Genomic DNA, 102,811 nt, shown 5'->3' on the forward strand with positions numbered 1-102,811 from the left:
GAAGGTTCTGCACCATCAAGTTATAATTTATTTGATTTATTAGAAGGCGAAGATCAAACAGGAACTTGGTTTGAAGGGATGGATAATACAGGAACATCAATAACCAATCCAACAGATTTATCAGGATTAACCCCTGGGACATATAATTTCACTTATGATGTAGATGCCATTGATAGCTGTGATGATGAATTAGTAACAGTTCAAATAACAATTAATGCATTACCAGTTACAGGAACACCAATGCCAGAAACTTTTTGTGAAAATGATTTAACGGCAAGTTCTCCATTAGACTTATATGGTCAACTAACAGGTGAAGATACAGGAGGAACATGGACAGATGATAATGCATCTGGAGCTTTAACAGTTAGTGAAGTTGATTTAACACAATTAACAATTGGTACTTATAATTTTACATATACAATAACAGACGCAAACAGTTGTACAAACAGTTCAACAGTTACAATTATTGTTGTAGATGCACCCGAATCGGGAACAGCAAATACTCCAGAAGAGTTTTGTATTGCAGAAATAACTACAAATCAAACATATAATTTATTTGATTTGCTAACAGATGAAGACCAAACAGGTACATGGAGTGATGATAATGCTTCAGGAGCTTTAAGTGATAATTTAGTAACGCTTGATGGGCTCTTGGCAGGAACATATAATTTTACATTTGATGTAGAAGCAATTGGAGCTTGTGATGATGTTAATGTAACAGTAAGTATTATTATTAATGATACACCAGCACCAACAGCTTTGGCAGTACAAGAATTTTGTGATACTGCAACAATTTCAGATTTGGTTGCAACAGGAACAACCGTTCAATGGTATGATGCTGCAATGGGAGGTAATCTTCTTGCAGATACAATCGACTTGGTTGATGCTCAAATTTATTATGCTTCTCAAACAGATGCCATAACAGGTTGTGAGTCTTCAATTAGAACAGCAGTAACAGCAACTATTTATCAATCACCTAATGCAGGTGCACCAAATACAACAGCAATTGTATCATGTAATGATAATAATAATATTGATTTATTTTCAGGGCTTGATGGAAGCCAAGATACAGGAGGTACTTGGCAAAATGATGATGGTGCTGGCAGTTTAACAGGTAATATATTTGATGCTACAGGAGTAACAGCAGGAACTTACAATTTTACATATTTAGTAACAGCTTCTGCACCTTGTTTAGATGATAGTGAAACGATAACAATTACTATTGAAGCACCATTAAATGCAGGTTCAAATATTAATCCTACTCAAGATATGTGTAGCAATGAAGGTAATGTAGATTTATTCTCGCTACTAGGTGGTGCAGATACAGGAGGTACATGGTCACCGGCATTAACTAGTACCACAGGAGTTTTTGATCCTTTGGTAGATAACGACGGTACTTATACTTATACCTTAACAAATAGTTGTGGAACTTATACAAATGAAGTTGAAGTAACTGTTACTCTTGCTCCAAATGCAGGTACAGATAATACACTTACTATTTGTGCAGGTGATGATCCAATTGATTTATTTACGTTATTAGGAACAGGGGCTCAAAGCGGAGGAACTTGGTCACCAGCTTTAACAAGCGGAACCAATATGTTTGATCCTGCAGTAGATGATTCTGGAAATTATATTTATACAGTAACGGCAATGGCGCCATGCTCGCCAGATTCAACAGCAGAGATTTCAGTAACTGTTAATGATACACCAGCAGTAATTGTTCTAGATCCAGATCCAGAATTCTGTTTAGTAAATAACCCAACAGTTGCAGATTTATCAACTAGTGTTCGACCAACAGGTACTCTTAATTGGTATGAAGATGCTGCTTTAACTATTCCAGTATTGCTTACTGATGATTTAGTAGACGGTGAAGATTATTATGCAACTCAAAGTAGTGGTGGATGTGAGTCATCAATAGCAGTACAAATTAACGTAACTGTTTATAATGTACCAACACCAACTTTAGCAGATATAACTATAGAATATTGTATAAATGATAATCCAACAATAAGTACATTATCAGCCAATATTATTGAATACGATAGTGGGTTAGATAATTTAAGATGGTATGATACGTTAACTGGCGGTTCTGCTATTTCAAATACGACTCTATTAACCAATACAACTTATTATGTAGCATTGGTAGACCAAGTTACAAGTTGTGAAAGTAGTGTGAGATTAGAAGTTATACCAGATTTAACAGCTTGTGGTAAATTAATTATTCCTGATGGCTTTTCTCCAAATGGAGACGGAACTAACGATACGTTTGATATTGATAACCTAGCCATTTTATATCCAAATTACGAAATGGAGATTTATAATAGAAATGGAAATATTGTATACAAAGGCAACGCTAATACACCAAGATTTGATGGAACCTCTAATCAAGGCCGTATCGTATCAAAAGGTGATTTACCTGTTGGAGTATATTTCTATATTTTCAATTTTAACGATGGAGAAAATAAACCAGAACAAGGACGCTTATACTTAAGCAGATAATTTATATATAAAGCAAAATTTAAGAACATGAAACATTTAAATATATATCATAAAATAGCTGCTTTGTTAGGTATAATTATACTGTCTTTTCAAGGTAACGCTCAACAAGATCCTCAATTCACTCAGTACATGTACAACATGAGTGTTATTAACCCAGCTTATGCAACTGCAGAAGAAGGTATATTAAATTTAGGAGGCTTGTATAGAACACAATGGGTAGGTATTGAAGGTGCTCCAAAAACAGGAAGCTTTTTTGCCCATACACCAATTAACGACAAAATTGAGATGGGAATCTCTTTTACTAACGATAATATAGGTGATGTTGTAAACGAAAATAACATATTTGCAGATTTCGCCTATGTGTTACCAGTAGGTTTAGAAAGTAAAATATCTTTTGGGGTAAAAGCCGGAGTAACACTTTTTGATACTAATTTTAACGGATTTCAATTACAATCAGGAGGGAGTAGTACAGATCAAGCATTTGATGAAAACATTAGTAGAGCATTTCCTAACTTAGGAATTGGTGCTTTTTTCTTCACAGAAAATTATTACTTAGGTTTATCAGCACCAAATATGCTATCAACAAAACATCTTGAAAATGAAAACGGAATTAAAGCAACTGGTGTTCAAAATGTACATTATTTTTTAACTGGTGGTTATGTTTTCGATATTGATAAGAATGTGAAATTAAAGCCTGCCTTTATGGCTAGAGGTGTAAAAGGAGCACCCTTAGCTATAGATTTCACAGCTAATGTGTTAATTAACGAGAAATTAGAAGCCGGTTTAGGCTACCGATTAGATGATGCTATAAGTGCTTTAGTCAATTTTAGGATAACACCAGAATTAAGAATAGGGTATGCTTACGATTACACAACTACTAACTTAGGAGATTTCAACTCAGGATCACATGAAATATTCATTTTGTTTGATGTTGATTTATTCGGATTTAAAAATGGGTACGATCGTTCACCAAGATTCTTCTAACATTTAATACTAGGAAAACATGAAAAAATATATATACATACTTGCAGGCCTTTTATTAGTTAGTGGAATGGCTCATGCACAAAAGAAAAATTTAAAACGGGTAAATAAGCTTTTTGAAATGAGAGCTTATAAAGATGCTGCTGAAATTTATGAAACTAAGGAGCGTAACCAAGAAGTACTCCAAAATTTAGCAGATAGTTATTATTACAATTCTAGTCTTCAAAAAGCTATTAAGACATACAGAGAGCTTTTTGTAGAATATGGAGATTCAATTGATATTGATTATCATTTCAGATTTGCGCAATCATTAAAAGGTGTAAAAGAGTACAAAGAAGCCGATAAGCATTTAAGAATGTATTATAACAAGCCTATTAATACTCTTGCTTTTATTGAACAAACAGATAAAACAACACCACATACATTTAAGCTAAAACAAATAGAAAATAAAAATTCTAGTAGTGATTTTGGTTTATCTTTTTATGGTGAAGATAAAGTTGCGTTTGCATCTGCAAGAAATTCTGAAAACCCAGCTTATTCATGGAATAATTTACCGTATCTAGACTTATATAATGCAACAATAACAAGTCAAAATGTTTTAGAAGATATTCAACCATTTTCTGAGGCAATCAATACAAGTTCACATGAAAGTAGTGCGATAATTACCAAAGATGGTAAAACCATGTATTTTAATAGAACTAACGAAACTCGTAAAAAAACTGATGAAATTCGTATTGCACATATTAAAATATATAAAGCAGAATTAGTAAATGGCGTGTGGACAAATGTAAAAGCATTACCTTTTACATCAAATGCCTATAGTACCGAGCATCCTGCTTTAAGTAAAGATGAAAAAACACTTTATTTTGCTAGTGATATGCCAGGAACTTACGGGAGTTTCGATATTTATAAAGTAGCAATTAATGACGATGGTACTTACGGAGAGCCAGAAAACTTAGGAGATACAATAAATACAAAACACAGAGAACAATTTCCATTTATAAGTGAGTTTAATGTATTGTATTTTTCATCAATAGGTCATCAAGGTTATGGTGGGTTAGATGTATTTAGAAGTAACATGGTAAACGAAACATTCGATAAGCCTGTTAACTTAGGAAGTACTATAAACAGTAATGTAGACGATTTTGCTTATGTAATTAGAGAAAAGAATAATAAAGGCTACGTATCTTCTAACCGAACAGGATACGACAGATTGTTTGGCTTCTCTAGAGAACAAAACCCACTTACTATGTATCAAGTTGAGGGTATTGTACAAGACTTAAATAGCAAAGAATTATTAGCAGGATCTTTAGTAACATTGTTTGATGAATCTGATACGGTAATACAAGATACCATTGTTGGAGACAATGCGTATTATATTTTCAAAATAGAACCTAATAAAAAATATAAAGTTCGTGGAACCAGAAAAGCTTACATTCCACAAGATGTAGAGTTCTCAACAGATAGTAAAGGAAAAGTACAACATGATATATATTTGTCTTTAGAATCTTTTGCTGATGCTGAAGAGCGTGTTAAGGAAAATGACAAAGGAGATGTTCAAGTTAAATTAGATAAAATTTATTTTGATTTTGATGAAGCTATTATTCGTGAAGATGCAGCTACAACCTTAAACGTTTTGGTAGATTTAATGAAGAAATATCCATCTATGGAAGTTGAAGTTTCTGCACATACAGATGCTCGCGGACCAGATGAATATAATTTAAATTTATCTAAAAAACGAGCCGCTTCAACGCTAGAGTATATAGTGAGTCAAGGTATTCAAAGAAACCGATTAAAAAGTATTGGATATGGGGAAATGCAACCATTAAACCAATGTGTTAAAGAGGGTATTTGTGAAGATAGAGAATACGATATAAACAGACGTTGTGAATTTACTATTCTAAAATAACTTGCGTAAAGCAGTCAATTGAATATTTGAAAAGCCTTTCTTAATTGGAAAGGCTTTTTGTTTATATTTGGCATACATAAAGAAGTTTGCGTATTTTTAATATTGATAAATAAAACCTTAAGAAGATGATTAAGTTTTGGATTTTAACAATATGTATATTTTTAATTATAACTTATTTTCTGAATAAAGTAATTTATAAGTATTTTAAAAGTGATAAAAAAAAATATCATGGACGATGGAATATATATTATTGGGAAGGTTTAGTTGCCATAAGTTCAGGGTTAACATTTGTCGTATTATTTATTTTGAAATCATATCATTTTTTATCAATATAAATCTATAATGAATGATAGTTGCTGCTCAAACAGGAACCCACTTTTGTAATTACTTATTAAATAAATAAAGAGATTGCTGCCTTTGCAGAAAGTTAATATGAACGAAAACCTAGATCCAACAGACGATAATTTTTCTCCAGAAGAATTAGATGTAGAAAAGAAATTAAGACCCTTATCATTTGATGATTTTACAGGACAGGATCAAGTATTGGAAAATCTGCAAATCTTTGTTCAAGCGGCCAATTTAAGAACCGAAGCCTTAGACCATACATTATTTCATGGCCCTCCAGGATTGGGAAAAACAACTTTGGCGCATATTTTAGCCAACGAATTAGAAGTTGGTATTAAAGTAACTTCAGGACCTGTATTAGATAAACCTGGAGATTTAGCAGGCTTACTTACTAATCTTGATGAACGCGATGTATTATTTATAGATGAAATTCATCGATTAAGTCCTATAGTTGAAGAATACTTATACTCTGCAATGGAAGATTATAAGATAGACATCATGATTGAAACAGGACCTAATGCAAGAACTGTTCAAATCAACTTAAATCCTTTTACTTTAATTGGTGCTACAACACGTTCAGGATTATTAACATCGCCAATGCGTGCACGTTTTGGCATACAAAGTAGACTTCAATATTATAAAACAGATTTACTAACAACAATAGTTCAACGTAGTGCCACTATTTTAGATGTACCCATATCAATGGAAGCAGCTATTGAAATTGCAGGACGTAGTCGTGGTACACCGCGTATTGCAAATGCGTTATTAAGACGTGTTAGAGATTTTGCTCAAATAAAAGGGAATGGAAGTATCGATATTAAAATTGCAAAATACGCTTTAGAGGCTTTAAATGTTGACGCTCATGGGTTAGATGAAATGGATAATAAAATTTTAATAACCATTATAGAAAAATTTAAAGGTGGTCCTGTTGGCATTTCAACCATAGCAACAGCAGTAAGTGAAAGTCCAGAAACCATTGAGGAGGTTTACGAGCCTTTTTTAATTCAACAAGGTTTTATTATGCGAACACCCCGTGGACGTGAAGTTACAGAGCAAGCATACAAACACTTAGGAAAAACCAAAGGACCTGTTCAAGGTGGTTTGTTTTGAGCAAAATCGTTTCCATCATTTTTTTTTGTACCTTTAAAATTCTCTTAGCAATAGATTAATAGCCTAACTATTCTAAAACTTTAGTGTTATGCCTATTTACATGGATTTTCATGTTTTCCCTGGAGTGACCGTAGAGGATGTGAAAAAAGCGCACATTGCCGACCTCAAAACGCAAGACAAGTTTAAAGTAAAGTACCATCAATTTTGGGTTAACGAAGAAGCCGGAACCGTGTTTTGTTTAATGGAAGGGCCCAGTCCGGAAGCATGTGCTGACGTTCATAATGAAGCTCATGGCAACGTCGCTTGTAATATGATTGAAGTTGAAATAGGAATGGTTGATTTGTTCTTGGGAAAAAATCAAAAGGTACAACACGGTGTGGTTTATAATAAAGAAGGTAAAGTTGATTCTGGATTCCGTTATATTTTCGTTTTGGATATTATTGCTAAAACAGCATTGCTGGACCATAGTAATCTTACACAATTTATTTTTCCTGAAAAACCACGATATGAGGCTAGAAAATTAATTGCTGACCACTCCGGGAAAGAAATAAAGAACCTTAAAGATGATAGTATTCTTGCTGTTTTCAAAACACCAAACGATGCATTGGAGTGTGCGTTAAGAGTCCAAGAAGTTTTTAATAGTAAAACGAAATCTAAGGAGTGGGATATTGACTATAAAATGGGGCTCTGTAAAGGGCAACCTGTTACCATGTCTGATACTTTGTTTTCAGACACCATAGATTTTGCTAAATGGCTAAGTTTAATGGCATCAAATAAGGAAATTGTAGTATCACAGGATGTAAATAATTTAAGTGACTTGCAACAAATTAGTAAGAAGAACACTTTTGTGAAAGTCATAAATATAAAACAACAGAAATTTATTGAAAACTTCTGCAGATATACTGAAACGAATATGTCTGATGAAAAGTTTTCGGTAAAATCATTGAGTGAAGAAATTGGTGTTAGCAGACCTCAACTTTATAGAAGAATAAAGTCGATTTCAGGACGGTCTCCCCAAAATTTTATTCACGATTTAAAAATGCGCAAAGCATTGTTTCTGCTTAAAGGCGAAAATTTAAATATCTCTGAGGTTGCCTATGAGGTAGGTTATGGCAATCCTGCCTATTTTTCAAAGTGTTTCTCTGAAAAATATGGTTTTGCACCTTCAAAAATAGTTTAACTATTTTATAAGTGAAGTAATTCTTCTTTGGAAATGAATCAAAACTATTAGCTTTTGAACGATTTATATCCAATCAGGTTTGTGTTCAATCAGTAATTTAGTAATGTGAGATTTTAGACCATTTTACACAAAAACTAATTTATTAATTAAACACAACCAAAGTCATGGAGCAAGCTATCAAACAACTAAAAAATGTAATTAAAGGCACAATTATCTTGCCCAATGATTCTAATTACGACGAAGTCAGATCAATCTATAATAGTATGATTGATAAACGACCTGCCATTATGGTAAAGTGTCAAAATTCAGATGATATTAAAAATGCAATAAAGTATGCTAAAAAAAATAATCTCGAGGTATCGATAAGAAGCGGTGGCCATAACGGTGCTGGTTTGGCATTGGTCGAAAACGGTTTAGTCATTGATCTTTCAGGAATGAAGAATATATCTATCGATGCAGTAGCCAAAACGGCCATAATTCAATCTGGAAATACATTAAATGATGTTGATGCGGCAACACATGAATATGGGCTAGCGCTACCGAGTGGTATTATTGGTACAACAGGAATTGGAGGTATTACACTTGGAGGCGGTATAGGTTACTTGAGTAGAAAGGGTGGATTGACAATTGATAATTTATTAGAATGTAAAGTAGTTCTGGCCTCAGGAGAACTTGTAACTGCAAATAAGGATGAGAATACTGACCTATTTTGGGCACTGCGAGGAGGTGGCGGAAATTTTGGTGTAGTAATATCATTTAAATTTAAGCTGATAGAAATCAAAAATGTATATGCTGGCCCCATGTTTTGGCCTATTGAAAAAGCCAAAGAGGCTATGATGTTCTATGATAATTTGACAAAAAACGCTTCAAATGACTTATACGGTTTTTTTGCCTTTTTAATTGTACCTCCTGCTGAACCTTTTCCGGAACATTTATGGAATAAAAATGTTTGTGGTGTAGTTTGGAACTATACTGGACCTATTGAGAAAGCTGATGAAGTTTTCAAGCCCATTCGAGAGTTTGGGCCACCAATTCTTGATTTTGTAGGTGAAATTCCAATGCCCGCATTAAATGGTATGTTTGATGCTTTATATCCACCAGGAATGCAATGGTATTGGAGAGCACATTATATTAAGGAGTTAACGCCTGAATGTATTAAAACAAATATTGATCATGGTTCAAAAATTCCAACCATGCACTCCACTACACATTTTTACCCCGTTGATGGCGCTTGCCATGATGTTTCAAACAATGAAACAGCATGGTCTAATCGAGAGGCACGATGGGCACAAGTTATTGTTGGTGTAGATCCAGATCCAAAAAATGCTGATAAAGTAACAAATTGGTGTAAAAATTATTTTGATGATATAACACCTCATGCGATGGGAGGTGCTTATGTAAACTTTATGATGAATGAAGGTCAAGAGCGCATCAAGGCCGCTTATAAAGGAAATTACGAAAGGTTGGTTAAAGTGAAAACTAAGTACGACCCTACTAATTTCTTTCATGTCAATCAGAATATTAAACCAAATTAACTTGCGCTAAATTTCTTTGTTTTATTTTAGTGCTGTGGATAAAAAACAGCAATACGCAAAACTAATAAAATCCGAAGCCAAACGCCTCGGATTTTTATCTTGTGGTATTAGTAAAGCACAATTTTTAGAAGAAGAAGCCCCTCGGTTAGAAAAATGGCTTAAAAATAACGCGCATGGAGAAATGCATTATATGGAAAACCATTTTGATAAACGCTTAGATCCTACTAAGTTGGTTGAAGGTTCAAAAAGCGTAGTGTCTTTATTATTAAATTATTTTCCTGCAGATATACAAAATGATAATAGTTTTAAACTCTCTAAATATGCTTACGGAACCGATTATCACTTTGTTATAAAAGATAAACTTAAATCACTTTTACATTTTATTCAAGAAGAAATAGGTGACGTACATGGCCGTGCTTTTGTAGATTCAGCTCCGGTTCTAGATAAAGCATGGGCCGCAAAATCCGGATTAGGATGGATTGGTAAGCATAGTAATTTGCTAACCCAACAAGTAGGATCCTTTTATTTTATAGCCGAATTAATTATCGATTTAGATTTAGAATATGATTCTGTAACAACAGACCATTGCGGAACCTGTACAGCTTGTATTGATGCTTGCCCAACAGAGGCCATAACAGAACCTTATGTGGTTAATGGCAGTAAATGTATTTCTTATTTTACCATAGAATTAAAAGAAAATATTCCAACAGAATTTAAAGATAAAATGGACGATTGGATGTTTGGTTGCGATGTGTGTCAAGATGTGTGCCCTTGGAATCGATTTTCTAAATCACATAATGAACCATTATTTAATCCACATCCTGAACTTTTATCTATGACTAAAAAAGACTGGGAAGAGATTACGGAGGACACATTTAGAAAAGTTTTCAAAAATTCAGCAGTAAAACGCACTAAGTTTTCAGGCTTAAAAAGAAACATCAATTTTTTAAAAGATTAGTCAAACTATTTTTTTGTAGACTCTCGTTTTACCAAAGCTGTTTCTAGTGTAATAATTTTAGGTGTTTTAGGTTTATTATTTTTAATAGCCTTTATTTCTTTATATAGCTGTTTAAACGCCGTTTTTCCCATTTTAAATCCCGGTTGATCAATAGTTGTTAATGTAGGTGATATAACAGAAGACATAAACCAATTACTAAACCCAACAATACTTATGTCTTCAGGGATTTTAACACCTAGTTTATTAAACTCTGTCATAGCGCCTATGGCAACTAAATCGGTATTGATAAAGATACCGTCTACATCATCATGATCTTCTAGTAGTTGTTTTGCATTTTTTTTTCCTTCTTCAAAACTCATGTCACCACATTCACAGATATAAACTAATGATGGGTCATAGGGTAAATTATTATCCAACAAAGCTTTTTTATAACCAAGAAATCTGTCAATTGAATTTTGAGGTAAAAGTGCTCCTCTAAAATGTGCAATACGTTTACAACCTATATCTACCAAATGTTGTGTTGCTAAGTAAGCCGCTTTTCTATCATCAATTATAACTTTTGAACATTTTACTATTTTGGCAATTTTATCAAACATAACTAAAGGTTTCTTCTGAGAAATAACTTCGTTTAAATGGCTAAAGTCTGCAGTTCCATTTGCTAATGAAATTATAATACCATCAACACGTTGACTCAATAATAAATCAATTTGTTTTTTTTCTAACTCATAAGATTCGTTAGATTGAAGAATGATAACCAAGTAACCTTTTTTTTCGGCTTGCGAAATAATACCTTTAATAACACTTGAAAAAAAATGGTGAACAATTACAGGAATTACTAAGCCTATAGTTTTAGATTCTTTAGTTCTTAAGTTTACAGCAAAAGTATTGGGTTTGTAATTTAGTGTTTTTGCTAATTCCCTCACTAATCCTCTAGTTTTTTTACTAACATCAGGATAATCTTTTAAGGCTTTCGATACTGTAGTAACAGAAATATTAAGTTGTTCAGCAATTTCTTTTAAGGTAACAGGTTTCATGTATTTGTATTAATTATTTTTTTTGAGTACATATAGCATTCATTTATTCTTTTATTTGATATCGTGTTTTAGTAATGGAAATTTCAAGAAAAGAATTAATTTGAAGTCTAAATATAGTTACAAAAAAACAAAATCGAAAACGTTTTCGTATAAATCGAAAACGTTTTCGATGATAATAATTTAAATTTTATAGCTTATTAATATAGATTTGATAAAAATTAACTAAATAAATTATCAATTAATCTAAATTAAGACAAATGAATTCAATTAAAAAAAATGGAATTTTATTGTTATTGTTGCTGCTTTCGGTGGGTAATGCCGTGGCTCAATCAATATCAGGAAATGTAAAAGACAAAACAGGTATACCCTTACCAGGTGTAAATGTTATTGTAGATGGAACGACTAAAGGAGCCGTTACAGATTTTGATGGAAATTACTCTATTAGTAATTTAGAAAATGGTACTTACACATTGTTAGCAACTTTTATTGGGTATGCTAAAACTTCAAGAAGTGTTACAATAAATGGTGCTGATGTTGTTGTTGATTTCGTAATGGAAGAAGATGCACAATCATTGGATGAAATTATTGTAACTGGGGTTGTAAACCCAAAATCTAGAATTGAATCTAGTATATCTGTTTCTACAATGGGAATTAAACTTATTGAGCAAGCAGCTCCAAGAAGTGCTGGTGAACTTTTTAGAAACATACCTGGTGTACGTGCCGAATCTTCTGGAGGTGAAGGTAATGCTAACTTTAATGTACGTGGTGTGCCAGTATCTTCTGGTGGATCAAGGTACTTCCAAATTCAAGAAGATGGTTTACCATTAAATTTATTTGGTGACACCTCTTTTGGTAACGCTGATAACTTCTTAAGAATTGATTCTAATATAGGTAGAGTTGAAGCAATTAGAGGTGGTTCTGCATCTACTCAAACCTCAAATGGTCCAGCAGGTATTATTAATATGATTAGTAAAACGGGTGCTGTAGAAGGAGGTTCTTTAGCAACAACTTTTGGTTTAGATTACCAAACTAGCAGATTAGATTTTGAATATGGCACGCCAATAGGAAATGGTTTATCTTATCATATTGGTGGATTTATGAGAACTGGAGAAGGACCAAGAGATATTGGATACCAAGGAAATAAAGGAGGGCAATTTAAAGCCAACCTTACAAAAACATTTAAAAACGGATATGTACGTACGTATATTAAGTTTTTAAACGACAAATCTGTAATGTATTTACCAATGCCTATGAGGCTGGAAGGTGATAATTCAAATCCAACATATTCTAACTTACCTGGTTTTGATATTACTTCAGATTCTCAACACTCTGCTTACTTACAACAAAGTGCAGGAACATCTCCTTTTAGTGGTGAAAGACATGTTAATGATGTTAGAAATGGTAATAACCCTATTTCAAAAGCATTAGGTGCTGAGTTTTCTTTTAGCTTACCAAAAGATTGGAAGCTTACTGGTAAAGCAAGGTATTCTAATAATAGTGGTCAATGGGTTGCTCCATTTACTTCTGCTGTTGGTACCGTTGCTGAAATTGAAACTACGGCTAGAGATGCTGCTGGTGCAGGCAGTGAGCCTTTAGTTTATGCAGATGGTGATAGAGAGGCTTTTAATCCATCAAATGGATTAGCACAAATTATACATATGTTTGATGTTTCAGTAGAAGATTTAAGTAACTTCTTTGGTGATGTAAAAATAAGTAAGAAAATTAGTGACAATGTTGGTGTTACTGCTGGTTTATTTACAGCAACTCAAAATACTAAAATTGGATGGCAATGGAATTCTTTCCTTTCTGAAGTAAAGGGAGGTGGAGAAGCAAGGTTAGCAGATTTTGATGGATTCTCTAGAAATGGTCAATTTTCTTATGGTACTCCTGTTTGGGGTAACTGTTGTCAACGTAAATACAATACAGTACATAATGTAAATTCTCCTTATGTAGGTATTGATGCTGACCTTTCTGATAAATTGAATTTTGACGGTAGTGTGCGTTTTGAAAATGTAAAAGTAAATGGTAACATACAAGGAGGGCCAACAAGTCAAGATAGTTATGATTATGACGGAAATGGTACTATAGAAGGTATTGAAACAAGTGTGCCAGTTATTATTGGAAACGCTGGGCAAATTGTAAATGATGATTATAATTTTGTTTCTTACTCTTTAGGTCTTAACTATAAATTAAATGATGGAGCAGCCGTATTTGGAAGATATAGTTCTGGTGCTTCTGGGAGAGCAGCCGATAGAAATAATTATGGAACTAATGGTTTAGCAGATGTTCAGTATGATGAATTATCTCAACTTGAAGTTGGTTTCAAGAAAAGACTTAATAATGGTACTCTTAACTTAACAGGTTTTATGAGTAATACTGATGAAGGTTTAAGTAATGAGTTAAACAGATCGGTTGGAAATCCATTTAAAGCTTTAGGTTTAGAAGCAGAAACAGCCTTAGCTTTTGGTGAAAACTTCAACTTTAATGGTTCTTTTACTTGGACTAAAGCAGAAATTGATGGTGGTGCTAACAAAGGAAACACTCCAAGAAGACAAGCAGATTTAGTTTATAACTTATCTCCATCTTATAATTTTGGTGCAGATAGAGCGCATAGTGTTGCATTAAGTGTATTAGGTACTTCAAAATCTTATGCTCAAGATGATAATGATTTAGTAATGCCTGCTTATGCATACTTCAATTTAATTGGAAGAGCTGGTTTAACAAAAGGACTTTCGGTAGTGTTAAGTATAAATAATCTATTTGATACTGTTGGTATTACAGAAGTTGAAGGAAATGGTGATGGTGCTTTTGGTAATGATCGATTAGTAAGAGCTAGAGCAATTAGTGGTCGTTCTTCAACATTATCTTTACAATATAAATTTTAATAAATATAGTTTAGTTTGATTTGAGTTTGTTAATAAAAGAGTTGGAGTTTGTTCTAAGTTCCAACTCTTTTTATTAAAAGTTTAAATGATGAAAAGATTTATAATTAACAGTTAGGAATATAAGTTTAATTACAAGAATGTTCTCATAATTCAAATCAAAAACAAAAAATATAAACAGATGAAAGCTTTTATTTTTTTAATAATATTAATGCTTACTTTAGGAGAAGATGGTTTGGCTCAAAATACAGAACCGGTTATAAATAGTAGCTTGACAGCTAAAGAAAGTTTTAAAAAAATAATTGTTTACGGTAGTGACACGTGTCATTATTGCATTGATACTAAAGCTTACTTAAAAAGTAAAAAGATAGATTTTACATATTACGATGTAGATGTAAACCTTTTAAAACAAAGAGAAATGGTTATTAAACTACAAAAAGCAGGTGTTTCACTAGATAATTTGTCGTTACCAGTAGTAGATTTGTATGGTAAACTTATAATGAATGGTGCTGATTTTGAAGGTTTTCTTAAAAAACTAAACACAGCTAAAAACTAGACTATTATGATAATTAAAAAACCAAAATTAAGTTTCTGGCAAATATTAAATATGAATGTTGGGTTTTTCGGAATTCAATATAGTTTTGGTTTGCAACAAAGTGCCGTAACACCAATTTACGATTTTTTAGGCGCAAGTCCAGATCAAATTCCAATTTTACATCTTGCTGGTCCAGTAACAGGGTTATTAGTACAACCTATTATTGGAGCATTAAGTGATAAAACATGGAGTCCAAAATTTGGAAGACGTAAGCCTTTTTTCTTAATAGGTGCCATATTATGTAGTTTAACGCTACTAGCGTTTCCGTTTAGTAGTTCGTTATGGATGGCAGCTGGTTTATTGTGGGTTTTAGATGCAGGGAATAATACCGCTATGGAGCCTTACCGAGCGCTTATAGCAGATAAGTTGGATGATGAGCAGCAGCCTTTAGGTTTTCAAATGCAAAGCTTTTTTACGGGCTTAGGGCAGGTTTTAGCTAATTTATCATTATTTATTTTTCCTTTAATATTTATAGGCATGACAGGTTCATTGCCAACCTGGGTTTATGCATCCTTTTTCTTAGGGGCTTTTTGTTCAATCGCTTCCATTTTGTGGAGTATTAGTAAAACTAAAGAAATTCCACCTACAGCAGCAGAACTAGCAAAACTTAAAAGTGAAAAACGAAGTGTTATCGGGCCTTTACTAGAAATTTTTGCGGCCATTAAAGATATGCCTAAAGTAATGTGGCAATTAGCGTTGGTATATTTATTTCAATGGTATGCCTTATTTTGTTATTGGCAAAATTCGTCAAAAAGTGTTGCGCTTTCAGTTTGGAATGCCACACCCGAAAATACCGAGGCGTATAGCGAGGCAGTAAGTTGGACCGGATTAGTTAATGGTTGGTATAATGTTGTTACCTTTTTAGTAGCGTTTGCTTTGGTTGGGTTTGCTAAAAAATATAGTGCCAAAAAAGTACATGCTTTCTGTTTGCTTATAGCGGCAATAGGATTTTTAGCCTTTCCGCATATTGAAAACAAAAACTTGTTGTTTTTCGCTATTACCGGTTTTGGTATAGGTTGGGCAAGTATGATGGGAATACCTTATTTAATGGTGGTTTCAGAAATTCCAAAAGAACGTTATGGCGTTTATATGGGTATTATTAACATGATGATTGTAGTTCCAATGATTTTGCAAACACTATCATTTGGCTTCATTTTAAAACATTTTTTAAATAACGATCCGCGGTTAGCAATAACATTTGCAGGAGTTCTTTTAATTATTAGCGCAATTTTAACGCTGTTTATTAAATCCAAGAAATTTTCAGGAGATATATTAACAGCACCATCATCTGCGCACTAAATTTTTTAATATTTATTTTTTATGAAAAACATAGACATTCTATGTGTTGGCGAAGTACTTGTAGATTTTATTGGACATCAAACAGAAGTGCTAATCAATAATACAAGAGATTATCATAGATACTTGGGAGGTTCGCCGGCAAATGTAGCAATGAATTCTGCTAGATTAGGTTTAAAATCTGTAATGGTAGCTACCGTTGGTAAAGATGGTTTTGGCGAATATATTTTTGAAAGACTTAGTGAAATTGGAGTTGTTGTTGAAAATATTAAAATGATTGATAACGAGCCTACTAGTGTTATTTTTGTTTCTAGAACGGACGGTACACCAGATTTTATACCTTTCAGAAAAGCAGATTCTTGTATTACCGAAGATCAAATTTCAAAAGAAATGCTTGCAAATACAAAGGTGTATCATACAACCTGTTTTGCATTAAGTAAGAAACCAGCACAGTCTACCATTTTAAATAAAGCTAAAGAGGCATTTAACTTGGGGTGTCAATTAAGTATAGATGTAAATTATGCTAAAAAACTTTGGAGTAGCCAAGAGGAAGCCCTTAATATAATTAAAGCATATTGCAAGTATAATCCTTTGGTAAAGGTTAGCGAAGATGATATGTCTAGGCTTTTTGAGGAAGATTTACCACACGACAAAATATTTGAATTTTTCCATAACGAAGGGGTTGATACGGTTTGTTTAACATTAGGAAGTAAAGGTGTTAAACTATCGCAAAAAGGTAAAGCTATTATTGAATTACCAGCTATTAAAATAGATGTAGTTATGGATGCTACGGGGGCAGGCGATGCATTTTGGTCTGGCTTTTTATTTGCCCATATAAAAGAAAAGCCTGTTGAAGAATGCTTGCAAATTGCATTAAAATTGGCAGCTCTAAAACTTCAAAATGTAGGTAGACTACCCGATAACATTAATATTTTATCAGAACTTTTGTAAACTTTAAAACAATGTCGAAAGAAAATAAAATAACCAACGGCGTAATGCTTAATGCTTACCCAGATAGTATAGGTATAAATTTAAAAGATACCATTACTATGCTGAAAATGCCAGAATTCAAGGATGTTTTCTCTTTGTTTTATGTGCTGCCAACGTTTTTTAATAGCGATTTAGATAGAGGGTTTTCGGTAATTGATTATGACATTAATAAAGAGTTAGTTTCAGAAGATGATTTAACAGATTTAGAAAACCTAAATATTCAATTAAAGTTTGATATAGTTTTAAATCATTTATCGGTAGCCTCACCTCAGTTTAAAGATTTATTAAAGCACGGTGAAAACTCTAAATACAAAGATTTTTTCATCAATTGGAATACCTTTTGGGAAGGCCACGGTGAAATGGGGCACGATGGTGTTATTGTTCCTAAAGAAGAATTTCTTAATAAATTATTTATGAGGAAATCTGGGTTGCCAATATTAAAAGTACCTTTTCCAGATGGTGCCGAAAAACCATATTGGAATACCTTTTATCAGCAAATTACATATAACAAAATAGATGCAGAAGACTTACAAAATATTAAAGGCTTAAATCCACAGCAAGCCATTGCAATAGTTAAAAAAGTTAATGCTGGCATAGAAGAAAAGCAAGCATTAGAGCACATAGATTTTGAAGATTGTAATACCTTTAAAAAGGAAATTATTCAAATTGTGCATCAAAAATGTTCGTATTTAGGGCAAATGGATGTTAATGCTAATTCACCGTTAGTTTGGGAGTTTTATGAGGAAACTTTAAAGAAAGTTAGCGATTTTGGCGGTAAAATTTTAAGGCTTGATGCTTTTGCATATTTACATAAAGAAGTTGGTCAAACTAACTTTTTTAATAAACCAGGTACTTGGGAGCATTTAAAGGCTATTAAAGAAATAGCATACAAAAATAATTTAATGGTATTGCCGGAAATCCATGCCGAATATGGCTTGCATTTACACGATGAGGTTGCTAGTGAAGGGTATTTTATTTACGATTTTTTCCTTCCAGGTTTAACCATTCATACCATTGAAACTGGCAGTAGCAAGGCGCTGCTTAAATGGGCTAACGAAATTCTTGAAAAAGGGTATAAAACCGTAAACATGCTTGGTTGTCATGATGGTATTCCTGTTTTAGATTTAAAAGGTAAAGAGGTTAATGGGGTCTATAATAAAGGCTTGCTTCAGGATGAAGAAATAGAAGCTGTTATGACCAAAATAATGGATCGTGGCGGGCGCGTAAAAAATCTTTATGGGCCATCTGGTAAAAAAATATCTTACTATCAAGTTAATGCCACTTTTTTTAGTGCTTTAGGAGAAAATGAACAAAAGTTGTTATTAGCTCGAGCTATACAAATATTTATGCCTGGTATTCCTCAAGTATGGTATTTAGATGTTTTTGCCGGTAAAAATGATTATGAAGCTGCCGATAAAGGTGGTAGCGGAGGCCATAAGGAAATTAACAGAACCACGCTATCTATGCAAGAAATTAAAGATGGTGTTAATAGACCTGTTGTTAAAGGGCAACTTGAGCTTTTAAGGTTAAGAAATACATTAAGTGCTTTTTCGGGGACTATGAAAATTATTGAAACTTCAGATGCTCAAATCGATATTGTATGGACAAATGCAGAAGAGGCGGCATATCTTTATGCAGATCTTAAAAATCACACCTTTTCAATAGATTATACCGAAGCAGGCGAAAATAAAACCATGGTTTTTAATTAAAAAATAATATTTAAAGTAAGCATCAATTTTTTAAAAGATTAGGTGCCTGCTTTCATAGGATTATTATCTTTGTTAATTAGTTAATAATCCAATATTATGAGCGAAGAAAGTAAACGTAGAGAAGCCCTTATATACCACGCAAAACCAACTCCAGGTAAAATTAAAGTGGTGCCAACAAAAAAATATGCAAGCCAAAGAGATTTGTCTTTAGCATATTCACCGGGTGTAGCAGCTCCTTGTTTAGAGATTGAAAAAGATAAAGAAAATGCATATCGCTATACTTCTAAAGGGAACTTAGTTGCCGTAATTTCTAATGGTACTGCCGTTTTAGGTCTAGGAAATATTGGTCCAGAAGCCTCAAAACCAGTAATGGAAGGAAAAGGCTTGTTGTTTAAGATTTTCGCAGATATTGATGTGTTTGATATTGAGGTTGATACAGAAAATGTTGAAGAATTCATTCAAACCGTTAAAAACATAGCACCAACTTTTGGAGGTATTAACCTTGAGGATATTAAAGCACCTGAAGCTTTCGAGATTGAAAGACGTTTAAAAGAAGAACTGGATATTCCAGTAATGCATGATGATCAACATGGAACTGCAATTATTTCTGCTGCAGCCTTATTAAATGCTGTTGAATTAGCAGAAAAAAAATTAGAAAACGTTAAAATAGTTATAAGTGGTGCTGGTGCGGCAGCCATTTCATGTTCAAGATTATATCAAGCCTTTGGTGCTAAACGCGAAAACATGGTAATGTGCGATAGTAAAGGCGTTATTAGAGATGATAGAGATAATTTAACTCCAGAAAAAGCAGAGTTTGCTACTCACAGAAAGATAGATACGCTTGATGAAGCCATGAAAGATGCCGATGTTTTTATTGGTCTTTCAATGGCAGATATTGTTACACCAGAAATGCTTCTAGTTATGGCTAAAAACCCAATCGTTTTTGCTATGGCTAATCCAGATCCAGAAATTAAATATGATATTGCAATTGCAACCAGAAAGGATATCATTATGGCTACTGGTAGAAGTGACCATCCTAATCAAGTAAATAATGTACTTGGGTTTCCTTTTATATTTAGAGGAGCCTTAGATGTACGAGCTACTAAAATTAACGAAGCCATGAAAATGGCAGCGGTAAAAGCTTTAGCCAGATTAGCAAAAGAACCAGTACCAGAACAAGTAAATATTGCTTACGGTGAAACCCGTTTAACATTTGGTAAAAATTATATTATACCAAAACCTTTCGATCCACGATTAATAGCAGAAGTTCCGCCAGCTGTAGCTAAAGCAGCAATGGATAGTGGTGTTGCTAAATACCCTATTACCGATTGGGAAAAATATGAAGACACCTTACTTGAGCGATTAGGTTCTGATAATAAGTTGGTTAGGTTGTTATTGAATCGAGCTAAACTTAATCCAAAACGTGTGGTTTTTGCTGAAGCAGACCAACTAGATGTTTTAAAAGCAGCACAAATTGTTCATGAAGAAGGTATTGCAATACCTATACTTCTTGGTAGAAAAGACACCATTGAATCATTAATGGCAGAAATTGAGTTTGAAGGAGATATACTAATTATCGATCCAAAAACAGATGCTGAAAACGAACGTAAAAATAAATATGCTAAAGTATATTGGGAACAGCGTAAGCGAAGAGGAGTAACATATTATGCTGCGCAACGCTTAATGAGAGAGCGTAATTATTTTGCTGCTATGATGGTTAATGAAGGTGATGCAGATGCTTTAATTTCAGGGTATTCACGTAATTATCCATCGGTTGTAAAACCAATGTTAGAACTTGTAGGTTTAATGCCAGGAGTAAGTCGTGCTGCAACAACAAACTTAATGATGACCAAAAGAGGGCCTTTGTTTTTGAGTGATACATCTATAAATATTGATCCTAGCTCTAAAACATTAGCTAAAATTGCACAAATGACCTCTAGTGTTATTAAAATGTTTGGTTTAAATCCAGTTTTAGCAATGGTATCTTATTCAAACTTCGGATCATCAGAAAATGAAAAAGCTTCAAAAATAAGAGAAGCCGTGTCTATTTTGCATAGAAATTATCCTGAAATGGATGTTGATGGAGAGTTGCAAACAGATTTTGCTTTAAATGATGATATGCTTCGTGAACGTTTTCCGTTTTCAAAGTTGGTAGGCAAAAAGGTGAATGCATTAATTTTTCCAAATTTAGATTCTGCTAATATTACTTATAAGTTGTTAAAAGAATTGAATGAAGCAGATTCAATAGGGCCAATTATGCTAGGTATGCGTAAGCCAGTTCATATTCTTCAATTAGGAGCTAGCGTTGATGAAATTGTAAATATGACAGCCATTGCTGTTATAGATGCACAGCATAAACAAAAGTGGGAATTAGAAAATGCAGAGAACTAGTAAAAGTAATGTGAATAATTTTATTACATTTGGTTGTTTAACTATTAATAATTCATGATAACACATATTCAAGGTAAACTTACTGAAAAAAACCCAACACATGTTGTTATTGACTGTAATGGTGTAGGCTATATGTTAAACATATCATTACACACCTATTCTCAGATTTCAGATAGTGAAGTTTTAAAACTATACACACACCTTCAAGTAAAAGAAGATTCACATACGTTATATGGTTTTTCATCTCTAGCAGAACGTGAAATATTTAGATTATTAATTTCTGTAAGTGGTATAGGAGCCAGTATTGCACGTACTATGTTATCATCTTTAACACCAAAGCAAATTAGAGAAGGAATAGCAACAGGTGATGTAGCCCTTATACAATCTATAAAAGGTATTGGAGCTAAAACGGCGCAACGCGTAATTTTAGATTTAAAAGATAAAATTTTAAAGATTTACGATATTGACGATGTTTCTATGCCTCAAGGCAATACCAACAAAGATGAAGCGTTATCTGCTTTAGAAGTGCTTGGTTTTGTAAAAAAACAGGCTGAACGCGTTGTGGATAAAATAGTGATGGGACAACCTGATGCAGATGTTGAAACGATAATTAAGCAGGCCTTAAAAAATTTATAAAAATATTTTGAACCAAATCAATAATAAACTAAATTTCTTTACTAAACAATCTCTCCTAATAGCATTCTTATTATGTTATTCAATAGTGGCTTGGTCTCAGCAACCCGCTCAAGACTCAACTAAAACAGGGTTTAGTTTGGGGAGTATTAAAGTACCAAATCCAAATAGTGTAGAGTCTAAATATACTTATGACCCTATAACTGATAGATATATTTACACAGAAAAAATTGGTAGTTTTAATATCAATTACCCTGTTATTTTAACGCCTAAAGAATATTATGCCTTAGTTGCTAAAGAAAATTTACGCAGTTATTACAAAGAAAAAATTGATGCTTTTGATGGAAAAAAAGAAGGGTCAGAAGAAAGTAGAAAAAATTTGCTTCCTGAATTTTATGTAAAATCAGATTTCTTTGAATCTATTTTTGGAAGTAATACTATTGAGGTTGTTCCTCAAGGATCTGTTGAAATGGATTTAGGAGTACTTTTTTCTAGACAAGATAATCCATCCTTTTCACCAAGAAATAGAAGTAATTTTACTTTTGATTTTGATCAACGAATCAGTTTAAGTCTATTAGGTAAAGTAGGTACCAGATTACAGGTTACCGCAAATTATGATACACAGTCTACCTTCGATTTTCAACAACTTATAAAATTAGAATACACACCAACCGAAGACGACATTATTCAAAAAATTGAAGTTGGTAATGTAAGCATGCCTTTAAATAGCTCTTTAATAACAGGAGCACAAAGTTTGTTTGGTGTTAAAGCACAACTTCAATTTGGTAAAACAACTGTTACAGGTGTGTTTTCTGAGCAAAAATCTCAAGCTAATACGGTAATTGCCCAAGGAGGTGGTACCCTAGAAGAATTTGAGTTTTTTATTAGAGAGTATGATGAAAATAGACACTTCTTTTTGGCACAATATTTTAGAGATGAATATGATAAAGCCCTAGCAAATTACCCATTTATAAACAATAAGGGTTTGCAAATAACACGTTTAGAAGCTTGGATTACAAATAGAAGTAATAGAACTGAAAACGTTAGAAATATTCTTGCAATTCAAGATTTAGGTGAATCATTTTATAGTGCTGCACAACCAGAAAAAGATAATTTATTATTAGATCCAATTCCAGGTGGATTTATAAATACAACAACCTCATTTCCAGATAATGCTAATAATGATTTTGACCCTACAGCTATTGGAACAACTTCAATTTTAACTAATCAAATTCGAGATATTTCTACTGCAGAGCAAGGTTTTGGTGCATTAAGCACTCAAGTAAACGAAGGTAGTGACTATGCAAAACTAGAAAATGCTAGAAAATTATTAAATGGGCAGGAGTATACATTAAATACAGAACTCGGTTACATATCCCTTAATCAACGATTAAACAATGATGAGGTATTAGCTGTAGCATTTCAATATACAGTAGGTGGCAAAGTTTATCAAGTAGGTGAATTTGCAAATGATGGTCTTGAAGCTACTGATGTCGAATTAAATGATGATGATGAGGTAATTTCGGTAGTAAATACAGCTTTGGTTTTAAAAATGTTAAAAAGCAGTATTACCAATGTAAATCAACCAGTTTGGGATTTAATGATGAAAAACATCTACGATACTGGTGCTTACAATTTAAGTCAAGATGATTTTACGCTTAACATATTTTATAACGAAGCATCCCCTTTAAATTTTATTTCACCAGTTGGAGCTAGTTTCGAATTAGATATTAATGGAAACCCTGTAACGGCAAGTACACCAAGTGATGACCTTCTGGAAAACTCCCCATTGTTGCGAGTTTTTAACTTGGATAAATTAAATTACAACAACGATCCGCAGTCAAGAGGAGATGGTTTTTTTGATTTTGTTTCAGGTATAACTGTAATTCCACAAAATGGTAAAATTGTGTTTACAAGCGCAGAACCATTTGGTGAGTATTTATATAATGTATTAGGTGGTGGTACTAATTATGATGATGCGGATAATGCATTGTTTAATGAAGACCAAAAGAAATATGTTTATGATATTCTATATAAAAGTACAAAAACAGCAGCTTTAGAAGAGGTAGAAAAAAATAAATTCAAATTAAAGGGGCGTTACAAATCTTCTGGTGGAGGTGATGGAATTCCAATAGGTGCATTTAATGTGCCACGAGGTTCGGTTAGAGTAACTGCTGGTGGCCGTGTGTTGGTAGAGGGTATTGATTATACTGTTAATTACCAATTAGGACGTGTTCAAATTTTAGACGAATCCCTAAAAGCATCAAATACACCAATTCAAGTTTCAACAGAGAATAATGCAGTTTTTGGTCAGCAAACTAGACGTTTCACAGGAATAAATGTTGAGCATAAATTCAATGAAAATTTTGTTTTAGGAGCAACATTGCTTAATTTAAATGAACGGCCAATTACGCAAAAAGCAAACTATGGTTCAGAATCTATAAATAATACCATTTTTGGAATTAACGGAAATTATTCTACCAAAGTCCCATTTTTAACACGCTTAGCAAATAAATTACCAAATATAGATACCGATGTGGAGTCTAATTTATCACTTCGTGGTGAATTTGCTTATTTAGCACCAGGAGCTCCTAAAGGCACCGATTTAAATGGCGAAGCAACTTCGTATATAGATGATTTTGAAGGATCGCAAAACGGAATCGATTTAAAATCTCAACAATCTTGGTTTTTATCAAGTAGACCTTTAGATATTGATGGTGATGGTAATGATAGTGAATTAGAAGATCAAGCTGGAATTCAAAACGGTTATGACAGAGCGCTTTTAAACTGGTATACAATCGATCCTATTTTTTATAGTAGCCAACGTCCAGATGAAATATCAGATGAGGATGTTTCGGGACTATATACCAGTCGTGTTTTTATTAATGAACTATTCCCAGAGCAAGATTTAGTACAAGGACAAAATTCGGTTATTTTTACTTTAGATTTAGCATATTATCCAGAAGAACGTGGACCTTATAATTTTGAACCACTAATTGATTCTGATAATAATAATGATGGTCTGCTAGATAATCCCGAGCAAAGTTGGGCGGGAATAACTAGGCAAATTACTTCTACAGATTTTGAACAACAAAATGTAGAATATATCGATTTTTGGTTACAAGATCCTTTTCAAGGTAATCCAACAAATCCAGGAGGTAAGTTAGTCTTTAATCTTGGTAATATCTCAGAAGATGTTATTAAGGATGGAAAAAAACTCTATGAAAATGGACTGCCTAAAGATGGAAATATAGATTTGTTACCTGAAACAACTTGGGGTACTGTAGTGCCTCAAAATCAATCATTGATTTATACTTTTGATAGCACAGGAGAAGAACGAACCAATCAAGATGTGGGTTATGATGGTTTTGATGATGCTAAAGAAATACTAGAATTTGGAACTGATTTTGGAGACGATCCTTCGGGCGATAACTATGCATACTTTTTAAATACAGACGGTAATATTTTTGATCGTTATAAAAAGTATAATGGAGTTCAAGGTAATACACCAGATACTTTTACAGATACAGATAGGGCTGCTAACACACAGCCAGATGTTGAAGATATTAATCGTGATAATACCATGAATACGATTGATAGTTATTTTGAATATGAACTAGACCTTACAAGAGCTAATTTACCTCAATCTCAAGCAGATTTTGAGAATATTCCAGATTCAAATCCATTAAAAGAGTTTTTAAGAGATTTTAAAGATCAACCACGTTCGCTTCCAAATGGAGAATCGGTAAATGTAAGATGGTACCAGTTTAGGGTTCCGGTAGAAGGAAGTCATGCTAAAGCAGTTGGTGGTATAAACGATTTACGTTCTGTAAGATTTACTAGAATTTACCTTAAAGATTTTCAAGAAGCTACTATTTTTCGTTTTGGTACTTTAGATTTAGTTCGAAGTGATTGGAGACGTTATACCCAGTCGTTAGAATTTAATGATGATGATCCAGATGATGATAATACCGATTTCTCAGTTGGTGTAATTGGTACAATTGAAAACGAAGGAAGTTACCAAAGACCTCCAGGAATAGAGCCAGAAGAGTTATTTAATAATAATACTGTTGTGAGTCAAAACGAGCAGTCTTTAGTTGTTAAAGCTTGTAATTTAGAAACTGAAGATTCAAGAGCAGTATACAAAAACATAAATCTAGACATGCGTCAATATAAACGTATGCGAATGTTTATGCATGCCGAAGATGGCGAGTCTGGTATAGGTACTTTATCAGATAAAGAATTGGTTGGTTTTATTAGAATGGGTAATGATTTAACCGAAAATTATTATCAAATAGAAATTCCCTTAGAAGTTTCAACATCCACCACAAGATCTGGCTTATGGCCAACATCAAATGAGATTAATTTACCTGTAGATATTTTAGGGAAAATTAAAGCCCAAGGTATTTCAGATATGACATTAAGCAACGAAGACCCTACGTTTTATGATGTGATAGATGGAGAAATTGTTCTGGTAGCAGATCCTTTTGATGGTTATGAAATTGGGCAACACCGTGTAGGAATAAAAGGAAATCCTAATTTTGGAGATATAAGAACCTTAATGGTTGGGGTAAAAAACGCCACTAATAACGACCTCTGTGCAGAGGTGTGGTTTAATGAATTACGATTGTCAGATTTAGATAATGAAGGTGGTTGGGCAGCTGTAGTAAGTATGGATACTAATATTGCAGACTTTGCTAGTATTAGTGCAACTGGTAGACAAAGCACCTCTGGTTTTGGGTCTTTAGAACAAGGGCCAAGTCAACGTAGTTTGGAAGATGTGAAACAATATGATGTGGTTACCAATATAAATGTTGGTCAATTATTACCAAAAAAATGGGGTATACAAGTGCCATTTAATTATTCGCAAAGTGAAGAATTAATTACACCAAAATACGATCAATTTTATGAGGATTTAACTTTAGATTCTCGAATAGCTTCAGCCAATTCTGAAACTGAAAAAGAAGAAATAAGACAAAATTCTGAAGATTATACTAAACGTCAAAGTATTAACTTTATTGGGGTTAGAAAAACAAGAACAACAGATAAAAAACCACGTTTTTATGATGTTGAAAATGTAACATTTAATTACTCATACAATAAAGTACAACACAGAGATTTTGAAATTGAAAACTCTGTTAACAAAACATTACGAGTAGGAGCTAATTATGCACATAATTTTAATCCAGTTACTATTGAGCCATTTAAGAATAACGATTCACTATTTAATGGTAAGTATTGGAAATTTTTAAAAGACTTTAATTTTAATTTATTACCAACAAGTTTTACTATTAATACAGATATTAACAGGCAATTTAATAGACAGAAGTTTAGAGAAATTGATTTAACTGCAGATAGTGGTAACATAGGTATAGAAGAATTATTTAGAAGAAATTACACCTTCGATTTTCAATATGCAATCAATTATAATTTAACTAATTCATTACAATTTAATTTTACTGCGGCTAACAATAATATTGTTAGAAATTATTTTAAAGACAACGATTTAATAGCCGGAGATCAAGATGAAAATTTAGATGTTTGGGATGGTTTACTAGATATTGGAGACCCAAATAGGCAAACTCAAAACCTTGGGGTTACCTATCAATTACCAATTAATAAATTGCCAATGTTTAGTTTTATTGATGCAACATACCAATATACTGGTAGTTTTCAATGGCAAAAAGGCTCTGATTTATATGGAAGTTTAGAGGTTGATGGCGAAACCTACGATTTAGGAAATACCGTTCAAAACTCTAATGTTCATAATATCAACACATCGTTGGATATGACGCGTTTTTACAAATATATCGGATTAGTTAAAAAGCCAATTAGACGTGTTAGAACTAGTACAAGAACAGCACCAGGAGCACCTCCGGGAGGCAAACAAAAAGAAAATAAAAAGACGGTTTCAAGATCTAAAAATCAAGGTGTAACAAAACTATTAAATGCTGGTGTAGATATTTTAACAAGTATAAAAAGAATTCAAGTAAATTATTCTGAGAATAATGGTATGTTTTTGCCAGGTTATTTAAATACGCCTGGTTTTGTAGGAACCTTAAAACCAACAGTAGGTTTTACATTTGGTAGCCAAAGTGATATAAGATATTTGGCAGCAAGACGTGGTTGGTTAACAACCTTTGATGAGTTTAATCAACAATATACTTCTACAAACACCAAACAATTAGATATTTCTGCTAGTTTACAACCAGTAAGAGATTTAAAAATTGATATTGTTGGAAATAGAGCATACTACCAAAACTTTACTGAAAATTATAGAGTTGAAAATGGTATTTATAATCCTTTAACACCAAATACTTTCGGAAACTTTAATATCTCGACAGTTTTAATAAAAACAGCATTTAGTAAAAGTGATGAAATTAATTCTGAACCTTTTGAAGATTTTAGATCCAATAGGTTAAAAGTCGCAGACCGACTAGCCGAAAAGTTTTATGGTACCAATACTTACACTAGAGACGAAGATGGTTACCCAGAAGGATTTGGTAAAAGCAGTCAAAAAGTATTATTACCGGCGTTTTTAGCAGCTTATTCTGGCCAAGATGCAAACCAGGTTAAAACAAGTGCTTTTAGAGATATTCCTATTCCAAACTGGGATTTAAAATACACAGGTTTTATGAAATTTGGTTGGTTTAAAAAGCGCTTTAAACGTTTTTCTGTTACACATGGCTATCGTTCAAATTATACTATTAATCAATTTAATACAAACTTGAACTTAAATTTAAATCCTGATGATAATGAAGCACCTATTCCAGGAACAGAATATTCTGATCAGCCAGCTGAGTCCAAAGACCAATCAGGTAATTTTAAAAACGAGCGTTTATTCAGTAATATTAACTTAACAGAATTATTTAGTCCGTTAGTTAGAATTGATTTAGAAATGAAAAACTCGGTTAGAATTCTAGCCGAAATCAAGAAAGACAGAATGTTATCCTTAAGTTTTGATAATAATTTATTAACCGAAGTTCAAGGAAACGAATATATTATTGGTTTAGGATATAGAATTAAAGATTTAAGAATACGATCTAAACTAGCAGGTCCAAAAAAACGTATTGTTAGCGATTTAAATATGAAAGCAGATATTTCTGTAAGAGATAACAAAACAATCATCAGATATTTAGATTTAGAAAACAATCAAATTACATCTGGACAAACCATTTGGGGATTAAAATATTCAGCAGATTATGCGTTTAGTAAAAACTTAACAGGTATTTTCTATTTTGATTACACCTTCTCAGACTATGCAATTTCAACGGCATTTCCTCAAACAACAATACGTTCAGGATTTACAGTTAGATATAATTTTGGTAATTAACATATAATCTATTTGAATTTAAGATTTGAATAAATACATTTGTTGAATAAACATATTTAAAATCATACAATGAACATTCCTTCAGAATTAAAATATACTAAAGACCACGAGTGGGTTAAAGTTGATGGTGATATAGCAACTATCGGAATTACTGATTTCGCTCAAAGTGAATTAGGAGATATCGTTTATGTTGAAGTTGAAACTGTAGATGAGACTTTAGAAGCCGATGAGGTTTTTGGTACCGTTGAAGCTGTAAAAACGGTTTCAGATTTATTTTTACCATTATCCGGTGAAATTATTGAGTTTAATGAAGGATTAGAAGATGAACCTGAAGTTGTTAATTCGGATCCTTATGAAGCAGGTTGGATGATAAAACTAAAGTGCTCAGACTTATCACAAGTTGACGGATTATTGTCTGCAGACGACTATAAAAAGCTAATAGGTGCTTAAAAAAGCTGCGTTTATAGTTGCATTGGGCTATGCAATTACATTAGGAACAGTAAGTTTAATAACATTAAAAGATCTCCCTGATGTTCATATATCTTTTGCCGATAAAATATTTCATTTTTTAGCTTACAGCATTTTCGCATTATTATGGTATTTAGCTTTTTTTTACACATTTAATTTAAAAAAAAATAAAGCTTTAATTTATGCTTTTATTTTAGCTGTAATATTTGGTATAATTATTGAAATATTACAAGATACAATGACAGTTACAAGAGCCTTAGATGTTTATGATGCCTTAGCTAATACCCTAGGAGCACTAATTGCTTCAGTTTTAATTTGGATAAATAATAGATCACAAGTTAAAAATTCTTAAACACTTGCTTTTTTGAAAAATAAATAGTTATTTTAGCATTCTTGATAAACGATTTAAATTATGGAACTTAAAAAAAATCCCAAAGCAAATGTTGGACGTAACAGTTCACTTTACTTCGCCATTGGATTAGCGTTAATGTTGTTTTTAACTAATTACGCAATCAATTACAAAACATATGACAAGGCAGAAATTGATATAGGTCAATTAAATATGGATGAAATTGATGAAGAAGAAATTCCAATTACAGAACAAATTCAAACACCTCCACCACCTCCACCACCTCCTGCTGCACCAGAAGTAATTGAGATAGTTGAAGATGAGGTTGAAATTGAAGAAACGGTTATCGAATCTACAGAAGCTGATCAAGAAACAGAAATTGTTGAAGTTGAAGAAGTAGAAGTTGAAGAAGTAGAAGAAGACATTGATGTACCATTTTCAGTAATTGAAAATGTGCCAATTTTTCCAGGTTGTGAAAAAGGAAGCAATACTGCTAAAAGAGATTGTATGTCTAAAAAAATATCTCAATTTGTAAATAAAAAATTTAATACAGAGTTGGCTAGTGATCTAGGTTTATCAGGAAGACAACGTATTAATGTGATTTTTAAAATTGATAAAACAGGTGCTGTAACTGGTATTCGTGCTAGAGCACCACATCCTGGATTAGAAAAAGAAGCAAAAAGAGTTATTGGCTTATTGCCAAAAATGAAACCAGGAAAACAACGTGGTAAGCCGGTAAATGTACCATACTCATTACCAATTATTTTCCAAGTACAAGATTAAGAAAACATAAGTTTACTTATATATTAAAAACCTCGAAGCTAACTTCGAGGTTTTTTCATTTTAGGAAATATTTAAAAGAGTAGTTTTTTTTTGGATCATTTAATTTTTATATAAAATCCCGTTACAAAACTGTAACGGGATTTCTTTTTGGTATGCTTATTGTGACTTTAGCATAATATTAACATTTTAAATTCTAATTATTATGAGAAATCAAAAGAACTCTCACGAACTCATTCGGCAAAATGAGCAAATCGTGAAAAAATCACAAAAGCATGATGCGAATTTACAAAAAAACTCGACCCTTTATTTTCAAATTGGGTTAATCGTATGTTTATTAGTTGCATTCGGACTTCTTGAAATGAAGTTTGAAACAACTATTCCAATAGATTATTCAACTAGAATACCAGATGATGATACTTATGTAGATATACCTATAATTAAGCCAGAAATTGTTGTTACAGAAAAACCAATTGAACGAAAACAAGTAAAGTATCCTGAAAAATTTGAGGAAGTTCCTAATGACACACCAGAAAAGTTTTTTAAAGAGGCAATTGTTAAAACAACCATAGATGTGCCTGTTTTTGATCCTGATGTACTCCCTAAGTTAGAAAAGAAACCTGAAGAACCAGAAAATGTGCCTTTTGTTTCCATTCAAAACGCGCCAATATATCCAGGCTGTGAAAATGCCAAAGACAATGATACTAGGAAAAAATGCATGTCTGAAAAAATCTCAAAGCTTATTCAACGAAAATTTGATGGTACAGAAATAGCATCTAATTATGGTCTAACAGGTAAACAAAAAATAGATGTTCAATTTACAATTGATAAAAATGGACATGTAACCAATATAAAAACCAGAGCGCCACATGCTAAATTAGAAAAAGAAGCAGTTCGAGTAATAAATTTTATTCCCAAAATGACTCCAGGAAAGCAAAGGGATAAGAATGTTGGTGTTATTTATAATTTGCCAATAGTATTTCAAGTTAAATAAATAAAATTACAAGTAATTTATTACTTTAAAAGCCGTTATATATAAAAGTTATAGCGGCTTTTTTTTTTAAATAAAATAATTTTTTATTCTCATGATATAGCCACTTTTTTAAAAGTACTTATCATTTTTTAAGAGCAACTAGAATCTAAAAATATAGTATCTTTCGAACTTAAATTAATCATAACAAGAAAACATGAAGCAATTCATTGTACTACTTATACTTTTAGTTCAATATAATTCTTATTCTCAAAATGCTTTATTTTCTGAAAAACCACCAGTTTTTCCTAATTGTGAAAGTGTAGCTGTAGATTCTTTACAAAGATGTTTTGATAAAAATGTTTTTGATAATATTTATCAAAATTTTAAAGTTCCAGAACGCGTTACAAATGAAAGCTTTAAAGGTGAGGTTGTTGTGCTTTTTGAAGTAGATTCTACAGGGCTATTTCGAGTAATTTATATAGATGCTTTGTATAATGAACTAAAAGAAGAAGTAAAACGTGTGTTTTCTGAGTTTCCAAAAATACAACCCGCAACTTACAACGGTAAAAATATATTTAAGCAATATTCCATTCCTGTCAAGATCCCATTAGTTAACCAGTCTATTAAAACTCAAGATTTAGCCAAAGAAAAAGAAGTTTCACAATTAGAGATAGCTGCTAAAAAAGAATTTGAAGATGTTGATAATGATTTAAAAGCTTTTGAAAATAAAGCTTTTAAAAGCCAATTGAATATTCAATTTACACACAGCGATTATGCTAGGTTTGATAGACAAATGAATTTAATTGGTACAAACAGCCATACAGCATCTAAACCATTTGTTTATGAGGAAGTTTCAAAATATTTTGATTTTGAAGCTGAACAAATACAATTAAAAAAAGAGACTGAAACATGGGCGGGTAAAAAATTATGGAATGAGCATCTAGTACAATTGCAAGGCAAAGATTATTGGTTTACTGTAGATCCTATTTTAGATTTACAAGTTGGGAAAGATACAGATGCCGATTTTAGTTCAACTTATAATAACACTAGAGGATTTTTAGTTCAAGGTGGTTTAGGTAATAAATTAAATTTTTATGCCTCTGTTTTTGAAAGCCAAGGACGGTTTGCAGACTATGTAAATAGGTATGCAGAAAGCTTAAAAGCATTTGGTCCAGATCCGGCAATAATTCCTGGGCGTGGTATAGCAAAGCGTTTTAAGACCAATTCATATGATTATCCGGTTGCAGAAGCATATTTGTCTTTTGCGCCTGCTAAGTTTATAAATATTCAGTTTGGTCATGGTAAAAACTTTATAGGAGATGGATATCGTTCGTTATTGTTAAGTGATGTAGCAAGTCCGCATCCGTTTTTAAAATTAAATACTAAATTCTGGAAAATAAAATACACCAATACATGGATGTGGCTAAAAGATGTGCGCCCCGAAGTAGAAGAAGATAAAGCTTTTTTAACAAAATATATTGCCAATCATTATTTAAGTTGGAACGTATCAAAAAAATTAAACATAGGTTTATTTGAATCGGTTTTATGGACAAACTCTAACGATCGCGGTTTTGATGTAAACTATTTAAATCCAATAATTTTCTATAGAGCTATTGAGTTTGAAACAGGACAAGGTGCTGGTAATGCTTTGTTAGGCGCTTCTGCAAAATACAAATGGAATGATAATATAAATATTTACAGTCAGTTTATATTAGACGAATTCTCTTTAGGTGATGTAAAAGCAGGTGAGAAAAGCTGGAAGAATAAATTTGGTTATCAGTTAGGGGTTAAATATTATAACGCCTTTAAGGTTGATAATTTATTATTACAATTTGAATACAATCGCGTAAGGCCATATACCTATTCTCATAATACCATTGTTTTAAACTACGCCCATAACAACCAATCTATGGCACATTTATGGGGAGCTAATTTTAGCGAAGCAATTATAATTGGGCGTTACCGTTACAAGCGCTGGTTTGCTGATGCAAAATTAATTTTTGGAACTAGAGGTTTAGATTTTAATAATGGCACAGACGATTTTAGTTATGGAGCCGATATTTATAGAGATTACAACGACAGACCATTTGATACCGGTGTTGAAGTGGGGCAAGGCATAAAAACAAAAACATTTAATGGGAATTTACAAGCTGGGTATTTGTTAAACCCTGCAACAAATCTTAAAGTATTTGCAGATATAACAGTAAGAAATTTTAATCCAGAGGCTACTACAGTAACAACATTTAAAAATAATACGGTTTGGTTTAATTTTGGAATAAGAACAGATTTGTTTAATTGGTATTTTGATAATTAACCCACCCCTTTATAAGTAGGTATTGTTTTATTATTTTTTTAAACTCTTGTAAAGCGTACGTCTCATTTTTTCTGAAGATATAAAACAGCACCCATAATTTAAGTCGTCGTAAGTTTTTGTTAAGCTAGAATTTAAAGCGACCTCTTCCTCAGTTTTTCCTTCACTAATTTCGGTTTCAACTTTTCTTTTCAAAGTTTCTAGCATATATAAGAAAGTTTCATATTCTTCTTTATTGGAAAGATTGCCATGACCCGGAATAATTTTAGTGTTATCGTCAATCAAAATAAGAGCGCTTTTTATAGCTTGTATATAACCATTAACAGAACCTCCAGAATTTAAATCGATGTATGGGTAGCGTTTACAGAAATAGGTGTCGCCAGTATGTAAAACATTGCTTTTTGTAAAGTAGAGTAAAGCATCTCCATCGGTATGGGCGTTATCTACATGAAAAACAAGAACTTGTTCGCCATTAATGTATAAACTCAATTTATCATTAAAAGTAATTACAGGAAGTGATGCGTCTGATTGTTTCGGGTTGTCTTTAATGCGTTTATAAACATTATCATGAGCAATTATCAATGCATTTTGTTTAGATATGTTTTCATTCCCACCTGTATGATCTCCATGATGATGTGTATTAGCTAAATATTTAATAGGTTTTATACTTAGTTTTTTAATGGCTTCAATAATTTTTGGTGTTAATGGAGCAAACTGACTATCTATCATAAACACACCATCATCACCAACAAAAATTCCAATATTTCCACCTTTTCCTTCTAACATGTATATGCTTTCGGTGAGTTTATGGGTTGTTATAGTTACATTTTTATCTTGGGCACAAACTATGCTAGTTGTAGTAGCAAATACAAGTAAAAAGAAGGTTTTTAAGGTTTTCATAAGTGGTTTTGAAAATTAAAACTATCTTAAAAGTACAATTTTTAGTGCAGATAACACTTTTAAATTTAGCATTATGCTTTTATTGAGTATCTTTGCACTCGCAAAACAAAAGCCGTTAAAGACACAAAACATTGAGTAAATCAGAATCTTCAATAGCAACACATTCTATAATCTCAGATTTTAAAGAAATCACTAAAATGCGATTAGCTTTAAGCGTCGTTTTTTCTTCGGTTGCGGGATATTTGCTTGGTGTCGAAACTATAGATTTTAAAACATTAATCTTATTAGCCTTAGGAGGTTACTTTATGGTTGGTGCATCAAATGCATTTAATCAAATTATTGAGAAAGATTTAGATGCTTTAATGGATAGAACTAAGAATAGGCCTGTGCCTGCAGGGCGTATGTCTGTAAATACAGCATTTATTATTGCATCTGTATTTACATTGTTTGGTATTATTATTTTATATACCATCAATAAACAAACAGCTATGTTTGGTGCCATTTCTATTTTTATTTATACCTGTATTTATACTCCTTTAAAAACCAAAACACCCATTTCTGTATTTGTAGGCGCCATTCCAGGAGCCATTCCTTTTATGTTAGGATGGGTAGCAGCTACAGATGATTTTGGAATTGAGCCAGGTACATTATTTGCTTTGCAGTTTTTTTGGCAATTCCCACATTTTTGGGCTATTGGTTGGTTTCTATATAACGATTACAAAAAGGGAGGTTTTTATATGCTACCTACAGGTAAACAGGATAAAGGAACCGCAGTACAAGTCATTATGTATACCATTTGGACAATTTTAGTGTCAATAATACCCGTATTTGGTTTTACAGGAAAGTTGCAACTTTCAATTATTTCTGCAATACTTGTTTTTCTTTCAGGATTATGGATGCTTTATTATGCTATAGGTTTATTTAAAAAAATGACTGAAAAAGCAGCTAGACAATTAATGCTTGTAAGTGTCTCTTATATTACACTTGTGCAAATTATTTATGTAGTAGATAAATTTATCAGATAAATTATGGATTTAACTCAAGGTACAAAAGAAGAAAAAAATAGCAGAGCAAAAAAGATGATGCTTTGGTTTGGCATTATTTCCTTAATAATGTCTTTTGCAGGTTGGACAAGTGCTTTTGTGGTAAGTAGTTCTAGACCAGATTGGTTAAAAGATTTTCAGTTGCCAAATGCTTTTATAGTTAGTACTGTAGTAATAATTATAAGTAGTATAACTTTTATTTTAGCTAAGCGTGCTTTAAAAAATGGTAACCATAAAGCAACGTCTTTATGGTTGTTTGCAACATTAACATTGGGTTTTGTTTTTATATTTAATCAATTTTCAGGTTTTCAACAAATAATTGATTTAGGTTATAATTTTACAGGACCAACTAGTAATGTAACTATGTCTTACATCTATTTAATAGCTTTAGTTCATATTTTACACGTTGTAGTTGGCTTATTTTGTTTATTGGTTGTAATTTATAATCATTTTAAACAAAAGTACAATGCTACTAATATGTTGGGTTTTGAATTAGCAGGAACGTTTTGGCATTTTATAGACATACTGTGGGTTTACCTTTTCTTATTTTTATATTTTGTTAGGTAATAATTAGGTGAAAAAGCCTTTTATCTTCTTGTAACACAAGTGTTTTGATAGATAGTTGTGTTTTACATTAAAGTTTAATAAAAGCAAGAAAAAACAAAAAAAGGTAATAAGTGAAATACTTGCTAAAGTAAAAATAGATAGGTTTTTTATCCTGAAGTTAATAAGCTAATGGAGTAATCAATTTATTTTTAACAATGATTTTTATCATGTTTTCAATTTTTAAAGCGGTATATTTTATTAGATGAATAATTTGATTATTTTTGTCCAACTTTATAAATAACAACCATTATATATGAGTACAGCAGTAGCAGAAGGCAAAACTTGGGGAGGTGGCAACCAACCACTTAAGGTAAGTTATGGTAAAATGATGATGTGGTTTTTCATCGTTTCAGATGCTTTAACATTTTCAGGGTTTTTAGCAGCCTACGGATTTTCAAGATTTAAATTTATTGATGCATGGCCAATTGCAGATGAAGTGTTTACTCACTTTCCGTTTTTACACGGTGTAGATGCACCTATGTATTACGTAGCTTTTATGACGTTTGTATTAATTATTTCGTCTGTAACTATGGTATTAGCTGTTGATGCTGGACACCATATGAATAAAGGAAAAGTTACAATATACATGTTTTTAACCATAATATTTGGTTTAATATTTGTTGGTTCTCAAGCCTGGGAGTGGAATACGTTTATTAAAGGTGATTACGGCGCAATACAAACAAAAGGTGGAAACATTTTGCAGTTTGGACATTATGTTGATAAAAATGGCGAGCAAGTATTTAAACGTGTTGCTGTAAGAGACTTTGCTGTTGCAGCAAAGCATCAAGATAGAACACAGCATGTAAGTAAAAATGGACTTTGGTTTGTTGATGAAGGAACTTTACCTACATTTACTATGGATGAAGTAATTCATGGTTTACAAGCAAATAAAGATGTTTTAGTTCGCACTCAAATAATTAATGAAGAAGGCGAAAAAACAGTTCTTTCAAGAGAAGAATCTATGAACCAAGTAATGAAAAACGGTCGATTATATGTAGAGGGAGCAAACCTTCATGTAAATGAATATGGTTCACCTCTTTTTGCAGATTTCTTTTTCTTCATAACAGGATTTCACGGTTTTCACGTATTTTCTGGAGTTGTGTTAAACATTATAATTTTCTTTAATGTTGTTTTAGGTACATATGAAAGAAGAGGAAGTTATGAAATGGTTGAAAAAGTAGGTCTTTATTGGCACTTTGTAGATTTAGTTTGGGTATTTGTATTTACATTCTTCTACCTAGTTTAATTAATAAAAATTATTTGTCATCCCAACATCGGGATCTTAAAAGCATTTAAAAATGGCACACGAACATAAATTAGAAATATTTAGAGGGCTTTGGAAATTTAAATCTAACACACAAAAAATATGGGGTGTTTTAATTTTCCTTTCTGTAGTTACAACTATTGAGGTTGCATTAGGTATTATAAAGCCAGAGTGGTCTATGGCTAAAGTACTAGGTATGAAATTGCTAAACTGGATATTTATTATTCTAACCATTGTTAAAGCATATTACATTACTTGGGATTTTATGCACATGCGTGATGAAACCAAAGGTTTAAGACGTATGGTTGTTTGGACAGCAATATTCCTTATACTTTACTTAACTTTTATTTTATTACAAGAAGGTGGTTACGTTTTTGAAGTATACGATAACGGTTTTATAAAAAGAGATTTTTAACTACTTAAAAAATAGTTAATTTAAATTATAAAGGCGGTTTTTAAACCGTCTTTTTTTATTTTTGCAAAACAATATAAAATATTAGAAATTCTACTATTTAATGGATTATAAAAAAGTAAGTCGATATGTGGTTTTAGGAATTTTATTTTTTCTTCCTGTAACGTTTTTATTGTTTTTATACCCAGCAACACATAATTATTCGCCATTAGATATTGTAAACGAATCGGTTTTAGATTTAGATAACTTCACATCAACTTCAGAAGAAAAAGTTCTTTTAAAAGACCATTTAACAGTTCTTGGTTTTTTTGGAAATAATCCTGATAAAAATAGTACAGTAGCCTTAAATTTAAAAGAGTTGGTTTATGATAAGTTTAAAGGCTTTAAGCGTTTTCAAGTTGTAATATTAATGCCAAAAGGCACAGAAGAAGCTGTTAAAAAACTTAAAGCAGAAATTAGTTCTTATCAAGATTTAAGATTTTGGCATTTTGTTTTTGGAGAGCCTAGTGATTTAAAACGTGTTTTTTTAAGTTTAAAAACTAAAGGGAATTTATCTTCTAATTTGGCAACTAACCAAGTTTATATCGTTGATAAAGATTTAAATCAACGAGGGCGTTTAGATGATAGAACAGATAATGAATTAGAAAAAAAGCAACCAATTTATGGACTTCATGCTTATAATTGTATTGAGGTAGCCGAAATAAAAAATAAAATGAGTGACGACTTACGAGTTTTATTTACAGAGTATAGACAAAAACGCAAAGGAGAATTTAATTCTGATACGCGACGAGCAAGCGATTTAAAATCTGAAAACGATGAGTAAAAAAGCAAATTATTCATATATAGGAATAGCCTTTATAATACTAGTATTCGGAATTATTTTCATTCCTAGAATTGTAGATAGAATATCAAATGGCGATATTTCAAGACAAGAAAGTAGAAGCGACCAACAAAAGGAAAATGAATCTAAAAAATCTAATTTAGTATTTATTCCAAATAACGGTGAAAATCGAAAAGTTCCACAATTTTCTTTTATTAATCAAGATGGAAAAACTATCACTAATCGTGATTATGAAGGTAAGGTTTATGTTGTAGAATTCTTTTTTACCACATGCCCAACCATTTGTCCAAGAATGAATAAAAATCTCATTCAAATTCAAAAAGAATTTAAAGATTTTGAAGATTTTGGTGTTGCATCCTTCACTATTAATCCTGAATATGATACTCCTGAAGTTCTTAAAGCTTATGCACAGCTTTACGGTGTTGAAAACCCAAACTGGCATTTAATGACTGGCGATAAAGAAGCAATTTATAAACTTTCTAACGAAGGTTTTTATATTTATGCTGCTGCAAATCCCGATGTTGAAGGAGGTTTTGAACATTCAGGTAATTTTGCATTAATTGATAAAAATGGGTTTATTAGAAGTAGAGTAGTAAACGGTAACCCGATAATTTACTATAATGGGATAACCTCCGAATCTGAAAAAATTGATGAAGATGGTAAATTAGAAGAGATTAGTGCTTTAAAAGAAGATATTAAAAAATTGCTTAATGAGTAATACAGAAAATACCCTAGACGATAAAAAGTACAACAAACTAATAGTTATACTATCAATAGTTATTCCTGTAGCTGTCGCTGCTCTTTTTGGAATTAAAATTGATGCCAAGCTCCCTGTTTTTTTACCTCCTATTTATGCAGTAGTTAATGCAATTACAGCATTTGTTTTAGTTTTGGCTTTCATAGCTATTCAAAAAAAGAAAATAAAGTTACATGAAAGATTAATTAAGATTGCCATTGGGTTATCTGTATTATTTCTTTTAATGTATATTGCTTATCATATGACTAGCGACTCTACATCTTTTGGAGGCGAAGGAGTTGCAAAATATCTATACTATTTTATACTTGTTACACATATTTTGTTGTCTATAATAGTTATTCCGTTTGTATTAATAACTTATGTAAGAGCTATTACTAATAACATTGAGAAACATAAAAAAATTGCTAAAATCACATTTCCATTATGGCTTTATGTAGCTATAACGGGTGTGGTAGTATATATAATGATTTCTCCATATTACATTTAAAAAATGAAACGTAATATTGTTTTTATTCTTTTTTCTTTATTCTTTTTTATAAAGAGTAATGCCCAATGTGCTATGTGTCGTGCCGTTTTGGAAAGTGAAGAAGGGCAAACAGCTGCAGAAGGAATTAATGATGGAATAGTCTATTTAATGGCTATACCATACATACTTGTTGCGGGTATGATATATTTTATTTATAGAAAATATAATACATTAAAAAAGTAATAAAAAGTTTATTAAACTTTTTGTAACAATTCTTTATGTTGATAGTCTAACTAAAAAGCTAAGATGCTTAATTAAATCAATCAAACCATGTTAAAGATTCATCAACTTCATAAATCCTATCCAATAGGAGATTCTAGTTTACATGTTTTAAAAGGAATAGACCTTAATGTTGAAGAAGGTGAAATGGTTGCCATTATGGGTTCTTCGGGATCTGGGAAATCAACATTGCTAAATATTATTGGGATGTTAGATGAAGCAGATTCTGGTGAATATATTTTAGATGAACTTCCAATAAAAAACTTAACTGAAAAAAAAGCTGCAGTTTACAGAAATAAATTCTTAGGGTTTATTTTTCAATCTTTCAACTTAATAAATTATAAAAATGCCCTTGAAAATGTAGCACTTCCGCTTTATTATCAAGGATTAAAACGTAAAGAACGTCAAGAAAAAGCCATGTATCATTTAGGTAAAGTAGGTTTAGCAGATTGGGCTAAACACTTGCCAAAAGAACTTTCTGGTGGACAAAAACAACGTGTCGCTATTGCCAGGGCATTAGCTGCAAATCCTAAATTATTGTTAGCAGATGAGCCTACAGGAGCTTTAGATACCAAAACATCTTATGATATTATGGCGTTTATTCAGCAATTAAATGATGAAGGCAAAACCATATTAATGGTAACTCATGAAGAAGATATTGCTAATATGTGTAAACGTATTGTGCGTCTTAAAGATGGTGTTATTATGGAAGATGTAAAAGTAACTCAAGTAAGAGCAGAGCAATATGTTTGATATAGATCTTTGGCGCGAAATTTTTCAAAGTATAAATATGAACAGAACCAGAAGTTTGCTTTCTGGTTTTACTGTAGCGTTTGCTATATTATTATTTACGATTCTTTTCGGTATTGCTAATGGATTACAAAACACCTTTGCAGAAGCTTTTGTTGATGATGCTAATAACTCAATTACTATTAGATCTGGTAGAACAACAAAAGCCCATAAAGGACTTCAAGCTGGAAGACAAATACAATTTAAGAATGAAGATTTTAATTATGTAAAAGAAGACTTCGAAGATAAAATTGAATTTATAACAGCCAGAATTTATAAAAATTTTCAAGCGTCATATAAAGGAGAACAGAACGTTTATGATATTCGAGCCGTTCACCCAGATCATCAATATCTTGAAAAAACAATAATTAAAGAAGGGCGTTACCTAAATCAAAACGATTTAAATAATAAAACAAAATTTGTTGTTATTGGGCGTTTAGTAGAAGAAGATTTATTTCTAAAAACAACAGCTTTAGGAAAATATATAAACCTAGGAGGCATACAGTTTAAAGTAATTGGTGTTTTTACAGATGATGGAGGCGATAATGAAGAACGAAAAATATATATGCCTGTTAGTACTGCTCAATATTTATATGGTAATAATGATTATATAGATCAAATAAATCTAACATATAATCCAGAAATGGATGCTGATAGAGCTTTAGCATTTAGTACGTTATTAACAAAAAAATTAAAAAACAGATTTTCTGTAGCAAGAAGCGATCAAAGAGCCATTAGAGTTCGTAATATGGCAGAAGGCACAAAAGCCATTAGCCAAATGACAGTTGGACTTACCTTTATTATTTTAATTATTGGTTTAGGGACACTTATAGCTGGAATAGTAGGTGTTAGTAATATCATGATTTTTATTGTTAAAGAGCGTACCAAAGAAATAGGAATCCGAAAAGCTTTAGGAGCCTCACCAAAATCTATAGTTTCAATAATATTAATTGAGTCTATTTTTATTACAGCAATTGCAGGTTACATTGGATTATTGTTGGGTGTTGGTGTTTTAGAGTTAGTAGGCCCAAGTTTAAAGGACTATTTTATAAAAGATCCTGGAGTTAGTAACAGTTTGGTTATTGGAGCAACGCTTACATTAATTATAGCAGGAGCCATTGCAGGCTATTTACCAGCCAAAAAGGCATCAAAAATTAAACCTATAATAGCATTAAGAAATGATTAAGCATGTTTAAATTTTTATTCGATAGAGATACATGGCAAGAGGTTTTTGATAGCTTTAGTAAAAATAAACTAAGGTCTATTCTTACTATGGTAGGTGTTTGGTGGGGTATTTTATTACTAATTGGTCTTTTAGGTTCAGCAAAAGGATTAGAAAATTCATTCAATCGTTTATTTGGAAGTTTTGCAACTAATAGTGTATTTGTATGGGGTCAAAGTACAAGTAAGCCTTTTAAAGGTTTTCAAGAAGGAAGACAAGTAAGATTATCTTTAACCGATGCAAAAAAGGTAGAAAAAAATGTTGAAGGTATTGAGTTTCTTGTACCTAGAAATCAAAATCAAGCTATAGTAGTAAGAAACTTTCTTTCAAGTAGTTTTAGTATCAATGGAGATTATCCTTTGTTAGATCAGGTCCAAAAGAAAAAACTCATTCATGGCAGATTTATCAATCAAAATGATATTGATGATAATAAAAAGGTTGTAGTTATTTCTGAAGATGCCTATAAACAGCTTTTCGAAAAGGATGAGATGCCAATTGGAGAATATATAGAAATTAATAAAATAAACTTCAAGGTGGTTGGAATGTTTGAAAATGGAAATGTAAATATGGGACCAACATCAGATATGCATATTCCTTTTACAACATTTCAGCAAATATATAATCAAGGTGATCGAATTGGGTGGATGATGATTACTGGCAAGCCAGAATACGATATTAAACAAATAGAAGAGGATGCTAAACTGTTACTTAAAAACCTGAATAAAATTCATCCTAAAGATACGCGTGCGTTTGGTAGTTTTAACTTAGGTAAAGAATTTGCAAAAATAACAGGCTTTTTAACAGGCATGCAATTTTTAACATGGTTTGTAGGTATTGCAACTCTAATTGCTGGAGTTTTTGCAATTGGCAATATACTATTAATCACAGTAAAAGAGCGTACCAAAGAAATAGGAGTACGAAGAGCATTAGGTGCTACACCATTTGAAATTAAAAGACAAATAGTCGTTGAAGCAGTATTTTTAACCATAGTTGCCGGTATATTTGGAATTATAACAGGAGGCTGGATTTTAATTTTACTAGATCATTTCTTTGGTCAAGGTGAAGACGCAGCTATTGTTAACGCATCAGTATCTATAGGCGTGGTTTTTATAGCCTTAGTTATCCTTGTTGTATTAGGTACATTAATAGGATTAATACCAGCATTTAAGGCAACGAGTATAAAACCAATAGAAGCATTAAGAGAAGAATAAACAATCAATAAAATGAACAAAACTGTAAAAATTATTTTAGTATTAGTTGCTATCATAGCATTAGTATTCGTGTTAAAGTACTTTAAAGACGCAAATTCTAAAGATGTTGTAGATTATAAAGTAGAAGAACCTTTTTATAGCTCTATAGATACCAAGGCTGTTGCAACAGGAAAATTAAACCCAGAAGAAGAGATTGAATTAAAACCTCAAATTTCTGGTATAGTTGATAAAATTCTTGTTGAAGAAGGAGATAAAGTTAAAAAAGGCGATTTAATAGCAACTATTAGAGTGGTTCCTAATGAGCAAAACTTAGTAGCTTCTAAAAGTAGAATTAGTACTGCAAAATTATCTTATGATAATGCTAAAGTGCTTTATACAAGAAATAAAACGCTTTTTGAAAAAGGGGTAATCTCTCAACAAGATTTTGAAAATAGCGAGTTGTCTTTTAATCAAGCTAAAGAATCATTAGCACAGGCTCAAAACGATTATCAAATTATAAAACGTGGTTCTATATCAGGCGGAAGTTCTGCAAATACAAACATTGTTGCACAAATACCTGGTACTATCTTAGAGATTCCTGTAAGAGAAGGTGATCAAGTTATTCAAAGTAATAACTTCAATGCCGGAACAACAATTGCTACTATTGCCGATATGAGTTTAATGATTTTTGAAGGTAAACTAGATGAAGCCGAAGTTGGTAAAGTACAAGAAGGAAAAGAAATAAAAGTAATTCTAGGTGCTATTAGAGACAGAGAATTTCCGGCTAAATTAACTTTTGTAGCTCCAAAAGGTGTTGAAGAAAATGGTGCGGTTCAATTTACTATTAAAGCAGATGTTACAATCGATTCTCTAACCAATATTAGAGCAGGATATAGTGCTAATGCAGAAATTGAAATAGAAAGTAAAGATAGCGTATTAGTAATTCGTGAAGCTTTACTGCAATATAACAGAATTACAGAAAAACCTTTTGTTGAAATTATGAAGGGTGAAAATAAATTTGAAAAAGAAAATGTTGAATTAGGATTATCTGATGGCATTAATGTTGAAATTACTGAAGGTGTAGAAGAAGGTGATAAAATTAAAGTTTGGAATAAAGCATCAAAAGATAACGAAGATGAAGAAGAATAATATCAATATAAATCTTGTAGTTTTTGCGCTTTTATGTTCTGTGTTCTCATTTGCACAACAAAAAACATGGACTTTACAAGAATGTGTTAACCATGCACTCGAAAATAATATTACTATACGACAAAGTAAAAATAGATTGCTTGATAACGAGCAGGACATTATTGCGTCTAAAAGTGCTTTTTTGCCATCTGTAAACGCAAATATGACTCATACCTTATCTATTGGTAGTAGAGAATTATTTCCAGGGCAATTTGTTGATAGAACCGATAATAGTATTAATGTTGGTGTAGGTGTTAATCAAACTATTTTTGATGGTTTTAGGCTCACTAATTTATATAAACAATCGCAATTAAGATTAGAAACTAACCAATTGGAACTTCAAAGAATTAAGGATGATGTTTCGTTAAATGTTGTCAATGCATACCTTAATGTACTTTTTAATAAAGAACAATTGCAAACTGCAACAGCGCAGTTTGAATTTAGTGAAAAACAATTAAAGCAAGTTGCAGAATTGGTTGATGCAGGCGTACAGCCCAGAGCCAATATTTATGATGCTGAAGCTACTTTAAGTAGAGATTCCCAACAAGTAACCTTGGCTGAAAATAACTTTAATTTAGCCTTATTAACCTTATCACAATTATTACAAATACCTTTTAACGGTTTTGATGTTGAAATTATAAATATTGAGACCCCTTCTGAGGCTTTATTATATAATGATATAAATCCTATTTTAAATTTTGCTTTTGAAAATAGATACGAAATTAAGGTTGCCGAAAAAAATATTGAGAATGCTATTTTAGGTACAGAAATTTCTAAAAGCGGCTATTACCCAACCCTTTCTGCTAGTTATGGGTTTGGTTCAAATGTATTTTTTACAAATTTAATTAATACTGAAGAGGATTTCTTTACACAGTTAAATCAGCAAAAAGGTCACCGATTTAGTTTAAGCTTAAATATTCCAATTTTTTCTAGATTTCAAAATAAAACAACAGTTGCAAAATCTAGAATTCAGGAAGAAAATAGTAAGCTTAATTTAGAGCAAGCTAAGTTAGATTTAGAGTCTAATATACAACGTGCTTATACCGATGCTCAAGCTGCTCTTAAGGCTTTTGTGGCTGCAAAAAAAACGTTAGAATCTCAAACTTTAGCCTTTAACAACTCAAAAGAACGATATGATATTGGTGCCATGACTGCTTTCGATTTAGAACAAGCCAGAGTTCAATTAATTAATGCGCAATCTTCATTAATTAATGCGAAATATGATTTTGTTTTTAAAACTAAAGTTTTAGATTTTTACATGGGTAAATCTTTAACAAACTAGATATTTTTATATTTACAGAATGAAATCATATATATTAATTTTCTTTAGTTTCTTATGTATATCATTAAGTGCGCAAGGAAAAAAACAGCTTTGGGCAAAGTCATATTTAAACAAGCATGCGCCAGAGCTAATTGTTGAAAAGTGGCTTTCTGATAAACCAGATACAGAAGGCAAATTTATTTTAATAGATTTTTGGGCAACATGGTGTGGGCCGTGTAAACAAGCCATTCCTGAATTAAATAAATTTCAATCTGAATTCAAGGATGAATTGGTCGTTATTGGGGTTACAGATGAAACAAAGTACACGGTAAATAAAATGAAAAGTCCTGTAATGACATATTTTAGTGCTATAGATACAAAGCAAAGATCTAAAAGAAGCTATAAAGTTAAAGGCATTCCTCATTGTGTTTTAATTGACCCGAATGGTATTGTACGATGGGAAGGATATCCTACTCTCAAAGGTTTTGAATTGACCTCTAAGGTTATTAAAGATATTATTGAAAAATATAAATAATTTTGAGCTTAATTTTAAATCTAGAAACAGCAACAACTAATTGCTCAGTATCCATTTCAAAAGATGGAAAAACCATTGTTTTAAAAGAAGATAATGATAAAAGTTATTCGCATGCTGAGAGACTTCATGTTTATATTGATGAGGCCTTAAAAGAAGCCAATATAACCTCAAATGATTTAGATGCCATTTCTGTTAGTAAAGGCCCTGGGTCTTATACTGGTTTACGAATAGGGGTTTCTGCAGCTAAGGGCTTGTGTTTTGCATTAGATATACCTTTAATATCAATTCCAACTTTAGAGTCGCTTGCTTATCAGGTTAAAATGGATGAAGGCGTTATTGTTTCTATGCTAGATGCCAGACGTATGGAGGTGTATTCTGCTATTTATAGTGCAGATTATAAGCAAATAAGAGACACACAAGCGCAAATATTAGATGAAACTTCGTTTAGTGATTATTTAAAACAAGGTAAAGTCTATTTTGTTGGTAACGGTGTTGAAAAAACGAAAACCTTAATTAATCATGTAAATGCGGTTTTTATAGAAGCAAAGTTGCCTTCTGCAAACCAAATGAGTGTATTAGCATATAATAAATTTCAAAAGTCGGATATTGAAGACGTTGCTTATTTTGAGCCTTATTATTTAAAAGACTTTGTGGCTTTAAAGCCCAAAAAGAAATAAAATAAAAAACCCTTCAAGTTTTAAAATTGAAGGGTCTTTTAAGTGTTGATTAAATAATATCTTTATGCATCTTTATGTATCTCAACTGAGTGTGGGTAAGGAATTTCAATACCAGCAGCATCAAGAGCTAGTTTACATTTTTCAATAGTACCAAAGTAAACATCCCAGTAATCTGCTACTGTAGCAAACGGTCTTACAGCAAAATTAACAGAGCTATCAGCAAGTTCAGAAACATTTACAGAAGGTGCAGGGTCCTTTAATACTTGTGGATTATCTGTAAGTACTTTCATTAAAACTTCTTTAGTTTGTTTAATATCTGCATCGTAACTTACTCCTATTGTTAAATCTACACGTAATTTTCCTTCAGTTGTGTAATTAGTTATATTTCCATTTGATAAAGCGGCATTTGGGATAATTACTTCTTTATTAGTTGGTGTAACTATTTTAGTGGTAAAAATTTCTATTTCTTTAACAACACCAAGTTCTCCTTGTGCTTCTATTAAATCTCCAATTTTAATTGGTTTAAAAATCATTAGTAAAACACCACCAGCAAAATTAGCTAAAGACCCTTGTAAAGCCATACCAATTGCTAAACCTGCGGCAGCTAGTATTGCAGCAAAAGAGGTGGTTTCAATACCTAAATTGGCTAAAATTGTTAATATTAATAGTATTTTTAATATCCAGCCTATAAGATTAAGTAAGAACTTTTGAAGACTCTCATCATAGTTTTGTTTGGCCATTACTTTGGCTATACCGTTTCTTATTTTTTTAATAATCCAAGAACCAATAATCCATATAACAATAGCTCCTATAACTTTAAGGCCATAGTCGGTTCCTAATTCAATCCATTTTTGAGTGTTAATACTTTCTAATTCCATAATGTTTTAATGATGTTTTGTTTTTAATTTGTAAAATTATGATTAATAATAAATTTTTAAATATTAAAATAAAGTATAACTAATGTAATAATTGCAGGAACTGCTTGTATATAAAATAACTTTATTTGCTTTGTAGAATAAGACCCGTATATTCCTGCTATAGTCACACAAATAAGAAAGAAAACTGCGATTTTTATATCGTTTTTAATAATAGAAAATATAAGCCCAGCAGCTATAAATCCATTATAAAGTCCTTGATTGGCTGCTAAGACCTTAGTGTCTTCAGCAAATTGTTTAGATTTTAAGCCGAAAGCTTTAATGGTTTTTGGTTTAGTCCAGAGAAACATTTCAAGAATTAAAAAGTAAAAGTGTTCTAGAGATACAAAAGCTACAAGTATTAGGCTTATTAATGTCATTCTTTTTTATAACTTAAATATTATTTTTTAAAATTAATGAATTTATTCCATAAAAAAAGCGTTCAGTTTCTGAACGCTTTGTATGTTATTTTTAAAGTAAAATTTATTCTACTTCAAAAGTAATTTTTAAGTTAACTCTAAAATCTGATACTTCACCATCTTTTACACTTGCACTTTGGTCTTGAACATATACAGAACGAATGTTTTTAAGACTTTTTGAAGCGTGTTTTACTGCTTTTTTAGTAGCATCTTCCCAACTTTTTTCTGAATTTGATAATACTTCAATTACTTTTAATACTGCCATGATATTTTTTTATGTTTATAATGTTATATACATAGCAAGGTACAAAATTAAATGAAAAGCTTATTTCAATGTTTTGCAGTATTAATTTAATCACTAAATTTTATTTTGATTTAAAAAATAACCGATAATTTTAAAATCAGATTGTAATTGTTGGAATATAAGCATGAGTTAGTATAGGTGGTACAGCTAAACAGGCGTAATAGTGTAAAAATTCTAATAAATGCTTAATAAGTTTTAAACTGCTTTAGGGTGTTGTGTTAATTTTACAACTGTATAAACACTTTAATTTTTAAAAAAAGCTTAGCATGAATAAGTATTTTATTTCACTCCTTTTTACATTCTCTACTATTGGCATAATCTACTCTCAAAATACGGCTACAAAAAGGCTACAAGAAGATGTTATTAATGTAAAAATTGACAGTTTACTATCATTATTAACACTAGAGGAAAAAGTAGCGATGTGCCATGCGCAATCAAAATTTAGTACAAAGGGTGTTGAACGTTTAGGAATCCCTGAGATTTGGATGTCTGATGGACCTCATGGTGTGAGGGCAGAAATTAGTTGGGATTCTTGGGATTATGCGGGTTGGACAAACGATTCCATTACGGCCTTTCCTGCACTAACATGTTTGGCTGCATCATTTAATCCAGAGTTGTCTGCTCAATTTGGTAAAAGTATTGGAGAAGAAGCACTTTACAGAGAAAAAGATGTTCTACTAGGGCCAGGTGTTAATATTTATAGAACACCACTAAATGGTAGAAATTTTGAATACTTAGGCGAAGACCCTTATTTAGCTTCTAAATTGGTTGTTCCATATATTAAAGGTGTACAAAAAAATAATGTGGCCGCTTGTGTCAAACATTTTGCTCTAAACAATCAAGAACATTGGAGAAGTACTATTAATGTTGAAGCTAGTGATCGAGCATTACATGAAATTTATTTACCTGCTTTTAAAGCTGCTGTAACCGAAGCTGGAGTTTGGTCTATTATGGGAGCCTACAACAAATTTAGAGGACAGCATACTACTCACCATGAATTATTAACTAATAAAATATTAAAAAAAGATTGGGGTTTTGATGGTGTAGTAATTAGTGATTGGAGCTCTACACATGATACTATGGAAGCTGCGCTTAATGGATTAGACATGGAAATGGGAACAGGAACCGATGGTTTAGGTACAACCACTTCGAACCATTATGATTATTATTATTTGGCTTCACCGTTTTTAAAGGCTATAAAACAGGGTAAGATAGACGAATCTGTGGTAGACGATAAAGTGAAACGCATTTTAAGATTAATGTATCGAACCACTTTAAAACCTAATAGAGGTTTTGGAAGAATAAATAATAAAGAACACCATATGGTAGCTAGAAAAGTTGCACAAGAAGGTATTGTATTATTAAAAAACGAAAATAACTTTTTCCCTATTGAAGATAAAAAAGGTGTTACCATTGCTGTTATTGGTGAAAATGCTACGCGTTCTATGACTGCTGGAGGTGGCTCATCTGAATTAAAACCTCAATTTGAAATTTCTCCGCTTGAAGGTATCAAACAACGTTACAAAAACGCCAAAATTATACATGCTATGGGCTATCATACAGGAGCTTCTGTTTACGATAATATTATTCCATCTAAACTAAATCAAGACTCTCTTAGGGTTCAAGCAATTGAAACAGCTAAGAAAGCAGATATTGTTTTATATGTTGGTGGACTAAATAAAAGCCACCTGCAGGATTGCGAAGGTGATGATAGACAGACTTATGAGCTTCCGTATAATCAAAAAGAATTTATAAATCAATTAAAAGCTGTTAATCCTAAATTAGGCATGCTATTAGTAACAGGAAATGCAGTTGAAACCCCATGGTTAGATAAAGTTGATGGTTTAATTCAAACTTGGTATTTAGGTAGTATGGCAGGTCATGCTATAGCAGATGTAATTAGTGGCGATGTAAATCCATCTGGTAAACTACCATTTTCATTTCCTAAACAATTAAAAGATAATGGTGCCCATTTTTATGGTGAGCTATCTTATCCAGGAGATGGCACTAATCAGTACTATAAAGAAGATATATTGGTAGGGTACAGATGGCATGATACTAAAAATGTAAAACCACAATATGCCTTTGGCTATGGTTTATCTTATACAGATTTTAGTATTTCTGATATTGAGACTAACAAAAAGAAGTATAATACAGAAGATATAATTACAGTAGTTTGTAACGTAAAAAATATTGGTAATGAAGACGGTGCAGAAGTGGTTCAAGTCTATGTTGGTAAGAAAAAATCTAAAGTAAAAAGAGCTTTAAAAGAGTTAAAAGGTTTTAACAAAATTAATGTACAGTCTGGCACAACTAAAACGGTGACTATTAATATCCCTGTAAGCTCTCTGGCTTACTATAATGAAAACAAATCTGGTTGGGATATTGAAAAAGGTGACTACATTATCTATGTAGGTAATGCATCAAATAACATAATAAAAACACTTCCAATAAATATAAAATAATTGTTTAGTTAGTTGATTACCCAACACCTATGTCTATTTCTTTATAGTTTTAAATAGATATAGGTGTTTTTTTGTTAATCTAGATTATATTAAATGTCTTATCTAAAATAGGTTTCTTACTAAGAAATTGTTTTGTATGTTTTTCTTTAATTAAAAAAAGGTTTTATTAGTTAAAAAAGTTCTTTAAACTTTATAAAAGTTAGCAAATATTTTATTTTTATTTCCCAACAAATAATATTGTAAAACCATTTGATAAAGTAATAAAATTAAGCTCTATACTTTATAAGAGTTTAAGTTCGTATTTTTATTTATCCATTTATTGTTTGAAAAAAGACACAATAAATTGTGTAATAAAAAAATAAAGTAAAAAAAATCGTCTAAAATGATTTTTTAGACGATTTAATAAAAAATAAATTCAACGCATATTAATTAATCCAAGCCTTCTAAAAATCCTGTGTGAGCCTTTTTTAATTCAAATTTATTATTATAAAGTAATGGCCAGTCGTTACCAGGATGATTTAAATCTGTACTGTAAGGAATCCAAGATTCATTATCTTTAAAACCCCATACAGTTAGGGCGTACTTATTTGCTTCAGGAAGCGCATTATATATATTAACAATTTCTTTATATTTTTCTTTTTGGGCTAAACTCCTTTCTTCTGTAAGGTAAGTAATGTCGTTATTTTGATTAACTTGAATGTCCAACTCAGAAACATGAATTTTCAAGCCTAAAACAACGGCTCTATTAATATCGGTTTCTATTTGTTCTTTTGTAGGACTTAAATACGTGTTGTGCATTTGAAAACCAACCCCATCTATTAGATTACTTGTCATTAAATCATCAACTATTGTAAATACTTTATTCTGTTTTGGTATATTCGTTGAGGTTGCATAATCATTATAGAACAACAATAAATTTGTATCGCCTGCAGCATTCGCAGCATCTCTTGCCCATTGGTAACAATCTTTAATGTAATTAGATCCCATTTTTTGAAGAAAAATAGTGTTTCTCATATTACCATTGTCATCAACAGCTTCATTTACAACATCCCACGATTTAATTTTTCCAGCATAACGGGTAACCACATCGGTAATGTATTTTTTTATTTCTAGTGCAAATTCGGCATCTGTACCCGAAAAATTAGAGAGCCAATCTGGTACTGCATTATGCCAGACTAAAGCATGGCCGTGAACATTTATTCCGTTATTGTTTCCATAATTAACTATTTTATCGACAGCCTCCCAACTATAAGATCCACTGCCTGTAGAAATTGGATTCATCTTCATTTCATACTCTGCAGTAATACTACTAAATTCATTTTTTAATACCACATCGTAAGAACTCCCTTCTGTTAGCTGATTTGCTTTTACAGCAACACCTACAAAAAAAGGATTAGCCAATGTATTTGCCTTATCTTTTAAATAAGTTGGATCCTCGGCTTGAACACCTGTTGTTGTTACTGTAATAACATTTGAATTATTTGTAATTTCAGTACCTTGTTTTGCTCGTACCCTATAAAAATAGGTGATGCCAGAGGAAAGTCCCGTGACTTCAACCGTAGTTGCACTCTGTTCTAAACCACTATAACCGGTAACAAAGGTTGAAAAACTGTTAGATGTTGATACATCAATTAAATAGCTTTCTGCTTTGGGTACTAAAACCCAATTTGCAGTAAAAGAATTATCGGTAATGTTACTAGCATTAGAAGCAAAAGGTGTTGCTAAAGCAGTATCTGGTTTAGAAGGAGAGCCAGTTTCTTCTTTACTACAATTTAGTAATGTAAGTAGTAATAATAAAGCTATTCTCATTTTTATATTAATTATTTTCATTAGTTATATGTTTAAAAAAGGTTACTAATTTTAATCTAGTAACCTTTTGTATTACTTTAATATTTAAGATTATTCCTGTACCCTAAATATAATATCATCAAATTTTACACTTGAAGAAGCACCATTATTAGGTAAAGAAACTTTAACCTGTAATATACCAGACGGATCAATTTTTTCAGTATCTGTTGCTGCGTTCCCTGGATTATAATTAGATCCAAATTGATCTAATGTAGTTGAAACTTCTTGCCAACCACTAGTTGATACTGTAAAATTATAAGCCCAAGTATCTAAAATGACATCAAAAGAAGAACCTGCGTTTGCATTTACCATCATTTTAAAAGTTGCCTTAGATGCTACTGTGGCCGTATTAGGTAAAAAAGCACCGGCTTCATTATTTTGGCATCCATTATATCCAAAGGCTGTACCTCCATTATAATCATATTGGGCACAATTACCAGTTTCGCCCGTAGCAGTAACAGATAAATTACTAGCATCTCCATAAATTCCCCAAGTACTTGTATACAATCCATTACCATCAAAATCTTCAAACAAATAGTCAACAAATCCAAAATTTATATTAACAAAAGTGGTGTTTGCGATACCAGGACCGGGCTCTACAATTACCGTACTTCCTGCGTCGGTTGTAATTACAACATGTTGTGCTTCGGTCGCATCAGTTGGTACTATAAAATACATTTCTTGATCTGAAACTAAAGTATATTCTAAAGGTTCTCCACCAAAGGTGACCGATTGTATCCCTATAAACCAACTGCCTTTTATGGTTACTTTATCTCCTAGTTTAGGATTAAGAATACTCAAATTTCCAAAAACAGGGGCAGGTTGTATAATGTTAATTTGAGAATCAATTTCTCCATTTGCTGTTATGAACTTTATAGGTTGAACCCCAAAATTAAAAGGGATTTCAAAATCATAATTAGGTATGTTGAAAAAGATGGCATTATCAGAATTCAAATTAGGATTAAAGCTAACTTCAAATTTATTGTCTAAAATAATTTTTTCTAACCCAGATAAATTTGTTCCTTCTATTTTAAGCAACTCACCAGGTGTACCTGATGCATTAGGGCTTGATTGTGAAGAAAAAGTCTTTATTGCTGGCAATTCTACCGCATCTTCAGAACACGAAAATAATGTCATGGTTAAAATTGCGGAAAGTAAATATATTTTTATCAAATTTTTCATAATTGTAGTTTAAAAATTAAAAGGAACAGGCGCAGCTGTTAAATTTTCATTGATACTTATAGCACCAGATGGCAACGGCATAGAAAAGAAATCATCTGTAGGCGTGATTTTAATAGATACTAAGTCTGTTCTAGCATCATCACCGTAAAACCCTCTTTCTTGAGCTGCAATTTCTGCCAATGCATCGGCTCTATTTCTACGTTGAAGATCAAAATAATATTGCCCCTCCAATAAAAATTCAATTCTTCTTTCTTTAAATAAACTGGATTGAGTTATGTTACTAACTGAACTTAAACCTGCACGAGAACGTACTCTGTTAAAAGCTGATAGCGCTTCACTATCAGAAGTAGAAACATTGTCTGCTAATTTAGCCTCGGCCATCATTAATAATATATCTGCATATCTTAACATATTGGTGTTTTGGTCTGTTCTCATAAAACAAACATTATATCCGTCATCTGGAGAGCCAACAATATACTTTCTAAAATTTAAGGCAGTCTGAGAAGGAAGTTTATTGAACGTGTAACCGTCTTTTTTGCTTAATAGCTCTGGATAAAAATCACCATCAATCATAATAGATGGTTTTCTTCTTTTATCTCCATCTTCATATAGCCCTGGCAAATCAATTGTTGGCATATATGAACCCCAGCCATCTCCACCTCCTGTTATACCAGAACCAGATGGTACTATAAAGGCTTGTTCGGTATTTTGAGTACCCCATTCATTACAATTAACCGTCCATTGTAAAGCGAACAAACTCTCTATATTATTGTTAAAGTTTGGGTTGTTAAATAAATTACCATATTCTTCTAGTAAATCAAACTTACCGCTATTTATCACCTCTCTACATAAATCTGCAGCCTCATTATATTTTTTTAAATTTAATTTCACTTTTGCCAACATGCCCATTGCAGAATATTTTCCAATTCTTCCTGTTTTTGGTTCTGTTGTTAATTTTTCTGCGGCATCGGTTAAATCCATTTCTATGAATTTATAAACATCGGACTCTAAATTGCGCTTAGCATTTATACCATCGGCGTTTTCGTCAAAAATAGGAACTGGACCCCATATTCTAACTAAATAATAATAGGCGGTTGCTCTCATAAATTTGGAGACTCCAATTCCTTGGTTATAAGCGTCTTCGGGAATGTTTTCTTTATCCCTAATTAAATCTTGCATTAAGGAGTTAGATTGGTTTACAACAGAAAATAAGGCTGTCCAATTACTATTTAGTACCGCATTATCATTTAAAACAGATGCTTCAGCAAATGGTCTAAATTCACCATCATTGGCCCATACATTACCTGCATAGGTATCTCCTTGGGTTATCATACCCTTAAAATTATAATCAAACCATCCTTTTGTATATAATCCATTTTGAATGCCTTCATATGGAGATGCTCCTGGAGGTAAACAATCTACGCACAATGAATTCTCCGATCTTAACTCGGTGAAATCTTCTGAACATGATACCATAGAAATAACTAAAGTCAATAGTATCAATACCTTTTTTATTTGTTTTTTCATAATAATCAATTTTAACTTATTAAAATGTTAGATTAACACCTAAGGTTATTGTTTTTGCTAATGGATATCTACCCACATCTAAACCTGCAAACCTTATATCTGAATTTCTACTTCCAATTTCTGGATCTAAACCAGAATACTTGGTGAATGTAAATAAATTTTGTCCTGAAAGATATACTCTTGCTTTAGTAAAGAAATTTGTTTTACTTAAAACATCTGAGTTAATATTATATCCCATTGTAATGTTTTGGATTCTGATATAAGATCCATCCTCTACAAAACGATCAGAAACTCTTGTATTTGAATTGCCGTTTGCTAAGTCAATTCTTGGAATGTCTGTGTTTTGAGCAAGATTTGCAGCGTCATCTAGAGTAACACCATCTGGTAAATAATTTACAACAAAGTGATTTAGAGCATCGGTTGACTGATTTTCACCTAAGAAACGTAATGCTTCTGTGTAAAATCTATTTTGATTGTATATTTTATTACCGTAAGATCCATTTAAAACAATACTTAAATCAAAATCTTTATACGAAATGTTATTATTCAAACTAAATGTGAATTTTGGCAGAGCTGATCCTATATACGTTCTGTCGGCAAGTGTTATTTCTCCATCTTCATTTAAATCTTTAAATTTAATATCTCCTACGCTGGTTTTTCCTGGTACTTGTATGGCGCTATCATCAACTTCTTGTTGGGTTCTAAAAATACCGTCTGTAACGTAACCGTAAATTTGACCTAAAGATTGTCCTTCTTCAACATAGCTATATAATAATTCTCCATCTGATTGCGGGATGTTTGCAGTTAATGGTTTTGTACCTCCATAGAATTTAGTTAACTCGTTGGTGTATGTTGAAAATATAAATGTAGAATTCCATGAAAAGTTATCTGTTTGAATATTTCTAGTGTTCAACTTTATATCCATACCTCTATTTACCATTTCGCCTACGTTCTCATAGGGTAGCACTCTTCCTGCTGTTCTATCATCTGCTGGTCTTTGAATTAATAAATCTGAGGATTTCTTTTGATATAAATCAAGATCAAGTTTTATGGCATCGTTTAATAAACCTACTTCTAAACCAACATTTGTAGATTTTAAAGTCTCCCATTTAATATCTGGGTTACCATCTACTGTATAAACATAAGAAAGCCCACTAGATGAAGGTACGGCCGAAAATTGTGTTTGATATAAAAAGCTAGGAATATTCTGGTTTCCTACTTCACCGTAACCTGCTCTTAATTTTAAATAATTTATAGTGCTAGATGAAGATTTCATAAAATCTTCATTAGAAATCGTCCAAGCACCAGAAACGGCAGGAAAATACCCCCATTTGTTATTTGGTCCAAAATTTGACGATGCATCGGCTCTTATAGAGGCTGTTAAATAATATTTACTATCATAGTTGTAATTCGCTCTTGCAATGTAAGATTGCATAGCCCAAGCATAACTTTGGTTATCTACTTCAGAGGTCGATTTTAATCCTAATACCAAGTTATCAAATTCATTATTACCTTCTAGATCTCTTCTTGAACCTCTTAAGTATTCAAAATTACTTTTTTGTCTTTCTTGGCCTAAAACTACGTTAATGCTATGTTTATCGGTGTACTTGTTATAAGTTAAAAAATTTTTAGCCGTCCAATAATAACCTTGATCTTGTTGCTTAAGGGAAGAGTTTACTTCATTTGCAGCGGTACCAATGTTTTCGTATGTAGGAATAAATACTCTTCCGTCTCCTGCATTTAAATCATATCCTAATTCACTTCTAAAAGTTAAGTTTTTTAAGAATGAAATCTCTGCAAATAAATTACCGTTTATTTTGAATTTTTTATCTAGATTATTAACATATTCTGAATAGGCCACAGGGTTTACAGCTTCGTAATTATTTGATGCACCATTAACACCTCCTCCAGGAGCTCCATAACTACCGTCTGGATATCTTACAGGAATTAGTGGGCTTAAACGTAGGGCTGATGAAACAATACCACCTCTATCATCATTCTTAACTATACGTTGCTTAACATTACTTAAGGATATATTATTACCTACCTTGAACCAATCATTAATTTTAGTATCAATATTCAAACGCATTGATATTCTCTCAAAATTGGTATTTACAATAACACCTTCTTGCTTAAAATAGCCCAGAGATGTATAATATCGCGTTCCGTCTTTTTCTCCTGAAACTGAAAGCTGGTTATTTGTAATTAGTGCACTTCTAAAAATTTCTTTTTGCCAATCTGTACCTTTTCCTAATAGACTAGGATTTTGAAATATATAAGGAACATCTCTATTATCAGATTTTAATAAATCGCTGGTATATTGGGCATATTCCTGTAAATTCATCATGTCATAGTACTTAGCAACACTTTGAATACCTGTGTAATTATCAAAAGAAATACTTGTTTTACCTCTTTTTCCTTTTTTTGTTGTTATTAAAACAACACCGTTAGAACCATTTGCTCCATAGATAGCTGTTGCCGATGCATCCTTTAATATATCAATAGATTCAATGTCTGACATGTTTAAACCAGACAACGCAGAATTAATGTTTTGTCCAGAACCACCTCCTGTAGCTGCACCTAAATCTAAAGATGTATTGTTTCTATCTGCAAATATTGGCGTACCATCTATAACATATAGAGGTTCATTCCCATAAAGCGATGTTATACCTCTAATTTTTATAGAAACACCACCACCCGGTGCTCCTGAGTTTTGAGATACCGTAACACCGGCTGCTTTACCTGTTAAAGCTTGGTCAACAGAAGAAAAAGGCTGATCTTTTAATTCTTCAGCAGAAACAGAAGATATTGCTCCTGTCAAGTCTTTTCTTTTGGAAGTACCGTAGCCAATTACTACTACCTCGTCTAATTTCGAGGTGTCTTCTAATAAAACTACGTTTAATTTACCTTTGCCTTTGTATGCAATTTCTTGTGTTGCGTAACCTACATAACTAAAAACCAAAATACTATTTTTAGTTACATTTGTTAGAGTGTAATTACCATCAAAATCAGTTATGTTTCCTGTTTTTGTGCCTTTTACTATTATATTTACTCCGGGTAAGGGCATCCCAGATTCATCTGTGATAACGCCCGACACCGAATTATTTTGTGAAAAGACATTTTGTGTGCAAATCATTATAAAAGTAATGATTGCCAGTTTGAATTTCATCATCATATTAAATTAGTTTAGTTATTAATTATTTAGTTTCTAGTGGTCTTTATTTTTTTACTAACGATATTTTCTTTTCTACAACCGAGGTTGAGCTAGCATCAGCTAAACCTTTAAAACCTGGTTGTTTTCCTCCTGCATATATACTTATGGAACCTGGGTTAATTACAGGTTTACCTTCTAATGATATTAAAGCATATTGTTTAGGTTTAATACTAAGTGTTACTGTTTTTGTTTCATTAGGACTTAAAGTGATTCGTTCAAAACCAACCAATGACCTTGTTGGTGTTGTTTTATCTTTATTATCATGAGATACATAAAATTGAACAACTTCTTCACCTTTATACGCTCCTGTATTTTTTACATCTACCTTTACTTCAATATTACTACCTATACTTACCACATCTGAAATGGTTAGATTGGAATACGTGAAATTAGTATAGCTTAATCCGTGACCAAATGGAAATAGGGGATCTCCTTTAAAATACTTATAGGTTCTGTTTTCCATATTGTAGTTTTTAAAATCAGGTAAATCATTTACTGACTTATAAAATGTTACCGGTAATCTTCCTGCAGGGTTATAATCTCCAAAAAGAATATCTGCTATGGCTTTACCGCCAAATTCTCCGGGGTACCAAGCTTCTAAAATTGCAGGTATATTATCTGCTGCCCAATTAACTGCTAGTGCACTCCCATTCATTAAAACGAGAATGGTTGGTTTGCCAAGAGCTTGTATTTTTTTCATTAACTCAATTTGAGTTTTAGGTAATGTAATTTCCGATCTATCGCCTTTGTCAAACCCTTCTAATAAAACAGGCATTTCTTCACCTTCAATGGATGGGGAAAGCCCTAAGCATAACACTACAACCTCAGAGTTTTTTGCGGCCTGTATTGCTGGTGTAATTAAATCTTGATCTGTTTTAGCCCAAACTAATTGTGCTTGAGGATCGGCATGGTAGTTATAGTATTCTATCTTTATTGTATTGGTCTTGCCTTTGGTTAATTTTACGTCAAAATATTTTGTTTTAGGTTCATGGTCATCACTAAACTCAAATTGTAGTGCGTCATTAAAATATAACTTACCACCACTACTTGCTCGCAATCCAATTCTATATGTTCCACTTTCAATTGGAATTAATTCACCTGTCCATTTTACAGAGAAAACATCTTTTTCAAGATTGTCTAAAGGTCTTTTACCCACCCAAGTGAAATCTATATTTTTATCGTTTCTAGTAAATTCAGGCGTTCCTTCCCAATTCATGTTTTTATAATATTCGCCTTTAAGTCCTTGTTCGCTACCGTTTTTAAGGACATTAGTGGGAATGGTGTTTAACATGGGCCAACCAACAGCAATATGACTTCCTAAAGCGTAGTTTACAGTTGCATTTGGTAATTTATTTTGAATTGCCAGTAAAGGAGTTATATGGTTTTTTGGTGTGCCATGGTAATTCCCTAATAATGATTGTTTGGAGTTAGCATTAGGACCAATTACTGCAATGGATTTGATGCTTTTATCGAGGGGTAAAGTATGATCTTGATTTTTTAATAAAACCATAGATTCTTTAGAAATCTTTTCAGATAATTTATGATGCTGCTTACTTGCAACAACGCTATATGGTATTTTAGACCATTTAACTTGATCATCAGGGTCAAACATACCTAACCTGAAACGCGCTGTAAATAATCGTGTTAAGGCTAAATCAATTTTTTCTTCATCAATTAGTTCTTTTAAAACGGCTTCAGTTAAATTAGGATCGTAAACACTTCCACAGTTTAAGTCTGTGCCTCTATCAACAGCTAAAGCAGCTGCCTCTTCGGGAGTTTCAACAATATTATGTTTATCTGGTTCCCAAAAATCGTTAATAGCCCAACAATCTGAAACAACATACCCACCAAAATTCCAATCGTCCCTTAAAATTTTATTCAATAATAAATTGCTACCGCAACATGCTTCATCTCTATATCTATTGTAGGCGCACATTACAGAATGAACTTTTGCTTCTTTTATAGCCGCTTCAAACGCTGGTAAATAGGTTTCATATAAATCTTTGTTTGATGTATGATAATTATCTTGGTGTCTTGATTTTTCTGGACCACTATGTACTGCAAAATGTTTTGCTGTTGCGATAACTTTAAAATACTTCTCATCATCACCTTGAAGCCCTTTGATGTAATTTACACCAATTCTACTTGTTAAATACGGGTCTTCACCATAAGTTTCTTGACCTCTTCCCCAACGAGGATCTCTAAAAATATTAATGTTTGGTGTCCAAAAATTAAGCCCTTGGTATATACCTCTTTTTTCTTCTAATTTTGATTTATGGTGTTTTGCTCTAGCTTCGTCTGATACGACCTCTCCCATCTCATAAATTAAATCAGGATTCCAGGTTGCCCCCATACCTATACCTTGTGGAAATACTGTTGCTTCACCTGCTCGAGCTACGCCATGCAAGCATTCATTCCACCAATTATATTCTGGTACGCCTAAACGCTCTATAGCTGGAGCATCATATCGCATTTGAGATACTTTCTCTTTTAAAGACATCTGCTCTATTAAATTAGCTACTCTATCTTTTAATGCGATCTCTGGATTTTGAAACAGGTAATCGTATTTCTTTTCTTGAGTTTTGCATGAGAAAATAAATAGCACTCCAATTAAAAAGTAGAGGCTTTGTTTGCTAAATTTAAGTTTATTCATTTTGGTTTTTATTTTTTAAATGGCAATAATTAAAGATTAAACTTAAAAAATGAAGGATAACAGAATGCAATTTATGTTGTTTTTGTTATGACATTATTCTGTAAGCGATTTCTATCTTTTAAATGCTTAAACTTTATGTAAACAAAATTATATAAGGAAGTGGGTATTTATTGGTAAATGTTAAGCATTCGTTGTTACATTTAAAGCAAAATGATGAGAATTTCTAGTAAAAACGTGGTTTTATTAAAAAAGTATATGCAGCTTGTAGTAAGTGCTAAATATTGGTTTTGATAGCGAATTTTAATTGCGTTTTGAAAACAATTTAATTGTTTACTTCTATGCTAGTAGGCAAAATACCATAATAGTTTTTAAAACATTTAGTAAAATAGGAGTGAGAAGAAAAACCTACTTTAAAGGAGACTTCACCAACTGTGGCACTTCCTATTTCTAATATCTGTTTTGCCTTTTGAAGCCTTATGTTTCTTAAAAACTCATTTGCGGTTTGATTAGTTAAAGCTTTTATTTTACGATAAAACTGACTTTTACTTAAATTCATTTTGGCGGCTAGCATTTCAACATTAAGATTTGGATCACTAATATTATCATTAATATAGTTTAAAACCTTTTCAATAAATTCTTTATCTATAGAGGTTGTTTTAGTGTTTTCTGGAAGTTCACTAATAACACTAAAATATTTATCGAAAATGAGCTTTCTGCTTGTAATTAGTTGTGCTAGTCTTAATTTTAAAAGTCTTAGGTTGAAGGGTTTTACCATGTAGGCATCTGCGCCTAACTCTATGCCTTCCATACGGTTGTCTATTCTTGTTTTAGCTGTTAGCATTAGCAGAGGGATGTGGCTAGTTTTTATGTCGCTTTTTACCTTTTTACAAAACTCGAATCCATCCATTTTAGGCATAATAACATCGGTTAGTATAATATCTGGTAATACTTTGGTAGCTATTTCAAATCCTTCAAAACCATTTGTAGCTGTATGAATATGATAATCACTTTTAAGTTCTTGCTTTAAGTATGCCTGAAGCTCTAAATTATCTTCTACAATGAGCAATGTATGTGCTTGAGTCGATTTTTCATGTTGATTTGTGGATGCTTTTTTTGTGTTTTTTTCAATCTTTTGTTGCTTAACAAAACTTTCTTCAATTTCTTTTATTTCCTCAATTCCAATAGCTAATTCATTTTTGTTAAAATGTTCTTTACCTAATGGTAGGTATATTTTAAAGCTAGTTCCTTTTCCTAATTCACTATTAACTTTTATTTCTCCTTTATGTAAGTGAACGAAATTTTTTACAACTTCTAAACCTATACCTGTACCACCATAATAAGTGTTATTAAGGTTCTCTACTTGATAAAATCTCTCGAAAATTTTATTTACCTGTTCCTCATCGATACCAGGTCCAGAATCTGAAATAATTATTTCAACAACTTCTATGGTTTCTAAATCATTTACCAAAGGCATTAATACTTTATCTTCTTTTAATCGCACTTCAACATTTATTGAGCCTCCATTAGGTGTAATTTTAATAGCGTTTGAGAGTAAATTGAAAATAATTTTTTCTAGCATACTTCTATCTGCCCACAAAGGGATGTCAAGAACATCTGTATCTACTATGAGGTGGATCTGTTTAGCTAATACTTCTTCTTTAAAATGGCTAACAACACTTTTTATAAATTGTACAAGATTTACCCTACTTGCTTTAACTCTAACTTTATCGAGTTCTAGTTTTCTAAAATCTAAAAGCTCGTTTATTAACCTATGTAGTCTATCTGTATTTTTATGAACCGTTTTAAGTTTGGTTTTTACAATTTCTGGGATACTTAAATTATTATTTCTTAAAATATCTTCAAGAGGATTTATAATTAGCGTTAATGGTGTTCTAAATTCGTGAGAAATATTTGTGAAAAATTGAAATTTTTTCTCGTTTAAAGCTTCTTTTTGTTTTCTTGTTTCTCTTTCGTAAGCTATTAATTGCTTTTCTTTTAAACGTTCTTGACCTATTTTTCTTAGAAAGAATAAAACAAGTAGAAACAATATAATATAACCTAATATTGCCCAATTTGTTTTCCACCAAGGTGGAAGTATTGTTATTTTTAGACTTATTGGGGTTTCATTCCAAGCCCCATCATTATTTGCAGCTTTTAGTTTAAAGGTGTACGTTCCATAATCTAAGTTAGTATAGGTTGCATTGCGTGTGTTACCAACATAATTCCAAGAGTTTTCTAAACCATCTAAATAATATGCAAATTGATTTTTTTCTGGTCTCGTATAATTTATCGCAGTAAACTCAATAGTAAAGACCGATTGTTTGTGGGTTAATTCTATCTCTTTAGTTTCTGATATTACCTTTTTTAGAGGGCCTTTATCTATATTAGGAAATACTTTTTGATTGAATAATTTAAAATCTGTAAGATATACTGAAGGCAAATTTTTATTTGTTTCAATTTTATTGGGGTTAAAGTAATCTACACCTTGGTAATTGCCAAAATATAGATTTCCTCCAGTATCTTTAAATGCTGCATTTATATTATAATCATTAGATAATAACCCATCGTTATATGTGAAATTTGTGAATTTTGAAGTTTCTGCCTCACACCTATATAAACCAGAATTACTACTAATCCATAAGTCGTTATTATTGCTTTGTGTTATTCCTGTTATGTTTTCGCCTGTAAAGCCATTTTGATTGTTGTACCAAGAAAAGGTGTCGTCATTATAATCATATTCACAAAAACCAGCTCCTCTTGTGCCTATCCATATTTTTTGCTTGTTTAAAGATTCATACAGCGTTAGTACATGACTAGACGTTATTTGATTGTTGAATTCTTTAGCCATTTCATCTTCGTATGAAATTACATAAAAATGGTTCGCATCATCCTTTATTACTTTAAATAATCCACCTGTTGTACCTACCCAAATGTTTTGTCTAGAATCTACTAAAACTTTTCTAACATCAACTTCAACTAAGTTGTTTTCTACAAACGGTTTAGAGTCATGTCTCTTTATTTTTTTTGTTTGTGGGTTAAATGAGTGAAGTCCCTTATAAAATGTTCCTATCCAGATGGTTCCTTCATTATCTTCAGTAATACTTAAAATGGTGTTAGAGGCCAAATTTCCATTCGTGTTTTTGGTATTATAATTTATAAATTTTTTAGATCCATTTGGGAGAAAAAACAAACCATCGTTCCAGCTGCCTAACCAAATATTGTTTTTACTATCTATAAACATACACTCTATATAATCGCTGGTTAAGCCAGAATATACGCTGGTATCTTTTGTGTTTATATGGATAAATTTTTGTTTGATTATATTATATACATCAACACCACCTCCGTCCATACAAATCCATAAATTGTTTTGTTTGTCTTTTGTTATGCCAGTAACTGATGGATTTGATAGCGAATTCTTATTGTTTTTTATGCTTTTTATATGGTTAAATTTGTCATATGAATTATCATAAATACTAACACCACTATTGTAATACCCTAACCAAATACGGTTGTCTTTATCTCGAAATAAAGACCAAATGGAATTAGAACGTAAACTATTTTCATCTTCTTTATTATACAAGTACGTGTTTAGAATATTGCCATTAGTGTCCATATGTAAAAGACCATCATTTTCGGTGCCACACAAAATTGTACCATCAGTAAGCTTAACAATTGCAAAAATCCTTTTATTGGTTATTTTAGAACGAACTATTTTATATCCAACTAAATCTAAATCTCTATATTTTAGACATGTTAACCCCTCAGATTCGGTTCCAATCCAAATATCTTTATGATCGATTAACAGAGACTGTATAGGGGTTTTTAAAGACGGAACGCTATTATTTATCTTAGCATAAATTAGCTCTTGGTTTATGTGGTCATACTCTAATAAACCTATATTGGTTCCTGCAAATACTCTTCCTTCATTATTACACTTTAAATCGAATATTGAAATAAAAGGATTGGCTAGATTTGATGAATTTAATACTTTAACAACCGATAATGTTTTAAGATTTAGTTTGTATAAGCCGTGTCCATAGGTTCCAATAAATAGATTGTTTTTATTATCACCACTTATACTTCTAATAGATAAGTTTTCCTCCTCTCTAGTGTTTTCATTATAAATAGGTATCCTTGTAAATTGATCTAAATCTCTATTATATAAATTTAGTCCTTCTTCTGTACCAAACCATAATTTATTCTCTTTGTCTAAATAGGAGCAGTAAACAAGGCTACTACTTATAGATGTAGAGTCTTTTAAAGAGTGTTTGTAGTTTACATAGTCAATCCCATCAAACTTACTAAGTCCAACACCAGCGGTTCCAAGCCATATAAAACCATAATGGTCTTGAATAATAGTGGTAACCGCAACCTTAGATTTTCCTTCTTTAATATTTACAAAATCAAACTTTTTAATGCCGTTTTGAGCACTAAGATTTAAACATAAAAAAAATATAATAATGCACATTTGTGCATATTTCAAACTACTATTATTTAATAATTGATTTAAAAACAATTTTTTTTATTAAAATTGAAACGCTCTTTTCCTTTTAGTGGAACGTATAAGTTAATTTACAATATACCTAAACTAGTTAGGAAATAATCATTAAGTATCCTGGTTTGAATATTAATTTTATTATTTAACCATAAAACTATACTTAAAAAGAGATAATTATTGTAAAATTTAAAGCATAGTTTGTAATATATAATGCAACAAAATAATACAAACTATGTTTTTAGAATGGATGTTATTTTAAAATATTTTTAAACACTATTGAGAGTTCTAAGGTTTTAAAAACAGCAATTATACATTTTGTTATAACTAATAAGGTGTTCAGTTTGTGTTTTTAGATTTAATATTTATCCATTAATAGCTTCAACAGTTTCAATTTTCCCAGGTAACATTTCTTTAAGCATGTTTTCAATACCACTTTTTAGGGTGTATGTTGAAGAAGGGCAACCGCTGCAAGCACCTTGAAGCATAACACTTACATTTTTACTTGCTGAATCATAAGAAATAAATTGAATATTACCTCCATCACTTGCAACTGCTGGTTTAACATATTCTTCTAAAATATTAATAATTTCTTTTGAAACATCATCTAAGGTTTCAAAATGACTGTCAATATGTTTCGTAGATTTTTTTAATGTTTCAATGGCTTCTGGTAATACCACTTCTTTTCCTTTTTCAATGTAATCCTTAATGAATTCACGAAGTTGGATAGTAATATCTTGCCATTCAATAATGTCATATTTTGTAATAGAAACATAGTTTTCATCAAGAAACACACTTTTTACAAACGGAAAATGAAATAACTCAGTAGCTAAAGGTGATAATTTAGCTTCATCAATTGAAGTAAACTCAAATAGTGCAGCAACAATTTTCTTGTTAGCGACAAATTTCATTACTGCTGGGTTTGGTGTGCTTTCAGCATATACTGTTATGGCTACTTTTTTTTGTGTAGCAGACTCTTCAACTACAATACCTCCGTCATTTAAATATGCTTCAATTTGTTTTGAAACTTCATCTTGTACATCAACCCATTCTACAATATTATATCGCTCTACAGCAATAAAATTACCAGAGATGTAAACTTTTTTTACAAATGGTAAATAGAATAATTGTTGTGCTAATGGCGAATTTTTTGCCTCGTCAATATTATTAAACTCAAAACTTTGATGTTTTGTAATAAATTGATTTACCTCAAATTTTACTATGGCATTATTGGATGTTTCTTGCACAGAAACCTTGAAAGTGTTCATTTCAGCTAATTTTTCACAAAAATACTAAAAGAAAACTTTAGTTATCCATATATTTGAGTTTTGTTGCCTGTTTAAAAGGCGTTAAGGGTAAGGGCAAGCTTTATCTTTTTTATGTGTAATTTTTTAAGAATCAAGACGTTTGTATTAAACTAAACCTACTTGGTAATAAAGTTTATGAAATTAAAAAATATCATTTTAGTGGCTATTATGGTAGTGTTTTCTAACATTGCTACATCCCAGGAAGGAATGCCAATTTATACAGATTATTTAACAGATAATTACTATCTAATTCATCCATCTATGGCTGGTATTGCTAACTGTTCTAAAGTTAGGCTAACAGCAAGGCAACAATGGTTTGGTCAAGATGATGCTCCAAAGCTTGTTACACTTAGTATGAATGGCAGGATTGGAGATTCTCAATCTGCAATTGGAGGTATTTTATATTCAGACAAGAATGGGTATCATTCTCAAAAAGGAGGATATTTAACTTATGCACATCACTTAATGTTTTCTAGAAGTGAAGCAGATTTAAATATGTTATCATTTGGTTTAAGTGCTGGATTTATTCAGTATCAATTAGACGAAACTACGTTTTTAGATGGTTCACCAATTGCTGATCCTTTAATTAGTGGCATTGTACAAAATGAGACTAATTTTAATGTTGACCTGGGCTTCTCATACCATTATCTTGATTTTTATGCGCATGCTACAGTAAAAAATATATTGAAAAATTCTGGTGTAAACAAAGATCTAGAAATAACAAGTAACTTAAGACGTTACTTAGTTTCTGTTGGGAGTGTTTTTAGTAAATTTGGTAGTGAATGGAGTTACGAACCTTCATTAATGTTCCAATATAGAGATTTAACTAAAGAATCTAGTATTGATTTAAACGGTAAAGTTTACAAGCAAATGGATTTTGGTAAATTATGGGGAGGAGTATCTTACAGACAAAGTTTGGATGGTGCAGAGTATTTAGATGGAACAACTGTAAATAGCCAAAAACTTAATCAAGTAACTGGAATTTTAGGTGTTAATTATAATGATTTTATGTTTGCATATACATACACATATCAAACCAATCCAATAGTTTTTACTAGTGGTGGGTTTCACCAATTAACACTTGGATATAACTTTAGTTGTAAAAGAGAGAAATACTCTTGTAATTGTCCTGCAGTTAATTAAATTGAAAAATTATTTTTTAAAATATTTAATCAAAAATCCCGCTTTTAAGCGGGATTTTTAATTTCTAAGAAAACATATAAGAGATTATTTCCATGTATATTTCTTTTTCTTAGCTTGCTCTTTAATGGCATTGGTCATGGCATTTTCTAAATTATTTGCTTTCTCACTTTTTTGATTAGCAATGTAAGACTTGCGTTTTGCATTTAATATTTTAATTTCATTCTGTATTGCTTCGCGTTCTTTACTTTTATTTAAAACATAAGTTTTAATTTCTAATTTTGTTTTGCCTTTTAATTCTTCAGGAAGTTCTTGGTCTTTGATTTTATTAAGCACGTCTTCTTCTTGTTCTAAGGCATCAACTAAATCCCAACTTTTATTTTTATATAAATGAGAGCTTTTACTAATGGTTCTTTTTACAGCATTAGCTTTACTATAGCCACTTGCATTCATATCTTGTTCTGCTTGAAGTGCCATTTTTTTGCTTCCTCTAGAGCCGTAAGCCACATAAGTTTTATTTAGCCTTTGGTTCAAAATTAAAATATCATCATCATAAGGAGATGCAATATGTACTGTTGCTCTGTTTTGATTAATAGCCATATAATCGCCATGTGTTAATTGAGCACCATCTTTCCAATGAGATGAAATACCCTGATTATAATCACCACAAAAAATAGTATTTATAGTTATATCTTTTTCGTTTGCATTTAAAGAGACATCTTTATAATTTACTTTTCCTTGGGTAAAAGGTTCGTTTCCAGCAATAAAAATAAGTTTTAAATCGTCTGCATTTTTACCCCAGTTTAATTGATTTAATGAGGTTTGAATTACTTGTCCACAATATTCTTCTCCACCATTTGTTGTTAAAGAGAAAAGCTCTTTGGAGATGTCGTCTAAATCGTCACTAAAAGCTAAAACTTGCCTAATATAGCCTTCTCTTCCGTTTAATCTATCATTGCCATACTCGTATAAAGCAATTTGTAAATTTGGCTTTTTATTACCACATTTTGCATACGATAATTCGTTTACTATATCCCAAAGTTGTGCTTTAGCTTGGTCAATTAACCCATCCATACTATTGCTAGTATCTAATAAAAGTGCGACTTTAATAAATTGTTTATTGGGTTCGTAATTTTCTGGTTTAGTATTGTTAAATGCAACAGATTGTTTTTTGCTATTTGCATTACAAGATAAAAACCCTATTAATGTAAAACTTAATAAAAGTGTTTTGAAATACGTTTTCATGATTTTTTGTTTTTTGATTAATGTTAAAATTGCTACACCGTAAAACTATGTTCAACTTAATTGTTAAAAAAAGTAGAATGAGTAATACAGTAAGTTAAATGAGTAAACGCATCTTTTAAGTTTGTAAAGGCATCTTTTTAGTGTTTTAAACTATCATTTTTGTTAAACCATCATTTTATTAAACCAAGTAAAGTGCGTAAGTTTATCTACTTAAAATAAAGTATGCAGTTGGGTGTAAAATATTTATGTGTGTTTATATTAGTTTTGAGCAGTATTTTTTTAAATGCTCAAAACAATGATGTTTTAAATCGTGGACCAAAATTTACAATTCGAGGTTCGGTGGTTGAAAGCGATACTCAAAAACCCATTGAAAATGTTAATATTGAAGTTAATGGAGGTGGTTACTCTGCTACTGATGTTTTTGGAGAGTTTAGAATTGAAGCTAGAAAAGGCGACGAACTTACTATTAGGCATAAAGATTTTGAAACCGTTTTTTATATTATTCAAAGTAATGAACGTATTAAAGTAGAAGTAGAAGCTAATGATAACGAAGACGTAAAAAAATCTAAGTTTAAATCCATTTCAAGAACCCCAAGAGAGTCGTTTAAACCATTAATAGATTCTGCCGAAGTTTATTTAAAAAAGGATGCAAAGACAAGTATACAATTTATTGCAGATGCGTTATCAGAAAGTAATTCTACCAAGCAAAATGGAGAAGCCTACGAGGTTTTAGGAGATATTTATATGTATTGGAAACAATACGATTTAGCGGTTTCAAATTATAGAATTAGTTTACAAAACACCAAAGCGAACGTTGTTTCATTAAAGCTAGCAAAAGCCTATATGCAGAATAAAAACTATCAAGAAAGTTTGCAGGCATATAACGGAGTTAACAAAAGTGAATTAACTAATTGGCAGTTATGTAATTTATACGAAGGCCTTGGCGACGTGTATCTTTTAACAAAATCGTACAACCTTTCTTTAGGTGCTTATCAAGATGGATTACAAGTAGCGCAAAAGCATTTAATAACTCCAAAAATTACCGATTTAAACTCTAAAATAGCTCAAACATATAATGCTAAGGGAGAAACACAAAAAGCACAAGGTTTTTTTAATAAATCTATGAAGCTGGCTAATAGCGAAAACAAAAAACGAGCTGTTGAAGAACAAATTAAAGTGGCAGATTTTAAAAATGAAGTCAATAATTATTCTGATGAAATTGAATTAAGAAAAGAAGCTTTAAATACCATAAGTGAAATTGAAAATGAGGCAGATTTTATAAATAACGAAAGTGCATTAACACCCCAAAAACAAAATTATAAGATTGGTAATGCATACGCATCTCAACGCGATTATGGTAATGCTATTCCTTATCTAGAGAAAAGTATTAAAGAAGCAGACAGTAAGGAAGATTTAATTGTTCAAAAAGATGCAACCAGAAAACTATCTGAAGTTTATAGAGATGCAGGACAGTTTGATAAAGCATTATTAGCCTATCAAGATTATGTGGAATTAGTTGATAAACTTTATTCTAAAAAAGAACAAGAGATTTCGCAAGCAGCAAGATTTAGTAAAGATATTGTTAGTAAACAGAACCGGATTTCGAGTTTAGAAAGTGATAGAGCATTATCTGAGAGTAAGTATCAATTATCTAAAGAGCAGGCTAAACGCCAAAAACTAATTATTTATTCTTTAATTGGTGGGCTAATCCTATTGCTTATAGGAGCATTTTTAATGTATAAATATATAAAGCAACAACGCTTAGCTAATAATTTATTGGCCTTAAAAAGTTTGCGTAGTCAAATGAATCCGCATTTTATTTTTAATGCTTTAAACTCTGTAAACAGTTTTATAGCATCAAATGATGAACGGACAGCAAACAAATATTTAACAGATTTCTCACTTTTAATGAGAGCTGTTTTAGAAAATAGTGAAGAAGATTTTATACCACTTGAAAAAGAAATAAAACTTTTAGAATTATACACCAAACTAGAACATTTTAGATTTCAAGACAAATTTGATTATACAATACATGTAGATGAAAGTATTGCAGTAAAAGATTTTGTAATACCGCCTATGCTATTACAACCATATATTGAAAATGCCGTTTGGCATGGGTTGCGATACAAAAAAACTAAGGGTCACCTAAATATAGCTATTAAACAAAGTACGCCAAATGAAATTAAAATTATCATTACAGATGATGGTATAGGACGCGAAAAATCAATAGCATTAAAAACTAAAAATCAACAAAAGCAAAACTCAAAAGGCATGGGTAATATTAAAAAGCGCGTGTCTATTTTAAACGAGATGTATAAAGATAAAGTTGATGTGTTGATTGATGATTTTCAAAATAAAGAAGATGCAGGTACAAAAGTAATAGTAACACTTAAAAAGGATTAAGAAATTAGTAAAGTCTCTTTAAATAAATAATATGAAACTAACCTCAATTATAGTCGAAGACGAAGAAACCAGTAGGGATATTTTAAAAAATTACCTCAATAAATACTGTCCAAATGTAACTATTTTAGGTGAAGCAGCTAATGTTGAAGAAGCTTTGGTTTTAATTAGAAATAACGATTTAGATTTAGTATTTCTAGACGTAGAAATGCCTTATGGAAACGCCTTCGATTTACTTGATAAAGTTGGTGATGTAAATTTTGAAACTATTTTTGTAACTGCCTATAACCATTATGCAATAGATGCTTTAAATGCACATGCTAGTTACTATTTAATGAAACCAATTTCTATTGACGAGCTTATTAAAGCCGTAGATTACGTTACAGAAATAAAAACTAAAGAAGATGCACTACAAGATGAAATACTTGTGCCTAAAACAAATGCGGTTGCAGGTAAAATTACTATTCCACAATTAGATGGTTTTGAAATATTAAATACTGTAGATATTCTGTATTGTAAAGCAGATGATAATTATACAGAGATTTATTTAAACAATAATAAAAAGAAACTAGTAAGTAAAACACTTAAGTATTTTGAAGAAGCATTAATCAATTCTGGTTTTGCACGCGTACATAAATCTTACCTAGTTAATGTAAATGAAGTTGTGAAATATATCAAAGGAAAGGGCGGAAGCGTATTATTAAGTAATGGAAAACAAGTCATGGTTTCTGCCTCAAAAAAATCAGAATTATTATCATATTTTAAATAAAAAATCTATTCTTATGCCAGTAATAAAAACAGTTAGAGGAAATTCACCTATAATACCAGAAGATTGTTTCATTGCAGAAAATGCAACCATAGTTGGTGAAGTAATCATGGGTAATCAATGTAGTATTTGGTTTAGTGCCGTAGTTCGCGGTGATGTTAACTTTATAAAAATGGGTAATAAGGTAAATATTCAAGACGGCGCTGTCATTCACGGCACCTACCAAAAGGCAGGCACAACCATTGGCAACAATGTCTCTATTGGGCATAATGCCTTGGTACACGGCTGTACCATTCAAGATAATGTTTTAGTTGGTATGGGCAGTATCATTATGGATGGTTGCGTAATAGAAAGCAATAGTATAGTGGCTGCAGGCGCTGTTTTAACTCAAAACACAGTTGTAGAATCGGGAAGTATTTATGCAGGTGTGCCAGCTAAAAAAGTTAAAAATGTAAGCAAAGCACATATTGAAGGTGAAATAAACCGCATTGCAGATGCTTATATAAAATATTCAAGTTGGTTTAAAGAATAATTTGGTAACCTATGCATGTTTAAGATGCTTATTTTAGTGAAATTATTTTTTTATGTTTACCAAAAAGAAGAAGGGCTTTAATAACCCTAGACAGTAATAATTCTTTTAAAAATCAAGATATTTAACAACGAAATTTTCACCTAAAAGTTGTTTCATCACATTTAGATTTCCATTAGTGTAAAATTCATTTAGAGCCTGTGTAGTTTTAGTGTTTAATAAATCATTTTTTTCTAAAACAGCTCTGGTTTGCCTTGCTACAGCCTCACCAGAATCAATAATTTTAACATGATTTGGTAGTAAATCTATTAGTATTGGAATTAAATAAGGGTAGTGTGTACAACCTAAAACTAAATAATCAATGTTAGCCTTAATCATAGGTTCTAAATAAATTTTTAAAAGCGCCTTCATTTCTTCAGATTGTAGCTTGCCACTTTCTATAAGTTCAACAATACCATCGCCAATTTTTTCAACAATTTTTATATCATTAGCAAATAAGTTTGCTGTTTTAGAAAATAACTCACTAGTTAAAGTGCCTTTAGTTGCCAATATTCCAACAGCATTAGTTTTTGTTTTTAAAGCAGCTGGCTTTATAGCTGGTTCTATCCCAATAAAAGGGATGTCGTAATTTGATCTTAAGTAATCTATAGCGTTGGTAGTTGCCGTGTTACAAGCCACAACAATAAGCTTGCAATTTTTACTTATTAAATATTCGGTATTTTTTATACTTAAATCAATTATAGCTTCTTTTCCTTTTGGTCCATATGGCGCATTTGCACTATCAGCTAAATAAATAGTACGCTCATTTGGCAGTATTGAATAGATTTCTTTCCAGATGGAAGTACCACCAACACCAGAATCAAATATGCCAATAGGGTTGTGTTTCATAAAAACATAAATGTAAGTTTGTTCAAGTAAAATAACGAGGAATGCACAATAAAGCTAATTTATTTAAAAATAAATAATTCTATTATAATAATCTTTAAACTATAATTTTTTAATAAAAAAAGCTGCCTTAAAAAAAGCAGCTTTTAAATATATTGTGATAAATTTTATTTTAGATGCCTAATTGTTTTTTTACATCTGCTAAAATATCTGTACCGTTAGCTACAATTAAAGTAGCTCTGTCTAGAACATATTCGTAACCTTTAGCTTTAGCAACTTCATTTATTGCATTCATGGCAGCTTCTTGAATAGGTTTAAATAATTCAGCTTCTTTGTTAGCTAAATCTTTTTGAGCATCTGCTCTAAATTGTTGAATACGTTGTTGTTTTTCTTGAAGCTCTAAACCTCTTTTTTGGTTTTCTTCATCTGTTTTTGTAGATGCTTCAGCTTCATATTGCTTAACTGTATTTTGGTATTCTGTAATTGATGCTTGAATATCTGTTTGGTAGGTTTTACCTAATGCTTCAATTTCTGCTTGAGCCGTTTTTGCTGCTGGCATTGCTGCAATCAATTCTTGTGTATTTATATGTGCAACTTTACTTTGCGCTTGTGTAAAGCTTACTGCTGCAATACATAATACAGTTGCTAATAAGAGAGTTTTAATTTGTTTCATTTTAAATAGTATTAATTGTGTTATAAATTTATTATTAGTTATTGTTTATACTGTCTTTTGCCTTTTGGCGTTCTTCTAATATTTTTTTCTTTCTAGCTTCTAAAGCTTTTTTTCTTGCTTCTCTTTCCGCTAATTTCTTTTGTCTGTTTTCTTCTATTAGTTCTTCTTTTGTTTTAGTAACTCCTTCTGTTGTTGTTTTAGCAGTTTTAATTGCTTCTTCTTCAGTTTTTTTAGCAGTTCCAGTTGTATTACTACTTCTAGCGTCTAATTTTGCCTGCTTTGCTTTTTCTCTATCTTCTAATACTTTTTGGCGTCTAGCTTCTGCTTCTTTTTTCTTAGCTTCTCTAGCTGCTAATATTTCTTGTCTGCGTTTTTCAACAGCACTTTCTCTAGCTGCTTTCTTTTCTTCTAAAGCTTTTTCTCTAGCTTCCAACTCCTCATTTATTTCAGGAATTATTTCTTCACTTTCGGCAGCTTTACGTTCTGCTTTTGTGTTAGCTTGTTGACGTTTAGATGATCTGGTTATACTTCTTAATACTTGTTCACTTACATCTAGTGATTTATTAGAGTATAGCATGTTAGTTTCAGTCTTATCTAAGATAATATCGTATTTCCTGCCTTCTGCCATATCTTGAACGGCTGAAAATATTTGATCTTGTATAGGCTGCATTAACTGCTTTTTTTGAATAAACAAATCGCCATTAGGTCCAAAACGCTTTTGTTGATAATCTAGAATTTCGTTTTCTTCAAAAGTGATATCTTCTTCACGTTCATCAATCAATTCTTTTGTTAAAAGCGCTTTTTCATTACTTAAATCTTTTCGCTTTTGCTCAACAGCTGTTAATTTTGATTGAATCTCATTTTTCCATTTTTGAGCTTTATCTTCTAATTGTGCTGTTGCTTCTTGATATTCTGGAACATTCTCTAAAATATACTCGGTATCTATATAAGCTATTCTTACCCCGCGTTGAGCGTTGGCATAAAAGCTTAACATAAAAACTAATGTCAGTAAAAAAAGAACGTTGTTTCTCATCTGTTTTAATATTTTATAATTTATGGCATATAAATTCTAAAAATGACAGATGATTTTTTCTGCCTTTTAGAATTGTATTTTCAAAATTAACGAATTTTAATCTTAAAAATTTCAATTCTGTTGCAAATCATCAAAGTGTTATTAGAAAATATCGTGCCAAAGTATTTTTTTTGTTTAAAACTGTTGTCCAATTATAAAATGTGTTTCCCATCCGTTTTTAACAGTTTGTCCTGGTAAAGGATCAAATCCATGTCCGAAATCTATACCTAATAAACCAAAGGCTGGCATAAAAATACGAATACCTAAACCAGCAGAACGATTGATGCTAAAAGGATTATAATCTCTAAATGTATTTGAAGACACACCACCCTCTATAAAGCCTAAAGCATAAATTTTTGCTGATGCCTTTAATGTAATTGGATAACGAAGCTCTAATGAAAATTTATTATAAATACTTGAACCATCTTGTGAAGCTCGACCAGTTGACTCATCTAGATGTGTGAGAGAATTGTTAGGATAACCTCTTAATTGAATCACTTCTCTACCATCTAACGAAAAATTCCCTAAACCATCACCACCTAAATAAAAGCGTTCAAATGGAATTACTCCTCTATTATTATCATAGGCACCAAGAAAACCAAATTCAATTTTTGGTCTTAAAACTAGGTCTTTAGCTATTTGTGTATACCATTCACCAGAGAATTTAACTTTGTAAAACTCTAACCAATTATATCTTTTTTGATCTATTTCGGTAATTTCATCATTTGCTGCTATATAGTTCGGGTCAGTTAGGTAGTTAGCACCTGCGGCATTGATTGCAGCGTTTCGATCTTCTAATGCCTCGTCATAATCTATGGAGAGTTGTTCGTAATCTACACCATTAAACATTGAATAAGGAAGAGAGAATTTAGCCGTAAAGCTAAAATTAGAACCTCCAGTAGGGAAAATAGGATCAACACTAGTGTTATTTCTACTTAAACCAAAAGTATACGATAGGTTGTTTGAAAATCCATTACCAAAAGTAAATAAACCGGTGTTATAATTATTTAAGTCGTAACGTTGAAAACTTACAGCTTGCGACAAAGTAAAATAATCATCTGGTACAGATAATCTTTTAGCCAAACCAAAAGTTATACCTGTTATATTAAAACTTTTACTTTTATCTGCATTACCGGTAGTATAATCATATAAAAATTGCTTGGTGTGTGATAACGATGTTGAAAATTGTACAGGGCGTTTACCACCTAACCATGGCTCTGAGAATGAAAAACTATACGTTTGATAAAAACGACTAGCTTGTAAACGTAAAGCTAGTTTTTGTCCATCACCCATAGGTATTGGTTTGTAGGCATCCTTTTTAAAGATGTTTTTTATAGAAAAGTTGTTAAAAGATAAACCTAGCGTTCCTATAAAACCGCCACCACCATAACCACCTTGTAATTCTATTTGACTAGATCCTGTTTCTTTAACAGCATATTCCATATCAATAGTACCTTCTACTGGGTTAGGGTTATTAAAATTAGGTGAGATTTCTTGAGCATCAAAAAATCCTAACTGCCCAAGTTCTCTAACAGTACGTACAACATTTGCTTTACTGTATAGTTGTCCTGGTCTTGTACGAAGTTCTCTATAAATAACGTGGTCGTTAGTTTTATCATTGCCAATGACTGATACAGAATTAAAATATGCCGGTTTACCTTCAGATATTCTTACTTCAATATCAATTATATTATTATCAGCACTTACTTCAACAGGATTAATGCTTGAAAATAGGTAACCATTATTTTGGTATTGGTTTGTTATATCTTGAGCATCTGGCTTAGAATTATCTGCAATTCTTTTTTGTAATAAAATACCATTATAAGTATCTCCTTTTCTAACACGTAATAATCTGCTTAATTGCTCGTTTGTATAAACGGTATTTCCAATAAATTTAATATCTCCAAAAGTGTAAGGTTCACCTTCTTTAACATTTATATGAAGCGATATGGTTTTATCATCATTATAGGTAATGCTATCCGATAAAATTCGGGCATCTCTGTAACCATTTTCTTTGTAAGTATCTATAACATGCCCTAAATCTGCTTGATAAGAAGAGTCTATGTATTTTGATCGTTTTAAAATTCTAAGGCGATTTATTTTCTTAGTTCCTTTCATGCTTTTTCTAAGTTTTTTATCACTTAGAACATCGTTGCCATTAAAAATTATATCTTTAATTTTAACTTTTTCACCTTTATCTATATTAAGTACCATATTTACTCTAGAGGTTTCAATAGAGTCTTTAACTTCAATGGTGTTAATATGTACTTTAGTATTAAGAAACCCGTCTTTCTTGTATTTTTTTGTAAGGAAATTTTTGGTTGTAGTAATAAGGTTTTCAGTTACTTTAGCGCCTTTTTTTAGTTTGTTATCACTAATTATTCCTTCGTGTTTACCTTTTTTTACACCGTTAATTTTTAATTCGTTTAATTGAGGTAAATCTGCTAACTTAATTTGTAAATATGCTACATCGCCTTCTATTTTAGTAACATATACTTCAATATCATTAAATAATTTAGAGTTCCAAAGTTTTTTAATGGCATTACCAATATCTTCACCAGGAATATCTATTTCTTTACCTTTTCTTAATCCAGAATAGGTTATAATAGTTTGTTCGCTAAAAGCGGTATTACCAGCAACTGTAATTTCGCCTAAAGTATATTTTTTACCTTTGCTAATATTTACATTTTGTGCATTAATATTAAAGCAACTAATAGTAAATAGTATAATTAAACAGTACTTTAAATATGTATTTGTAGATGTTTTTTTAACTAAGTTGTTCACTTGTTTTCCCAAATCGTCGTTCTCTTTTTTGATATTCAATAATAGCTTCATACAAATGCTGCTTGGTAAAATCTGGCCACAATACACTTGTAAAGTATAATTCGGCATATGCAATTTGCCATAATAGAAAGTTGCTTATACGTTGTTCTCCACTTGTTCTAATAAGCAAATCTACATCTGGTAAATTTTGCGTGTAAAGATGCTCATTTATAATTGATTCATCAATATTTTCGGCCGAAATTATATTATTTTTAACTTTAATACTAATTTCTTTAACAGTGTTTATGATTTCCTCTCTTGAACCATAACTAAGTGCAAGAGTTAAAGTCATTCTTGAATTATGCTTGGTGCTTTCAATAACTTGAAAAAGTTCGTTATGTACTTTTTTTGGTAACGTACCTAATGAACCTATGGCAGATAACTTAATATTATTTTCTTGAAGTGTTTTAATTTCTTTTTTTAAAGAAGAGACTAAAAGCTTCATTAAAGTTTGTACTTCTAGTTTTGGTCTATTCCAGTTTTCGGTTGAAAAAGCATAGAGAGTTAAATTTTCAACACCTAATTCTGCGCAAGCTTCAACAGTTTGTTTTACAGATTTTGTTCCATTTTCATGACCAAAAGCACGTATCATACCTTGTTGTTTAGCCCAACGCCCATTTCCATCCATTATAATGGCAATGTGTTTTGGTAGTCTTTTTTTAAGTATGCTGTTTTTTAATTCCATTTTAGTCTACGCAATAGCAAGGGTTTTCTCCAAAGGTATAAGTTAGTGTTATTCCTGAAAACACATACCAATCATTATTATTTATATTTCCGATACGGAATTGTTGTAACTCTTTTGCATCTGGAATACTTCCATCAAGCTCATCAGAAAAGGTGTAACGCGCTCCAACCTCAATTCCTAAAATAAAGTTTTCCATAAAATTGGTTTTAAAACCAAGAGCCATTGGAATTCCAAAAGCCCAACTAGATGTGTCTTCTGGTGTTTGTACATTATTTTCAAAATAGTGATTATCATGATAGCCTACCGTAATACCCGAATATAAATAAGGTGTTATTAGTTTTTTGCCAGAATGTAGGTTGAAATCAATGAAGGTAAGTTCCATACCTAATGAAAGCTCTGTCAATTTACTTGAAAACTCATAACCTCTTTCAATACGCCTTGGGTCGTCTGAATTACTGTCTATACCTTCTAGTTCGCTAAAAATTAATGAGGCTCTGTAAGAGTGTCTTTTGCTTCTGTTCCATTTATAAATACCACCAATAGCTAGTTGATTTGGTTTTATATAGTTTGTTGCGCCTACATCTCCAATAAAATTACTACCTCCTAAAAAAACGCCAATTTCGTTAATTTGAGAATAGCTTAATTGGATGCTTAAAGCGCTTAATATCAATATGGTTAAATGCCTCATAAATATTCAAAAGTTTGCAAATATAATAAATAAGATTAGCTCATAATAATTTGAGCAGAATAGTATTAGTGTAAAACTAAAATTTTTATGAAATATTGTTTTTTTATTTGGTTGAATTGCGTTTGTCTTCTCCCCAGAGTAACTTCTTTCTAAGTGTGTCTAAAAAACTTTCGTTTAAAAGATCTATCATTTTAATTTTGAAATTTGCTTTTTTAATTTTTATGAGTGTACCATTATCTAATGTTGCTATTCTGGAATCTAACGATATTAAATGTTGCTTCTCTCTGCCATGTACTCTAAGGTGTACTTCTGTAGAGTCAGGAATAACTAAAGGTCGAGCACTTAAATTATGTGGAGCAATTGGGGTTAATACAAAACTATTAGAGCCAGGGGTAATTACAGGGCCTCCACAACTTAGCGAATAGCCTGTAGATCCTGTTGGTGTTGATACAATTAGTCCGTCGCTCCAGTAAGAATTTAAAAACTCATCATTTAAATACGTATCTATGGTTATCATAGCAGTAGTGTTTTTTCTACTTACCGTAATTTCGTTTAATGCGAAATTCATAGATTCTATGTCTTTGTTTTTAGATGATGTTTCTACAGTTAAAATACTACGTTCGGAAATTCTATATTTATTATCTATAATATCTTGTACCGCTTTTTCAATCGCATCAACTTGAATGGTAGCTAAAAAACCAAGCCTTCCTGTGTTAATGCCAATAATTGGTATGCCTAAATCTTTAACAAACATGGTGGCTCTTAAAATAGTACCATCACCACCTATGCTTACTAGAAAGCTAAAACTCTTATCTAGCTCATTAAATGTTTTGTACTTGTGATAGTCTAGTATATTATGGGATTCTTTTTCAATAAGATTATGAAATTCCGTTTCAATATAAGCTTCAATACCTTTATTTTCAAGGTAGTTGAAAAGGGTTTCAACGGATTTTGGTGTTGTAGTGTTGTAATATCGTCCAAAAATGGCAACTTTCATGTGTTTGTTTTTATTGTTTTTTATGAGTCACATGGTGCATCCATAAAATTGTTTTTTTAATAACTAACTTTTAGTTACAGATGGTTCATAAATTGAAATTACATGTTTAAATATTTCTTTAAATAATCAGAGCGTTCTTTTAAGCTTTCAATGTAACCATCCTCCTCATGGCCAGAAATGATATTGTAACTATATCTGCGAAAAGTTTGGATAATTTCATTAAGTCCTGTATTGCCAATTTTTAAGGTAATTTGAACTAAGTCGGTATTCATTTTTGAAATAAAAGCTCCTAAAAGTTTTCCATCGTTAGACTCTACAATCTGGCTTATTTCACTAAAAGAATAATCATTAATTCCTTTTTCTACAACTAGTATGCCACCAGCTTCAGAGAAAAAGGGGGAGTCACTAAATAAGCTAATAACATCATTTAGTTCGTAATAGCCTAAATACTCATTTTGTTCGCTTAAAACAGGCATAATGTTAGAAGAATTTACTGCAAAAGCTTCTAAAACATCTAACCAAAGTGTATTGTTTCTAACATAAAAATCTTCTAATGCATATAAATATTCATTAGTAGATTTGTCGCCATCAAAGCAATGGGCATCAGTTTCAGAAAAACAACCTAAATAATCTCCATTTTCATTTTTAACAGGAATATGGGAAAAAGTAAGTTGGTTAAAAAGTTGATGCAAATCACTTATTTTACTTGTGTTACTAAGTGGTTTAATGTCGTTTATAATAAATTCAGAAAGTTTCATTTGATGTCTTCTATTTTATTTAATTCTGTCAAATGTTATAGGCTAAATTAAATTGATAAATTCAAATTGTATTTATCGTAAAGCTCGATATATCATATGAGTAAATATGAACTGCAAATTAATCAAAAAAATAGTATCTATGCTTGTTCTACTTTGTATTTTTGTCTTTTAAAAAAGTTTTATGACTAAGTTAAGTGTTAATATTAATAAGATTGCAACTTTAAGAAACTCTAGAGGAGGAGATCTGCCTAATGTTGTTAAATTTGCGAAAGATGTGCAGCGTTTTGGCGCAGAAGGAGTTACTATACACCCTAGACCAGACGAACGTCATATTCGATATCAAGATGCTCGCGATTTAAAACCAGAGGTTTATACAGAATATAATATTGAAGGAAACCCTATTAAATCTTTTGTAGAATTAGTTTTAGAAGTTAAGCCAACCCAAGTTACTTTAGTGCCAGATGCAGTTGATGCTATAACTAGTAATGCAGGTTGGGACACCATAAAAAATAAGGGTTTTTTAATTGATGTTATAAAAGAATTTCAAAATAATGGCATTAGAACATCAATTTTTGTAGATCCTGTTTTAAAGCAAATTGAAGGCGCTAAGGCCACAGGAACAGATAGAATTGAATTGTATACCGAGGCTTTTGCGCATCAATATAGTTTAGGAAATACTAATGCGATTAAACCTTATGCTGAAAGTGCTAAGCTGGCTAATAGTCTAGGGCTAGGTGTTAATGCAGGGCATGATTTATCGTTGGATAATATCAAGTTCTTTAAAGATAATATACCAGATTTGTTAGAGGTTTCAATAGGACATGCTTTAATAACCGAAAGTTTATATTTAGGAGTAGAGAATGTTATTCAAATGTATTTACATAAATTAAAATAATGCTATTACATTCAAATATTATTGGAGAGGGAAGACCATTTGTTATTTTACATGGTTTTTTAGGAATGAGTGATAATTGGAAAACACTTGGCAACCAATTTAGCGAACAAGGGTTTCAAGTGCATTTAGTAGACCAGCGTAACCATGGAAGAAGTTTTCATGACGCTGAGTTTAACTATGAGGTGCTTTCTGAAGATTTAAAAAATTATTGCGAAAAAAATAATTTAACAGATATCGTTTTACTAGGTCATTCTATGGGTGGGAAAACAGCAATGTTATTTGCAACCGAAAATCCAGAATTAGTATCAAAATTAATAGTTGCAGATATCTCACCAAGATTTTACCCAGTACATCATGATGGAATTTTAAATGGTTTAAGTGCATTAAATTTTAATGAAATAAAAAGTAGAGGTGAGGCAGATAAAATTTTAAGTAGTTATGTGTCTGATTTAGGTACACGTATGTTTTTACTTAAAAACTTATATTGGGTTGAAAAAGGACAATTAGGATTGCGTATTAATTTAGAAGTCTTAAAAAATGAAGTAGGTGAAGTTGGAGAGTCCTTACCGAGTTATTTAACATTTGATAAAGATACTTTGTTTTTGCGAGGAGACCGTTCTGAATATATAGGTGTTGGTGATGAGCGTGTTATAGCAAACCATTTTCCGAAAGCCGAAATTGTTACAATATCTAATGCAGGCCATTGGTTACATGCCGAAAATCCAAAAGATTTTTATGCAGCAGTAATAAATTTTGTAAATTCATAATCAAAATGTAAAACTATGAACTTAATATTAAGACTTTTATTAAACGCTGTAGCGGTATTTGCTTTAGCAAATATATTAACAGGTGTAAGTGTAGATGGTTATTTGTCTGCAATTATAGTTGCATTAGTATTATCAATTTTAAACCTTTTGGTAAAGCCGTTGTTAGTTATTTTAACTTTGCCTGTAACAATCATAACACTAGGCTTGTTTTTGTTAGTAATTAATGGATTAATTATACTTTTGGCCGATAAATTTATTGATGGATTCTCAGTAGCAAGTATTTGGTGGGCCATCTTATTTAGTGTCTTACTATCCATACTGCAATCCCTTTTGCAGTCTTTCTTAAAAAAAGATAAAAAATAGGTTCAAAATCAAGCAATTAAAAACTTTGTCAAGATGTAAAAATGTATTATTTTTGCATCCCGATTTTAATAGCATAAATCTAAAAAGATTTTCCTTTTTGGATAAAGCTAAAATCTTTAATCCCGCTAAAACGGGAAACTATAAATTTAGGTTTAAAAGCCTTTTGTTAAACTCCCTTTTAGGGTTTCATATCGTTTAAAATGAATATTACAAGAGAAAACGTTGATGCATTAAATGCTGTAGTAAAAGTAGATATCGCTAAAGAAGACTATAGTGATAAAGTTGAAAAAATCTTAACAGATTACCGTAAAACAGCTAATATTCCTGGTTTTAGAAAAGGGCATGTGCCTATGGGAATGGTTAAAAAGCAATATGGAAAAGCCGTTTTAGTTGATGAGGTGAATAAACTTTTACAAGACGCTTTAAATAAATATTTAACAGAAGAAAAATTAGATGTTCTTGGGCAACCATTGCCAAAAACACAAGATGAAATAGATTGGGATGCTGATAAATTTTCTTTTGAATTTGAATTAGGTCTTGCTCCAGAATTTAATGTTGAATTAAAAAGCAAAAAAGCAATCACACAATATAATATTGTTGCAGATGATAAAATGATTGATGAGCAAGTTGAGCGTATTCAAAAACAATACGGAAAACTAGTCTCTCTTGATGCTGTTGAAAAAGATAGTGAAATTACAGGTGTTTATACAAACGAAGAAAAAGAGATCGATAATAAAGTAACACTTACACTTGATAAGTTTAAAGGTAAATCAACAGCAAAACAATTTATTGGTGCTAAAGTAGGTGATGTTATTACATTAAAAACTAAAGGTCTTTTTGATGATGAGCATGATTTAATGCATGCCTTAAAATTAGGTCATGATGATGTACATGGTTTAGATATTGAAGTGAATTTTACAATTTCTGAAATAAATAAGCGTGAGTTAGCAGATTTAGATCAAGATTTGTTTGATAAGGTTTTTGGACCAAAAGCTGTCACATCGGTAACTGAATTAAAAACAAAAATCAAAGAAGATGCTGAGAAGCAATTTGCTCAGCAAGCCGACCAAAAGTTGTTAAATGATGTTACAGAGTATTTAGTAGAAAACACAAAATTTGATTTACCTGCTGAGTTTTTAACAAAATGGATGCAAACTGCTGGAGAACAAGAAATGGATGCAGACCAAGCTAAGGAAGAATATGAAAAATCTGAAAAAAGCTTACGTTACCAGTTAATTGAAGGAAAACTTATTGAAGATAATAACGTTCAAGTAACTATGGACGATATTAAAAATCACGCTAAAGAAATGATTAAAGGGCAAATGGCTCAATTTGGTCAAATGAATCCTTCAGATAAAGAATTAGATGATATTGCTGCACGTGTTTTAGGAAATCAAGATGAAGCTCGTAGAATTTCTGAGCAACTAGTAAGTCAAAAATTACTTGAAGTATATAAAGAAAAAGCAAATCTTAAGATTAAAGAATTAAGTTATGAAAACTTTGTTAAAGAAGTTTATGGCGACAAATAAATAAAGAATAATTGTTTATCTTTAAGCACTTAAATCTACCAGATTTAAGTGCTTTTTTATTCAAAACCAAGTCTTGTTGAAATAAGTTTTAAACTCATCTCAATGTAAGTCAGGAGTTTAAACAAAAGAAATACAAAAAAAATTATGGATTACGCAAAAGAATTTGAAAAATTCGCGATAAAAGATCAGGGTATTAGCAGTACGTATTACAATAAAATTATAAGTAGTATGTATCCAACAAACTTAACGCCTAATATTATAGAAGAACGTCAAATGAACATAGCGGTGTTTGATGTGTTCTCACGTTTAATGATGGATAGAATCATTTTTCTTGGTACAGGAATTAATGATCAGGTAGCTAATATTGTTCAAGCACAACTTTTATTTTTAGAAAGTACAGATGCTAATAAAGATATTCAAATCTACATCAATTCTCCAGGAGGAAGTGTATATGCAGGTTTAGGTATTTATGATACTATGCAGTTTATAAAACCAGATGTGGCTACAATTTGTACTGGTATGGCAGCTTCAATGGGAGCGGTATTATTATGTGCTGGACAAAAAGGTAAACGAAGCGGTTTAACTCACTCTCGAGTTATGATTCACCAACCGTTAGGTGGAGCACAAGGGCAAGCTAGTGATATTGAGATTACTGCCAGAGAAATTTTAATCTTAAAAGAAGAACTTTATAAGATTATTAGTAAGCATTCAGGGCAGAGTTACGACAAAGTATATGAAGATAGTGATAGAGACTATTGGATGAAAGCTGATAAAGCCAAAGAATACGGAATGATAGACGAGATTTTGGCTCGCAAATAAATAATTTGTAATTTTAAAGAATTGTTATACAGTTATTTATATAAAATTATTCCAATAAAATAGAAAAGATTAATGGCAAAGGAAGAATTAGAATGTTCGTTTTGTGGTCGTAAAAAACCAGAAACAAATTTGTTAATTGCGGGATTAGATGCTCACATCTGCGACAGATGTATTGAGCAAGCGCATGGTATTGTGCTTGAAGAATCTAAGCAAAGTGATAGCAGCGATTTATCTGCAGAGTTAAAACTTCGCAAACCCCAACAAATTAAAGCGTTTTTAGACGAATATATTATAGGGCAAGGTGCCACAAAAAAAGTGATGTCTGTTGCTGTTTATAATCATTATAAAAGATTATTGCAACCACCAACAAAGGATGATATTGAGATACAGAAAAGTAATATCATTATGGTTGGGCAAACAGGAACAGGTAAGACATTAATGGCTAAAACAATAGCCAAAATGTTAAATGTGCCATTAGCTATAGTTGATGCTACTGTTTTAACAGAAGCTGGTTATGTAGGTGAAGATGTAGAAAGTATTTTAACACGATTATTACAAGCTGCTGATTACAACTTAGAAAAAGCAGAAAAAGGTATTGTTTTTATTGATGAGATTGATAAAATAGCACGTAAAAGTGATAACCCATCAATTACACGCGATGTATCTGGTGAAGGAGTTCAGCAAGCTTTATTAAAGCTATTAGAAGGAACCGTTGTAAACGTACCACCAAAAGGAGGTCGTAAACATCCAGATCAAAAATTTATTGAAGTAAATACCGAAAATATATTATTTATTGCGGGTGGTGCTTTTGATGGTATTGAGCGTGTTATCTCTAAGCGTTTAAATATGCAGGCAGTTGGATATAGTGCTTCTATGTCTGATGATGTTGTAGATCAAGAACACTTATTACAATACATTATTCCTAAAGATTTAAAAGACTTTGGTTTAATTCCAGAAATAATAGGTCGTTTACCGGTATTAACTTATATGGATCCATTGGATGCAGATACGTTAAGAGCTATTTTAACCGAGCCTAAAAACGCTATTATCAAACAATATAAAAAGTTGTTTGATATGGATGAAATAGATTTTTCTATTACTGATGGTGCTTTAGGTTACATTGTAAATAAAGCAATAGAATATAAGCTAGGTGCTAGAGGATTACGTTCTCTTTGCGAAGAAATTTTAACAGATGCTATGTTTGAGCTTCCTAGTAGTAACGAGAAAAAATTAAATGTTACTAAAGCGTATGCTGAAGAAAAATTATCTAAAACAACTTTAAAGAAACTTAAAGCAGTTTCTTAGTAAAAGAGTTGATTTCATATATAAAAAAACCACGCTAATTAGCGTGGTTTTTTTTATTTAGGGAAATTAATTAATAAATGGATATCTATATAAAACTGTAAATGTCTTTTTTTATTCTGGAGTAAAAATATAATTAATAAGTAGTAGCTCAAAGTGGCTTTACAGCCTTTTAGATTATAAGACTAAATACTCGTTTAAAAACTTTTTAAGCGACACTTAGTCGATTTCATTACATTTTATCGGTTAATTATAGTTTTTAAAATACGAGTTGTATATCTCTAATTATATAAATAGAGACCGAATTTTATATTATTTATAGTCTATTCTTTAATTTACAATTAAAAAAAGTTTAATTATAAATTAAAAATTTAGCTTTAATAAGTCGTCTAAATAATCTCTAGTATTTGAAAGCCTTGGTATTTTGTGTTGTCCGCCTAATTTGTCATTCTGCTTTAACCAATCATGAAATAGTTGATGTCTTGCAATATTAATTTTAGGCTTATTTAAAGTAATATTATTATAACGTTTTGCTTCATAATCAGAATTCAATGCTTTTAATGCATTATCAAACAATTCGTTAAAGTAATTAATATCTTGAGGTGGAGTTTTAAATTCAATGAGCCATTCGTGAGCTCCTTTTTCTTTCCCTTGCATAAAAATAGGGGCAGCAGTAAAATCTACAATTTCAGCTTTAGTACGTTTGCAAACTTTTTTTAGAGCATTTTCGGCATTTTCAATAATTAATTCTTCCCCAAATACATTTATGTGATGTTTCGTTCTTCCGGTAATTTTTATTCGATAGGGATTTAACGAAGTAAATCTAATAGTATCCCCAATTTTATAACGCCATAGCCCTGCATTGGTTGTTATAATTACGGCGTAGTTTCTATTTAATTTGACTTCGCTAAGCGGAATTGCTTTTTCTTCTGAAGTTGCATATACATCCATTGGTATAAATTCGTAAAAAATTCCATAGTCAAGCATAAGTAATAATTCAGATGAATTATTTTGGTCTTGTATAGCAAAAAAGCCTTCAGATGCATTATAGGTTTCGTAGTATTTAAAATCCTTTTTTGGTAATATTTTTTTGTATTGATCTATATAGGGTGTAAAACTCACACCTCCATGAAAGTATACTTCTAAATTAGGCCATATATCATGTAGGTTTTGTTTTCCTGTTGTATCCAAAACATTGTTTAATAATACTAACATCCAAGAAGGTACACCTGCTAAACTGGTAACATTTTCATTAATAGTTTCATTAACAATTGCTTGCATTTTATGCTCCCAATCACTCATTAAAGATACTTTGTTACTTGGTGTGCTGCTAAACTCTGCCCAAAATGGCATATTGTCTATTAATATCGCCGATAAATCGCCAAAGGCTGTGCCTTTTTCTTTGTAAAGTTCTTTACTGCCTCCAAGACGTAAACTTTTGCCATTAAATAGTTGAGAGTTTTCGTTATTGTTTAAATACATGCACAATAAATCTTTACTCGCAGCATAATGACAGTCTTCAAGAGATTCTTCGCTTACTGGAATAAATTTACTTTTAGCTCTTGTAGTTCCACTTGATTTTGCAAACCATTTAATAGGTGTTGGCCAAAAAATATTGCCTTCTCCTTGTCTTGAGCGTTCAATAACATCTTGCCAACCATCATAGTTTTTAATAGGTACTCGTTCAGCAAAAGTTTTGTAATTTTTAATTGAAGAAAAATCGTATTGCTTACCAATTTCTGTGTTTTTAGCAAAATCAATTAAACTTAAAAGTAGCTCGTTTTGCACTTCATTAGGGTATTTTAAAAACAATTCTATTTGATGAAATCGCTTTTTTAAAAACCACGATGCAATAGAATTAACTAAGGGAATTGGCATATTTATTCTATCTTTATTTTTTTAAAAATAATACTTTTTTTTATGACCTACCAAGGTGTTTTAACAAAAATGGCAACAGAGTTTGAAAGTCCTATTCAATACTACTTAATTTTCGAAAATGATTTTTTAAATATGAATCAATTATTAGATAAAAAGGTTAGTATTCAGTTTGTTAAATACCAATGTTTAAATTGTGGGTTAGATAAACCCATTTACCGTCAAGGGTTTTGTAGAAATTGTTTTTTTGATATTCCACAAGCTGCAGATTGGATTATGCGACCAGAATTAAGTACGGCTCATTTAGATAAAGAAGACCGCGATTTAGAATACGAAAAGAAAGTACAATTACAACCGCATATAGTGTATTTGGCAAATTCAAGTAATGTAAAAGTTGGTGTAACTAGAAAAAGTCAAGTGCCAACCCGTTGGATAGATCAAGGCGCACATGAAGCTATTGAAATTGTAGAAGTGCCAAATAGATTTTTAGCTGGTATTACAGAAGTTGCTCTTAAAAATTACGTAGGAGATAAAACAAATTGGCGTAAAATGCTTAAAAATGATGTTGTAGATGAAAATTTAATTGAATGGCGAGAAAAATTGAAGCAATATATTCCAGATGAAGCCAAAGCATATTATATTGAAAATAATAGCGAAACCAATATGGAGTTTCCTGTGAATAAATATCCTGAAAAACCAAAAAGCTTAAATATTATAAAATCTCAATCTTATAGTGGTAATCTTGTTGGTATAAAAGGACAGTATTTAATTTTTGAAGATGAAACTGTTTTTAATATTAGATCTAATGAAGGGTTGGTTGTGCAAATAACAATTCTTTAATAAGATAAATTTCTTAAATATGTTACTGGGTAGCTAAGTTAATATTTATATTAATTTTAACTATGTAATATTCTGTTTTTTAGTATCTTGAAGTAAAAAAATGAAAATTCCAGTAATGTTTTATGTTATTTTAACTACCTTTTTATTAGTTATGCTAACAATAATGGCAGCTATGAATATGCCTTTTAATTGGGTGTTCTATACCATGTGTTTAGGGCAATTATTTGTATTAGTAATGGTTTTTAAAGTTTTAAAAGAGAACTATACCACAGATAAGACTTTCGAAAATTTTTATCAAGACAAGCCGTATAATTTTAGAAAATAGTAGCTAATAAAAAAACCGCAACATTTACATGTGCGGTTTAATATTTTTTAGATTTAAAAGGACTGTTAAATATCCTCTTGATCTCTTAAATTTTGAATATAAGCTGCTTTTTGAACTTCACGACGTCTTTTTACAGAAGGTTTTGTAAAAAACTGACCATCTCTTAAGTTCTGCATTACTTTAATGTTTCTGTGCTTTCTTTTGTAGCGTTTTAAAGCTCTCTCGATGTTTTCACCATCTTTTACTATTATTTTTAACATATGCTTTTATTTTGTGCTTTTTCTTAAAATCTAAAACGGTTTGCAAATTTGCGGTTTTTAAAAATAAAAACCTAATAAATATGGCCTTTGTTTTACGGTTACCCTAAATAAGTTCTCAATACTTTGCTTTTTGATGCATGACGTAATTTACGAATGCCTTTTTCTCTTATTTGTCTAACACGTTCGCGCGTTAAGCCAAATGCTTCTCCTATCTCCTCAAGACTTTTAGGCGATTTTACACTAATCCCGAAATAATGGCGAATAACTTCGGCCTCTTTTTCAGATAATGTTTTAAGTGCTCTATTAACTTCTACATTTAAAGAGTTTTTTATTAACTCTGCATCTGGTCTTGGAGATTCTTGCCCTTGTACAACATCATATAAATTAGATGTTTCACCTTCTTTAAAAGGTGCATCCATAGATACGTGTCTGCCAGAAATTTTCATGGAGTGCTTTACTTCACTTACTGTTAAATCTAAGTTTTTTGCAATTTCATGAGCACTAGGAGGCCTTTCGTTTACTTGCTCTAAATGCGAGTAAGCTTTATTAATTTTACTAATAGACCCTATTTTATTTAATGGTAATCTAACAATACGAGATTGTTGTGCTAATGCAGATAAAATGGATTGACGTATCCACCAAACGGCATAAGATATAAATTTAAAACCTCTAGTTTCATCAAATCGTTTTGCTGCTTTTACAAGTCCAGCATTGCCTTCGTTAATTAAATCGGGTAGTTTTAAACCTTGATTTTGATATTGTTTGGCAACTGAAACCACAAATCTTAAGTTAGCTTTTGTGAGTGTATCTAATGCTTTTTGGTCTCCTTTTTTTATACGCTGTGCTAATTCTACCTCTTCTTCGGCAGTAATTAAAGGTATTTTACTTATGTCTTGTAGGTATTTGTCTAGCGATTTAGATTCTCTGTTGGTAACTTGTTTTGTAATTTTTAATTGCCTCATATATTAATTGTTTTGTTTTAAATTAAACACAAATAATAATATAGTATAAAAGATGGAATATCCTAGGAAATAACCGTTTTTGTTTAAAAATGACCTAAAATGATTCAAAAAATAGCTTTTTTTTACTCTTTTTAGTCTGTTTTTAGTTTTTTTTGATAAAAAAGATAAAAACTGCTAATACTAAATTTAGCAGATTGGTTTGCGTTAGGGATTGTAATGGAAAGCCCACAGCGACTTTTTTAAGGCGCGAGGACTTGTATTGAAAAGCCCGACCCTTGGGTAACGCCCCAAAAATTAATTAACTGTGTCTTTTTGTTTTTTGTTGCTACCCAATAAACCTCCTAGTACATTCCTAATAACTTTTTCGGTAGTTTTAGGAGTTTCTGTTTTTGTGGTGGTAGTGTCTTGTGGTTCTTTACTTTTTATAATGCCTCCAAGAACATCTTTTATGGCATTGTTTTGTTCTTGTTTTACAGAATCTGTTTTGGTTTTATTGCCGCCAATAACATCGCCTATTAAATCTTTAACTTTGTCTTTGCCTTGATTAAGTAGTTTTTGTTTCTGGATTTCTATTAGTTGTTTTGTGAGGTTAGTTACACCGCTGGTTAAATCTGTTTTAACAGTTGGGCTTGTAAAACTACCGCCAATATTAGCAGTTATTGGTATGGTTATGTTGTTTACTTCGGTGTCATTTATTTGCCCAATTAATCTGTTAACCTCACTACCTAAGTATTTTGCTGGTACATTAAATACAGCGTTATAACCTATGGTTTTATCGAAACCATGCGAACCAGAAACAGTAATAGCAATGTCTTTATATTTTGTATCGAAAGGTTTTACACTTACTTTACCATTGGCAAAATCTAATTTTGTTTTTAAATCTTTTAAATCTAGTTTTTCAAAATCTATAAAGCTAATCGAGCTTTCTAGTTTGCTTAATAAATTACTTTGGTTAGCGTTAATTTTTGTAGTTAGTAATTCGGCTAAAGCATCACCAGAAACGGTACTTAAATCTGGAGAGAATTCTTTATCTAATTTTCCTGAAACGTTAATACTTGTATTTAATTTTCCGTCAAGAATTTTTGCAATTGGTGCTAAGCTTTTAAGTAATTCTAAATCTTTAAAAGATTCAGAAATATCAAAACCATCGGCTCCTAAATTTAAATTAAAGGTTGGTGTGTTTTCTTTGGTTGAAACATCGCCAGAAATGGATAAGCCACCATCAAAAATACTAGACTTCATGTTTTGAAGTTTTGCTTGTTGGTCTTTTATATAAAGGGTTCCTGTAACATTTTTTAAATTTAAATTATCGTAAACTACAGTTTTAGCATCGGCTATAATAGTGCAGTCTAAAAATGCAGGAATTTTTAAGGATTCTTGATCGCTAGAAGTCTTATTTGTTGATGAATTGCTGTCGTTTTCAGACATAAAATCGCTAACCTTAAAAAGATTAGAGTTTACATTAAATTGTCCTTTTAAAGTGTTATCGCTTAGTAAAAACCCTAATAGGTTATTAATAGTACCTGTTGCATCTAAATCACTCGAGCCTGTTTTAGCTTTAAAGTTATTAAGAGATACCGTTCCAGGTTTAAATGTCATATCTGCTTTTGAAATATGAATTGGGTTTATAATATCTTCTGAAGAAAAAACAAAATCGCTAATACTTGCAGAACCATTATTTTTAATACGTTGGTAGGCATTGGTTTCAAGTGCGTTCATATCAAAGCTTGTGTTTATTTTTGCTTTTAATATACCGCTTAGTTTATTTTCTAACGCTACAGGATACACTTTTGATATGTTACCAAGATTTAAAACACCATCTAAATTTGCATTTACTAGCATGTTTTTGGTAATGTTTTTTAATGTAGCTGAAGACTTAAAAACATCATTATCAATCTTAAAGTTTAATGTTTTAATATCGATGTATGTATCATCAACATTACCAGTTGTATTTTTTATTTCTGTATTAATAATTATGTTTTCAACACGTTTTGGTAAATCTGGATATTTAAATGATGCATTGTTTGATGTAATACTAATATCTAGATTAGGAATGGTTTTGTCTGAACTTAATCCTTTAACAAGCCCTTTTACTTTAAAATTTCCAGTAGTTTGAACGCTTTCAATATTTTTAGAATATGTTTTAGGTATTACAGCCAAAAAGTTTTTAAAATCTGATTCTGGGTTTTCAAAAGAAATATTAATGTCTTGACCATTTTCAAGTTGTTGTACATAGCCTTGAAACTCTAAAGGTAAATCGTTTATATATCCCTTATTTTCTTTAAATGTGTATTTGCTATTCTCTAAATCTAAACCAATAATAGCATCTAATTTTACAGGGTTACTATTTAAGTAGTTAACACTATCTAATGTAAAACTCACATTGGCTTCACTTTTAGTATTTAGTTCTGAGGTTTCTGCAGAGAATTTGCCGTGTCCTTCATGGTTTAATTCTGTAATATAGATTAAGGTTTTTGATATATTATCAATATAAGTTAAAGCGCTATTTTTAATTTGATAATCTTCAATACTAAATGAGAAGTTGCTTGCTTCGTTTTTTGTTGGTGCATTATTGGTTTCCTGTTTAGTAATGTCATAATTATTGTTGCCAAATTTGTCTGTTTTTAATGTTAAAAGTGCTTCGTCAATATTTATAGAGTTTACTACAATTGGCTCTTCTTCTGCATTTTTAAATAACTCATTTACATTCATTGTAAACGAAATATCTTTAATGGTTGCAAAAGTCTCGTCTTTAAACGGATCAAAATTAGTAATTACTAAGTCGTTTACATTAACGTGTGCCTGCGGAAAGCTTTTTATAAAACTTAAAGAAACATTGCTAAATTCTACTTGCGCATTTAAGTTTTGATTGATAAATTGTTTTACCAAGTCTTTTATTTGACCTTGGAAAGCAAATGGTATTGCTATTAAAAGTGCGATGATTATAAGTAAAGTAATTCCAATAATTTTTAATGCCTTCTTCATAAAACAGATTTATATAAATATACGAGAGTGATTGTGTTTAGGGCTAAGTAACCAAAAAGTTTAATATAAATTTAACCTAAGTAATAATAATTTTAACGCAAATGGATTTAAAGTAAATCAATCTCCTCATTTATTTTTAAATTAAATCGTTTTCTAAATAAAAATACGCCTAGATATAAAAATGGGGTATCGCAGGCGGCTACAATAACTTTAAATAAAAAGCCACTAACTAAAAGACCTTTAAAATTTGCCCAATCAATAATTCCGAAAGAGCATAATAAAAAAACAATGGTAAATGTATCTACAAATTGCGAAAACCAAGTAGAAAAATTATTCCTTAGCCATAAGTGTTTCCCTTTGGTTAAGCGTTTCCAGAAATGGTAAATTTGAATATCTATAAACTGCGCAAATAAATAAGTAAGCATACTTGCAAAAACAGCAATCATAGAGTTGCCAAAAACAGTTTTAAATGTTTTGTCGTCTACGTAAGACCAAGAGGTTGCTGGCACAGCATCTGCAACAAAAATGATTAAAAGCGAAAATATAGAAGCAAAAATACCAACCACTACCACATCGTTAGCGCGCTTTTTGCCATAAATTTCACTTATTAAGTCTGTGATTAAAAAAGTAATAGGGTAGGGTAAAATACCAACAGAAATTTCAAAAAGTTTACTTCCAAAAATTTCAATATCAAAAAGGTACCAATAAAAGAATTTCTGAAAAATAAGATTTGAAACAACCAACGATGTAATAAATAAACCTCCTAAAAGGAAGTAAATACGCTGTGCTGCAAGTTTGTCTTTTAAACTCATTTAAGATTGTGAATAAATAGGTTCTGTAAATATAAAAGAAACCATTTACTTTTTATTAATTTGCCTCTTAATGTTAAAACCAAAAACATATCATATTGCCTTGGGCAGCAACAAAGGAGATAAGTTGAAAAACTTACAGTTAGCTGTTGATGCTATTTATACGCGTGTAGGTATAATTAAACTAATTTCAAAAGTATATAAGTCGCCTGCTTTTGGTTTTGAAAGTGATGATTTTTTGAATTGCTGTTTGGTTTTAGAAAGTTATTTAGAACCGCAACAAGTATTAGAAAATTTGTTAAACATTGAAACAGATTTAGGACGCTCTAGAACCAATCCAAATACTTACGAAGCCAGAACAATCGATTTAGATATTATTTTTGTTGAAGCAGAGGTAATAAACACAAATACATTGCAAGTGCCGCATCCAGAAATGAGCAAGCGCAAATTTGTTTTATTGCCATTAAACGATGTAGCATCAAAGGTTGTGCATCCAATATTTAAAAATGAAGTTTCTGTTTTATTAGCTAATTGTGAAGACGCATCTGTTTTAGAACCCATAAACATCTGGTTGAAAAACCCAAGTAAACAATACCATTTTTCAAAATTAAATTATATAGCTATCGAGGGTAATATTGGTGCAGGTAAAACCAGTTTGGCTAATAAAATATCGCATGATTTTAATGCAAAATTAATTTTAGAGCGATTTGCAGACAATCCATTTTTACCTAAATTTTACGAAGATGCAAACCGGTATGCCTTTACTTTAGAAATGTCTTTTCTTGCAGATCGTTACCAGCAAATTAGTGACGATTTATCGCAACTCGATTTGTTTAAAGATTTTATAGTGAGCGATTACGATATTTTTAAATCGCTTATATTTTCTAAAATTACTTTAAATGAAGACGAGTTTAATTTATATCGCAAGTTGTTTTACTTAATGTATAAAGACATTGCAAAACCAGAATTATACATTTACTTATACCAAAACACCGAGCGTTTACAAGAAAACATAAAAAAACGCGGTCGCGATTACGAGCAAAATATAGCCAATGATTATTTAGAAAAAATAAACACGGGTTATCTAGATTTTTTAAAGACTCAAAAAGATTTTAATGTAAAAATAATCGATGTGTCCAATAGAGATTTTGTTGGCAATCGTGCCGATTATTTATGGGTTTTAGGTGAGATTTCTTCTGAGTAGAATACTGTTTACAACAGCGCTTTTTTTATTGTTTTTGTAACCAGATCCTAATATCTTTTCGTAAAGAAACTTCGGGTTTTGGTAACGGAATGGTTTGCCCAATTTTTTTGCTTTTATTAAATTTAGAAAACATAATTTTATGCTTTTTCCAAACATCAGGGTACAACTCCAAGAACTTTTTAAAAAAACTTTGTTCATTTATTTTTCCTTCTAGTTTAGAAAGCACGTCTTTAAATATTTGTTCTTGGTCTATAATCATTTAGTTTATTTTAGGTATTGAGTGAAACTGTTTTTGTTTCTGGTTTTATTATTGGTAGCGTTTTGTGTTTGGTTAGTTGCGTGTTTAAGCAACCAATTTAGTAAACAAAAATGAACACGAGAAAATTCATTCAAAATTTTCCAAATAAGCAACGCCTAAAGCAATTAATTATGGGTTGTTGTAGTACGGTTTTAAATTTCTTCTTTTTTTAGCGGGGAATGATGTTCGCTCACGATTTTCCATCCTTTATCAGTTTTTACGAACAACAAAGAAATTTGGTCGTTTACCACAACAAGGTCTTCACCAAATTTAAGATGAAAATCAGAATGAAAAGTTAAATTGGCTACATCACCATATACCGCAATCAACATATCTTTAGTATCGAATTTCACAACTTCGGTTACAGCACCAAAAGTATTTCGTTCAAATTCTTCATTAGCTTCACTTCCATTGCGTGGCGCTCCATTTTTAAATTCAGTAAACTTAGGACTGTAAGCATGAAAAGCAATTAGTTTATCCATATCTCCATCTTTAAGACTTTGTACAATGGCATTCCAAGTTTCCATTATTTCTTTTTTTGCTTCTGGAAATTCATCATTTATTAAATCTATTTTCATTTCTTCAACTTCTATTTTTTCTTCCTTTTGTTTGCAACTAGTAATTACAATTCCAAAAATCATAATCATTACAAATGTTAATTTTGTTTTCATAATTTTATATTTAACTGGTTATTAGTTAATTATGAAGATACGGTTTTTATAAATAGGAGTGTTTTGGGAGTGTGTTACAATGGTTTTTGGTATGTTTTGTTGAGTGGTTTAGCACTAAACCTAGCAAGTTTATACCAAACTAAAAATCAGCGATAATTTTTGTAAGTAGGCTAGAACCAGCAATAAATTATATACGGTGTTAGCCTTTTGTTGTTACTTAGTTTCAAGTTTATTTAAGTGAGCTCCCATTCCATTTTTCATAACAATCAAAGATGTAATTTCATTCAAACTATCTCTTACAAACGCTCCTTTAAGGTAAGTATCAGTCTGACCAAATATCTTATCTTTTGTTTCAAAATAGTAGTAATCCATATCTTCAAGATCTCCATTCATAATGCCCACTAGACCATTGTCTTGTATCTGAATTTTATAGTTTAAATCTGGAATGGGACCATCGTACCCATCATACTTTACAACCTTAAAAGTACCCTCATATTCATTTAGTTGTGCCGTTGTTAGATGCACTAAATTATGTGGTATAAAATCGGGAAGCGGTTCATTACTTTCAACAAGTGTGTTAATTTGTTTGTATGCATTAATTGCGTTTTCTCTAAATATTGTAACATGGTATGCCAAGTTTGTCCAGCCAGCATTTTGGTATAGAGCTAAATCATTTTTATAATAAGGGTCATTCAGGAAAAAATTAATCATCTCATCTTCTAATTGAGGCCGATTTAATCTGTAATACCAATCTTTACTTTTGGCTAACTCGTCCATCACTCTATCTGTAATCAAGTCCAATCGCTTATCGAACTTGTCTATTTCGTATTTGTTATAAATATATATCTCGTTTAATGGTTCAATAACTGCTTTCAGTTTTTTTGGAACATTATCAACATTTTCTATGAGGTTAGTATATCCATTAGCATGAATTTTCATATGAAAAGCGTTCATAATAGCATATATTAAAGCATTTCGATTTTCATTTTTATAATCATCATACGTTAGTTTATCTGTTTGTATTAAGTTGATAATCGAATCTTTTGTTTTATAATAGGCAATAAGTTCGTCCGATTTTTGAATATCTAGCCCTAAATCATGTTGTACTTCTTTTAAAATAGAAACAATCTTATTTTCGGTTTTACGCTGTTCGTTTTTATTATTTATTTGAAGCGCGATAAGAATACCAATAATAACAAGCACAATTTCGCCTATAGCGTACAGTATGTATTTGCTAAATTTATTTTCAGAGAGTAGTCGTTGTCTTATGTGTCTGAAAAACTTAATCATGTTTAAGGATTTTAAATCTTCCGCAAGCGGCTATCTCCACCAAATGTCCGCAGGGCATTTGATTTTGCATTGCAAAATTTTGTTTCGATAATCTAAAGAATTTTATCATTTGGTTAATGGTTGGTCTTAATGAATGCTAACGGTTGGTGTATGGATAGTTGCTGGGTTAAGCAACTAAGTTAACAAATAAAAAACGAATATAAAATCTGCAAATATTTTAGTAAGTAGGCTAGTACTAGCAATGGATTATATGTGTTGTTGTGCTTTCGTTATTTTTCTTGTTTTAAATATGCATCAATAGCCTTAATTGTCTTTAGTCCTTCTTTGTGTAGTAACAGTCGCACTTTATGATTCAGTAAAATGTTAGCTTTTGTCAAGCCAAAATTATCAGAAATTATTTTCTTTTGGTCTTCATCTAGGTTTATCAGAGAATTATAATATTTATAAAATGATTTTTCATTCGAGTTTTCTTTCCACCTTTCTGGCATCCCAAGATCTGCTCCAGAACCTGTTTCGAAAAAAGGATAAATATTAGCACTAAATTTTAAGATAGAATTATTGTGTACGCTCTCTTCTTTTATTACTTCATCAAATAATCTGTAGTAATATTGAATACTATTTCTTAAAGAATCTGAAGTAATGAGTCCTGTTTTACCAGACGATTTCATGTCATCAAAAACTATATTTTTACCTTCAAACCAATGGATTCCAAAAGCATTATCTGACTTTGAGAGTAATAAAGTAGGGTCTGTGGCTATTGAATCTGACTGCAAATAACGTCCCAAATAAGTATAAGCATCTAATCGAATAGTATCCCCTTGAAAAAGCTTTTCTAGTTCTGCTAAGTCCTGCTTAATATCTAATTGTATTCTAGCAAGGTATTTCTTTTCATCACCTTTGTTTTTTTTTATATCATTAAGATTATTTAATTGCAAGGCAATAAGAATACCAATTACAACAAGAATAACTTCTCCAATAGCATAAATGAAATAATTACTGAGTTTATTTTCAGTTAATAGTTTTTGTCTAATTTTTCTAAAGAATTTTATCATTGGTTGGCGGTTTCTGATAATGAAGCACAACGGTTACGTATAAGAATAGTTGCGTGTTTCGAGAACCTAATTTAGCAAATAAAAACCGAATAGAAAATCTGCGAGGATTTTCGTAAGAAGGCTAGAACCAAGCAATAAATTATATACGGTGTTGGCAAACGTTTTTATGTTTACAAAATGTTGAGAATTTTGAGCGAATTCACTTAAAAGTTAATTTTTTTTTAATAATATTTGTAAATCCAATTGAATAGTCTAATTTTGTACTTAACTTAAAAGTGAATTCCAAACGAGAAATTATTGTTGAAATTTTTGAAGAACATTCTGAAGTCAATTTTTATTCAATCAGATATACTGATAATGAATTGTCAGAATCAGAGTTGTTTTTTGATAAAATTTTAGATGATGAAAATCTGGAAGAAGATGTTGAAATATTATCAAAATTATTAGATAAGATAGGTGAAAATGGTGCAGAACCAAGGCATTTTAGACACGCAGGTACAAAACGGGATAAAGTTGCAGCTCTCCCCGAATATCTTACAAGTACAAATTTGCGATTATACGCTATAAGGCTAAATAAAAATATAGTTATACTGGGAAATGGCGGACTTAAAACAACAGAAACTTACAATGAAGACCCTTTTTTAAATCAATGTGTTGAAACATTAAAGCAAATTGACCGTTTTATTGGTAGCAGAATAAACAAAGGTCAAACAATTATTTTCAGAAAAGAATTAATGGGTGATTTAAAATTTTACATTAAACAATGAAAAAAAATAGAGTATTAGACAAAATCAGAAAGTATCGTTCTAAATATGTTGATATTTTTGTAGACTATACATTTGATTTATCAAGTAGAATTCAGTTTCTATTAGATCAAAATTCTATGGATCAAAAAGACCTAGCAAAAGCATTAGGTAAAAATGAATCTGAAATTAGTAAATGGTTGTCAGGCTCGCATAATTTTACTTTAAAAACTGTTGCAAGAATTGAAGATGTATTAGGTAATAAGTTGCTGGAAGTTGTAAAAGATGAAGTTATAATTAAAGAGGAAAAAGTTGATGTGTATTTTATTAATCCAGAACAGATTTATTCTCCTAGTCAATATAAATCGTCTAGACAAACAGGTCATTTAAAAAAGTATTCTCCTAATTATAGAAACACAGTAATTGCTGATTGTTAAGTTATGAATAAGCAAGAAGAAGGTTTAGGTATAAAAATTCAAGAAATAAAGGAAATTTCCTTTTCTAATAAAGTCAATGAAGAATTAGTTAAAAACTTTGACGATGAAAAAGTTGAAATTAAGTTAGGTTATGCAGTTAGAGGTGATTTCGAAAAAAGTACTATTATAATTGGAATAATTGTTCATTTTAATTCTCTTGTGAAAGAAAAACCGAAAGAGTTCTTGAAATTAGAAACTACTACAACTTTTAATATTAGTAATTTTAAGGATGATGACATTCGCTTTATTGATGGTAATAAAGAGATATTTATTAATGATGAATTAATGTCTGTGTTTTTAAATACAGCCATTGGTGCTACTAGAGGTATGTTAGCTTACAAAATAGCTAGTTTACCAATAAATATTTGCTTACCATTATTCAATATGGACGATTTAATTCCTAAAAACAAAACAAATAAAAAATCTAAGAAAAAAGCTAAAAAGTAGTTTTTTTTAAATGTTTGCCAACGTGTTCGTGTATGATTAGTTGCGTTGGCTAGGTCTAAATTAGTAAAATTGAACGAACCAGAGGAAATTCCGAAGGAATTTCCAAGTAGGCGAGAACCAAGCAATTAAATATACACGTCTTAAGTTTACAATCTATTAAATTAGATAAATAAACAGAAAAGACAAAAGAGAGGAATAAGGTTAATATACACGCAG

General features: G+C 31.3%; 82 protein-coding genes. 52 read left to right on the plus strand and 30 right to left on the minus strand.

Features of this window, described 5'->3' with window-relative positions; genetic code table 11:
* The 7 genes from Q0842_RS11670 to queG form a co-directional block, all read left to right on the plus strand.
* Nucleotides 1-2,499: gliding motility-associated C-terminal domain-containing protein (locus tag Q0842_RS11670; RefSeq protein ID WP_298498237.1), on the plus strand; the 2,499-nt coding region annotated here is incomplete at its 5' end.
* A gap of 27 nt (nucleotides 2,500-2,526) precedes the next feature.
* Nucleotides 2,527-3,483 (plus strand): type IX secretion system membrane protein PorP/SprF, encoded by a 957-nt coding sequence (locus Q0842_RS11675; RefSeq protein WP_298498239.1) that lies wholly within the window; start codon nucleotides 2,527-2,529, stop codon nucleotides 3,481-3,483.
* 19 nt (nucleotides 3,484-3,502) lie between these two features.
* A complete protein-coding gene (locus Q0842_RS11680; protein WP_298498241.1) occupies nucleotides 3,503-5,389 on the plus strand; it encodes an OmpA family protein in 1,887 nt (628 codons plus the stop codon).
* Between the two features lie 432 nt (nucleotides 5,390-5,821).
* Nucleotides 5,822-6,844 carry a Holliday junction branch migration DNA helicase RuvB gene (gene ruvB, locus Q0842_RS11685; RefSeq protein ID WP_298498242.1) on the plus strand — a complete coding sequence of 341 codons (1,023 nt, stop codon included), beginning with the start codon at nucleotides 5,822-5,824 and terminating at the stop codon, nucleotides 6,842-6,844.
* Between the two features lie 88 nt (nucleotides 6,845-6,932).
* Nucleotides 6,933-8,024, plus strand: a complete 1,092-nt coding sequence (locus Q0842_RS11690) for a nickel-binding protein (protein ID WP_298498243.1) — start codon at nucleotides 6,933-6,935, stop codon at nucleotides 8,022-8,024.
* A gap of 164 nt (nucleotides 8,025-8,188) precedes the next feature.
* Nucleotides 8,189-9,559 carry an FAD-binding oxidoreductase gene (locus Q0842_RS11695; protein ID WP_298498244.1) on the plus strand — a complete coding sequence of 457 codons (1,371 nt, stop codon included), beginning with the start codon at nucleotides 8,189-8,191 and terminating at the stop codon, nucleotides 9,557-9,559.
* A 34-nt stretch (nucleotides 9,560-9,593) separates the two neighbouring features.
* Nucleotides 9,594-10,517, plus strand: coding sequence for a tRNA epoxyqueuosine(34) reductase QueG (gene queG, locus Q0842_RS11700; protein WP_298498246.1), 924 nt, complete (start codon nucleotides 9,594-9,596; stop codon nucleotides 10,515-10,517).
* A 5-nt stretch (nucleotides 10,518-10,522) separates the two neighbouring features.
* On the opposite strand, the gene Q0842_RS11705 is transcribed toward queG, so the two are convergent.
* Complete coding sequence (locus tag Q0842_RS11705) at nucleotides 10,523-11,551, minus strand: LacI family DNA-binding transcriptional regulator (RefSeq protein WP_298498249.1); 1,029 nt, start codon at nucleotides 11,549-11,551, stop codon at nucleotides 10,523-10,525.
* A gap of 257 nt (nucleotides 11,552-11,808) precedes the next feature.
* Here Q0842_RS11705 and Q0842_RS11710 point away from each other — a divergent pair, with 257 nt between their 5' ends.
* From Q0842_RS11710 to Q0842_RS11770, 13 genes are all read left to right on the plus strand, one after another.
* Entirely contained in the window at nucleotides 11,809-14,436 is a 2,628-nt protein-coding gene (locus Q0842_RS11710) for a TonB-dependent receptor (protein ID WP_298498251.1), read from the plus strand.
* Between the two features lie 178 nt (nucleotides 14,437-14,614).
* Nucleotides 14,615-14,989 (plus strand): glutaredoxin family protein, encoded by a 375-nt coding sequence (locus Q0842_RS11715; protein WP_298498253.1) that lies wholly within the window; start codon nucleotides 14,615-14,617, stop codon nucleotides 14,987-14,989.
* Nucleotides 14,990-14,995: 6 nt separating this feature from the next.
* A complete protein-coding gene (locus Q0842_RS11720) occupies nucleotides 14,996-16,327 on the plus strand; it encodes an MFS transporter (protein WP_298498256.1) in 1,332 nt (443 codons plus the stop codon).
* Between the two features lie 21 nt (nucleotides 16,328-16,348).
* Nucleotides 16,349-17,275: a carbohydrate kinase gene (locus Q0842_RS11725; protein ID WP_298498258.1), complete on the plus strand. Its 927-nt coding sequence runs from the start codon at nucleotides 16,349-16,351 to the stop codon at nucleotides 17,273-17,275.
* A gap of 11 nt (nucleotides 17,276-17,286) precedes the next feature.
* Entirely contained in the window at nucleotides 17,287-19,023 is a 1,737-nt protein-coding gene (locus tag Q0842_RS11730; RefSeq protein ID WP_298498260.1) for a glycosidase, read from the plus strand.
* Between the two features lie 96 nt (nucleotides 19,024-19,119).
* Entirely contained in the window at nucleotides 19,120-21,414 is a 2,295-nt protein-coding gene (locus Q0842_RS11735) for an NADP-dependent malic enzyme (protein WP_298498262.1), read from the plus strand.
* A gap of 54 nt (nucleotides 21,415-21,468) precedes the next feature.
* Nucleotides 21,469-22,050 carry a Holliday junction branch migration protein RuvA gene (ruvA, locus tag Q0842_RS11740; protein WP_298498264.1) on the plus strand — a complete coding sequence of 194 codons (582 nt, stop codon included), beginning with the start codon at nucleotides 21,469-21,471 and terminating at the stop codon, nucleotides 22,048-22,050.
* Between the two features lie 85 nt (nucleotides 22,051-22,135).
* Entirely contained in the window at nucleotides 22,136-29,380 is a 7,245-nt protein-coding gene (gene sprA / locus Q0842_RS11745; RefSeq protein WP_298498266.1) for a cell surface protein SprA, read from the plus strand.
* A gap of 69 nt (nucleotides 29,381-29,449) precedes the next feature.
* Nucleotides 29,450-29,830 (plus strand): glycine cleavage system protein GcvH, encoded by a 381-nt coding sequence (gene gcvH, locus Q0842_RS11750; protein WP_298498267.1) that lies wholly within the window; start codon nucleotides 29,450-29,452, stop codon nucleotides 29,828-29,830.
* Nucleotides 29,823-30,200, plus strand: a complete 378-nt coding sequence (locus tag Q0842_RS11755) for a VanZ family protein (protein ID WP_298498269.1) — start codon at nucleotides 29,823-29,825, stop codon at nucleotides 30,198-30,200. Before gcvH ends, Q0842_RS11755 begins: the two co-directional genes overlap by 8 nt.
* A 60-nt stretch (nucleotides 30,201-30,260) precedes the next feature.
* Entirely contained in the window at nucleotides 30,261-30,980 is a 720-nt protein-coding gene (locus Q0842_RS11760; protein ID WP_298498271.1) for an energy transducer TonB, read from the plus strand.
* 253 nt (nucleotides 30,981-31,233) lie between these two features.
* Nucleotides 31,234-31,971 (plus strand): energy transducer TonB, encoded by a 738-nt coding sequence (locus tag Q0842_RS11765; protein WP_298498272.1) that lies wholly within the window; start codon nucleotides 31,234-31,236, stop codon nucleotides 31,969-31,971.
* A gap of 193 nt (nucleotides 31,972-32,164) precedes the next feature.
* On the plus strand, nucleotides 32,165-34,264 hold the full coding sequence (locus Q0842_RS11770; RefSeq protein WP_298498274.1) for a gliding motility protein RemB: 2,100 nt from the start codon (nucleotides 32,165-32,167) through the stop codon (nucleotides 34,262-34,264).
* A gap of 30 nt (nucleotides 34,265-34,294) precedes the next feature.
* Here the strand turns inward: Q0842_RS11770 and Q0842_RS11775 are convergent, their stop codons facing one another.
* Entirely contained in the window at nucleotides 34,295-35,161 is an 867-nt protein-coding gene (locus Q0842_RS11775; protein ID WP_298498276.1) for an MBL fold metallo-hydrolase, read from the minus strand.
* Between the two features lie 131 nt (nucleotides 35,162-35,292).
* Here Q0842_RS11775 and cyoE point away from each other — a divergent pair, with 131 nt between their 5' ends.
* The 15 genes from cyoE to tsaB all read left to right on the plus strand — a co-directional run bounded on the left by cyoE (nucleotide 35,293) and on the right by tsaB (nucleotide 47,691).
* On the plus strand, nucleotides 35,293-36,186 hold the full coding sequence (gene cyoE, locus Q0842_RS11780; RefSeq protein WP_298498277.1) for a heme o synthase: 894 nt from the start codon (nucleotides 35,293-35,295) through the stop codon (nucleotides 36,184-36,186).
* Nucleotides 36,187-36,189: 3 nt separating this feature from the next.
* A complete protein-coding gene (locus tag Q0842_RS11785) occupies nucleotides 36,190-36,771 on the plus strand; it encodes a cytochrome c oxidase subunit 3 (RefSeq protein WP_298498279.1) in 582 nt (193 codons plus the stop codon).
* Nucleotides 36,772-37,063: 292 nt separating this feature from the next.
* Nucleotides 37,064-38,056, plus strand: coding sequence for a cytochrome c oxidase subunit 3 (locus Q0842_RS11790; RefSeq protein WP_298498281.1), 993 nt, complete (start codon nucleotides 37,064-37,066; stop codon nucleotides 38,054-38,056).
* Between the two features lie 52 nt (nucleotides 38,057-38,108).
* Nucleotides 38,109-38,489, plus strand: a complete 381-nt coding sequence (locus Q0842_RS11795) for a cytochrome C oxidase subunit IV family protein (protein WP_298498283.1) — start codon at nucleotides 38,109-38,111, stop codon at nucleotides 38,487-38,489.
* 100 nt (nucleotides 38,490-38,589) lie between these two features.
* Entirely contained in the window at nucleotides 38,590-39,309 is a 720-nt protein-coding gene (locus Q0842_RS11800; protein WP_298498285.1) for a hypothetical protein, read from the plus strand.
* Nucleotides 39,302-40,045 carry an SCO family protein gene (locus Q0842_RS11805; protein WP_298498288.1) on the plus strand — a complete coding sequence of 248 codons (744 nt, stop codon included), beginning with the start codon at nucleotides 39,302-39,304 and terminating at the stop codon, nucleotides 40,043-40,045. The genes Q0842_RS11800 and Q0842_RS11805 overlap by 8 nt, the downstream gene beginning before the upstream one ends.
* Nucleotides 40,038-40,571: a DUF420 domain-containing protein gene (locus Q0842_RS11810; protein WP_298498290.1), complete on the plus strand. Its 534-nt coding sequence runs from the start codon at nucleotides 40,038-40,040 to the stop codon at nucleotides 40,569-40,571. Before Q0842_RS11805 ends, Q0842_RS11810 begins: the two co-directional genes overlap by 8 nt.
* 3 nt (nucleotides 40,572-40,574) lie before the next feature.
* Nucleotides 40,575-40,793, plus strand: coding sequence for a hypothetical protein (locus tag Q0842_RS11815; protein WP_298498292.1), 219 nt, complete (start codon nucleotides 40,575-40,577; stop codon nucleotides 40,791-40,793).
* A gap of 87 nt (nucleotides 40,794-40,880) precedes the next feature.
* Nucleotides 40,881-41,582, plus strand: a complete 702-nt coding sequence (locus Q0842_RS11820) for an ABC transporter ATP-binding protein (RefSeq protein ID WP_298498294.1) — start codon at nucleotides 40,881-40,883, stop codon at nucleotides 41,580-41,582.
* On the plus strand, nucleotides 41,575-42,804 hold the full coding sequence (locus Q0842_RS11825; protein WP_298498296.1) for an ABC transporter permease: 1,230 nt from the start codon (nucleotides 41,575-41,577) through the stop codon (nucleotides 42,802-42,804). Before Q0842_RS11820 ends, Q0842_RS11825 begins: the two co-directional genes overlap by 8 nt.
* 2 nt (nucleotides 42,805-42,806) lie before the next feature.
* The gene (locus Q0842_RS11830) at nucleotides 42,807-44,051 is read left to right on the plus strand and encodes an ABC transporter permease (protein WP_298498298.1); all 1,245 of its coding nucleotides are present in this window, start codon (nucleotides 42,807-42,809) and stop codon (nucleotides 44,049-44,051) included.
* 12 nt (nucleotides 44,052-44,063) lie between these two features.
* Nucleotides 44,064-45,179 (plus strand): efflux RND transporter periplasmic adaptor subunit, encoded by a 1,116-nt coding sequence (locus tag Q0842_RS11835; protein WP_298498301.1) that lies wholly within the window; start codon nucleotides 44,064-44,066, stop codon nucleotides 45,177-45,179.
* Nucleotides 45,166-46,500: a TolC family protein gene (locus Q0842_RS11840; RefSeq protein WP_298498303.1), complete on the plus strand. Its 1,335-nt coding sequence runs from the start codon at nucleotides 45,166-45,168 to the stop codon at nucleotides 46,498-46,500. The genes Q0842_RS11835 and Q0842_RS11840 overlap by 14 nt, the downstream gene beginning before the upstream one ends.
* 19 nt (nucleotides 46,501-46,519) lie before the next feature.
* Complete coding sequence (locus tag Q0842_RS11845) at nucleotides 46,520-47,014, plus strand: TlpA disulfide reductase family protein (protein WP_298498305.1); 495 nt, start codon at nucleotides 46,520-46,522, stop codon at nucleotides 47,012-47,014.
* Nucleotides 47,015-47,016: 2 nt separating this feature from the next.
* The gene (gene tsaB, locus Q0842_RS11850; RefSeq protein ID WP_298498307.1) at nucleotides 47,017-47,691 is read left to right on the plus strand and encodes a tRNA (adenosine(37)-N6)-threonylcarbamoyltransferase complex dimerization subunit type 1 TsaB; all 675 of its coding nucleotides are present in this window, start codon (nucleotides 47,017-47,019) and stop codon (nucleotides 47,689-47,691) included.
* A gap of 62 nt (nucleotides 47,692-47,753) precedes the next feature.
* On the opposite strand, the gene Q0842_RS11855 is transcribed toward tsaB, so the two are convergent.
* The 3 genes from Q0842_RS11855 to Q0842_RS11865 form a co-directional block, all read right to left on the minus strand.
* Nucleotides 47,754-48,569 (minus strand): mechanosensitive ion channel domain-containing protein, encoded by an 816-nt coding sequence (locus Q0842_RS11855; RefSeq protein ID WP_298498309.1) that lies wholly within the window; start codon nucleotides 48,567-48,569, stop codon nucleotides 47,754-47,756.
* A 56-nt stretch (nucleotides 48,570-48,625) separates the two neighbouring features.
* Nucleotides 48,626-48,985: a DUF1304 domain-containing protein gene (locus tag Q0842_RS11860; RefSeq protein ID WP_298498312.1), complete on the minus strand. Its 360-nt coding sequence runs from the start codon at nucleotides 48,983-48,985 to the stop codon at nucleotides 48,626-48,628.
* 103 nt (nucleotides 48,986-49,088) lie between these two features.
* On the minus strand, nucleotides 49,089-49,289 hold the full coding sequence (locus tag Q0842_RS11865) for a dodecin family protein (RefSeq protein WP_298498313.1): 201 nt from the start codon (nucleotides 49,287-49,289) through the stop codon (nucleotides 49,089-49,091).
* 305 nt (nucleotides 49,290-49,594) lie between these two features.
* Here Q0842_RS11865 and Q0842_RS11870 point away from each other — a divergent pair, with 305 nt between their 5' ends.
* Nucleotides 49,595-51,793, plus strand: a complete 2,199-nt coding sequence (locus tag Q0842_RS11870) for a glycoside hydrolase family 3 C-terminal domain-containing protein (RefSeq protein ID WP_298498314.1) — start codon at nucleotides 49,595-49,597, stop codon at nucleotides 51,791-51,793.
* Between the two features lie 429 nt (nucleotides 51,794-52,222).
* On the opposite strand, the gene Q0842_RS11875 is transcribed toward Q0842_RS11870, so the two are convergent.
* The 7 genes from Q0842_RS11875 to Q0842_RS11905 all read right to left on the minus strand — a co-directional run bounded on the left by Q0842_RS11875 (nucleotide 52,223) and on the right by Q0842_RS11905 (nucleotide 67,983).
* On the minus strand, nucleotides 52,223-53,623 hold the full coding sequence (locus Q0842_RS11875; RefSeq protein ID WP_298498316.1) for an endo-1,4-beta-xylanase: 1,401 nt from the start codon (nucleotides 53,621-53,623) through the stop codon (nucleotides 52,223-52,225).
* A gap of 69 nt (nucleotides 53,624-53,692) precedes the next feature.
* On the minus strand, nucleotides 53,693-54,823 hold the full coding sequence (locus tag Q0842_RS11880; protein ID WP_298498318.1) for an IPT/TIG domain-containing protein: 1,131 nt from the start codon (nucleotides 54,821-54,823) through the stop codon (nucleotides 53,693-53,695).
* A 9-nt stretch (nucleotides 54,824-54,832) separates the two neighbouring features.
* Entirely contained in the window at nucleotides 54,833-56,350 is a 1,518-nt protein-coding gene (locus tag Q0842_RS11885) for a RagB/SusD family nutrient uptake outer membrane protein (protein ID WP_298498320.1), read from the minus strand.
* 19 nt (nucleotides 56,351-56,369) lie between these two features.
* Nucleotides 56,370-59,525 carry a TonB-dependent receptor gene (locus tag Q0842_RS11890; RefSeq protein WP_298498321.1) on the minus strand — a complete coding sequence of 1,052 codons (3,156 nt, stop codon included), beginning with the start codon at nucleotides 59,523-59,525 and terminating at the stop codon, nucleotides 56,370-56,372.
* A 43-nt stretch (nucleotides 59,526-59,568) separates the two neighbouring features.
* Nucleotides 59,569-62,217 carry a glycoside hydrolase family 3 C-terminal domain-containing protein gene (locus Q0842_RS11895; RefSeq protein WP_298498322.1) on the minus strand — a complete coding sequence of 883 codons (2,649 nt, stop codon included), beginning with the start codon at nucleotides 62,215-62,217 and terminating at the stop codon, nucleotides 59,569-59,571.
* Between the two features lie 322 nt (nucleotides 62,218-62,539).
* Entirely contained in the window at nucleotides 62,540-66,688 is a 4,149-nt protein-coding gene (locus Q0842_RS11900) for a hybrid sensor histidine kinase/response regulator transcription factor (protein WP_298498323.1), read from the minus strand.
* 392 nt (nucleotides 66,689-67,080) lie between these two features.
* The gene (locus tag Q0842_RS11905) at nucleotides 67,081-67,983 is read right to left on the minus strand and encodes a NifU family protein (RefSeq protein ID WP_298498324.1); all 903 of its coding nucleotides are present in this window, start codon (nucleotides 67,981-67,983) and stop codon (nucleotides 67,081-67,083) included.
* A 174-nt stretch (nucleotides 67,984-68,157) separates the two neighbouring features.
* Here Q0842_RS11905 and Q0842_RS11910 point away from each other — a divergent pair, with 174 nt between their 5' ends.
* Complete coding sequence (locus Q0842_RS11910; RefSeq protein WP_298498325.1) at nucleotides 68,158-69,165, plus strand: type IX secretion system membrane protein PorP/SprF; 1,008 nt, start codon at nucleotides 68,158-68,160, stop codon at nucleotides 69,163-69,165.
* Between the two features lie 84 nt (nucleotides 69,166-69,249).
* Here Q0842_RS11910 and Q0842_RS11915 read toward each other — a convergent pair whose 3' ends face one another.
* A complete protein-coding gene (locus Q0842_RS11915) occupies nucleotides 69,250-70,407 on the minus strand; it encodes a VWA domain-containing protein (protein WP_298498326.1) in 1,158 nt (385 codons plus the stop codon).
* A 264-nt stretch (nucleotides 70,408-70,671) separates the two neighbouring features.
* Here Q0842_RS11915 and Q0842_RS11920 point away from each other — a divergent pair, with 264 nt between their 5' ends.
* The 3 genes from Q0842_RS11920 to Q0842_RS11930 are packed head-to-tail and all read left to right on the plus strand — an operon-like array spanning nucleotide 70,672 to nucleotide 74,105.
* Nucleotides 70,672-72,810, plus strand: a complete 2,139-nt coding sequence (locus Q0842_RS11920; RefSeq protein WP_298498327.1) for a histidine kinase — start codon at nucleotides 70,672-70,674, stop codon at nucleotides 72,808-72,810.
* Between the two features lie 31 nt (nucleotides 72,811-72,841).
* Nucleotides 72,842-73,576, plus strand: coding sequence for a LytTR family DNA-binding domain-containing protein (locus tag Q0842_RS11925; RefSeq protein WP_298498328.1), 735 nt, complete (start codon nucleotides 72,842-72,844; stop codon nucleotides 73,574-73,576).
* Between the two features lie 13 nt (nucleotides 73,577-73,589).
* On the plus strand, nucleotides 73,590-74,105 hold the full coding sequence (locus Q0842_RS11930) for a gamma carbonic anhydrase family protein (protein ID WP_298498329.1): 516 nt from the start codon (nucleotides 73,590-73,592) through the stop codon (nucleotides 74,103-74,105).
* Between the two features lie 105 nt (nucleotides 74,106-74,210).
* Here the strand turns inward: Q0842_RS11930 and murI are convergent, their stop codons facing one another.
* The 8 genes from murI to Q0842_RS11970 all read right to left on the minus strand — a co-directional run bounded on the left by murI (nucleotide 74,211) and on the right by Q0842_RS11970 (nucleotide 82,683).
* Nucleotides 74,211-74,990 (minus strand): glutamate racemase, encoded by a 780-nt coding sequence (murI, locus tag Q0842_RS11935; RefSeq protein WP_298498330.1) that lies wholly within the window; start codon nucleotides 74,988-74,990, stop codon nucleotides 74,211-74,213.
* 169 nt (nucleotides 74,991-75,159) lie between these two features.
* The gene (locus Q0842_RS11940) at nucleotides 75,160-75,660 is read right to left on the minus strand and encodes an OmpH family outer membrane protein (protein WP_298498331.1); all 501 of its coding nucleotides are present in this window, start codon (nucleotides 75,658-75,660) and stop codon (nucleotides 75,160-75,162) included.
* A 34-nt stretch (nucleotides 75,661-75,694) separates the two neighbouring features.
* Nucleotides 75,695-76,654: an OmpH family outer membrane protein gene (locus Q0842_RS11945; protein WP_298498332.1), complete on the minus strand. Its 960-nt coding sequence runs from the start codon at nucleotides 76,652-76,654 to the stop codon at nucleotides 75,695-75,697.
* Nucleotides 76,655-76,867: 213 nt separating this feature from the next.
* On the minus strand, nucleotides 76,868-79,567 hold the full coding sequence (bamA, locus tag Q0842_RS11950) for an outer membrane protein assembly factor BamA (RefSeq protein ID WP_298498333.1): 2,700 nt from the start codon (nucleotides 79,565-79,567) through the stop codon (nucleotides 76,868-76,870).
* Nucleotides 79,500-80,240 carry an isoprenyl transferase gene (locus Q0842_RS11955; RefSeq protein WP_298498334.1) on the minus strand — a complete coding sequence of 247 codons (741 nt, stop codon included), beginning with the start codon at nucleotides 80,238-80,240 and terminating at the stop codon, nucleotides 79,500-79,502. Before Q0842_RS11955 ends, bamA begins: the two co-directional genes overlap by 68 nt.
* Before the next feature lies 1 nt (nucleotide 80,241).
* Entirely contained in the window at nucleotides 80,242-80,928 is a 687-nt protein-coding gene (locus Q0842_RS11960; RefSeq protein ID WP_298498335.1) for a DUF6089 family protein, read from the minus strand.
* Nucleotides 80,929-81,031: 103 nt separating this feature from the next.
* The gene (locus Q0842_RS11965) at nucleotides 81,032-81,925 is read right to left on the minus strand and encodes an NAD kinase (RefSeq protein ID WP_298498336.1); all 894 of its coding nucleotides are present in this window, start codon (nucleotides 81,923-81,925) and stop codon (nucleotides 81,032-81,034) included.
* A 98-nt stretch (nucleotides 81,926-82,023) separates the two neighbouring features.
* The gene (locus Q0842_RS11970) at nucleotides 82,024-82,683 is read right to left on the minus strand and encodes an acetoin utilization protein acuB (RefSeq protein ID WP_298498337.1); all 660 of its coding nucleotides are present in this window, start codon (nucleotides 82,681-82,683) and stop codon (nucleotides 82,024-82,026) included.
* A gap of 181 nt (nucleotides 82,684-82,864) precedes the next feature.
* Here Q0842_RS11970 and Q0842_RS11975 point away from each other — a divergent pair, with 181 nt between their 5' ends.
* The 6 genes from Q0842_RS11975 (at nucleotide 82,865) to clpX (ending at nucleotide 88,361) form a co-directional block, all read left to right on the plus strand.
* Entirely contained in the window at nucleotides 82,865-83,578 is a 714-nt protein-coding gene (locus Q0842_RS11975; protein ID WP_298498338.1) for a pyridoxine 5'-phosphate synthase, read from the plus strand.
* The gene (locus Q0842_RS11980; protein WP_298498339.1) at nucleotides 83,578-84,345 is read left to right on the plus strand and encodes an alpha/beta fold hydrolase; all 768 of its coding nucleotides are present in this window, start codon (nucleotides 83,578-83,580) and stop codon (nucleotides 84,343-84,345) included. Before Q0842_RS11975 ends, Q0842_RS11980 begins: the two co-directional genes overlap by 1 nt.
* Nucleotides 84,346-84,360: 15 nt before the next feature.
* Nucleotides 84,361-84,708 carry a phage holin family protein gene (locus Q0842_RS11985; protein ID WP_298498340.1) on the plus strand — a complete coding sequence of 116 codons (348 nt, stop codon included), beginning with the start codon at nucleotides 84,361-84,363 and terminating at the stop codon, nucleotides 84,706-84,708.
* A 200-nt stretch (nucleotides 84,709-84,908) separates the two neighbouring features.
* The gene (gene tig / locus Q0842_RS11990; protein ID WP_298498341.1) at nucleotides 84,909-86,237 is read left to right on the plus strand and encodes a trigger factor; all 1,329 of its coding nucleotides are present in this window, start codon (nucleotides 84,909-84,911) and stop codon (nucleotides 86,235-86,237) included.
* A 144-nt stretch (nucleotides 86,238-86,381) separates the two neighbouring features.
* On the plus strand, nucleotides 86,382-87,056 hold the full coding sequence (gene clpP, locus Q0842_RS11995; RefSeq protein ID WP_298498342.1) for an ATP-dependent Clp endopeptidase proteolytic subunit ClpP: 675 nt from the start codon (nucleotides 86,382-86,384) through the stop codon (nucleotides 87,054-87,056).
* 72 nt (nucleotides 87,057-87,128) lie between these two features.
* Nucleotides 87,129-88,361, plus strand: a complete 1,233-nt coding sequence (gene clpX / locus Q0842_RS12000; protein ID WP_298498343.1) for an ATP-dependent Clp protease ATP-binding subunit ClpX — start codon at nucleotides 87,129-87,131, stop codon at nucleotides 88,359-88,361.
* Between the two features lie 360 nt (nucleotides 88,362-88,721).
* Here the strand turns inward: clpX and Q0842_RS12005 are convergent, their stop codons facing one another.
* Entirely contained in the window at nucleotides 88,722-90,236 is a 1,515-nt protein-coding gene (locus tag Q0842_RS12005) for a GH3 auxin-responsive promoter family protein (protein WP_298498344.1), read from the minus strand.
* A gap of 42 nt (nucleotides 90,237-90,278) precedes the next feature.
* On the opposite strand from Q0842_RS12005, the gene Q0842_RS12010 reads away from it, so the two are divergent.
* Both Q0842_RS12010 and Q0842_RS12015 read left to right on the plus strand, forming a co-directional pair.
* On the plus strand, nucleotides 90,279-91,073 hold the full coding sequence (locus Q0842_RS12010; protein ID WP_298498345.1) for a DUF2797 domain-containing protein: 795 nt from the start codon (nucleotides 90,279-90,281) through the stop codon (nucleotides 91,071-91,073).
* Nucleotides 91,074-91,173: 100 nt separating this feature from the next.
* Nucleotides 91,174-91,398, plus strand: a complete 225-nt coding sequence (locus Q0842_RS12015; RefSeq protein ID WP_298498346.1) for a hypothetical protein — start codon at nucleotides 91,174-91,176, stop codon at nucleotides 91,396-91,398.
* A gap of 65 nt (nucleotides 91,399-91,463) precedes the next feature.
* On the opposite strand, the gene rpsU is transcribed toward Q0842_RS12015, so the two are convergent.
* From rpsU to Q0842_RS12035, 4 genes are all read right to left on the minus strand, one after another.
* On the minus strand, nucleotides 91,464-91,658 hold the full coding sequence (gene rpsU / locus Q0842_RS12020; protein WP_019387676.1) for a 30S ribosomal protein S21: 195 nt from the start codon (nucleotides 91,656-91,658) through the stop codon (nucleotides 91,464-91,466).
* A 98-nt stretch (nucleotides 91,659-91,756) separates the two neighbouring features.
* Nucleotides 91,757-92,620: an RNA polymerase sigma factor RpoD/SigA gene (locus tag Q0842_RS12025; RefSeq protein ID WP_298498347.1), complete on the minus strand. Its 864-nt coding sequence runs from the start codon at nucleotides 92,618-92,620 to the stop codon at nucleotides 91,757-91,759.
* A gap of 294 nt (nucleotides 92,621-92,914) precedes the next feature.
* Nucleotides 92,915-95,605 carry an AsmA-like C-terminal region-containing protein gene (locus tag Q0842_RS12030; RefSeq protein WP_298498348.1) on the minus strand — a complete coding sequence of 897 codons (2,691 nt, stop codon included), beginning with the start codon at nucleotides 95,603-95,605 and terminating at the stop codon, nucleotides 92,915-92,917.
* A gap of 107 nt (nucleotides 95,606-95,712) precedes the next feature.
* Entirely contained in the window at nucleotides 95,713-96,417 is a 705-nt protein-coding gene (locus Q0842_RS12035; protein WP_298498349.1) for a queuosine precursor transporter, read from the minus strand.
* Between the two features lie 70 nt (nucleotides 96,418-96,487).
* Here Q0842_RS12035 and folK point away from each other — a divergent pair, with 70 nt between their 5' ends.
* Entirely contained in the window at nucleotides 96,488-97,618 is a 1,131-nt protein-coding gene (folK, locus tag Q0842_RS12040; RefSeq protein ID WP_298498350.1) for a 2-amino-4-hydroxy-6-hydroxymethyldihydropteridine diphosphokinase, read from the plus strand.
* A gap of 25 nt (nucleotides 97,619-97,643) precedes the next feature.
* Here folK and Q0842_RS12045 read toward each other — a convergent pair whose 3' ends face one another.
* From Q0842_RS12045 to Q0842_RS12060, 4 genes are all read right to left on the minus strand, one after another.
* Complete coding sequence (locus Q0842_RS12045) at nucleotides 97,644-97,877, minus strand: hypothetical protein (protein WP_298498351.1); 234 nt, start codon at nucleotides 97,875-97,877, stop codon at nucleotides 97,644-97,646.
* Nucleotides 97,878-98,068: 191 nt separating this feature from the next.
* Entirely contained in the window at nucleotides 98,069-98,587 is a 519-nt protein-coding gene (locus tag Q0842_RS12050) for a nuclear transport factor 2 family protein (protein WP_298498352.1), read from the minus strand.
* 213 nt (nucleotides 98,588-98,800) lie between these two features.
* Entirely contained in the window at nucleotides 98,801-99,877 is a 1,077-nt protein-coding gene (locus Q0842_RS12055) for a DUF6090 family protein (RefSeq protein ID WP_298498353.1), read from the minus strand.
* Between the two features lie 269 nt (nucleotides 99,878-100,146).
* Nucleotides 100,147-100,929, minus strand: coding sequence for a DUF6090 family protein (locus tag Q0842_RS12060; protein ID WP_298498354.1), 783 nt, complete (start codon nucleotides 100,927-100,929; stop codon nucleotides 100,147-100,149).
* Between the two features lie 275 nt (nucleotides 100,930-101,204).
* Between Q0842_RS12060 and Q0842_RS12065 the strand changes: the two genes are divergently transcribed.
* From Q0842_RS12065 to Q0842_RS12075, 3 genes are read left to right on the plus strand one after another with little or no spacing between them, the layout of a single operon-like run.
* Entirely contained in the window at nucleotides 101,205-101,696 is a 492-nt protein-coding gene (locus Q0842_RS12065) for a hypothetical protein (RefSeq protein WP_298498355.1), read from the plus strand.
* Nucleotides 101,693-102,109 carry a helix-turn-helix transcriptional regulator gene (locus tag Q0842_RS12070; protein ID WP_298498356.1) on the plus strand — a complete coding sequence of 139 codons (417 nt, stop codon included), beginning with the start codon at nucleotides 101,693-101,695 and terminating at the stop codon, nucleotides 102,107-102,109. The genes Q0842_RS12065 and Q0842_RS12070 overlap by 4 nt, the downstream gene beginning before the upstream one ends.
* 3 nt (nucleotides 102,110-102,112) lie before the next feature.
* Nucleotides 102,113-102,595, plus strand: coding sequence for a hypothetical protein (locus tag Q0842_RS12075; RefSeq protein WP_298498357.1), 483 nt, complete (start codon nucleotides 102,113-102,115; stop codon nucleotides 102,593-102,595).
* Nucleotides 102,596-102,811: the final 216 nt, after the last annotated feature.

It is taken from the genome of uncultured Algibacter sp., from assembly GCF_947495675.1.
Lineage (GTDB): Bacteria > Bacteroidota > Bacteroidia > Flavobacteriales > Flavobacteriaceae > Algibacter_B.

What these genes read in the sequence shown, in the direction of transcription:
- Q0842_RS11675 (WP_298498239.1), top strand. Translation starts at nt 2,527, where the DNA reads ATGAAACATTTAAATATATATCATAAAATAGCTGCTTTGTTAGGTATA.
- Q0842_RS11680 (WP_298498241.1), top strand. Translation starts at nt 3,503, where the DNA reads ATGAAAAAATATATATACATACTTGCAGGCCTTTTATTAGTTAGTGGA.
- ruvB (WP_298498242.1), top strand. Translation starts at nt 5,822, where the DNA reads ATGAACGAAAACCTAGATCCAACAGACGATAATTTTTCTCCAGAAGAA.
- Q0842_RS11690 (WP_298498243.1), top strand. Translation starts at nt 6,933, where the DNA reads ATGCCTATTTACATGGATTTTCATGTTTTCCCTGGAGTGACCGTAGAG.
- Q0842_RS11695 (WP_298498244.1), top strand. Translation starts at nt 8,189, where the DNA reads ATGGAGCAAGCTATCAAACAACTAAAAAATGTAATTAAAGGCACAATT.
- Q0842_RS11705 (WP_298498249.1), bottom strand. Translation starts at nt 11,551, where the DNA reads ATGAAACCTGTTACCTTAAAAGAAATTGCTGAACAACTTAATATTTCT.
- Q0842_RS11710 (WP_298498251.1), top strand. Translation starts at nt 11,809, where the DNA reads ATGAATTCAATTAAAAAAAATGGAATTTTATTGTTATTGTTGCTGCTT.
- Q0842_RS11715 (WP_298498253.1), top strand. Translation starts at nt 14,615, where the DNA reads ATGAAAGCTTTTATTTTTTTAATAATATTAATGCTTACTTTAGGAGAA.
- Q0842_RS11720 (WP_298498256.1), top strand. Translation starts at nt 14,996, where the DNA reads ATGATAATTAAAAAACCAAAATTAAGTTTCTGGCAAATATTAAATATG.
- Q0842_RS11725 (WP_298498258.1), top strand. Translation starts at nt 16,349, where the DNA reads ATGAAAAACATAGACATTCTATGTGTTGGCGAAGTACTTGTAGATTTT.
- Q0842_RS11730 (WP_298498260.1), top strand. Translation starts at nt 17,287, where the DNA reads ATGTCGAAAGAAAATAAAATAACCAACGGCGTAATGCTTAATGCTTAC.
- Q0842_RS11735 (WP_298498262.1), top strand. Translation starts at nt 19,120, where the DNA reads ATGAGCGAAGAAAGTAAACGTAGAGAAGCCCTTATATACCACGCAAAA.
- ruvA (WP_298498264.1), top strand. Translation starts at nt 21,469, where the DNA reads ATGATAACACATATTCAAGGTAAACTTACTGAAAAAAACCCAACACAT.
- gcvH (WP_298498267.1), top strand. Translation starts at nt 29,450, where the DNA reads ATGAACATTCCTTCAGAATTAAAATATACTAAAGACCACGAGTGGGTT.
- Q0842_RS11760 (WP_298498271.1), top strand. Translation starts at nt 30,261, where the DNA reads ATGGAACTTAAAAAAAATCCCAAAGCAAATGTTGGACGTAACAGTTCA.
- Q0842_RS11770 (WP_298498274.1), top strand. Translation starts at nt 32,165, where the DNA reads ATGAAGCAATTCATTGTACTACTTATACTTTTAGTTCAATATAATTCT.
- Q0842_RS11775 (WP_298498276.1), bottom strand. Translation starts at nt 35,161, where the DNA reads ATGAAAACCTTAAAAACCTTCTTTTTACTTGTATTTGCTACTACAACT.
- Q0842_RS11785 (WP_298498279.1), top strand. Translation starts at nt 36,190, where the DNA reads ATGGATTTAACTCAAGGTACAAAAGAAGAAAAAAATAGCAGAGCAAAA.
- Q0842_RS11790 (WP_298498281.1), top strand. Translation starts at nt 37,064, where the DNA reads ATGAGTACAGCAGTAGCAGAAGGCAAAACTTGGGGAGGTGGCAACCAA.
- Q0842_RS11795 (WP_298498283.1), top strand. Translation starts at nt 38,109, where the DNA reads ATGGCACACGAACATAAATTAGAAATATTTAGAGGGCTTTGGAAATTT.
- Q0842_RS11800 (WP_298498285.1), top strand. Translation starts at nt 38,590, where the DNA reads ATGGATTATAAAAAAGTAAGTCGATATGTGGTTTTAGGAATTTTATTT.
- Q0842_RS11805 (WP_298498288.1), top strand. Translation starts at nt 39,302, where the DNA reads ATGAGTAAAAAAGCAAATTATTCATATATAGGAATAGCCTTTATAATA.
- Q0842_RS11810 (WP_298498290.1), top strand. Translation starts at nt 40,038, where the DNA reads ATGAGTAATACAGAAAATACCCTAGACGATAAAAAGTACAACAAACTA.
- Q0842_RS11815 (WP_298498292.1), top strand. Translation starts at nt 40,575, where the DNA reads ATGAAACGTAATATTGTTTTTATTCTTTTTTCTTTATTCTTTTTTATA.
- Q0842_RS11820 (WP_298498294.1), top strand. Translation starts at nt 40,881, where the DNA reads ATGTTAAAGATTCATCAACTTCATAAATCCTATCCAATAGGAGATTCT.
- Q0842_RS11825 (WP_298498296.1), top strand. Translation starts at nt 41,575, where the DNA reads ATGTTTGATATAGATCTTTGGCGCGAAATTTTTCAAAGTATAAATATG.
- Q0842_RS11830 (WP_298498298.1), top strand. Translation starts at nt 42,807, where the DNA reads ATGTTTAAATTTTTATTCGATAGAGATACATGGCAAGAGGTTTTTGAT.
- Q0842_RS11835 (WP_298498301.1), top strand. Translation starts at nt 44,064, where the DNA reads ATGAACAAAACTGTAAAAATTATTTTAGTATTAGTTGCTATCATAGCA.
- Q0842_RS11840 (WP_298498303.1), top strand. Translation starts at nt 45,166, where the DNA reads ATGAAGAAGAATAATATCAATATAAATCTTGTAGTTTTTGCGCTTTTA.
- Q0842_RS11845 (WP_298498305.1), top strand. Translation starts at nt 46,520, where the DNA reads ATGAAATCATATATATTAATTTTCTTTAGTTTCTTATGTATATCATTA.
- Q0842_RS11855 (WP_298498309.1), bottom strand. Translation starts at nt 48,569, where the DNA reads ATGGAATTAGAAAGTATTAACACTCAAAAATGGATTGAATTAGGAACC.
- Q0842_RS11860 (WP_298498312.1), bottom strand. Translation starts at nt 48,985, where the DNA reads ATGACATTAATAAGCCTAATACTTGTAGCTTTTGTATCTCTAGAACAC.
- Q0842_RS11865 (WP_298498313.1), bottom strand. Translation starts at nt 49,289, where the DNA reads ATGGCAGTATTAAAAGTAATTGAAGTATTATCAAATTCAGAAAAAAGT.
- Q0842_RS11870 (WP_298498314.1), top strand. Translation starts at nt 49,595, where the DNA reads ATGAATAAGTATTTTATTTCACTCCTTTTTACATTCTCTACTATTGGC.
- Q0842_RS11875 (WP_298498316.1), bottom strand. Translation starts at nt 53,623, where the DNA reads ATGAAAATAATTAATATAAAAATGAGAATAGCTTTATTATTACTACTT.
- Q0842_RS11880 (WP_298498318.1), bottom strand. Translation starts at nt 54,823, where the DNA reads ATGAAAAATTTGATAAAAATATATTTACTTTCCGCAATTTTAACCATG.
- Q0842_RS11885 (WP_298498320.1), bottom strand. Translation starts at nt 56,350, where the DNA reads ATGAAAAAACAAATAAAAAAGGTATTGATACTATTGACTTTAGTTATT.
- Q0842_RS11890 (WP_298498321.1), bottom strand. Translation starts at nt 59,525, where the DNA reads ATGATGATGAAATTCAAACTGGCAATCATTACTTTTATAATGATTTGC.
- Q0842_RS11895 (WP_298498322.1), bottom strand. Translation starts at nt 62,217, where the DNA reads ATGAATAAACTTAAATTTAGCAAACAAAGCCTCTACTTTTTAATTGGA.
- Q0842_RS11900 (WP_298498323.1), bottom strand. Translation starts at nt 66,688, where the DNA reads ATGTGCATTATTATATTTTTTTTATGTTTAAATCTTAGTGCTCAAAAC.
- Q0842_RS11905 (WP_298498324.1), bottom strand. Translation starts at nt 67,983, where the DNA reads ATGAACACTTTCAAGGTTTCTGTGCAAGAAACATCCAATAATGCCATA.
- Q0842_RS11910 (WP_298498325.1), top strand. Translation starts at nt 68,158, where the DNA reads ATGAAATTAAAAAATATCATTTTAGTGGCTATTATGGTAGTGTTTTCT.
- Q0842_RS11915 (WP_298498326.1), bottom strand. Translation starts at nt 70,407, where the DNA reads ATGAAAACGTATTTCAAAACACTTTTATTAAGTTTTACATTAATAGGG.
- Q0842_RS11925 (WP_298498328.1), top strand. Translation starts at nt 72,842, where the DNA reads ATGAAACTAACCTCAATTATAGTCGAAGACGAAGAAACCAGTAGGGAT.
- Q0842_RS11930 (WP_298498329.1), top strand. Translation starts at nt 73,590, where the DNA reads ATGCCAGTAATAAAAACAGTTAGAGGAAATTCACCTATAATACCAGAA.
- murI (WP_298498330.1), bottom strand. Translation starts at nt 74,990, where the DNA reads ATGAAACACAACCCTATTGGCATATTTGATTCTGGTGTTGGTGGTACT.
- Q0842_RS11940 (WP_298498331.1), bottom strand. Translation starts at nt 75,660, where the DNA reads ATGAAACAAATTAAAACTCTCTTATTAGCAACTGTATTATGTATTGCA.
- Q0842_RS11945 (WP_298498332.1), bottom strand. Translation starts at nt 76,654, where the DNA reads ATGTTAAGCTTTTATGCCAACGCTCAACGCGGGGTAAGAATAGCTTAT.
- bamA (WP_298498333.1), bottom strand. Translation starts at nt 79,567, where the DNA reads ATGAAGCTATTATTGAATATCAAAAAAGAGAACGACGATTTGGGAAAA.
- Q0842_RS11955 (WP_298498334.1), bottom strand. Translation starts at nt 80,240, where the DNA reads ATGGAATTAAAAAACAGCATACTTAAAAAAAGACTACCAAAACACATT.
- Q0842_RS11960 (WP_298498335.1), bottom strand. Translation starts at nt 80,928, where the DNA reads ATGAGGCATTTAACCATATTGATATTAAGCGCTTTAAGCATCCAATTA.
- Q0842_RS11965 (WP_298498336.1), bottom strand. Translation starts at nt 81,925, where the DNA reads ATGAAAGTTGCCATTTTTGGACGATATTACAACACTACAACACCAAAA.
- Q0842_RS11970 (WP_298498337.1), bottom strand. Translation starts at nt 82,683, where the DNA reads ATGAAACTTTCTGAATTTATTATAAACGACATTAAACCACTTAGTAAC.
- Q0842_RS11975 (WP_298498338.1), top strand. Translation starts at nt 82,865, where the DNA reads ATGACTAAGTTAAGTGTTAATATTAATAAGATTGCAACTTTAAGAAAC.
- Q0842_RS11980 (WP_298498339.1), top strand. Translation starts at nt 83,578, where the DNA reads ATGCTATTACATTCAAATATTATTGGAGAGGGAAGACCATTTGTTATT.
- Q0842_RS11985 (WP_298498340.1), top strand. Translation starts at nt 84,361, where the DNA reads ATGAACTTAATATTAAGACTTTTATTAAACGCTGTAGCGGTATTTGCT.
- tig (WP_298498341.1), top strand. Translation starts at nt 84,909, where the DNA reads ATGAATATTACAAGAGAAAACGTTGATGCATTAAATGCTGTAGTAAAA.
- clpP (WP_298498342.1), top strand. Translation starts at nt 86,382, where the DNA reads ATGGATTACGCAAAAGAATTTGAAAAATTCGCGATAAAAGATCAGGGT.
- clpX (WP_298498343.1), top strand. Translation starts at nt 87,129, where the DNA reads ATGGCAAAGGAAGAATTAGAATGTTCGTTTTGTGGTCGTAAAAAACCA.
- Q0842_RS12005 (WP_298498344.1), bottom strand. Translation starts at nt 90,236, where the DNA reads ATGCCAATTCCCTTAGTTAATTCTATTGCATCGTGGTTTTTAAAAAAG.
- Q0842_RS12010 (WP_298498345.1), top strand. Translation starts at nt 90,279, where the DNA reads ATGACCTACCAAGGTGTTTTAACAAAAATGGCAACAGAGTTTGAAAGT.
- Q0842_RS12015 (WP_298498346.1), top strand. Translation starts at nt 91,174, where the DNA reads ATGAAAATTCCAGTAATGTTTTATGTTATTTTAACTACCTTTTTATTA.
- rpsU (WP_019387676.1), bottom strand. Translation starts at nt 91,658, where the DNA reads ATGTTAAAAATAATAGTAAAAGATGGTGAAAACATCGAGAGAGCTTTA.
- Q0842_RS12025 (WP_298498347.1), bottom strand. Translation starts at nt 92,620, where the DNA reads ATGAGGCAATTAAAAATTACAAAACAAGTTACCAACAGAGAATCTAAA.
- Q0842_RS12030 (WP_298498348.1), bottom strand. Translation starts at nt 95,605, where the DNA reads ATGAAGAAGGCATTAAAAATTATTGGAATTACTTTACTTATAATCATC.
- Q0842_RS12035 (WP_298498349.1), bottom strand. Translation starts at nt 96,417, where the DNA reads ATGAGTTTAAAAGACAAACTTGCAGCACAGCGTATTTACTTCCTTTTA.
- folK (WP_298498350.1), top strand. Translation starts at nt 96,488, where the DNA reads ATGTTAAAACCAAAAACATATCATATTGCCTTGGGCAGCAACAAAGGA.
- Q0842_RS12045 (WP_298498351.1), bottom strand. Translation starts at nt 97,877, where the DNA reads ATGATTATAGACCAAGAACAAATATTTAAAGACGTGCTTTCTAAACTA.
- Q0842_RS12050 (WP_298498352.1), bottom strand. Translation starts at nt 98,587, where the DNA reads ATGAAAACAAAATTAACATTTGTAATGATTATGATTTTTGGAATTGTA.
- Q0842_RS12055 (WP_298498353.1), bottom strand. Translation starts at nt 99,877, where the DNA reads ATGATTAAGTTTTTCAGACACATAAGACAACGACTACTCTCTGAAAAT.
- Q0842_RS12060 (WP_298498354.1), bottom strand. Translation starts at nt 100,929, where the DNA reads ATGATAAAATTCTTTAGAAAAATTAGACAAAAACTATTAACTGAAAAT.
- Q0842_RS12070 (WP_298498356.1), top strand. Translation starts at nt 101,693, where the DNA reads ATGAAAAAAAATAGAGTATTAGACAAAATCAGAAAGTATCGTTCTAAA.
- Q0842_RS12075 (WP_298498357.1), top strand. Translation starts at nt 102,113, where the DNA reads ATGAATAAGCAAGAAGAAGGTTTAGGTATAAAAATTCAAGAAATAAAG.